The sequence below is a fragment of the Clostridium sp. MB05 genome, assembly GCF_046581255.1.
Taxonomy (GTDB): domain Bacteria; phylum Bacillota; class Clostridia; order Clostridiales; family Clostridiaceae; genus Clostridium.
The window spans coordinates 2,437,988-2,553,330 of sequence record NZ_CP174370.1 but is presented as its reverse complement, the minus strand read 5'-3'; the positions used below and the strand labels follow the sequence as shown (position 1 = coordinate 2,553,330).

Genomic DNA, 115,343 nt, shown 5'->3' with positions numbered 1-115,343 from the left:
AATATTTTCTGGAGTATGATTATTTTGATGATATGTGCAGGAGCATGTGAACAATCCATTAGTCAGTGGGCATCAGCTTTTGCAGAGTCTGGACTTGGTGTGTCTAAAACAATAGGTGATTTGGCAGGACCATGTACATTTGCTATTCTTATGGGAAGTGCCAGGGTATTTTATGCAAAATTCAGCAATAAAATAGAATTGCAGAAATTTATGATGCTAAGTGGAGGCTTATGTTTTATAAGTTATTTAATGGTTTCCCTTTCACCATCTCCAATATGGGGATTAATTGGATGTGCGCTAAGTGGGTTGTCAGTAGGTATTATGTGGCCAGGAGTATTTAGTATCTCGTCTGCCAGAATTAAAGGGGGAGGAACAGCAATGTTCGCCTTGCTTGCTTTAGCAGGAGATTTGGGATGCTCGGCAGGAACCAAGCTTTGTTGGATTTGTTTCGGAAAGCTTGAATAATGACTTGAAAAAAGGGATTTTGGCAGCAGCTATTTTTCCTGTAATACTCATTGGAGGACTATTATTCTGTAGAAAAACAGGGAGCTGATGTAAAAGTAATTAAATAAATTTTATTAATAGAAAAGCACAATCTGAGTTGAACTGTCCTATGTATACTTGATAGAGGAAGTTCAGTTGGATTGGTGCTTTTTCTCTTTATTAGTGAAATAGTTTTATCAGGAGAATATTTTATATTTATTCGAGATAAAACTTACCACGGAAAAGGAGTGGGGACTTTTGTAACAAAACAAATTGTCAAACTGGGGTTTGAAGATTTAGGGCTTAATAGAATAATGCTTACTGCCTTTGAAAAGAATATAGGAGCAATTAAAGCATATACTAAGGCCGATTTTAAGATAGAAGGTGTCATGAGGAAGGCATTTTATAGGGATGATGAATTCAATAATAAAATCATTATGTCAATCTTAAAAGAAGAATGGAGTAATTCATAACCTTATGTGTCAAGGGAAGTTTCCAAAAGGAAGATAGTTGGTCAAGAGACTGGATATAAAATTCTATTTCAAGGAGGTGAAATGGGGTAAGAAGGTTTTGATTCATACTTATATGAAGTTCAAAGCTTATATATTATGTTAGGTGCTATGCAAAGGAAGAAAATCATTTATATGGATACCCAATTCATAATCAAAAATTTATCTTTCACTTAATACTTCTAATGCTTCATTAGCCATTGTCAAAATATTATGCTGAATATCATATGAGTTTTTCAAATCTTCTTTATTATACCATTTTAGTAAATTAGATTCTCCATCTCTTGGCATTGTATCAAAAGATTTTGCAGTTGCATAATAAACAAAGTCTATATGATAATGTTCTGGATTTATCTCACCTAAAATTGTGTGCACGGGATTTATTAATAATTTTTCTCCTACCAGTTCGCATGAATTTTTAAGTTGATTATTTATTGGATTGTATAGAGTTATTTTTAAACCTGATTCTTCTTGCGCTTCACGAATACATGCCTCTTCTGGCAATTCATTCAATTCTATATGCCCACCTAAAGGAAGTATTTTTTTAGCCTTTTTATGTAAATGTAATAATACTTTATCTTTATATACTATAAATACGGAAACTGTAAAATGTCTATCCATGTTTATATTACCTCCTTAAAATTGTTTGGTAAATAGTTCACAATATTTTTCAATTGTCTACTTATTTAATTATAAACATTATTTACGTTATATTCAAATAATGGAATCCAATTATATAAAAATCCAGTATTTATAAATAGGTATGCTTTATTCTGACTTCACAGATTAGTTGCGTAATAATATTTCTTAATCTATCTATAGCGCAAAGTACACAAACTTGTTGATAAGAAAGGGAAAAGAAAATAGCAAACTTTCTTTTGAGTTTGCTATTTTATATAACTTAAATTAAATCATCTAAGCCATTAACTGTAGTTTGTTCATTTTCATTAATAGGAATAACTATGCATTTTTGGCCATCAATTATTTGAGATTTTATTTGAGGTATTTTTTCAGGTTTTACTTGAAGTATAACATCATAATCAGGAGTAGTATTATTATCCTCTGAATTTATATCTTCAACTTTCTCTAAGTTAGCTTCTAAAGTTTCTTCTGAATCAGTTTCAGAAACTTCTTCTAAAATCATATTATTATTAGTACCTTCTAAACTATCATCATTATTTGCTGGATTATCATAATTACTTTCTCTAGATAGAAGAGCTTCATTATCTACAGCAGCCTCTTGTTTAAGTTGCTCAAGTTTAGTTTGAAGTATTTCTACTTGTTTTTCAAGGCGTTCTTCCTTTTTTCTTTGTTCATTTGCCTTAAGTGTTTTTACATCAATTAAATTTTCTGCTAAAGGAAGATCATCACCAAAGGTTTCTACATAAGATTTTTCAATCTTAGTAGTAATTTCTTCAGGAACTCCACTATCTATTAAAAGGTTTTGTATTTCCTTCTTTGTTAAGGTTATAGGTTCACAATCTGTATCATCATATATAGAATTGTATTCTTCTATCATATTATTTAGATTTTCTTGTACTTCCATAAAAATCTCATCGGCCTTCTTTTCATCAGCACTAAAGGAATCTTTAATAATTGATTGGAAGGTTTCTTTTTGTATAGTAGCAGTTTGTTTTGAATAACAACCTAAAGAATTTTCCATTAATTCAGGATGTGTATCCTTTGCATTTTTGGTGTAATACATAATAGAGTTAACATCTGAACTACGATCAATAAAAGCAGGAAACACAAAGCCATTAGTTGGGGAATCAACCACCCAATCTCTAATACGTGCTTTTATTTTATTTTCTTCTTCAAAGTATCTAAGACCAGGTTCTGAAAGTGAAACAGGACATATTGCACATAACACATATTCATATACTTCTTCAGATTCATCTATCTTTGCATTATCTTTAGTTTTAGTAATAACATCATAAGCGTCATGAAAAACAAGTATTAAAAAGTTACCAGTATAATCGTAATTATATATAATTGATTCATAAAAATCATCAAGAAGAGCATCATCCTTTAATTGACTGTTTTTAAGCTGCATAAGAGAAACTTGTCTTTCATTTATATAATCTTCATTAATTGGAAAGTTAAGTTCTAAAATATTATTCCCAATAGTTCCAGATAGTACTTTTTTAGCAATTTCTAAGTATTTAAAGTATTCATCCTCATCTAAATTAAGAAATGTTTCTCTAAATTTTAAAATAATATGTTTTTCTCCATTAACATAGCAACCACACATTTTAGTGAAGGTACAATGATCTTTTTTTAAGCGTCTTTTTAACTCAAGTATATCTTTTTTTCTCATATATAAACTCCTAAATCTAGTTTTTTATTTGTAGGTATTAATTATAATCAAACTAATTATCATATTCATTTCAATTATTAAGTTTCTGAAAGTCAAATCAAAGATTTGTACACTTACTTAAGTATAATATTTTTTTTACATTAATTAAAGGTTTAATTAGGGGAACTTAAAGCAGATGGAATACAAACAATAATCATTAGATCTTCTTTTAATAATTATGCATATAAAGAGAAAAGAATAATAAAATTTGATAGGTAACTTTTATTGTTCATTGAATTTGGTATATTATATAAATAGCTTTCTTTAGAAAGTATTGGAAAAAATATTTCTATTATTAATTATTATTGATAATGGAATAGTAATATGGAAAAATAGAAATATACCTAATTGGTTAAATAATACATTTCTATAAAAATGAAAAGGATGGGGAATTAAAATGAAAAAGATAAAAATAGTTTTAATTATTATGTTATTCATTAGTATAGGAGTACTAGCATTCTATTTCATTCCAATGAGTATAACGCCAAAGGTTCCTTTAACAAGTGAAGATATTAGTATAAAAGTTGAAAGAGCTTCAGGAAATACAGGACCAGTTTTTAAAGTAGGTGAGGATAAAGCTAAACTTAAAGAGATATTAAAGGAAAAGTATCCAGATAAAGATATAGATCCACATTATATTGAATTAAGGGGAAACTTACCATATGGAGTGGTAAATGATCCAATATTATTGGGGAATTATGTAGTTCATGGTAAGATTGTTTCACCAGATGGTGGTGAAGAAAAAAGTGCAATAATTGATGTTAAATATTCAGATGCAAAGATTGCAAGATTTTTTAGAGATGATTTACCAAAAAATGGAAATGAAATATTATATGTATTTGTTGCATTAGTAATTGTGTTTATATCAGTAATACAATTACTCTTAATTAGTATTACAAAAAGAGCGAGTAAAAATTATAGGTAAATAATATGCCAACCTTTACAATTTTTTAGGAGCTAACGGAGCTGGAAAAACTTCAATCTATATAATTCTATTTATTATAATGAAAATAACAGTATAATAAATAAATATATCCTAAAATAAAGTTGATAAAATATGTATTTTTACATATAATGTTTAATAGATAGATTTCAAATAAAGAGAGGTATTTTTGTGAGTGTTTAGTATCTAAAATAGTAACTTAATATTAATTCTAAAAAATTAAGGTGTAAAAGACCTTTAATTGTTATGGAATTAATCACTATTTGAAGATACGAGTCCACGAAACTACTTTGGGGGTATTACCCTTATTTATGTTGCGATTTAAGCTGTGGAGTATCCATAGCTTTTTTTATTTTATAATAAATAACTATAAATTCAAAATGAAGTCTATCTATGTTTCGTTGACTTGAATAAAGTTAAGGAAGGAATTTAGAAATGGATAATACAACGTTAGAAAAATTACACTACAATCAATTAAAGGAAATAGTTAAAGGATATTGTGCCAGCGGTTTAGGGAAATTCATAATAGATAAATTAGAACCAAGTACTAATATAAAGGTAGTAAATAGAAGATTGGATGAAACCTCTGAGGGAAGAACACTTTTAGATGCTTCATACAATATACCTTTTGATGGAATATTTAATGTAAGTCCACTTATAGATAAAATGGAAAAGGGTGCCTCATTAGATCCAGAGGATTTAAGTATGATGGCAAACTTTTTAAGAGGTTGCAGAAAGCTTAAAGTATTTATGAAGGATAAAGAAGGTTATGCCCCTACTTTAAGTTTATATAGCAATAATATAACAGATTTAAGCTATATAGAAGAGGAAATAAATATATCAATAGTAGGAAATAGAATAGATTCCAATGCTTCAAAGGAGCTTAAAAAAATAAGAAGGCACATTGATATATGTGAAGGGAAAATAAAAGAGAGACTTGAAAGGTTCTTAAAAAATTCTGAAAATAAACAATATATACAAGAGTTTTTTATAAGTCAAAGAAATGGAAGATATACCATTCCTATAAAAGCTGCCTTTAAAAATCAAGTTGAAGGTGCAATTATTGAAACATCATTAAAGGGTAATACCGTATTTATAGAGCCAAATGTAGTAGGTAAATACACTTCTGAACTAGCAATTTTAAAAGCTGAAGAGTCTATAGAGGAATATAAAATATTAGCTACTTTAACAGAAATGTTATATGAAAAAATAAAAGAAATTAAAATTAATGTTGAGATAATATCAGAGTATGATATGATTTGGGCAAAAGCGAAATATAGTAAAGATATAGACGGTATAAAGCCTAAGATAAATGAGCATGGTTATATAAAAGTAGTTAAAGGAAGCTATCCTTTAATTAAAAATGGAGTACCATTAGATTTTGAAATAGGAAAGAATTATAGATCATTAATTATAACAGGACCAAATGCAGGAGGAAAAACAGTAGTGTTGAAAACTTTGGGAATGTTAACTCTTGCAACACAATCAGGCTTTCATATAAAAGCTAAGGAAGGTACAGAAATTTCTATATTTAATAAGATATTTGTAGATATAGGAGATAATCAAAGTGTAGAAAATGCTTTAAGTACTTTTTCATCTCATGTAAAAAACTTAGCTTATATAATAAAAGAAAGCAATAAATCAACATTATTATTATTTGATGAAATTGGTAGTGGAACAGAGCCAAATGAGGGAGCAGCTTTAGCAATAGCTATCTTAGAGGAATTGTATCATAAGGGATGCATAACAGTAGCGACAACTCACTATGGAGAAATTAAAAACTTTTCAGATCAACATCCAGACTTTGAAAATGCAGCTATGGAGTTTAAAAAGGAAACCTTAGAACCTTTATATAAGCTTAATATAGGAAAGACAGGAGATAGTAATGCTCTTTATATATCAAAGAAAATGGGGATTTTAGATAATATAATTGAAAAAACTAGAAGATATATAGAAAGTAAGAACTATAATTATGAACTAATAAAGGATAGCAAAATTAATAAGAAAAAGGATTTTGAAGAGGAAAGCGTAGAATATTATGAATTTGCTGTAGGCGATAAGGTTCTTTGGCTAGATAAGAATGAAAGTGCCATTGTTTATAGAGAAAAGGATAAGTATAATAATGTAATTATTTTATTTAACAAAGAGTTTGTTGAGGTAAATTATAAGAGATTAAAGTTAGAAATTAAAGCCTCAGAACTATATCCAGAGGGATATGACTTAAATCAATTATTTGTTGCTTATAAGCAAAGAAAATTTAATAAGGACATAGAGAGAGGGTCTAAGAAGGCTTTAAGGGAAATTAAAAAAGGTCACTTGAAATAATTAAAGCAAACAATATAATAAGTGAAGCTCCAAATCTATGATTTAGATAGCTGGACTTACTCCTATGAACGAATGTGAATAGAAGGTTCCCTTAAATAAATACGAAAAAATGCTTTAGCCATTGATATTATTTGGCTAAGGCTATTTTTATAACTTAAAATACCACACAATATAATAAGTAGATTGAGAATGTGAAGCTAATATAAAAAATATGCATTAAAATTTTATTAAGCATATATGAATACTTGTAAATACAGAGGTGCAACTGATGGTTGACAAAAAGAAACTGATAGTTGGTAGATTAAAATATGGTAATTATGTATAATTTTTTTATGGAGGTGAAGTAATTGAGTTTAGCTGAAAAATTACAATTATTAAGAAATAATAATAGACTATCTCAAGAAGAATTAGCAGAGAAATTAGGGGTATCAAGACAAGCAATTTCAAAATGGGAGTTAGGACAATCAATACCAGATTTGAAGAAGTTAATAGCAATAGCTGAACTGTATAATGTAACTATTGATAGTTTAGTTAAAGATAGTGATGAATTTGATATTTTACAAAGTAATGAAATAAGTAATACAGAAGAACATGAAGCAGAAAAAGTAGATGATAAAAAAACACAGGTAGTTATTAATATAAATAGAAGGTCTTCAGTGGAATATGAATATAAAAGTAAGAGAATATTATTTGGATTGCCACTTGTTCATATTAATATTGGAAGAGGTTTTAAGAAGGCAAAAGGTATAATTTCAGTAGGAAATATATCATATGGAATAATATCAGTAGGTTTTATATCTTTTGGGATTTTAAGTTTTGGTTTTTTATCTATTGGATTAATTACGTTTGCTCTTTTATCAATAGGATTATTATTAGCAGTAGGGGTTATTTCTTTAGGAACTTTTTCAATTGGGGCAATAGCGATAGGAGTTTTTTCCCTTGGTGCAGTATCAATAGGAAAATATGCAGTAGGCGCAGGAGCTATAGCATCAGACATAGCAATAGGAGATTATGCAAAGGCTAATATAGCTATAGGAAATAAGGTAGAGGGAGTAAATACACTACCATTAGATACTTCAATGGAAGATATAAAAAATTTAATAAAACAAGAATATCCTAATTTAAGTGAGTGGGTTGTAGATATAATTAATTTTATAATTTCTAGGAAAGTATAAAAGTTTAAACTTTTGAAAAGGTGATTATATAAGGCTTTTAGTAATTCAATGTAAATAAGTATATTTAATTTATACTTTCCTTACCTTCAGTTTGTAAGTGGACATATGTAAGTTTGCGTTTACTTGGAGCGGATCGATGGAATAAGTAAACTTACATATGTCCACTTTTTTATTAGGCTCTGTAAGCAGAAAATATTGATATGAAAGTAACTTTTTGTTCTAATTTCTATTAGTAATTAATAAATTAAATAGAAGTTAGAATTTTGGAGGAATTAAAATGGGAATTTTATATGAAGTTACAAGTTTTACAGGCTGGGGAATTTGGTTTTTTGTATTATTTTCACTAATGGCATTTAATGAGCTTGCTCGTTCTAAGAAGTGGGCAGGAATAATATTGTTTTTAGTAGTTCCAACAATATTAACTATTTTTGTATGGCCTCAAACAGCAGCACCAGGAAATGAATATGGAACTGGAAATTGGTTTAACTGGGTGAAAGCTTATTCGGCCTTAGCTGGGTGTTTAGGATTTATGGCTATTAGATATATACCTTCCTTAGCAAAAAAGAAATGGATGTTATTGTTTCCACCATTGATTTTAGCTATTAATATCATGGAAGCCGTAATACGTGACTTTCAATGTTTTTCATATGGTGCATGGGAAGGCACATATATAAATAATCTTTGGGTTATGTCTGGCACTTGGAATATCATGAATGGTATTGCAGGAATGCTTAATATTATTGCTATTTGTGGATGGTTTGGAATATATGTGTCAAAGGATAAGACACAAGATATGATATGGCCAGATATGATATGGCCATGGATTATTGCCTATGATTTATGGAATTTTGCATATACCTATAATTGTATAGCTGATCATTCCTTCTATTGTGGACTAGCATTATTAATTTCATGTACAATACCAGCAATCGTTATTAAAAAGGGGGCATGGCTACAGCATAGAGCACATACTTTAGCCTTTTGGGCAATGTTTTCATTAACAGTACCTCAATTTGCAGATAAGATTGCTCCAGTTTCAACTACACATAATCCTACAGTCTTTTTTGTAGTTAGTCTACTATCATTAATAGCAAATGTAGCCCTTGTTATTTATCAATTTAGAAAAATATTTAAAAATAAGATTAATCCTATTAAAGATGAAATATATACTGATACAAAAGCATATAAGAAAATTATGGCTGAGAATATATAATTAAAGAAATCATAGTTTTTTAAAATAATTTAATAGTAAAAAAGCGAGGTTGTTAGATATAATTACAACCTCGCTTTTAGTTTTAAAGTGGATTAATAAAAAATACAATTGTGAAGATTATAAGTTTGAGAAAATTGATGTAGAAGACGAAAGTCATGTTAGATTTTAAAATTCATTTGGTGCTAGTATAAAATATATTGACTATTTATATAAAAAGTAATAAAATAGTTTGCATAGGAACTAATTATTGCGAACGGAGATGATAGTAATGGAACTATTAGAAAAATTTGAGATAAAAGCTAATAAAAGAACACTTTTTATACTAGGAGGAGTTTTATGGGGCATTGCTGGAGGCAATGTATTAAATCTTGGTGTTCAAGATCTATTTAGAAATGCGAAAAATCCAATTCCCTTTTTAATTATTTCTTCTATAGTTTTCTTTATTTTTTATAACTTTATATTTAGCAAAATGGTAAAGAAGCATATGGTGAGAATAATTAATAGTACTTTAGGTAAACACTGTGTTTTTTCATTTTTTGATTTTAGATCATATTTAATTATGGCATTTATGATAACATTTGGAATATTATTAAGAACTTCTGGTATAGTAAACCCTATATATCTTGGAAGCTTTTATATAGGTTTAGGACTTGCATTATTCTTTTCAGGGATATTATTCTTATTATCTGGAGTAAACTTTGAGAAAGCAAAGTTAAAATATACAAAATAGATAAGTTAGTAAATATGAATATTTTATGAGAGAAAATCAAATAAATTAAAAAAGTGGCATGAAATAACCTTTTGGGCTTGGTAATGATGCCACTTTATTTTTTATTATCAAAAGTTGCTTTCAAGGTAGCTTGTTTCTGGCGCTTTAGTGGTTTAGTCTTTTATGATAATGTGCAATTGTACAAATATAAAATTTTTGATATTATTAAGATATTAAAAATAGTTTAGGGAATAGAAATATATCAGTGAATTAAAAAACTACATAAGTAATATATAGTTTGTTTTACCGTACATAGTAGCTTTAAAAGTTAATATCTACGGTATTTTTAGGTATAATATTAAAATCTCTAACTTCACAGAAAAAACACAATTATACTTTATAATAATGGATATAGGAAGGTGAAAAAATGAATGAAAGGATACTTGTAATTGAAGATGATTTAGATATACAAGAAATAATAAGTGAATTTTTATGTGCAAGTGGCTATGTTGTTGAAGTTGCTGGGGATGGATTAATGGGCATTGAGAAGTTTAATTCAGGTAAATTCGATTTGGTGATTCTTGATATTATGATTCCAAAGATTGATGGCTTTGTTGTATGCGAAATTATTAGAAAGACATCTAAGATACCAATAATAATGTTAACTGCTTTAGAAGAGGAACAAGATCAAATAAAAGGTTTTGAATTAAAAGTAGATGATTATATAACGAAACCTTTCTCAGTTAATCTTCTAATTAAAAGAGTTGAAGCAGTACTTAGACGAACAAAAGCAGTAAATGATGATGTAAAATTTAGTTTTGAAAATATTGTACTAGATGCTAGCTGCTTTAAGGTTTGGGTAGGTGGAAAAGAGATTGAACTTACAGCTAAAGAGTTTGATATGCTAAAAATTTTTATTAAAAATAAAGGTAGGATTTTAACAAGAGAAGTGTTATTAAATCAATTATGGGGTTATGATTTTTATGGGGATGTCAGGGTTATTGACACTCACATTAAAAACTTAAGGTGCAAGCTAAAAGTTGATTATATTAAAACGATTAGAGGTGTTGGCTATAAACTTGAAAAATAGTACAAAAAAAAGCATTACTTTTAAAATTTTTAAAATTACATCTGTTTTACTAATTATTTCAACTTTATGCATCTATTTAATATTATATTTTTTACTACCGAGCTATTATTATAAATATAAAAAAAATACTATAGAAACTGGATTGAATAAGTTAGAAGCCACTGTTTCAAAGCTTTCAATTAATGATGCTAAATATTACTTTGATGAGTTTAATGCTAAATATACTGTTAGCTTGAGTATACAGGATAGTTTAGGAAGGCTTGTATACATACCATTTAATTTGATAGAAATGTCTGTATTAGATCAAGGTAATGTAAATAATACGTCTCAATCCATGAGTACATTCCAAACAGGTAGCGTTTTTATTTCCGGTAATAATCAACATTCCTCTACCTATGGGATTTCAAAACAGATAACTTTTTTAAATGATAATGAAAGCTACACTATGAATGTTATAGTACCGCTGCAGCCAATAGATGAAGCTTCGAAGGTTATTTTTAATTTACTACCATTAATTGGCCTTGTAGTCCTTATTATATCAGTTGTGGGAGCCTTTATATATTCAAAAATAATTACTAAGCCATTACTGAAAATAAACAATACAGCCAAACATCTGGCCGCTTTAGATTTTGAAAAAAGCTGTGAGGTAAATAGTGATGATGAAATAGGAGAAATTGCCTTAAGTTTAAATGAATTAGCTTCTAATTTACAGTATACTATGAATGAACTCAAAAATACTAATTTGAAACTTTTGGATGACATTGAAAGAGAAAGAGAGATTGAAAGAAAAAGAAGAGAGTTTACTGCTACAATTTCACATGAATTAAAAACACCTATTACAATAATAAAAGGGCAACTTGAAGGTATGCTTGGAAATATAGGAGTTTATAAGGATAGAGATAAATATATGAATAGATCTTTAATAGTTTTGCAGGATATGGAGTCAATGGTAAAAGAAATACTTGAAGTATCAAAACTCGAAGATAATGGGTTTAAACCACAATACACTGAAATAAATCTATCATATCTAGTTAATAATTGTATTGAGAAACTCATTTATATTGCAAATGAAAAGTATATAAGTTTAAATCTAAAAATATCTGAAGAAGTTTATGTTCAGGCAGATGAAAAACTAATTAAAAAGGCAATAACTAATATTATTAATAATTCTATTATACACACAGCAAGAAATGAGAAGGTCTTTATAAACTTGTGGATAGAAAAAGATGAGGTAGTGTTAACTGTTGAAAATACAGGGATATATATAGATGAAACTGAATTTGAAAAGATCTTTAATCCTTTTTATCGTATAGAAAAATCTAGAAGCAGAAGTACTGGAGGTACTGGTTTAGGATTATATATTGTAAAGACGATATTTGAAGCTCATGGAATAGAGTATAAAATGAGCAATACTGATTCAGGAGTTTGTTTTAAAATTATATTTAACAGAAGCAATTAAGCTTCTGTTTTTTCTATTCTTTAGGAAATTATAAAAAATTTACCCTGTCAATAACTTTTTATAATTTCCATCCTTCAGTTTTGAAGTTCACCTATGTAATTTTGCGTTGACTTGGAGCAAAGCGACGGAATAAGCAAAATTTACATAGGTGAACTTTTTCATTTTAAAAACACCTAGACTTCACAGTAACTACACAATACAAATTTACAATCAATAATGTAATAAAGATTAAAAAGTAGGAGGAAGAACAATGAACTTTATAAAAAGAGCAATATTAAGTGTTACTAAAAGAAAAATGAAAACTATAATATTAATTGTAATTTTATGTGTTATAGCCAATATGGTTCTTGCTGGTTTAGCAATACGATCTGCTACTGCTAAATCAGGCGAATTTGCTAGAAGAAAACTTGGTGGTGCTGTAACTCTTGGAATTGATTATGAAAAGGCAATGGCTAAATCAGGTAATAAAGGCGGTAAGCTGGACATAACTCCATTAACTATTAAGGATGCAGATAAATTAAAGGATTTAGAGCATGTTAAAGCATATAATTACTCATCATCAGGACTGGCTTCAGCAGAAGGTTTTAAACCATTTGTGAAAGAACAAGATGATAATAAGGATGATAAAGATTCCTCACAGGTATCATTTGGTGGGCCTCCAGGTATGGCTCAGCCGGATGTATCATTAGAAGGCAATTTATATTCAGATCTTTCTCCTGACTTTACTGAAGGAAAAAGTAAGCTGATTGAAGGAAGAAACTTAACAGAGAGCGATCAGGGAAAAAATGTAGCAATTATAGAGAAAAAACTAGCAGATGAAAATAAGTTAAAGATTGGTGACAAAATAAATGTAAAAAGCTTAGAAGGAAAAAATACTTTAGAATTAGAAGTGGTAGGAATATATACAGCTGAAAAAATTGAATCAAATCCTATGATGGATGCGATGACATTTTTAAGCCCATATAATAAAATATATGTACCTAATTCAGCTATAGCTGCACTAGATCCATCTACTACAGGATTTAGTAAACCTGATGCTATTCATAATGCTATATATTACATGGATGATCCTATGAACATTGAAAGCTTTAAAAATGATGTAAAAGCTTCAGGTATAAATTTAGAAGATTATAAATTAGATGCAAAGGACTCTTTGTATAAACAGATGATGGGACCTATTGAAAATGTTGGATCATTTTCAAAAACAATGGTTATTATAGTTGCCATTGCAGGTGCAGTAATTCTATCACTTATAATAATTTTATCACTTAAGGATAGAAGGTATGAAATTGGTGTGTTAATGTCTATGGGAGAAAGCAGACTTAAAATTATTAGTCAACTATTAGTAGAAATCATGATTGTTGCTTGTATAGCTTTTAGTATATCAACATTTACCGGAAATGCAGTAGCACAGAAAATAGGGACTAATCTATTACAGAATGAAGTAAATGTCACTGAAAAACAAGAAAATCCGCAACCTTCAAACTCAGGAGTGGTGATGGCTGGACCTGGGGGAACAATGGACGAAAAGGTTGATGCCATAGATACAATTGATGTTGGCGTAAGTTCAAGCGACCTTCAAAAATTATATTTAATAGGATTTCTAATTGTAATTTTAGCAACAACGGTTCCAACAGTATTAATACTTAGATTTAACCCTAAAACAATTCTTTTAAAGAATGAATAAGGAGGTACAGAAATGAGCGCAATATTAGAATTAAAAAATATAAGTTATCACTATCAAGATGCTTCAAAAAAAATATCTATTTTAAATAATGTTGATTTCAGCTTTGAGAAAGGAAAGTTTTATACTATATTAGGTTCCTCTGGGTCAGGTAAAACAACACTTCTCTCCTTAATTAGTGGCTTGGATACACCTAAATCTGGAGAAATACTATATTGTGGTAAAAATATTAATACTTTAGGTTTAAATAACTTTAGAAATAAGAACATAGGCATAGTATTTCAATCCTATAATCTTATACCATATATGACATCTTTACAAAATGTTGTAACAGCAATGGAAATAACTAAAAATAAAATAGAAAACAGAAAACAAAAAGCTTGTGCTTTATTAGAAAAAACGGGATTAACAAGGGAAGAGATTAAAAGGAGTGTATTAAAGATAAGTGGTGGACAACAGCAGAGGGTTGCCATAGCTCGTGCATTAGCCACAGAAGGAGATATACTTTTTGCCGATGAACCTACAGGAAACCTTGACCATGACACGGCTATTGAGATAATAAAACTATTTAAAGCTTTGGCTCATGAAAGCAATAAATGTATTATTGTTGTTACACATTCAAACGACGTAGCAGCTCAATCAGATGTTAAACTTAAACTGAAGGGTGGGAAACTTGTTATAGCTTAAAGATTTTATTAGTTTATTATCAAAAGAAGTTATTATTATTATTCAACAATGCCTTCCAGTTGCTACTATTGAAAATTTTTCTCTTAGGCAAGATATTACATTTAATTATAAAGATCTAGCAATACTGCGGGTTCCATATTTATTAGGTACTCCTTACTAATAAGGATGATAATGATATAGTGGCATAAAGTAAGGGTAAGGTAATAAAGATATTGAAGATAAAGGAAGTGTTTTAGAGATGAAGTGGAATGGTAGGTTATTTTTGTCAGATGAAGAAATACAAGTTTTAGCTATGTTTTTAGCTTATGGAGTAGGACTTGGAGTATTGGTTGGTTTATTCACAGGCAATATACAACTATTCTTTGCCTTAGGAGGAGTTGTATCTATATTGATTTCACTTTTAAAAAGCTTTATTAACAGAATTAAGAAATCAAAGAAGATTCATATATAAATAACATTACGAATAATATATAGTTTATTTTAACATCCATCTATATATTATTAAGAACAAATATTAAAGGTTCAACTTTTAGAAGAAGAAATGCAAGATCTAAAAGCTCATATGTAGATTTTTTAGCTACATATGAGCTTTTAGATCCTTAAATCAAATATTATTACTACAATACTACTTTAGATGAAACTATGATTTAAGTGGTTTAATTTCCAAGTTTATACCATTGTTCATATTTATCAGTGTTTGTATAACTATAATTATTTAAGATTTCTTTAATAGCTTGGACTTTTTCAGCTTCAGTTAAATCTTTTTTATTATTCCATACTGAGTCAACATAGTTTCCGTAAGTTGCATTTGGTAGTACTATCCATTTATCTCCCCAAAGATCTTTATATTTAGGGTCAGAAGCAAGTTCAGTTCTCTTTACTGTACCTAATTCTCTTGAAAAGTCTTCTGTGAAGTCACCAATATTATCTCCTAAATACATAACAACTTCGTAATCCTTAAGAATATTTTCTCTTCTTTCTGTTTTATCTGAAGATCCACTTTCATTACAAACTTGTACATGTTCTTTATCAGCATTAGGGAAACCTAAACGCTGAAGCTGAGCTACTGATAAATCAAGCTGATCATGCTCTCTGTTAGTAATATAAAATGTTTCTACTCCATTATCAGCTGCATAGTTCATAAATTCAACAGCACCTGGGATTGCAACGTTTGAAGTTGAAGCGATTGAATCATAATAACCATTCCAAGGTCCGTTGTCCCATTTTTCATCCTGCATTACAATTCCAGCAATGTAATTACAGTCTGAGGCAAGTGTATCATCAATATCTGAAATTATAGCAATTGGTTTTTTATACGTACCAGCTTCTCTTTCAGCAATTCTTTTATCAAGTTGTACTCTTGCAAGTTTATATGCCTGATATTGTAAACCTTTAACTTCAGCTGATAATTGATAAAGAATACCATTTATATATGATTCTTTTCTCCAGTCATTTGTAACAGAACCTTCATTGATTGTAATTTTTTCAGTGTTATTTGCTTTTTCATCATTTGGTTTTGCATTACAACCTATTCCCAATGCACTAACACACATTATTAATAGAGTTGCAAGTAACAATCTAGACCCTTTTCCATTTTTCTTAAACATAACAATCCTCCATCCTAAATATTTTAAAAATACTATTCATATTTTCTTATAAGTAAAACAAGTAGTAGTTGTAATTAAAAATAAATGATTGGTACATATTTAACAATACTATTATTTCCATAAAATGTCAATATTGCATTATATTGAATAATGTTTTTGGTTAAATTATTTAACTATAATTAATTATGAATTAAATTTCTGAAATATGCGGTGCTAAAGGCTAAATTATGTAAATGTTATATTGAAGAATTTACTTCAGTTTACATGAAGTATTTTTAATTAAATGAACTCTGAAAATCATTGATTTTTAGCTACTTTTCAACTGTCTTAAATTAAATTTTATTAATAAAATTAAAAAATAAATTGATATTGACTTTAATAAAATTAATGTTATACTTAATATTATTAAAGAAGGGAGGCTTGAAATGGATATTGATAAAATTCCTAAATGGGTATTTGCTTTAGAAAAGGAAGATTTGGGGTTTTTAAAAAATTTTGCATTAAAATCAGGTTCTTTAAAGGAGATTGCAAAATTATATGATGTTTCGTACCCAACTGTAAGATTAAGATTAGATAAACTTATTCAAAAGATAGAATTAAATGATAAAAGTGAGGAGGAGCCATTTCAAACATTTATTAAGGGGTTAGCAGTTGAATCAAAGATTGATATTGAAACTGCTAAGTTAATTATAGAGAAATATAATGAGGAGTGTAAGGAGAATAAAAATGAGTGATTCAATGGTGCTTATTATAGCATTAGGAGCTAGTGCAGTTATGTTAATTATGCAACAATTATTAAGTAAACGTGAAAATTGGATATTAGGAGGTATTTTGCCAATAATATCATTACTATTTGCAATAGGAGTATTTAATTTGAGAAAAATAGAACTCAATATAGGAAATGTATTACCTTTTATTGTACTTATAGGCATACAAGTTTCTACATGGGAAGAGGGAAGAAAAAAGATTAAAGAAAAGAAAGAATTAGAATTAAATAAAATGAAGAGCAAAGATTTATAATCAGAAGATGCTAGCGTTAGTTAGTATCTTCTTTTATTTGCATAATGAGGTTATAAAATAGATAAAATATTTTTCCAAGTTAATTTAACGAAATCAAGAAAGTATATCATTGCTACCCGAAATTGTTAACTTTATATTATTAAGAACAAGTGTTAAAATAGTATGGAGAGAAAAAATCTAACGGGGGAATTATGAAGAAGAGATATTTATTATTAGGAACAGCACTTATTTGTAGTTGTATGATAACTTTATCTGCATGTAGCAAAAAATCTGTAGATAACACAAAGAATGTAAGTGCTCAGGAAGATATTAAAGAAAAAGAACAGACTAAAGAAAATGCTGAAGAAAATATTCCAAAAATTGTTGAACCAGGATATGAAAATTTAGAAAAATTTTTAGATGAAGAAGCAGCTAATAATAGATTTCAAGGAGTAGCACTTGTTGCAGAGGGAGATAATATTAAATTTGCTAAGGCATATGGATATGCAGATGCTGATGATAAGAGAGAAAATAAGTTGACAACACGATTTTCTATTGCCTCAAATACAAAACAATTTACGGCAGCAGCAGTAATGCAATTAGTTGAACAAAATAAAATTAATCTTGATGATACAATAGATAAGTATTTTCCAAAGTATAAGTATGGAAATAAGATTACTGTAAAGAATTTATTGCAAATGAGATCAGGAATTCCTGATTATCTCAATGAAATAGATGTATTCATGAAAGATGAAGAGACTTTGAAAATTCTTAAAGATTATGAAAATAGTAGTTATTTTGATAAATATGTTGAAGATAAGAGATGGTCAAAGGATTTGATATTAAAAAATCTATATCTAACAGAGTTATACTTTGAACCAGGTGAAGCCTACGACTACAGCAATACAAATTATTACTTACTTGGATTAATTATTGAAGAAGCCAGTGGGTTGTCTTATGAAGATTATATAAATAAATATATATTTAAGCCTGCTAAAATGACAACTAGTAGTATGGAAATGGAAAATTTAGATGCGAAAGGTCATGGAAGTGATGTGTCAGGAGAAATAGCAGCTAACCCTAAATTTACTTATGCAGCTGGAGATATTCATGCTAATATTTTTGATATGTTCCGTTGGAGTAGAATGTTACATAAAGGTAACATAGTGTCAGAAAAATCTTATAAGGAAATGACAACTCCTGTTGATTGTTATGGGTATGGACTTTTTATACATGATAATATTATAAGACATAGTGGATGTATAGACGGATTTAGTTCAAATACAGAATATAATGTAAGTAAGGACACCACAATAATAGTTTTAGAAAATAACGGTAAAACAACAGGACCATTAGATGCACAATATCATACAAGCCTAATAAATGAAGTTATATCAAAATAATATAAGAAAAGGAGAGTTAGTGAGGATTGGTACTTGCGATACATTCCTTCACTAAAGATAAAATATGATATTAAATATTATAAAATTAAGCTTAATTCTAACATTAAGTATTGCAGGAAGCTTCTTAGTCTTTGGATTCTTAATTGGTTATATTCAAGGAAAAACAAATATTAATTTATTAAAGACCTTTGGGAAAAAGGGAATTATTGCGACAAATTTTATTGGAACTACTGTACATGAGCTTAGTCACTATATAATGTGCATTATATTTCTCCATAAGGTGGACAAGGTTAAGCTGTTTTCATTTAAATTAAATGAAAGTGGTGTTTTAGGTGAAGTACAGCATTCCTATAATAAAAAGAGCATTTATCAAAGAATAGGTAACTTTTTTATAGGGGTAGCTCCAATATTTGTAGGTGCGATAGTTTTAATATTATCTATAAGATTGTTGTTGCCAACTACTTTTATAAGAATTTTAGAAGGTAAGACAATAAGTAATTTCCTAGCTTCTTTAGAATTCACAACATTAGCAGGATATATTAGCTCCATAATAGATGTTTTAAAAAATTGCTTAAAGTATATATTTACTATAGAGAACTTTACAAATGTGAGATTTTGGATATTTATTATAATAGCATTTTCAGTAAGCACTCATATGACATTAAGCAAAGCTGATTTAAAAAATTCAAAGGATGGAATAATAACAATTTTCTTATTATCAATACTTGTTAGCATAATATTAATGCTTTTTTATTCATATAAAAGTTTTATTTTTAGAATGCTTATATTATTTAATAGCTTTTTAATACTGATACTTTCTATAGGGGTGTTTTTTTCTATTTTATCGTTTTTAATTTCAGCTGTATTTGCACAAATTAAAAAGTAGCAATTTCTTTTAAAGATATTTTAAGCGAAAAAATCAATCTTTCTGTTAGAGATGTAAAAGAAGATGTAGCTATTGGAGATATATTAGAATTAATAGATAATATAACAACTAATAAGTTTATAAAAACAGAGTATGGAGAATTAACATAAAAGGTTTCAGCTCAAGTAGTTACTAAAAAATAAATGCGGTAACTACGTAGTAATAAAATAAATTAAAAATAAAGCTATTGTGAACAATAAAAAATGTGGTTTACAATAGCTTTTATTATTTCTGTAAATACCTATGTGAATTAATATGTAATTTGTAGTGTGGGATTCTTTTAAAAGAAAAGGATATTTAGATATAAATGGGAAATTGTGTTATTATGATATTAAGAAAATAATATTTATCAATATTAAATTATACAGTAGTTTATATTTAACTAATAGATAAAATAGGAATTTGTAGGAGAAGATGAATGACTAAAAGACCAATATTAAATAGAGATTTGAATAGTAAAACTTTTCAAGAGTATTACTATCTGAAAGAAGAACTTGTTACATTTTGCAGAAACGAGGGACTATCAACAAGTGGTGGCAAAATTGAATTAACTGATAGAATTTCACATTTTTTAGATACAGGAGAAAAGAGAAAATCAGAATCTAGAAAGAAAACAAAAGTAATTGATGTTCAAACTATAACAGAAGAAAGTAAAATTGAAGATAATTTCGTTTGTTCAGAAAAGCACAGAGCCTTTTTTAAGAAAAGAATTGGAGATTCATTTTCTTTCCCTGTGACATTTCAAAAGTGGTTGAAAGAAAATACAGGAAAGACATATAAAGAGGCAATAGATGCCTATTATCAAATTTTAGAAGAAAAGAAAAAAGTAAGAACAACCATAGATAGACAGTTTGAATACAACACTTATATTAGAGATTTTTTTGCTAATAATGAGGGCAGATCTCTTGAAGATGCAATTAAGTGTTGGAAATATAAAAAAGGATTGAAAGGGCATAATCGGTATGAAAAAACAGATTTAAGTGTATTGACTATATAGTTTGAAACTCCAATATGTAGAGTGGGTTAAAAAATAGGAATTTGAAAGTGAGATTATTATGTGTAATGTCTATTTTAATTGTCCAGAGTTCGAAAATGATAGATATAAGTTAAGATTAGTTTTGGAAGATGATTGTAATGATTTATTGAAAGTTTATTCTGACATAAAGGCAGTGCCCCTATTTAATAGTGATAATTGTGGTGGCGATGATTTTTATTATACTTCTGAAAAAAGAATGAAAGAAGCTATTGATTATTGGAAATTTGAATATAATCGTAAGGGATTTGTAAGATGGTCAATTATTGATAAAGATATAAATGAAGTAATAGGTACAATAGAATTATTTCATAGAGATTCAGAAGATTATTTTAATAATTGTGGTTTACTTCGCTTGGATTTAAGAAGTGATTATGAAGAAGAAGAAATAATAATAAATATTTTAAGCCTAATTATTGATGAAGTATATTCACTATTTGAATGTGACATGGTGGCAACAAAAGCTATTGATATGGCAACTAAAAGGATAACTGCATTAAAGAAACTTGGTTTTTCACTTACAGATAATAAATTGATTGGACATGATGGAAGAGAATATTCATCATATTATTTTTTAGAAAGATAAATTAAATAACAATAAAAATAAGGGCGAAGAATTATGAGTAAATTTATTAAAAGTAAGATTTGTATTTTAGGCACATGTGCATTATTTTTAGTGGGATGTAGTAATGGAGTAAGTGAAAAGGAAGCACAAACTAATAAAGAAGAAAAAGTAGTAACTTCTTCAGAAAAGATAGAAAATGAAAATAGAATTGATTCATCCAAGGATAATACCAACACATATTCAACGAAGCAAATATATTTAGAAAAATTAAATAAGTTAGAAGTTAATTTAGAAACATCATTAAAAGAAAAATATGCTAGTCCTGTAACTCAAGATATGATTGATGCAGCTAATGAAGAATTTAAACAATGGGATGACATGCTAAATGAAGCTTATGCTGAATTAGAGAAACAATTATCAAAAGAAGAAATAGATAAATTAAGAGATGAAGAGCTTAATTGGATTAAGAGTAGAGATGAAAAAAGTGAGTCAGCTGCTGATGCTAACAAAGGTGGAACAATAGCACCTTTAAATAGAGTAACGAGTTTAGCAGCAAGTACAAAGGAAAGATGCTATGAGTTAGTTAATAAATATATGAAGTAAAAATATATAAAGTTTTTTATTTATCAAATGTAAAAAAATATTGTATTTTAATAAAAAAAATGATATATTTGAAAAAACACTTTTAATTTAGTTCTGAGAAACTAAGAAGGGAGACAATAATATGAAAAAAACGTCAGAAAATGAAATTTTAATGGTTGATGTCAATGAAAAAGTTCCAATGGGGAGGGCAATTCCATTAAGTATTCAACATCTATTTGCCATGTTTGGCGCATCTATTTTAGTACCTATCTTGTTTAATATTGATCCAACAACAGTACTATTTTTCAATGGAATTGGTACTTTACTTTATGCCTTTATAACAAAGAAAGGTATACCAGCGTATTTAGGATCAAGTTTTGCTTTTTTAGCTCCAACATTTTTATTACTTAGTGAAGGTTATAGTTTTCAAACTGTACAAGGAGGCTTTGTAGTTTCAGGTCTTGTTTTTTCAATAGTTGCAATTATTGTAGGTTATACAGGTACAGGCTGGATTGATAAATTATTTCCACCAGCTGCAATGGGGGCAATAGTTACTATAATAGGATTAGAGCTTGCTAGTACAGCAGCTGATATGGCAGGTTTCCCAGTTGGAGGATCAAATTCACCAGAACTTAACACAACTTGGGTTATAGTATCAATGATTACTCTTACAACAGTTATATTAAGTAGTGTATTACTTAGGGGATTTTTAAAGGTAATACCTATTTTAATAGGAGTTGTTGTTGGTTATATAACAGCTTGTTTTATGGGACTTGTAGATTTTACTTCTATCAGCAATGCAGGGTTCTTTACAGTACCACAAATAAAAATGGCTAAATTTGATATAACAGCTATATTAACTATACTTCCAGCTACATTCGTAGTAATAGCAGAGCATATCGGACACTTAAAGGTTACTAGTAACATAGTAGGTAAAGATTTATCAAAAAATCCTGGACTTCATAGATCACTTTTAGGAGATGGATTATCAACTATGATTTCAGGTATGTTTGGATCAGTACCAACTACTACATATGGTGAAAATATTGGAGTTATGGCATTAACAAAGGTATATAGTGTATATGTAATATGTGGTGCAGGAATAATTTCAATCATATTAGGGTTTTCAGGTAAGCTTTCAGCTATAATAAGTACAATACCGACTCCAGTAGTAGGTGGTGTTAGCTTATTATTATTTGGAACTATAGCTACATCCGGACTTAGAACTTTTATAGAAGAGAAAGTAGACTTTTCAAAATCAAGAAACTTAATACTTACATCAGTTATTTTTATGGTTGGATTAAGTGGTATAAAATTAAGTATAGGTGTTGTAGAGTTAAAAGGAATGGGACTAGCAGCTGTAGTTGGAATTGCTTTAAACTTAGCATTTATAATATTTGATAAGTTAGGAATTATGAATGAAGAATCCTAAGGATAGTTCATAAGTATTTGGAATAATTAAGTTAAATACAGATAGAGTATTAGAATATCGCATAATTCAGAAATGAATTTGCGATATTTTTTATTTTGCAATATGTAGAAAGCACGATGCAAATATTCTTTAAAATTGAACAGATATTATTGGGAAAATATGTTATAATAATATAAAGTTGTGAGATAGTTGTTTAATAAACCAATATATAAATAGGAATTCGCCTGGCTGTTTCATAGGAAGAAAATTTATACTTTGTGAGGTGATGATATGGAAACATGGCGCATTGTTTCAGGTTGCATTGTAGGATTTATTGCTATTGCTTTAGTGGTTTATGTCTCATTTACAATAAGATGTAGAGGCCCTATTTTTTCAAATTCATATTTATGGCTTTCGAAAGAAGAAAGAAAGAAAGCAGATAAAAAAGCAGAATATAAGCTTGTTACCGTTGTATTTGCCTGCTTAGCTGCAGTCTTTGCTCTTTTGTCGTTACACATATTTACGCTGTGGAAGTTGCCATACATTTTGATGTGGTTTGTAATAGGTTTTGTTATTGTTTATGCGATTGTTGATGCTGTGAAAACTGAGAAGCGTAAGTACAGAAAATGAGCATAATCTCCATTTTAAATTATAGTTTATGTGGAGGTTCTAAATAGCATACTATTAAGTTGAAAATAGATAACATAAAAAATATCGCATAATTCAGAAATGAATTTGCGATATTTTTTATGTTGTAATATGCAGAAAGTACGATGCAAATATTCTTTAAAATTGAACAGATGTTATTGGAAGAATATGTTATAATAGTGTGGAGTTATGATATGGTTATTTAATAAACTAATATATAAATAGGGATTTGAAAGGGGATTGGAATGAAGGTAAACAAATATCTTATTGGTATAATCTGTGGAATTATTGGAGCAATAATAAATATTACATTTTTATTGTTTGCGACAGGTCTTGATACAGAAGTATATTTATCAACTGGGGTAACATGGGTAGTTATTGGTTTGCTAATATCCGCATGTGATTTTAAAATTAATTCATTTTTAAAAGGAATTGTTGTTTCTCTTTTGGTGTCTTTGTCCTCGCTTATATATACATTTTCATCTTCTTTGAGTGGAGCGATATGGACGATAGTTAATACTATAATAGTCGGAGCAATTATTGGATTTGCTTTTGAAAAAATATCAAATATGAGCAAAACAAAGAGATAAATTTGAATTTATCTAAAAAATAACATGAAATTAAATATGGATAATTGTATTATATTTGAGATTAAATATATTTTGGGAGAGAAGTTATGAGTAATAATAAAAATTTAATTAAGTCTTTTATATTATCATTTATTATTGTTTTTGTATTTATTATTTTATTTCAAATGTTAGGATTTCAACAAGAGCAAATGGGTATTGTAGTTGCTACAATAATTGTTTTTACTGTATTACTTTGTACATATGCCATTATTGATGAGATAAGGAAACTTAAAGATACTAACAAGTAATGTGATACTTTTGCGTAGTAAATGATAAAGATGTTCTTTGAAAATTAAATAATGCGGTATTTACACTATATGTTATAATTTTAGGCAAAATAAATGTTAATTATATTTTTTATATAAGGAGGAATTAAAATGGAATATTTTCATGTTGATGTTTTTAGCAATGAGATTTTATCTGGCAATGGATTAACTGTTGTTTTTTGTAATGAGGAATTAGAAGATAATCTTATGTTGAAAATAACACAAGAGTTTAAGCAATTTGAAACAATTTTTGTGAGAAGAATAGATGATAGTATATTTAGTGCAAGAATTTTTACAGTAGATGAAGAATTGGATTTTGCGGGGCATCCTATTTTGGGAGCAGCTGCTACTATTCATAGTCATATTTTTAGAAATGAAGAAGATATAGCAATTACATTTCAATTAAATCAAAAAACAATTATAGTTAATTCAAAAAAGATAGAGGAATATTATGAAGTACAAATGAATCAAGGAAAAGCGGAATTCCTCTGTGAAGTTTCAAAAGAGAAGAGAAATAAATATGTACATGCATTGAACTTGTCAGAAGAGAATTTAAGCGAAGAATTTCCTATGGAAGTTGTATCAACAGGATTACCATACTTATTAGTACCATTAACTTCAGGAATAGAGAATGCAAAAATAATTAGTTCTAAATTTGAAGAAATGTTAAAAGAAGTAGGTGCTAAATTTGCTTATATATTTGATGTGAATTATATAGAAGGACGGACCTGGGATAATCAAGGAAACGTTGAGGATGTTGCTACAGGAAGTGCAGCTGGACCATTAGGTGCATATTTATATAAGCATAATATTTTTAATGTAGGTCATGAGATTATAATAAATCAAGGAAGGTTTGTCGGCAGACCTAGTAAAATTAAGGTTTCTATGAGCATTTCTGAAAAAGAAATATTAGTGTCTGGAGAGGTAGCTATTTTGGCAAAGGGAACTATTTTACTATAATAATAAACGTAAAAATATGTCATAATTTATTTTAGAATTAGATAGATAAATAAAAATTTAATGGAGGGGGAAATGGAAAATGCCTAAAAACGTATTTACTACTAAACAAATAGAAACAATTCAGCTTAATATCATAGCTTTATTGTGCTATATAAAAAGACACGATGAAGGGGCATTACCTAGATGCTTTAAATTTTGTGAAATCATTGTAAAGAATATAGATATTTGTAGGAATAATGGATATTCTGATATTGATGAATTATCAGAATATATTAGACAAGATTGGAATAGCGCTATGGAAATTCATACAGGATTACCAGAATACTATATACCAAATTGCAATTTTGAGATTCAGAAAGCCATAAATGAAGCTATAAAAAGACAAATAATGTTTATAGAGGAGTATTTAAATATCTAGCAAAAAAATTCTGGCTTACCAATTAGGCATTATTTAGGTTAGATAAATAAATTGGAATTTGTAATGGGGATTATTTTCGCGAGCACAACTTTGAATTAGCAGAAATCAAACATTAGGTGATAAAAGTCAAAGCGTTCATCCATTAAAATTTAATGTATACTTCAAAACGTGAGGTGAAGAAATCATGACAGATAAAAAAATCATAGTACAATTTACAATGCTGACATTTTGCATAGCCTATCTTGTGTCAGGTGCTTTGATTGCTCTTGGGCAATTCGGATATTCGGTTTACAATTGGGTTCACTCGTTACAGCAATTCGGGATGAATATTCCTTTTGCAATCTATATTTTGTCACCTGCTATTGCTTCATATATCGTTCTGAAGAAGAATAACAAAATAGCAGATTTTAAGGAATGGTTGAAAACTGTTTTCTACGCCAAAAATAACATATTTCCTTATTTATTCGTCGTTGCAGGACTTGCACTGTATTTTTTGATACATATTGTAGTTTCAGGCCGCACGGAAATGGTACTTCCATTTTATACGTTCTTCCTTTCCCTACCTGGTGGCCTTATTATCGGTGGCTTGGAGGAAGCTGGCTGGATGTACATATTGCAGCCTGAGCTTGACAAAAAATATGGCTTTGTTTTATCTTCTGTTTTCGTTGGAATCATTTGGATTTTTTGGCATATCCCTCTCTTCTTCATTCCAGGAACTAATCACGGAGAGGGACTCATCAACTTTTGGATGTTTGCAGTTCAACTCATGGCGTTTCGGTTTTTCAACGGGGCAATCTACAGAATATCAGGAAAAGGCTGTGTGTTTATGTGCGTATTATTCCATACCATGTTCAATGCGGTATCCCCCATCTTTGGCACTATGACTATGACTTGTGCGGGAACCATTGTCGCAAATGCTGTGATTATTCTTGTTTCAATTGTAACTGTTGTGATATACGACAAAAAGAATAGGCGAATAGTATAAGCATAATCCGTGTTCGCCAAATTTTAGTTTATCAATTATGAATTATTAAGTGAAAAATAGATAACGTATTAAAATACCGCATTATTCAAAAGTGACTATACGGTATTTTTTAGTTCGCAATTCAAATATATTATGAACAATTTGAAATTATTGCGAACTAAATGATCTTTGAAAATTGAATAATACGGCATTTGGTAATATATGTTATAATAAATTCGTAATAGTATTAAAATGTGTAATAGAATATCTATTTTGCGAGGAGATGTGAAATGAATAAAAAGCTATTTTTGAAATTAGGATTATTGTTATTATCTCTGTCACTTGTTGCATGTGGACAGAAAAATAATTCATCAGGAGAAGATAATTCTTCTAAATCAAGTACAAGCCAATTGGTTAGCAGCACTCAAAGTTCGGTAAAAGAAAGTGTAAAAACTACATCTCCCTCTGTTGAAAATGCAGTAGAAAGCAAACAAGAGGATGTACAAAAAAATACACAACAAGACACGAAACCAGATACACAACCAGAAGCAACTGAAAAAAAATACTATGACTTAATAAAAGAAGCTTGGCAGAAGCAAAAGGATTACATTGATTCTATTGATGATCCTAAAGTAAAACAATCAGTACAAACCACGCACTCTGCAGCTATTTTAAAGTCAAATGAATTACTTTTGGCACATCCTGAAGACTCTAAGGCTATAAATGCAAGTCTAAAGAGGGTTCTCGCTGGCGAATAATTTTCAAGCTTTGGTAAGGTAAAGTTGGGTGACTAAATACGTAATGCTTATATATTCCTCTGTTTTTTCATTAGTGATACTATCAATTTTATTATTTAGGGCATCTTTATCACTATTTAAACCTCTATTTTCTTCTTTAAGTTCAGTGATTATACTTTCATATTCAGATAACTTAACTTCATTTAATTTCAATTGTTCCGTAGTATTTTAAATTTATGCGAATTAAATTGAAAAGCCAGTGAAACTTAACTAGTTTTATTGGCTTTTTTATGCATAATTGATACTTTCTATAGAATTGTTTTTCTCTATTTTATCATTTCTGATTTTAGTTGTATTTGAATAAATTAAAAAAATAGGATTTATTTTTATCAAGATAAAGGGAATGATATATTTTTTGTTATGTGTTCTAATGGAAAATTATGTTACAATATTTAATGAAAAATATTATAGCTATTAACCAAGGGATAAGTCCCTTGGTTTTTGTATATTTTTATTTAAAAATTATTAAAAAATTTCATAAATTATGAAACTATTGATGAATTTTAAGTATCTAATATACGTAAAAGGAGTGAGAATTTTGAAATCTTTATGCATAACAGATAAAACATTAGATAACTTTGAACATATAACAATGCTTGCTAAAAAGGGAGAAGAGGAAGCTTTCATATCGTTAATTCAATTAAATTCAACTGCTTATTATAGAGTAGCAAAAGGGATTTTATTTTCTGAGGAGGATATAAAGGATGCAATTCAAAATACAGTTATAATAATTTACAATAAACTACACACTTTAAAGGACATAAAATTATTTAAAACATGGTCAATAAGAATTTTAATTAATCAATGTAATAAGATATATAATGCCAATAAAAAGTTAGTTAATACAGAGAACATTGAAAATATATCTACATATTCAATTAACTCTGAAGATAAAATAGATCTTTATAATGCAGTTTCATCCTTAACTAAAGACTTAAGAATTCCTACTATATTGTTTTACTTTGATGATTTATCTTACAAGGAAATATCAGATATTTTATCTATTCCAGAAGGTACAATCAAGTCAAGAGTTTTTAGAGCAAAAGAAAAGCTATATCAAATTTTAAAGGAGGATTAGCAGCATGGATGAAAATTTTGATAAAAAATTAAGAGAAATGGCTAGGAATTCTAATGTTAAGGAACCTTGGGATATTAAAGAGATTGCAAAAATAGTTTGTGAAAATAATAAAAAGAAGTCAAAGTTATTAAATTATAAAAGAGCTATAGTTGCTGCAAGCATAATGCTCATATGTACTATATCATTAGGGGTATTTGGAAAAATAAGTGCTAAGGAAATACCTTTTGTTAATGGAGTTTTAGAGTATTTTACTAGAAATAATAAGGTAGATAAGGGATATGGCAACAATTCTATAGGAGAAGATTATGCAATAAATAATGAAAATTATAATATATATATTGAAAATGTATATTATGATGGGGGTAAATTAGTTTTTTTCTATAAGATTAATAGTAAAGAGCCATTAGATAGAACGAAAGAATATTATTTAAATACTGAATTAAATATTAATGCTGATATAAAGGGCATGGGAGGATTGGAGCAAAAAGATTTTGTAGACGATTATACTTATGCTGGAATGATAAGTTATGGAATAGAATCAAGTAGTAGAGATACTTGGCCAGAAAAATTAGAAGGATATATAAAAATAAATAGTATAGACATATACGGTAAAGGAAATGATGTAAAATCTGTAGCAGTTGAATCAGAACCATTAAAAATATCATTAGATAGTAATAGTGTACCAAAAAAGGAGTTAGATATAAATAAAAATATTTCTAAAGATGGTCTTACAACAGAAGTTAGTAAATTAATTAAATCACCAACTGGAATAACATTAGAAATGATTAATGCAAGTGATTCAGTAGATAATGGAATATATTTTATGACGTATTTATGGGATAGTGAAAAAGGGATTTTGGAATTTAAAGGTAAAACTAATGATAAAAATGAAAAGGGAATTATAATAAGAGAGGAATATGAGAATCCTAGTAAAAATGGAACGCTATCTATTATAACATTTGCAAGTAATTCAGGACCTATAGGGGATGGGAATGATAGGAAAAAACAATATAGCTTAATGGAAGGAGTAGATTTAGATTTATTAGATTTAGGAAGCTTAAAGGTTGAAAAAATAGAAGATAAAGATGATAAGACCTTAATTACAATGGAATTAAAAGGTTATATAGCAACACAACAAAACTTACAAATATTTAATGGTTCTAATAGATATTTACCAATAAAAATAATAAATAAAGAAGTAAAAGGAGATTTGGAGATAAAAGCAACCTATGTATATCCGAAGTTAAGCTTATCTGATGATATTGTTATTTCATTATTTCATCCCAAATATTTAGAACTATTAACAGATCAAACTATTAAAATAAACTTAGATGAACTTAAATAATCTTAATTATATTAAAAAAGCTATGAGTATTTTCATAGCTTTTTTAATTTGGTTTATAATTTATTCAATTTTGAAGTTTGTATGTTAGATAATATATACCATTTGTAGTGTTAAGTCTTTTAAAATAATATTTAAATATAGATGGAAAATCGTGTTATTATAATATTAAGAAAATAAAATTTATCTATATTAAATTATTCAGTGGTTTATATTTAACTAATAGATAAATAGTAATTTGAGAGAGGATATATGATTACGATAGAAAATTTTTTGAAAGATGTTGAAGAATGGGCAAAAGGAGATTTACATATAGAAAGTGTAATTGTAGTAGGTTCTTATGCATGTGGAACAAATAAGAACACTTCTGATATAGACCTTTGTATAATTACATCAAACAAAGAAACTATGGTTAAAAATCAAGATTTTACGAAAATATTTGGAAATATTGATAAAAAACAAACTGAATATTATGGAAAGTGTACTTCAATTAGAGTATGGTATAAGGAAGGCAGAGAAATTGAATTTGGTATTGTAGATCCATCATGGATAGAAAGTCCGTTAGATGCAGGAACGTATAAAGTATTAAGTGATGGATATAAAGTTATCATTGATAAAAAACATTATTTCAGGAATATTGATATTTCTAAAAGCTAAATTTTAAATATGTAGAGTAGGTTGGGAAATAGGAATTTGGAGGGGTAGATTTGAGAAAATTAGATTCTAAAGATATTGAGCTTATTGAAAAAGCAGTTGAGATAATAAAGAAAAATTATGATAAAAAAAATTACAATCATACTGTTGCTGCAGCGGTTAAATGTGGTGGTGGTAAGATATATGTTGGCATGAACGTTTTTTCTTTGCATGGAGTTTGCGGAGAACAAGTTGCAATAGGAACCGCTGTTACAAATGGAGAAAAACAATTTGAATGCATTGTTGCGGTTAGAGGTGAAAATGGAGATGAAATATTATCTCCATGTGGAAATTGTAGGCAAATGTTATCAGATTACTGCCCTGAATGTGAAGTGATAATACAAACAAATGATGGATTACGAAAGGTATTAGCAAAGGATTTAATTCCATTCTCATATAGCTTTGAAGGTTAACAAATTCCAATTTAGGGTGGGGTTGAATGTTAAAAAAGCAATCTGAATTTATATATATTAATAATAAACAGGTCATTTATAATTGGGAGATGAATATTATGAGATTATTTAATAAACTAGCAAAAGAAGGAATGAAGAACTCAGAATCCACTAAAAAGGTTGTATGCCAATGCATGGTAGTTGAGAATATGATTAATGGCGAGAGCCATGGTGATTATATTGCGAATATTAATAGGCTCAATGATTTGGAAAAACAGGAGATAATTGAGCTTTATGCAGGAGATAGTTATATTAAGGATGTAGCGTTACATTGTGAAAAAGAGGATCGATATACGATGAGCCATTATTACAGATGCAAGAAATGTGATAAGGTATTTTTTATAGGATTTTATTGTAGAGGAGGCTATATATTTAAAGTAGATGATATTGACTTGAACAGTATTGATTTTGCTCACATTATGTCTGGTAAAGAACAACTGGGAAGCTATTTTAATAATTCCGAAAGATAATAAAAGTAAATGGCATATCTTGTAGCACAAATTCCAATATGTAGAGTAGGTTGAAAAATAGAAATTTATAATTATAAGGTAAGTAAAAATTACTTATATTTGGTGAGGTGAAAAATGGAGATTTGGGATATTTATGACAGGGATAGAATTAAAACCGGTGCAACAATGATAAGAGGAAGTAAATTTAAAGAAAATACTTATCATATGGTAGTTCATGTTTGCATTTTTAATTCAGATGGAAAGATGTTAATTCAGCAAAGGCAACCTTTCAAAGAAGGGTGGTCAAATTTGTGGGACATTACTGTTGGTGGTAGTGCTGTATCTGGTGATTGTAGCCAATCAGCAGCTGAACGAGAGGTCCTTGAAGAAATAGGATATAAGTTGAATCTTAAAGATAAACGTCCTTCATTAACAATTAATTTTGAAGATGGTTTTGATGATTTTTATCTAGTGAAACATGATATTGATATTAATGACTTGAAACTACAACATGAAGAAGTTCAAAAGGTTATGTGGGCTGATAAAAATGAAATTATCAATATGATTGATGCAGGATATTTTATACCATATTACAAGAGCTTTATAGAATTATTGTTTGATATGAAGAATTGCATGGGTACTCATAGTAAAAAATAGTATCTAAAAAATGAGCATGATGCAAACTAAATAAATTTCAATTTAGTAATGATGTAATATTTCCATTATTCATTTTAATTTTCAGTGCAAGGTAACTTTAGCAAATATTAGAGATTATAAAATCACTATAAAATATGGAGGTTGTTTTATGAATACTTTTATTTTAATTTGTAACATTTCTGTTCCATTACTAATGATTAGTATAGGTTTATTATATAAATATAATCTATATAAAAAGATTAATAAAACATTAGATTTATTTATGCGTATAGCAATGATATTTGCTGGGGCTGGAGATGAGAGTAAAAATCATTTTTATAAGAATACAAATTTACTTGCTTCTGCTAATAAAAAATGTAGTTCAATATGGAGTATTTCAGGGATATGCACATTAGTGATTACTATAATAGTATTAATAGTAAATAAATCTAATATTATTAATGCTAATACTTTTTCTGATATGAGTAATGTAAGTGTTATTATGTTAGAAGTTGAATTCGCAATAGTAGTTGCTGTATTTATAAGCGTAGAATATTTTTTAAAGAAAAAGCTTTATAAAAAAATAGATGCCAATATTAAACTTTAGACATACAACTAAATATCAATGTGCATTAGTTTTTTTATAAACTACTTATATAAATAGAAATTTATCGAACAGCTTGTAAGAAGATTATTTATACTTTGGAGGTTGATATGAAATATATTAAAATAGAGACAGAAAGCATTAATCGAGAACTATTTGCTCACTTTCAGCGTCATCAAAGGGTAACAAAGTGTTGGAGAAAAATCGATGGAAAGTGGTGTATCAAAGAAGTTGCTTTTATCGATGACTGGACGGAAGAAGAATACGCTGAACTGTTTATCACTTTAAAAAACACTGTGGCAACTGGTGGATTGGTACTTGGATCATTCTTGAATAAGGACTTAAAAGGCTTTGTATCCATAGAACCTAATCCCTTTGGTAAAAACAAAGAGTATTTGGATTTATCTAATATTCACGTTTCAGAAGACATGCGAGGAAAAGGTATCGGGAAAGAATTGTTTCAACAGGCAAAAATATGGGCAAAAGAGTATGGAGCACAGAAACTATATATTTCAGGGCATTCGGCAGTAGAGAGCCAAGCATTCTACCGTGCAATGGGATGTGTGGAAGCACAGGAATACAGTAAGGAACACATAGCAAAAGAACCATGTGACTGTCAGTTAGAATGTAGAGTATGAGTATAAAATGTAATGACTAAATTTCAATATGTAGATTAGATTGGAATTTAGGAATTTATCGATAATCTAGTGTACAAATTAGAATTTGGAGGTTAATCATGAAAAAATGGTATGATGAGGAGTACAAATTTGAAATTGAGGTAACTGGGTTTCTTCGCAGTGACCATACAGAGCGGTACTGCCGAAACGGCGAGGAAGTGGGGGATAAGTATACCTGCACCTATGGCTGTCCCATAAATTCGGATGGACAGGGTATCTGTTCCAAGGTTATGATGATTATGTTCCCAATCATGGAGTCAGTCAGAAGTGGCGGAGATTTAGAGAACATTGGTGGCAATGGTAAATATAGCAAGGATATTGTATGCCCAGATGGCTGCGTCATGTTCAGGCTGACGGCAAAGAAACTTGACAATGAGAATTTTTATAAGGGGAAGTTTTTTGATTAGTTTTGATTTTTATTGTGATCAGTTTGAAGATAACAGAAATATATAAATTCCAATTTTTTGAGGAGTTTTATTGTAAATTACATTGTGAATAGGTATGTTATTATAATATTATGAAATTTATATTAAATTATGCAGTAGTTTATATTTAACTAATAGATAAAATAGGAATTTGACACTTAATTAAAGTGTTGAGCAATTGTATTAAAGTATTAAAGGTAACGTAGTAATAATAAAAGACAATTGTTATCAATTTAATCTTAGGTTAACTGTGAGGTAAAATTTTAATGAAGATATGTATAAATAATAAAAAGTTAAAAATTGCATTAGTAGCATTTATATTGTTTAGAATATTCATATGTATACTTAATAAACAATTGGATTTATATATAATGGTTTTCGGAGTTAATCAATGGATTATTAATTTATTAGTAAATATTTCAATCATTATAACTATTGTTAAGTTAATTTTAAATTATAATACAAAAAAAATATTAAAGTATGTAATAAATTTTTTAGCAGTGATATGTATAGTATTACTTCTATTTATAAATCTACTATTAAACAGTTCTAAAAGTTACTTTTATTTTAAATCACCTGATAAGTCCAATACATTAGTTGTAGAAGAAGATTCTTTTTTTATGAGTGGGTGGAGCAACTTTTACGAAAGAAAGGGTTTCATATTTATAAAGGATTTGAAACAACAAATAGATACTAATAACGGTTACAAACCTTTTTCATGTAATGATTATGAATTAAAGTGGTTAGATATTAAATCTATAGAAATAATTTATGGTTTTGGTTCAATGAATGTATATAAAAAAGAAATTATAAGATTTGATTAGACATAATAAAAAGATATGATGAGCAATTTTAATATATTGCAAGCGACAAATTCAAATTTGAAATGGGGATTAGTCTAAAAGAATCAGAGAGTATTTTTAATTCATTAATGCAAAAAGCATTTAAATGTTAATTATTTAATAATAATTTTTCTCTCTACAAGGGATTTAACTAAACGTTAGCTCCTTTGCAAACTATTGATTTTACTGGATTTAAGGCTTTTATTAGCTTGAAAAAATATCTACTGTTTAAATATGAAGAAAAACATAGCTTTTAGAATTTCAAATTACCACTTTTACTTGACTCAAACAGTACTATATAATTGTCTAGGTATAATATGGATTTTATGGTATAATATTTATATTAAATACGAAAGAGGTGCTGAAATGATTAAGTAATCTATTTTGGAATGACATAGTTTTTAGGCGTACTGAGGGTACGTTTTATTGTGTTGCCAAAGTTAGATTATATATCATGGATGTGCTTAGTTATATAAAAATAAGTACGTTTATTTTATGTACGTCTAAAAATCATTTGGCAGCAAATGATTTTTTTTATTGGAGGTATATTATGAAAAAAACAGCCGTTCTTATTTAGAATGATTTTTGTAATTTTAAGATTAGTGTAGCTTTGGAAAAGTAATAGATGGTTATCCAAAAGCATTGGAGATTATAGAAGATTAAAAAGGGGAGAATTATATGAATAAAAATTTAAATATAAAATTAATAGAAGATAAAATTAACAATATGAAAGAATTTTCAGGTGTCATAAGAATAAATAGAGCTGAAGAGGTATTGTTTGAAAAGGCTTATGGCTTTGCTGATATTTCAAATGATAGGATAAATAATATTAACACAAGGTTCGGAATAGCTTCAGGTGCTAAGTTGTTAACTGCAATTTCTATATGTAAGTTAGTTGAACAAGGAAAACTTAAGTTTGATTCATTATTAAAAGAGTATATAGATTGTGATAATTTTGATGAAAATGTAACAGTAAAGCATTTATTAACGCATACCTCAGGGTTACCAGATTATTTTTATGAAGATTTTACTGAAATAACTATTCCTATGTATATGCTGAAAGAACCAAAAGATTTTCTTCCGTCTATGATAATGCAAAAAAGTATTTTCAAGCCAGGTGAAAAGTACCAATATAATAACGGAGGATATGTAATTCTAGCCTATATAGTTGAAAAAGTAAGTGGAATGAGATTTATTGACTTTGTAAAAGAACACATATTTGATGTTTTAGAAATGAATTCAAGTGGTTATTTTAGTATGGACATGTTACCTAAAAACTGTGCTTATGGATACGAAGAAAATAGTGATGGTACGTTAAAAACTAATATATTTTCAATCCCAATAATTGGAGGAGGAGATGGTGGAGTTTTTGTAACAGCTAACGATATAAGTAAGCTATGGGATGGATTATTAAATTATAAATTATTAAATAAGGATATTACTAATGAATTATTGACCCCACAAGTATATGTTCATTACGACGTATACTATGGTTATGGTATTTATATAGTAAAAAGAGATGATGGCATTTATAAATATTTTATAACTGGTGGAGACCCTGGTGTTAGCTTTGAGTCAACAGTATATCCTAATAAAGAAATTGAGGTAACTATACTAGGAAATAGAAAATTTAGTACCTATGAATTATTAATGGAAATAGAAAATATAAATTAGATAATGAACAAATTTAATGTGTTTTAATATATAACCAAATTCAAATTTTGCACCTCAAAAGGGAATCAGCTATTTAAAGATGCACTCTTCGATAAATTAGCCATTTGAATTTTAAAAATATAATGTTGTTTGGTACTTATTGTCTTGGGGATAACTAAAGCTATACACAGCCTATCTTTTATAATATTAAGAAAGTAACATTTATCTATATTAAATTATGCAGTGGTTTATATTTAACTAATAGATAAATAGGAATTTCGTCGAGGTAAAGTGAATAATTTAATATAATAGTGGTAAGAACTTAAACATTAGTTTTTAAGATAGATAAAAGATTGTTGTGTACAAAAACAAATGCTTAAGGATAAAGAGCCTATAGAAAAAATAATGAAATATACCAAATTTAGTGAAGAAGAGATTCTTAAAATCCAAATATAATAAAAACTTATTGTTGGAAACCTATAGGGTTTCCATTTTTCTTTGTAAAATATAGTCAACATTTATTACATAAATAGAGTATCACTTAAAGTATTTAAATATCAACTTACTAATCTTACACTAACTGTAAGTATTTTATTTTCACCAATCCATTTATAATAATTATAGAAGATGAAAAATCAAAGTAGATGAAAATACGAGTTTTTTGTTTACTATAAGATATGAAGTGAAAGGTGGTTATAATGAGTGAAAGAATATTTGTTATCTTTTAATTTTTTTATTAATATCACTGACAAATAAATTCTTATGGTGTTTTGAAAATTAGAATATTGATGATATGGAAAGGAGACAATTTGATATGAAGATAATGAAGAAAGTATCTTTTATTGGTACTGCTCGCTATCTTGGAGCTATATTAATAGTAATGCAGGGCATTTTACTTGCCTTACTTGCTATTTTTATGCTAAATAGCAAGTATCAAAATCAGTGGAATAAATATTTGAAAACAGATTATGCACTCGATGTGTATCTTCAAAATATCTCTGAGGATCATAAAGGCAATATTGAAGAATTTCTACATAATGAGGCACTTGAAAAAAATCTCTTTATAGCTAGAAAAGATTCAGCGTTAAATAATGAAGGCTATTTTTCAGGCTATACTTTTGGCATATATGGTGATGTTGAAAACAACGAGGTTTCATTTGAATTTTATGGTAAAAAAGTTATTGAGAAAGATATGCTTAATAAACTCCTTTTATCAGAAGTGGATGAAAGTACCCTTGGTATAGATAAAGGTAGTGTTTACAGTGTTGGTGAAATTCCTTCATTTAGATTTGGGCAAAAAACGGTTTTTAAAAAGTTGAACTATTTAATAGAAGAAAGTGGTACTATCAACGGAGACTACGTTGTCCTTGGATTAAATGATAGTGATAAAAATGCTTTTATACAGGGATTGGCTTTAGCGTGTAATGTGCCAGCTGATGATCTACTCAATGAGAAGAAAGGTTTTTTTTCAGATGATAGTTTTGCAAAAACAATAATACTTGTATTTATTTTTGCTCAGGTAATTTTAAATACTGTGTATTTTATGATTATAACTATACGAAACATAAGTAAAAGTGGTAAATTGGCACTTTTAGGATGGTCAAGAACCGCATATTGTACTGAAACCTTAGGAATATTTATTGGTTATGCACTGCTAAATATTCCAATTCAAATCATTATAGGAATTTTGCTTTCTGGTTGGAGCAAAATGACAGGTTTATTTATTAGTTATTTCATAGTATGTGCAGTTATAAACCTTATATTGGTAATATTAGAAGTCGCAATTTCAGCTATAATTCAGCTATCAATTAGCCCACTGAATGCAATTAAGGGCAGAATACCCAAAAATACATTGTATATTTTTGGGATACTGGCGTATATTGGAGTAAGTGCGGGAATTGTGTTTTGTGGTCTTTATGTAGACGGTCCTATGAAGACCATATCAGAAAATGCAAGACTTTCACAAATGTGGAGTAGTGTATCGGAGTTTCAGATTTTAAAAAATATTTCGATTGGGAATGATCAAAGTTCCATTAGTGGAAATTCAAAAGAGCTTGATCAAAGTTTTTATGACTGGTACAAAGGTATGTATGATGATAATGGAGTATATCTAATAAATACAAAGTATCACGATAATGAACAGTTAGATGGATGGAAACAAAATAATGTATATGAAGATAGTCCTGAAAACCCATTTTGGTATTTTTTATATTCGCCAAATTATATAAAATCTCTGAATTTGAATGTTGATAGTAGTATTCTAAATGAGGCAAAATCAGGAACAAGAGTTTACCTGATACCAGAATCTTATTCAGAAAATGAGAAAGTTAAGATGAAAAACTGGCTCACAGAATCATCAACAAAAATGCCACATGAAGGAGATATCAGTACTGTATTTAATAAAGAAAAGAATGTAAAATTTATAGAATATACTCCTAAAGATAACATGTTTACATGGAATACGAAGTCAACATATGAAAATACATGTATTAATCCGGTTATTTATATATGTACACCGGAAAATATGACCTATTTTGAATCAGAGAGTCTTAGAGCAAACGGCTTTAATGGTTATATAAAATTTGTGAATAAAGCAGTAGCAGAAAAATATCTTGATAATGATATACTTGAAAAATATAAATTGGATGACAATAATCCTGAATTTGTAAATACAGGAAAATACATCGATGGACTACAGAAAGATTTAATGACTACAATTGCATGGTTTGGAGTGGTATTTTTAATATTAACGCTTATCCTTCTAGGAATATTAATTGCTCTTGCAACAGTTTTTAGAATTGCAAATCAGGAAAAAATTAATGTTAAGAAATTTTTAGGCTATGGATTTATTAATTTATATCGCATGCCAATTATTATGCTTATTTCTGTTATATGTATTGAGTTGATTATTATGCTTATTATGCATTCTAAGTTTGGGTTTCTGTTAATGCTTATCGTGGCAGTTATTCAGATACTTATTTTTTTAAGGTATATGACTAAATGTGAAATTGAAAACATACGTATGGCGTTTAAAGGAGAGTAGAATTATGGCAAAAGCAATAGAAGTATTAAATGTTACAAAGAAATTTGGGAAAAGATATATATTTAAAAATCTAAATTTGTCCGTTGAAGACGGGGAGTTTATTTCAATTGTTGGACCAAGTGGTTGTGGAAAATCAACTCTCCTAAATATGATAGGCCTTTTAGAATCAAGGGATGCAGGTCAGATTAAGCTAAAAGGAAAAGAAATTCCTAAAATAGAAAGCAACGGAGCTACAATGTTAAGGCGAAATACAATTAATTACTTATTTCAATCATTTGCGTTAATTAATGATATGACAATATATCAGAACCTTTTTCTGGCAATGAATTTCTCTAATATTACTACCAAGGAAAAGGATAAAAGAATAGAGGAAATATTAGAAAAGGTTCATTTAGAAAAATTTAAAGATGAAAAGGTTAATACTCTCTCAGGAGGTGAACAACAAAGAGTGGCACTGGCAAGAACAATACTGAAGCCAGGTGATATAATTCTTGCAGATGAGCCAACTGGATCTTTAGATTCTGCTGCAGCTGAAATAGCATTTAACCTAATTAAGGATTTAAGCAAACAGTATAGAAAGACTGTAATTATGGTTACTCATAGTGAAAATTTAGCAAATCAAGCAGATAGAATAATTAACATTTCAAAATGTTAATTAACTCTAAGAAAATCAACCTTCCATAAATTGAATATATGTATTTATGGAAGGTTTTTTATTATCTAATAAACAAGTGGTTTTTCATTCTTTTGTAGTATATCAATAGAAACTACATACTCTTTTTAGATCGCTATTCAGATATTGATGATGTAATTTTAATGGGTTAATATATTGGTTATGTAATTGCAATATCTATTTTAAAGTTGTTTGTTAGCAAAAAAGTAACGTTGTTTAAAAGGTATTGTGAATAGTATTCTGTGCGGTAAATTCCAATTTAGCGAACAGCTTGTAAGAAGATTATTTTTATTTTGGAGGTTGATATGAAATATATTAAATTTACTGTTCAGTTGTTCAAATTTCATATTTATGCAGATATTTAAGACAAATGATTTTGTAATAGAGCCATTTTTGAAATATCTCTCCCCATTTAGTTACTATAATGCGGAAAGTCTGGTTGTGAAATCTACATTTGAAATGAACTATTTAATTATCAGTATGTTAGTGATTATGATAACTGGAGGATTAGCATATTTGTTTCTTGCGAAAAAATAGCAAAAAATTGCGAATGAATTGTGGAAAAAAATGTAATATGATAAGATGCTTTTAGGGCTATAACATAAGGTGATTACATTTTAATGTTAGAGTATCCAATAATATAAGAGGGGGAAAAGAAAAAATGAGAACACGCATTACAAAATGGTTGTCGGCGATTTTGGCAGTAATCATATTATTTCCAGCAATGCCGCTTAAAGCATGGGTATCGGACAACGGTGACGGAACATTCAGCAATCCCGTTATGTGGGGTGACTATCCTGATAATGACATCATCAGAGTAGGCGATACTTATTACATGTCTTCTACCAGTATGCATTTATTCCCGGGATGCCCGATCATGAGTTCCAAAGACCTGGTAAACTGGAAATACGAAAGTTATACATTATCTGAAGAAGATGCTTTAAAGCTAGCTAAGAACGATGACGGACTGACATTGAAAAATGGAAGAAATGTTTATGACAAAGGGCCATGGGCAACCAGTCTTCGTTACAGCGAAAAACTTAAGAAATTCTATCTTCTGGTTAATATTCAAGATGGCGTAGATTCAGAATATGCAATCCTGTGTGTTGCCGACAAAGCATCCGGACCATGGAACACTTACCGTCTGGATAATCCGGAAGGAGAAATCAAGGGATTATATGATCCGGGGCTGCTCTTTGACAAAGATCCGGTGACAGGCAAAGAAAGTGGTGATATTTGGGTTATACATGGACAGGGACGTCTTTTTGCGACTAAACTATATGTGGTAAATGAGCAGACAGGTGAACTGGCTATCGACCAAGAACAGAAAAACATTCCGATTTACAATTACCAAGGTGGTTACTTTAATGAAGGATCTCACGTATACAAAATTGGAGATACTTACCATATCATCAGCACACCTACATGGAGCGGAACTTCAACCAAGAAGTCCATTGATATCCAGACAAAAGATCTAGTAAATGGACCTTATAATGTAAAGGATATCATGCGCAGTTATATGAATTTTGGTGAAAATGGCATTCATCAGGGCGGAATTGTAGATGTACCACAGGAAGATGGCTCTTCTGAGTGGTGGTCCGTTATCTTCCAAGACCGTGGTAAACTTGGCCGCGTTCCGACGCTTCAGCCTGTTTACTGGGAAGAGGATGAAAACGGCCTGAAATGGCCGGTGATGGGTGTGAAAGGACAAAATGGCGATCAAGCAGTGGTTACCATGAAGAAACCGAATACCGGTGCACACACTGAGCCTGAAAAACCTGCTGATTCCGATGAATTTAACAGTGAGATGCTTGGCAATAACTGGCAGTGGAATCATGTCTCAGATCCGGAAAAATGGAGCCTGACAGAGCGCTCTGGATATATGCGCCTTCATACGGCTACCGTAACGGACAACCTCTCTACAGCTCAGAATACATTGCGTCAGAGAGTTGTAGGGCCGGAAAGCTCTGCTACCATTAAGATGGATATTTCCAACATGAAGGATGGAGATATTGCCGGATTATCGGTTATCCAGAGAGACTACAACTACATTGGTGTTACAACGGAGGGCGGGGACAAGAGAGTCATGATTAATGACAAGGGTACAGAACAGATTTCCGAGGCTATTCCTGTCGATACCAAAGATATCTGGTTCCGTGCATCTATGCCGCGTTTTGAGTATCGCACCGAATTTTCTTACAGTCTGGACGGAGAGAACTTCATCAGACTGGGTGGGCGATATGATATGCATGAAGGCAATTATGTAGGAATGGGGTTTGGTGCATTCAATTATGCCACAAAAGAGTTGGGCGGTTATGTGGATTTGGATTACTTCCATATGGACATGCCGGATGACCATGGAAACTACAATACGTTAAATGAAAAAATCGAGGCTGAGAGATACGACAATCAAAGCTATGATACTTCACTTGGAGAGCCAAGCCGGTATTACAATCCGCTGACTGAATGGACAGCAGACTATGCAAATGCAGATAATCTGACCAAAAATGGAGAAGCTTATGATCTAGCACTTGGCAATCTAAGAGAAGGCAACTGGGTTTCGTATAACCGTGTAGACTTCAAAGACGGAGCTGACTGGTTTAACTTCCGTATATCAGGAACAGCAGATGGCGGTCAGATTGAAGTTCGATTAAATGATGCTCAGGGAGACGTTCTGGCAACGATAGATGTTCCAAATACCGAAGACCGGGAAACATTCCAGAATGTAGTTGTGCCACTGGAGACATCACCGACAGGTGTAAAGAAAATCTGTCTGGTATATCGCGAAGGTGCACCTGCATCCTGCCGTATCAACTGGTTTATGGCTGGAACAGGAGAACAGCCGCAAGTTCCAGAAGCTCCTGAGAACCTTCAGGCAGAAGCTATAGGAAATACGCAAATTGAATTTTCATGGGACGAAGTTCCGGGAGCAGCAAGTTACGATTTGAAAATCGGCGAGGAAATCGTCACTAACGTAACGGGCCCGTATGTGAAAACAGGAATACCGGAAGGTGCATTATACAAGGTGTATGTCCGCGCTAAAAATGAGGGCGGTTATAGTGCATGGAGTCAAGGAGTCGAGGTTTCTACCCCGGTTAATCCGAAGCGTATCCCCCAAAGCAGCATTTCTATTCCAAAATTCTCCAGTGAAGAAGCCGGGGGAGAAGGGCCTAAGAGTGGTTACATCTCTGCTATTTTAGATGGCGATGCCAATACCTTCTGGCATAGTAGATGGAGTTACGAAGTCGCTAAGCCGCCTCACTGGTTTATACTTGATTTAGGAGGTTCTTATGATATAAATCAGATTACCATACTTCCGCGTCAGGGAAGTGGTGATAGACCGAATGGACTGATTCAGAAGTTTACACTTTCCTATAGTACTACAGGCATGAAAGATGAAGATTTTACTACTATAGGACAAAAAGAACTTCCACTAAATGAGAAATTGCAGACCATCGACTTTGACATTGTTCATGCACGCTATCTGAAAGTATATATTGATGAAAGCTGGAATGATTTTGCATCTCTGGCAGAGATAGAAGTTTTCCGAAGCGAAGCGGACACTGTAAGTAAAGATGGTTTAATAGAGGTGGTAGAAGAAGTTAAAAATTTAAACAAAGCTGATTATACAGATTTATCATGGGAAGTACTAGAAAAAGCTTTAGAAGCTGCAAATGTTGTATTAGCTAATGAAGAGGCAACTCAAGGAGAGGTAGATGTTGCAAAAGAAGTCTTAGAAGCCGCAATTGAAGCCTTAGAAAAGGTGCCAGTAAATATATTTAAGAAACATTTAGAAATTGCTGTAGAAGAGGCTAATAAATTAACTGAAGAAGAGCTTTCTAAAGTTGTTCCAGTTGTAGTTAAGGAGTTTAAAGATGCATTAGCTGAAGCAGAAGCTCTATTAGCAAATAATGATGCAACTCAAGATGAGGTAAATATATCCTTTGATAGATTAAGTAAAGTAATGCAAATGTTATCCTTTGAAAAAGGTGATAAGGAATCGCTTATTTCATTAATTGATAAAATTAATGGGTTAGATGCAGATGAGTATCTTTCAGCAACGTGGGAAAAGCTACAAAAGCAATTAGAAATTGCAAACAAGGTAGTTTCTGATGAAAATGCTTTAGAGGCAGAAGTAATGAAGACTTATGAAGATTTAATAAGGTCATTCTTAGAGTTAAGATTAAAACCAAATAAGGATAGATTACAAGAGTTAATAGATAAGGCAAATAGTATTGATAGAAATAAATATACTGAAAAGAGCTTAAAGAATTTAGACAATGTATTAGCAGACGCAGGAAACATATTTGCTAATGAAGAAGCTACAGAAAAGGAAGTAGCTAAAGCAGAAAAAGACATTGAGGTAGCATTAGATAGCCTAACAGAAAAAGATAATAATAACAGCAACAATGACAATGAAGGACAAAATAACGGTGGCAACAAAGATAATGGTGAAAAACCAAATAAAGGTGGTAAATTACCAAATACAGGAGGAGCACCAGCGGTGGCTGTAGGGCTATTTGGAACACTTATTTCAGCTATAGGTATTTCAATTTTTAAAAAGAAAAAAGAAAATATGTAATAATGTAAGAAAAGAAGGCTATTGTTTAAATGCAATAGCCTTAGCTTTTTGTTTTGATTGTATAGAGTTAGAAAAATATAAAGATAAGTTCATCATAAGCATAGTTGTAGCGACTATCAAACCTATGAAACTAATAAAATTAGATAGAGTTAAACTAAAAGGTAAAAATTATATAATAAAAGATAAACAGGGATTTATAAAATAATCTTATGGTGGACAAGATGGTAATTGCTGAAAGAATTCAAATAAGTAGAGTAACTGAAAATCATTTATTCCGCAAAGGGTGTGCATATTATTCATCCACTTTTTTATTATCAACAAAAGGTTTATTGGAATAAAATTGGAAATAGTGTTAATATAAGATTAACTAATTAATTAAGAGTTGTATTAAATTGTGAGTTAGTTTTTTATTTAACTAATAGATAAAATAGGAATTTAGAGAGAGTTATATCATTATTGATAAGGAGTAAAGTTCATGAAAGCAATTATTTTAGTAGACAATATAGCAGGTGAACAGCTAAAACATGAATGGGGACTTGCTATTTTTATAGAATATGAGGGCAAAAATATTCTGTTGGATACTGGTTGTTCTAAGCTTTATTTGGATAATGCGAAGAAACTTGATGTAGATATAAGAAAAATAGACTACGGAGTGTTATCCCACGCTCATTATGACCACGCAAACGGCATGGAAAGCTTTTTTCATGAAAACAAAGAATCAAAATTTTATTTGCGTGCAGGCAGCGGGGAAAATTGCTACTTAAAGTTTGGGATATTCAGTCACTATATAGGAATACGCAAAGGCACCTTGGAAACTTATAAGGACAGAATCGTATTTGTAGATGGAGATTACGAACTGATTCCAGGAGTTACCTTAATACCTCACAAAACATCCAATCTGGCTATGATTGGCAAGAAGAATAAGATGTATATAAAAAAAGAAAGAAAATGGTATCCTGATGATTTTTCTCACGAACAGAGTATTGTTTTGGAGACAGAAAAGGGACTGGTCATCTTAAATAGTTGTTCTCATGCAGGTGCAGATCTGATTATCCGTGAGGTGGCAAACACTTTTCCTAATAAGCATATTTATGCTATGATTGGAGGTTTTCATTTATACAATGCATCTCATGAGGAAGTAAAAGCTTTTGCTAATAGGGTAAAAGACACTGGTATTGAAAAAGTATATACCGGCCATTGTACTGGAGAAAAGTCATACCAGATTTTGAAGGAGCAGTTAGGGGAGAAACTGGAACAGTTTAAGGTTGGATTGACTATCGATATATAGTGAACGTACTGCTATATGAGATAGTATGCTTGGTAAAAAGTATGATACACTTAGCAATTCGTCAAATATCCCAATTTATCTAACAGCTTGTAAGAAAATTATTTATACTTTGGAGGTTGATATGAAATATATTAAGATAGAGACAGAAAGCATTAATGGAGAACTATTTGCTCACTTTGAGCGTCATCAAAGGGTAACGAAGTGTTGGAGAAAAATCGACGGAAAGTGGTGTATCAAAGAAATTGCTTTTATCGATAACTGGACGGAAGAAGAATACGCTGAACTGATTATCGCTTTAAAAAACACGGTGGCAACTGGTGGATTGGTACTTGGAGCATTCTTGAATAAAGACTTAAAAGGTTTTGTATCTATAGAACCTAAAATATTTGGTAAAAACAAAGAGTATTTGGATTTATCTAATATTCACGTTTCAGAAGACATGCGAGGAAAAGGTATCGGGAAAGAATTGTTTCAACAGGCAAAAATATGGGCAAAAGAGTATGGAGCACAGAAACTATATATTTCAGGGCATTCGGCAGTAGAGAGCCAAGCGTTCTACCGTGCAATGGGATGTGTAGAAGCACAGGAATACAGTAAGAAACATGTAGCAAAAGAACCATGTGACTGTCAGTTAGAATGCAGAGTATGAGTATAAAATGTAATAACTAAATTCCAATATGTAGATTAGATTGGAGAATAGGAATTTATCAGTAATATTATTCTTGTTAAGATAATTATTAAATTTTAACTTTAACTTTTGCTAAATGATTTAACAAATTAACTAGGAGATGATATATATGCTAAATAAAAAGAAAATAGAGAGGTCAGGTTATGGTTTAGCAGTAGTTTTTTTTATACTAGAAATGATTATTCTTTACACATATAGAGAGATAACTCTTCTTTCTAATTTATTGTTAACTATTGCATTTATTCTATTAGTTGCTACAACTGTTTACAAATATTGTTTTAATAAATAATTTAAACTATTACAAAACAAATTCAAATTTGAAATAGAGATTAGTTTAAAAGAATCAAAGGTTAATTTTAATTCATTAATGCAAAAGCATTTAAAGGTTAATTATTTAATAAAAATTATATAAAATTATTTGAATAATATGAAAAATATGGTATGATAAAGAAAAACATGTTGAAAGGGGATAGTAAGTTATGACACCAGCTAATTGCTAATATTAATTGAAATATAATTTAAAATTATTTTAATTTAATATGTATTTTATAATGAGTTTTAAATTGCCTAATTATTTAGGTTTAATTGTTATGCTCTTTATGGAATAAGGCGTTAGAAGGTAACTTACTTTACTGAAATTCAAGATTATAAATTATAGTATATATGTTTAATAAGATTTCTATATTATAGTGTGCAATATTTATGTATTGCCATTAATTTAAGTATAGTTTTATTGTTGAAACTTATAGGATAATAAAGGATTTTCAGACTGTAGGAAGATAAGAGCTTCTTACAGTTTTTTTATTTTTCAAAACTAAGGACATATGAAAAGAATAAGTATTACATTGTAGAATTATGTGGACGTAAATTATACATGGAAAAGTAATTGGGATAGATTAATTATTTTTTAGTCCTTAATTGAGCACTTAGGTGTTAAGTTAATAAAATATAAAGGTTAGTAATGTTCTTTGTCTATCCATTTAGAGGATTAAGGCATCTGAAAATAAATAACAAGTCAAAGATGGAAAGTATATTTTGGGTTAGACAAGGAAATAGGTTCCGCAGATAGTATCACTATCTAAGGGTTCTGTTGACGCAGTATAACACAAAATAGACGAGCATTCTGACTTACTTATTTTTTGAAGATGACTAAAAGAAGTAATGGATGAAAGAAGGAATTTTTATGTTTGAATTATCGCTTATAAATGTGAAAAAATATATGGAAGCAACTCTTGTAGTTAATGATATAAGTTTTCAAGTATATTCAGGGGAGAAAGTTGGTATAGTTGGAGTTAATGGAAGTGGAAAGAGTACTATTTTAAAGTTAATTGCAGGAATATTACCAATGGATTATTGTGTAGGATACCCAGGAGCTACAAGTCCAGGTTATGATGAAGGTTTTATTAATAAACCAACAGAAGCTACTTGTGCTTATCTTGAACAAATCCCTCAGTATGAAGATGGTATAAAGGTTATTGATGTTTTAAAGCTAGCTTTTGAAGAAGTTTATAGTATAGAAAAGAAAATGCGTGAATTAGAAAAGGAAATGAAATTTTTAGAAGGAGATACTTTAGAAAAAGCTTTAAAGCAGTATAGCCAATTAGTTGAAGCTTATGAAGTTAAAGGTGGATATAATACTGAAGAGAAGTTATCAAAGATTTGTACTGGATTAAAATTTAGTGAAAGCTTTTTAAATAAGGAATTTAATTTATTAAGTGGCGGTGAAAAAACTACAGTTATTCTTGGTAAGCTTTTAATTGATAATCCAGATATATTACTATTAGATGAGCCTACAAATCATCTTGATATGGACTCAATTGAATGGCTTGAATCTTATCTTAAAAGCTACAATGGTATTGTAATTGTCGTGTCTCACGATAGATATTTTCTAGATAATGTAGTATCAAAAATTATAGAAGTTGAAGATATGAAAAGCAAGACCTATAAAGGTAATTACTCTGATTTTGCAAAGCAAAAAGAAGAAAATATGATTGAACAGTTTCATCAATATAGGGAACAGCAAAAGGAAATAAAGAATATAGAAAACACCATAAAAGATCTTAGGGACTGGGCAATAAGGGCAGATAATAATAAATTCTTTAAGCGCGCTGCAAGTTTGGAAAAAAGACTTGATAAGATGTTAAATAGTGATACAGAAAGTAATAATAGTTATAGAACTAGAGGTGGATATGTAAGAACTGAAAAACCAAAATTTGAAAGAAAGACTATGAAGCTTAATTTTAAAGAAAGTGAAAGGTCTGGTAATGAGACAATAAAGGCTTTAGGACTTTCTAAATCTTTTGAAGATAAGGTTATTTTAAAAGATACTGATTTACTGATTAATTATGGAGAAAGAGCAGCATTAATTGGTCCTAATGGTAGTGGTAAAACTACTTTTCTTAAAATTCTTTTAGGTGAAGAACAGCTAGATGCAGGGGTAGTGGAATTAGGTTCTAATGTAAAGGTGGGGTATTTGCCACAGAAAATTACCTTTAATGATCAGGAACTTACTGTGCTAGAGTGCTTTAGAGAAGATATTTCAATACTAGAAGGAAAAGCACGTGAATATTTATCTAAATTTATGTTTTTTGGAAAGAGTGTATTTAAAAAAGTAAAGTACTTATCTGGAGGAGAGAGAATAAGACTAAAGCTTGGTATGCTATTATATGAGGATGTAAATTTATTAATACTAGATGAGCCTACTAATCATTTAGACATTAACTCAATAGAAACCTTTGAAGAGGCTCTAGAAGACTTTAAAGGAACCATATTTTTCATATCTCATGATAGATATTTTATTAACAAAATAAGTGAAAGTGTAATTGCAATTGAAAACAATGGCTTTATTAGCTATCAAGGAAATTATGATTACTATAAAGAAGTAAAAGAGGAGTTAAAGCTAAAGGCTGAAAATGATGAGAAAGAGAAGACTGAAAATGGCAAGAAGTTAAACAATAATGATGAAAATAAAAAGGGGAAAAAGGCTAAGAAGCAAACTAATTTCGATGAAGACAAAAAGAAAGAGGCTGAAAAAGTTAAAGTTGAAAAAAAGGTAGAAGCTCTTGAAGGTGAGATTGAAGAAGTTGACTTAGCTATGGCTGACTCAAATATACATTATAATGAGCTTAATAAATTGTACGCAAAGAAAGAAGGTTTAATAGAAGAGTTAGATGCTGTTATGGAAATATGGTTAAGTCTTAATAGCTAGTACTGTATTTTATGTTTATTATTTATTGAATTTTGTATAAAAGCCATTAAAGTAAAATAACTGTAATGGCTTTTTTATATAATTAGAGCGAAAGTAATTGTATAGTGAAAATATAATATTTAAAACTGGAATTAAGGGGGATCAAAGGATCCCTTTTATTTTTTGTAAATATTAGAAAAAGTAATTTGGAAAATTTTTAAAAAAGTACTTTACCTGTCGTAGTAATTGTGTTATTATATTACTACGATAGATGAAGTAATAACTTTATCTGTCGTAGTAGTAATTTAAGAGGGTGATAATTTGATTAGTAGTGACATAATCAGAGGATATAACGATACAATAATATTAAGCATTCTTTTAGATGGAGATTCCTATGGTTATGAAATTTCAAAAAATATAAGAAATATAACTAAGGAAGAATATGTTATTAAGGAAACAACTCTTTACTCAGCTTTTAGTAGACTAGAGAAAAATGGATTTGTTGAATCTTACTTTAAGGATGAAACCTTTGGAAAAAGAAGAACTTACTTTAAGATAACAGAAAAGGGAAGAGAGTTTTATAAGGAAAAATGTGTAGAATGGAAGCTTACACAAAATGTAATAAATAAATTTGTTAAGGAGTTGTAATAGGTGGAAACAATAAAGATTTACGTAGAGAATATGTTTAAAACTTTACCAAGGACAGAAGAGTTAAAAAAGTTAAAGCAAGATATATTAATGAATATGGAAGAAAAGTATTCAGAACTTAAAAGTGAGGGCAAAACTGAAAATGAAGCCGTTGGTATTGTAATTTCTGAATTTGGTAATATAGATGAAATAATAAAAGAGTTTGGAATTGAAACAAATGAGATAAATAATAAAGATAATGAGTTGCCGCAAGTTAGTTTAGAAGGAGTAAGAAGTTTTTTAGATGATACAAAAAGATTTAATTTCCTTGTGAGTATAGGGGTTATGCTTTGCATGCTTGGGGGATCATTTTTAGTTTTATTTTTTCAATTATTTGAGGATGGAATAATCTTTAAGGGGTTAAATGAAGACAAGGTAAGCTTTATTCCAGTAAGTATACTTTTAGTTTTTGTAGTAGTTGCTGTAGCACTATTTATTTTCTCAGGAAATTCAATGGAAAAGTATAAGTATATTGAAAAGGGATTATTTAACCTAGATGGTAATGCTAAAATGGTAGTTGAAGCTGAATACGAAAGTTTAAAATCAAAGGTAACCTTTGGAACTATTATAGGGGTGGCACTGTGCATTTTATCACCAATAGCAATTTTCCTAGGTGGAATGATAAGTGAAGAGGGCTATGTATACGGAACTTCAGTACTTATTTTAATTGTTGCAGTGGCAGTATTTCTTTTTATTAATGTAAGTGCATGTAATGATAGTCACAAAAAGCTTTTAAAAGAAGGAGAGTATAGTGAGAAATCAAGAAAGGGAGATAGGGTTATAGGTGCAGTAGCTAGTGTAGTTTGGCCATTAACTACAATTGTGTTTTTTATATGGGGTTTGGCCTTTAATGGATGGGGGATTTCATGGATAGTCTTTCCAGTGGTAGGAGTTTTATTTGGGATTTTCTGTAGTGCATATAAATCACTAAAAGGAATAGAAGAATAATAAAAAAATCTCTAGTTAAAATTTTTAACTAGAGATTACTTTTTTCTAATTATATATTACCACAAAATTGCGAAAATTTCAAGTCTTGAAGTAGAGATAAATAAGGAGTACAGTGAGTTTTAGAGGTGATTTGTATGAATAAAAATATTAGTTTAGCACTTCAAGATATACAAAAAAAACAAGCGATAATAGAGCTAAAAAGTTGTAATGAAATAACAAGTAAATATGGGTTAACCTTATCTAATGAAGATATTAATGAGCTAGTTGAAAATCGTTTTAAGTCTTTAAAAGATACAGGAAGAATTGAGTTTTCTGAAGGTGTTTTGAAAAAGCTAGTTGAAGCCTTTTGTGATTCACCTTATATAATGCAACAGAATTACAAAGATACATTAATGGAGATTCAAGAGTCTTTTTACTTCTTTAAAAGCGAAGCTATGGATCAGATACCTGATGATGAACTTATAGAGTTTATGAAAAGACATTTTGATGGAAAATGCCAAGGTTCTGTAGAATATTTAAGTGGAACTAGTTTAGAAGAGCTTTGCAGAAATACAAGATACGGATATGAGGTTGATGATACAGATATATATGGTCATGAATTTTAGGAGGCATTATGGAAGAAAATAATATAAGTTTAGTGTCATTTTCAGATAATATGCAAATAGATAAAAACCTAGGTGAAGAAGATAGAATGCTTATTGAATTAAAAATGTGGAATCTACTTTCTAAGCATACTGAAAGATATACAATGGGTAATAGTACATCAGTTCCAATAGAAGTAGCTGAAGAGTTACTTAATTCAATTTGTTTTTCAATAGGATTAGAATTACAGGGATTAAATAATCCAAAGGAAGTATTGCTATGTGAAGATGTAAGCCATTTATTAAAAGCTTCTTGGAGGAAAATAGATTCGATGATTGAGGTAGGTAAGAGGCTATTAGAAGAGGTTAAAGAAAATTCACCTTATATAGAAAACATATCTTATAATGATACATTAAAGGAAATAGGAGAATTCTTTAAAAGGTATGATTATAGATTCTTTGCTCATAAGATAGATTGTTCTATAGATTATCAACTTTCTAATCCAGTATCAGAAAAATTACAGGGAATTGAGTATATAAATGAATACTTAAAATTCTTGATTATCGAAAATGAGTTTTGTAAATATTTTAATAAGGATAAAGTTATATATATTTTAAATAGCTATTGCCCTGATTATAAAAGGCTATTAATTAATATTTTTGAGCTAATACTAACAAATGCAGTAGGGCTGGATATTTTAGGAGAGGATATATTATCCTTAGAGATTTCAGCTATGGAAAGAGAAATGTTATTAAGGACTTTTAGAAATTTATCAAAAGTTGAGATTTTAGATAAGTTAGGAAATTCAGCAAAGAAAGTATGTGATATTTTAGGGATAACTCAGAATGAAAAGATAGAATATATTCAAAAAACAGCTATAGATATTTATCCTAGAATTGAAGTTGGATTATCAACTGGAAATATTGATAATGTATTTTTAAGCTTTAAGTATGAAGAGGGTTTAAAGGAAATTGATTTTATAGATAATGATGCTATGGACAATGAAAAGTTACGCAATTTAATAAATGAAATAAAAGATTGTAGATTTATTTCTGATAAGATTGCAATAGTAAAAGAAGAAGTTCATAGCCTAAGTGATTTAGTAGAAGTATTAGGCCTATGCTTTTGGGATGATGAAGCATTAGAATTATTTAAAACACTTTCAAGAGAAGAAATCTATTTATTAAAGAATTACTTAGATAGTAAAAGTGAAGGATATATTTCTAATTCAGAATGGGAAATAAAATTTAGAGATTATATAAGCGAATAAGTTTATAAAAACAGAAGCTTGAGACTTAATAGAAAAGTTCTCAGTTTAAGTAGTTACTAAGAAAACAAATAAGGTAACTACTTAAGTGAGAATCTAAATCTATTATTTAGCTATTCGAGCTTACTCTTTGAAACGCATGTGAGAAGGAGTTCCCTTTAATATATAAAGCTATTGTGAACTATAAAATTTATGGTTCACAATAGCTTTTATTGTCTAGAAAACCTCCGGCTATGCCGGTGGTACTTGACTATTTCTGTAAATACCTATATGAATTGATATTCCATTTATACTATAAAACTCTTTTAAAGTAATATTTAGATATAAATGGAAAATATGTTATTATAATATTATGAAAGTTACATTGATATATATTAAATTATGAAGTAGTTTTATATTTAACTAATAGATAAAATAGGAATTTGTAAACTTAAAATGATTGAAATCTACAAACTAATTTGATTGTGGATTTTTTACTTTTAGTTAAAAGTATACTAATTTAAAGGAAACTATTACAATTTGTAGAATAATGGTATAGTAAGGTGTAATGTATAACACAGTTATTAAATCTATAATGGGTAGAGTTATACTCACATAGGAGATGATGATATGAAAAAACAAGAGATTTTCTATCACTATTGTAGTGTAGATGTACTTCTAAGTATATTGAAAAATGATGCATTACGTTTATCTGATATAGAAAAATCTAATGATTATGCTGAGAGAAAGTGGATGATGAATAAAATAAAAGAAGAATTCATTATTGCTTCTGAAGAAAATTTCGTAGAAGAAAAAGAAAAACTTATAAGAGGGTTTTCTCGATTGAAAAATGAGTTTGAAATACTAGATAATGTTTATGCAACTTGTTTTTCTACGGAGGGAGATTTACTAAGTCAATGGAGAGCGTATGGACAAGATGGACATGGGATAGCAATTGGGTTCTCAGGGGAATTATTAAAGAAAGTGAACGCCTTTGAATATGGTATTAAATTCTTACCTATCATTTATGATTATGAAAAGCAAAAAGAATATGGAAGATTGCAAACAAAAAAGATATTTGATTTGCTACTAAAAGGAGATTTTTTGTTCCACGCAATGAGTGAAGTATTCACAAATGATTTGGAGAAGCTGTGTTGTTATAAAAATCCTGCATTTTCTGAGGAAAAGGAATGGAGGCTTTGTAAAGCTTTATCTCCAGAGTGTAGAATAAATGTAAAAGCTAACTATGAACCATTTGTTATGTCTGAAATTAAATTATATTCAAATCAAAAGAGAATTGTAACGTATCTTGATTTAAATTACACTAAGGTGAAAAATGAAATCATTAAAGAGATTATTTTAGGACCCAAGTGTGAAATTTCAGAGAAGGATTTACGCCAAATATTATTTGTTTTAGGATATATAGCACCAGATATTGAAATTAAAAAATCTAAAGCTACATATTTATAAGGATGAACAGATGATAACAACTATATTCTGAATGCTTGTTAAGGCATATTAAAGAGAAATAAATATTGATTACATATGGAATATTTTCAAACATGTATACTTTTTTGAATAATGTAAGGAAAATAAGAAATGACAAATTTCAATATGTAGATTAGATTGGAATGAAGGTAAAAAAATATCTTATTGGCATAATCTATGGAATCGTCGGAACAATAATAAATATTACATTTTTATTGTTTGCGACAGGTCTTGATAGGGAAGTATATTTATCAACTGGGCAACATGGGTAGTTATTGGTTTGTTAATATCTGCATGTGATTTTAAAATTAATTCGTTTTTAAAAGGGATTGTTATTTCTCTGTTGGTATCTTTGTCCTCGCTTATATATACATTTTCATATTCTTTGAGTGGAGTTATATGGACAACAGTTAATACTATAATAGTCGGAGCAATTATTGGATTTGCCGTTGAAAAAATATCGAATACGAGCAAAGCAAAGAGATAAATTTCAATTTAAGGGTGAGTAATGGAAATAGTAATTTGTTGAGGAGAAAATATGTATGATAAAAACAGAAGAATCAGAGAACTTTACAAACAATGATGATAGAATTGATTGGAGCAAACAGTATGAGGTAGTAGAGAAAATTGGAGTAAAAGGTTATTTACAAAGATATTTCGAAGAGTGTAAATATGTATGGATAAATATGGTTCCTAAGTCAGGACAAGCTGATAATCTTCAAGGTGAAATGCTTAGAATGGCAGAAAAGTTAAGAAATGAAGCAGTAGGTAATGGAAATATAAATTGGGATGATAATTTTGAATGGTTCTGCGATTTTCTTAAGAAAGAATTAGTGAACTGTGGTTTGTTTGACGAAACAAAAAATATAAGAATAAGAATGGTTTTGGATTATATAAAGAATAATGGAAATTATGCCCGTAAATATGCTAATCGCGAAATTGCTGATAGTCAAGTTGATATATTAAGATTAGCATATACAGACGATGATATTTATGACTATTTAGAAGATGCCATTGCAGAGTATTATTTAGCAAGTAAGTCTCCTATACCATATGAAATTAAAGATTTTATTTATAGATAGATTATTAATATAAATTCCAATATGTAGATTAGATTGGAAAATAGGAATTTGTAAGGGGGATAAATATTTAGCGAATAGTTTTAATTAGTTTATATATAATATGTGAGGTAAGAGAATTATGGAAAATAGGCTATTCATAGTAGAAGGTGTGCCGTGTACTGGAAAAACTTCCACTAGTGAATTTATATCAAACTTAATAAGTACATCAAGAAAAAAGGCATTACATTTCCCAGAGGGAACACCTGATCATCCAGCAGATTATAACTTTCATGCTTTTGTAACCAATGATGATTTGGATAGATTTTCAAAGGATGAAAAAGATATACTATTAAGTAGTTCTGAGCATAAAAGTAATGGATATGTAATTTCATTAACTAATATTGGCGGAGAATTATTTAATAAGGTAATTAAATATAAGATATATGATATGCTCCCATGGGATAAAGAATATCCTATAATGATTAACAAATGGGAAGATTTCAGTAAAACAGCAATGACTAATGATTATATATATGTGTTTGATTGTTGTTTCTTACAAAATCCACTTTGTGAGACAATGATGAGATTTAATATGAAAACTGAAGGAATTTATGATTATATAGATAATATTTATGAGCGTATAAAACAACTTAATCCTGTAGTTATATATCTTAAAAATACAAATATAAAACAACGTATACAAGATGTTTCAAAAGAGAGAGAAAAGAAATGGCTTGATGAAGTAATAAAATACCATACATCACAAGGATATGGTAAGGGCTGTGGATATGAAGGTTTTGATGGATATGTTAAATGCTTAAAAGCAAGACAGGAAATAGAATTATCTATTTTAAATAATCTTAACATAGATAAAATGATAATTGAAAATCCATTTGAAAATTGGGAGGAAACACATAAAAAACTTAAGAATTTTATATGTGGATTGTAAGTACAAATTCCAATATGTAGATTAGATTGGAAAATAGGAATTTATAAAGGAGACTATTGATGAAGACTAAGTATGTAGTAGTAGAAGATTACAATCCAATATGGAAAGAGGAATTTAAAAGTATAAAGAATGAGCTATTAACAGTCTTATCAGGAAAAATTGTTTCAATAGAGCACGTTGGAAGTACATCAGTAGAAGGATTATGTGCAAAACCAATTATAGATATTGATATTGTGATTGATAAAAACTTTGAAGAAGTTAAGGGATTATTAGAAAGTCGTGGCTATATATATGAAGGGGATTTAGGCATACACGGTAGAGAGGCATTTAGATATATTAATAAGCCGCATTTAATGACACATCATTTATATGTATGTAATAAAGATAATAAAGAACTATATCGTCATATTACTTTTAGAGATTATCTTAGAAATCATAAAAAAGAAAGAGATACATATGGTGAAATAAAAAAGAAAATGGCATTAAAATATCATCAAGATATTGATTCTTATATTAGAGGAAAGCAACAAGTAATTTTAGATATATATAGGAAGTGTGGTTTAGAAAAATAAATTCTAATTTATCTAAAAATCAGATGGAATTAAACATGAACAATTGTATTATATAATGCAGTAACATTACATTTTATATTTTAAGGTCGGTGATTATAGTGAAAGTTAATATCGGGAAACATGAATTCAGCATTATTTGGGATGGCATATATTATCACGCATTATCCAATTATCCTAGTATATCACAATGGGAATTAAATGGGATTATTAAATTTGTAGACTATGAGAGTTTATATGGGAGAAAGGTCGAAATTGTTAGTGATAATCAAGAAATAATAGAAAAAATAAATTATGCTTTATCCAATAAAAATGAGTTTATAAATGTAGAAAAGCCAGAAAAAATAACAGAATGTACTGCATGTAAACAAAAAGGCTGTATAACTAAGTATCTTTGTCACACAGCACCAGTTGAAAATGCTTTATCTATTATTAAAGGTGGAAGTATACTTTCTGCCGTTAAGGCAAGAAACATATCAGCGGAGGAATTAAAATTAGAACCAAGGAATGCAGCAAAAGACCCTACAGATTATTTTGAATACTTAATGCTATCTTGGGGAAATTGTCAGGCCGGTGATAGACTTGTTATGGAAAGAAAATTAGAGCGTGAACCTAATGAAGAAGATTTAAATAAGGGTTTTACCCCAGGAGTGCGTTTCTTTTTCAAATATGATGAATTAGTAAAACATCATAATGCTATTTTTGATGGATACCATCCACTGAAAATTAAAGATGAATTAACATTAAAAGATAATGTGTTTGCAATTATAATTCCAGAGTTATATAGAGATAAGTTTGAAAGTATAATAACTGATGATATTAAAAATAGAGTGTATTATATGGATAGCAAAAACAAAGATATATGGGAATGGTCAGAAAACGTTTATAAATTTATTGATACATTATAAGTTTAATTTATGTAAAAATTATTACATGAATTTCGTACAAATATATATCATGTACTAGGAATAAGAATATGGTCACCTTATTTATTATTATTTATTCCAGTTCTTATAATTCTACTAAGCATTCCTATAATAAGATATTGCTATGAAAACAAACAAGAATAAATCAATTTACAGTATTTGAAATTATATATTATGATTCACTTCCGATAAGTAGAGCTTATTGGAAGTTGTTTTTATAGTCTATATTTCAAAATAATGGTATAATTAACTAAAATATAAATAGGAAATTTAAAGTATTAATAAAACGGGTGAATTTATAGGATGATAAAAAATATTTATAAAAAAAGATAATTTGATAATTATAAGTACAACTTTAGGTGATGAAGAGGTTTTAACTAATTGCTAGAATGAATTATAGCATTAGTATATTTTTTTGCTATATATAGTATATAAAATGAAAAAATGGTATAATTATGTAGAGAAATAAGGTTATAAAAGGAATTTGTAAAATGAGTAAATTTATTAGGAAAATCGTTTGTGTTGTAGGTATAAGTGTATTTTTATTGGTTGGATGTAGTAATAGAAATAATGACAAGGAAGTACAAGGAAATAAGGATAAAGAAATAGTTACTGAAAAAGGTAATAAAATTATTAATGAAGATAATACTTCTAAAGAGAATGAAACTACAATAAAAGATGAAATAAAAGAAAAAGATGAAGATAAAACTATTACGTTAAGTAAACAAGAATATCTAGATAAAATGAATACTTTAGATGAAAAATTAAAGGTGAAATTAAAGGATAAATTAGCAGGAACAACAATTGAGATGCGAGAAGCTGAATCAGAAATATATATAGCATGGGATGAAATGTTAAATGAGGTTTACTCGAAAATAATTAGTACACTTTCTGAAGAAGAAAAAGACAAACTTATATTAGAAGAAAAGAATTGGATAGAAGAAAGAGATAAAAAAGCTGATGATGCTGCAAAGGAAGTAGAGGGTGGGACTATGGAACCACTAGTAAGAACATCTTCCTTAGGAGTTAGTACTAAGGAAAGATGTTATGAATTAGTTAATAATTATATGGAATAGTATTATATAACTGTAAGTTAAAGTTTCAAAGCAATTTAGGCAGATTATCTTTAAGGCTCGTCGAAGAATTGAGACTTCTTTTTCGCAGCTTTCTGAACAATTAAATATTTAAAGGGTTCTGGCAAAATCTGCGTGGGGCCTAGTTTCAAGAATAACAAATAAAATTTTAGTTCATACAAGACAGAAAATAGTGATTCTAAGCCAAATTATGAAGGGGATTATTGAAGGGTGATATGATGAAAAATAAAAATAGTAAACAAACTAAAAATAAATCTAAACAAATTTTTATCATTGTTTTTTCGTTATTTATGGTTTGTTTAATATTAATTGGGTCAGGATACTTATATGTTAGAGGCAAGATATATAGAAAAAATAAACCTACAGTGGTAACAGATATAGAAACTCCTGTTAAGCCAAAGGAAGAAACTATTGACTATAAGGAAGTTGATGGAATTACCAATGTATTATTAATCGGTGCTGATGGAATAAATTTTGATTCAGGAGATCAAAGATCAGATTCTATGATTATTGCAACTTTAGATAGTAATAATAAAAAAGTGAAATTAACATCTCTATATAGAGATGCATTAGTATATATACCAGGCTATGGGGAAGATAAGATGAATGCATCATTTAGTTTAGGTGGACCAGAACTTGTAATGGATACCATAAGATATAATTATGATTTAAATATAGAAAAATATGCAATGATAAATTTTGTAGGTTTTGAAGCTATAATTGATCAAATAGGTGGAATAGATATTGACGTTCAAGAATATCAATTACACGAATTAAACAAGTACATAGGCATTGATACTGGTGGAAATAATTGTTCAGTAGAAAAACCAGGGCTTCAAACCTTAAATGGTAAACAAGCTTTATCTTATGCAAGAATAAGAAAAGGTGTTGGAGATGATTTTGAAAGGGCTGAAAGACAAAGAGAAGTACTTTTAAAAGTTGCTGAAAAGCTACAGAATACTAATTCTATCAAGTATTTTGGGATAGCAAATAAGATGTTAGATTATCTTAGAACTAATATGGAGCTTGTTGAATGTTTAAATATGGCATATACTATTTTTAAATTCCCAAGTTTAGATACGGAACAACTTAGCATACCAGCGCCAGAGCTTTGTGTAGATGAAGAAGTAGATGGAAATTTAGTTTTAAGAATGGATAGATATAAAAATGCATTAATACTTAACGACTTCATTTTTAATGATACTCTACCAGATTTTATATTAAATAGAAGTACTGAAAGAGATACAAGTATTTATTATGAATATGATGGATTCGGTGAATAGAATTAAATTTAAAAAGAAAATTTAGATAATTAAAGTAATGTAATATATTATAAGCAAAACAACAACTGTTATTATTTTAATATAATAACAGTTGTTACTCTTTAGAAGATGATATGAATAAGAAAAATAGTAATTTGTAAAGGAGACTATTGATGAAGACTAAGTATGTAGTAGTAGAAGATTACAATCCAATATGGAAAGAGGAATTTAAAAGTATAAAGAATGAGCTATTAACAGTCTTATCAGGAAAAATTGTTTCAATAGAGCACGTTGGAAGTACATCAGTAGAAGGATTATGTGCAAAACCAATTATAGATATTGATATTGTGATTGATAAAAACTTTGAAGAAGTTAAGGGATTATTAGAAAGTCGTGGCTATATATATGAAGGGGATTTAGGCATACACGGTAGAGAGGCATTTAGATATATTAATAAGCCGCATTTAATGACACATCATTTATATGTATGTAATAAAGATAATAAAGAACTATATCGTCATATTACTTTTAGAGATTATCTTAGAAATCATAAAAAAGAAAGAGATACATATGGTGAAATAAAAAAGAAAATGGCATTAAAATATCATCAAGATATTGATTCTTATATTAGAGGAAAGCAACAAGTAATTTTAGATATATATAGGAAGTGTGGTTTAGAAAAATAAATTCCAGTTTAAGGTTGAGTATTATAAATAGTAAATTTGCAGTTAACAGACTTTATATAGAATTAACTGAGAAAGGAGGATTTTATTATGATAAACAAGAAAAATAAAGAGCTTTTATGGAGGGTTTTACCTCTATAAATTATGGAGGAAATATGTTTAAAGATAAATTTAATATTAGTAATATTCCTGCAGTTTTGTGGGGAGAAAAGAGTGAAAAACTTTTTATTGCAGTACATGGAAATATGTCAAACAAGGAAGATGTTGTGATTCAAATTTTAGCTGAAGAAGCACGTCAAAAAGGTTATCAAGTGCTAAGTTTTGATTTACCAGAACATGGTGAAAGAAAAAGTGATAGTACTCCTTGCAAAGTACAGTTTTGCGTTAGTGAGTTATCTATAATTATGAACTATGCAAAAGAACATTGGAAAGAAGTGAGTTTGTTTGCATGTAGTATGGGAGCTTATTTTAGTCTTTTAGCGTATAAAAATGATATCTTGAGAAAGGCATTATTTTTATCACCAGTAGTTAATATGGAAAGAATTATTGAAAATATGATGATATGGTTTAATGTAACACCAGAGCGTTTGCAAAAGGAAATGACTATAGAAACACCCATTGGGCAAAAGCTGTATTGGGATTACTTCTGTTATGTAAAACAACATCCTATTAATACATGGAACACAGATACAGATATTATGTATGGAGCAAAGGATGAATTGTGTGAATTTGAAACTATTAATTATTTTGTTAAAAAATACTGTTGTAGATTAGAAGTCATGGACGCAGGAGAACATTACTTTCATACAGAAGAACAGTTGAATGTATTCAGGCATTGGTTACGAAAGCATATTGATTAACAAATTTCAATATGTAGATTAGAAAATAGTAATTTATCATAGAAACTAAATGGAGGTTTGATTATGTACTATGAAAATGCTAGAAACTTTATTTATAAGAATGCTAGACCACTTGATATAGCAAGATGGAAATACCTGTTTGAAAACGGGAGCAAGGAAGATGTTCTGACAGCATTAATTGCATACCAAAATGAGGATGGAGGCTTTGGGAATGCACTTGAGCCAGATTGTTGGAATCCTAATTCATCTCCAGTGCAAACATGGGTTGCCACGGAAATCATTAAAGAGATAAATCTGAATGATAAAAATCACCCAATTATACAAGGAGTATTAAATTACTTGTCATTGGGAAAGGATTTTGATGGACATACATGGTCAAATACAGTGTCTACTAACAATGATTATCCTCATGCACCATGGTGGAGTTTCGAGCCTCATCAGGAAACATCATATAATCCTACAGCATGCCTTATTGGTTTTATATTGAAATTTGAAGATAAAAATAGCAAACTTTTTGAGTTGGCCTGTGTTCTTGCTAAAGAAGCATATAGTTATTTTAAGTTACATTTTCCTATGGAATCTATGCACACTGTTTCTTGCTTTGTTGAATTGTATGAGTATATAAAAGAAAGCTCAATGAATGATCTTTTGGATATAGAGGAATTCAGTGCTTTACTACACGAACAGATTCAACATGTTATAACATACGACACATCAAAGTGGGCAGTTGACTACGTATGTAAACCATCTTTATTCATAGGCACTAAAACAAGTGATTTCTATATGGATAATAAAGAAATATGCGATTATGAATGTGAGTTTATTTTAAATACTCAAGAATCAGATGGTACATGGGGTATTACATGGTCATGGAAAGATTATCCTGAACAGTGGAACATTAGTAAGAATTGGTGGAAATCAGATTTGATTATAAAAAATACACGATATATTAAAGCAATCCATAGCTAAATTCGAATATGTAGATTAGATTGGAAAATAGGAATTTGAAGTGAAAATTATTTAAATAATTCCAATAAAAGAGTCTAAGGAGTGATTTGATGAAAAGCAAACAGGAACGTTCAGAAATTTTCAAGTTATTTCAAACAAATATAAAGATAAAAAACTCTTTTGAACTTGGGAAACAACAACTACTTAAACTTAGAGATGAATTGGAGTCAATGTATGAGTATATATTTGCAACTTGTAATTTTGAGGATTTTACGAAAATGCCGCTTACTAATGATAAGACGATAGCATATTATCTATATCATATGACTCGTATTGAAGATATTACATCAAATACTTTAATTGCAGCAAAAGAACAAATTTTCTTTACAAAGAATTATGACAAATTACTGAATTCTCCTATTATAACTACAGGTAATGAGATATCATGTGATAAATTAGTTGAATTCAGTATAATGTTAGATATAAATCAATTGAGAAATTATATAGCGGATGTTTTAACTAATACAAATAATATAATAAAAGATATGAGTTATGAAGATTCAAAAACTAAAGTATATGACGAGAGAAAAACAGAGTTATTGAAACTTCACACTGTTTCAGCTGATGAGAATGCTTTTTGGCTTGTTGATTATTGGTGCAACAAAACCTTTGCAGGATTGTTGTTAATGCCTTTTTCAAGACATCAGATGTTACACCTTGATGGTTGCTTAAGAATAATCAACAAGATAAAAAAATGATATTTATATAAGGATTATGAGCATACTCAGTGTTCGTCAAATTCCAATTTATCAAGGAATTTAAATTAATTTTAAAAAATAATATAATATGAAATAAAGATTATTTTAATATTAGTTAGATAAATAGTAATTTGTAAGTTAGATAAGTTGTTGATTAAAGGAGAAATGAAAATGGGATTGTTTGATAAATTTAAGAAAAAAAATATGGATAAAAATAGCGCCTTAAATAATATTTTTTTACAATTTACAATGGTATTTGAGCCATCTGATGATTTGGTAAAACCTACAGAAGAGGAACTGAAGCAATTTGAGGATATATTACCATCTGAATTATTGCACTTTTGGAAAGAATATGGATTTGGCAATTACGGTAATGGAATAATAAAGGTTATTAATCCACTTGACTATATGGAAAATCTATATGAATGGCTTGGAAAAGAAGATTTCTCAAAGTTGCCTATTTTGGTAACTAGCTTTGGAGATATTTTCTATTATCGAAAATTATCAGAAGTGGATGAGGATATCTGTATTCTTAATATTCATTATAGAAACATTACAGTATGTTCATACAGCTTAGAGGATTTTTTAAAATCATATATTGTAGATGAAGTTAACTACAGTAAAATATTGAGAAAAGAATTATTTGACCAAGCATATGCTGTTAAAGGAAATTTAAAACCAAATGATATATATTTCTTTGTACCATCGCTTATCTTAGGGGGGAAAGAATCAGTAGAATTAATTGATAAAGGGAATGCAAATGTACATCAAAGTTTATTGTTTCAATTAGGTAAATGATTTTTTAGTATATATTTTAAAATTCCAATTTAAGGTTGAGTAATATAATAAAGATAAGGAGTAGCAGAGTGGATGAATATTTATGGCCTAATTATTATGGCAATAGTTATGATACCTAATGTTATATTTGCAATTAAAGAGAAAAACTTTGAAAGTAAATATCATAATAAGGCAGTTGAAATCATTGAGCAGATAGGAAGATTTGGTTCAATGGGATTAATGATTTTTAATATATCATTATTAGAGTTTGGTTATTGGTTTAATAATGGGAAGATTGTATATATGATTTTAACAGGTGTACTAGTAGTGCTATATTGTTTTGTATGGTTTTTATATTTTAGAAAATCAACAATGGAAAAAGCAATGTCACTTGCTATTATTCCAACAATAATATTTTTATCTAGTGGTATAATACAAGGCAAGGTTTTATTGATAATAACAGCAATACTTTTTGGTATTGGGCATATCATTATAACTTATAATAATAATAGATAAATTCCAATATGTAGAGTAGATTGGGAAATAGGAATTTGTAGAAGAACGCTAAAAGATATATATTCACAGTAAGGAGTGGAGCTTCTTAAAATTAATTATGATAAAGAGTAAATGGGGATTAAATTGGAACATATGGGAGGAGATAAATTGATTAAATATGAAATTCCTGAGATTTTAAAAGAGCATGAAAATATAATAAAAAGAACTTTTAGGTATAGTAATGAGATAAGTTTTAGATGTGAAGAAACAAAACCATGGGAGAGTAAACTAGGTGGATGTCCATATTTAAAAAATATTAGAGATTATCCAGTAGATGAGGAGGGAAAACCTATGGTATTTTTAGCACAAATAAATCTATCAGACCTTGAAAAGTTGGATTATTTACCAGAAAAAGGGTTATTGCAATTTTTTATTGTAAATGATGATATGTTTGGTTTAGAAAGTCCTATTGTAGTAAAATATATAGAAGATTATGAAGAAAATGAAGTACAATTAATAAAGAAAAATCCTTATGAAAATAGTGAAGAATATAATCAAGGTCTACCTTTTTCAAATAACGGAAAAATGTATTTTGAAATAAGGGAAATGCCTATGTCTTCTTCATTAGATTTATTTGAAAAAGTTTTTAAGAATGAGCTTTCAGAAGAAGAATATGAGAGACTGAGTGATGATTGTTATAGCTGTGACAGTAGAGTTGGAGGTTATCCTTATTTTGTGCAGAATGATTATTTAGGTTTTAATGATGATGATTTTCTTTTATTGCAGCTGGATATAGATGATGAATGCGGTATTATGTTTGGAGATTCTGGAAACTGTGTTTTTTCTATTCCAAAGGAAGCTTTGAAGAATAAGGATTTTTCAAAAGTAATGTATGATTGGCAATGCTGCTAGATTATAAAAATCATATATAGATGCTTATTTATTGAATAGATAACAACTATACAATATTGTTAAATTCCAATTTATCAATAAGATTGTTTAAATTTATGAGGTAGAAAATGATTATATGGATAAATGGTGCTTTTGGTAGTGGAAAAAGTACGATAGCAGAACTATTACATTTAAAAATAGAGATTTCACATATATATGCCCCAGAACAAGTTGGTTATTTCTTATGGGGTAACTTTCCAGATGAAATAAAGAGAACTGGAGATTTTCAAGATAATAGTATCTACAAAACTTAGAAAAGTAATAGAAAATGAGCAATAATAAAAAGCTTTAGGTAAAATATTATCTAAAGCTTTCTTATTATAAACTGCTAAAATTAGCTAATGCAGCCAGCTGACCATGATGATAGTCTTTTATATTAATATAATTATTAAGCTTATCATTAAGTTCTATTCTTAATGAATCTCCACTTTCTGTATATAGCCATTGATATAATAGATCACAACACTCATGTATATTTTCACTATAAGTTGAAAAGCGAGGACTTAATTCAGTCATTAACTGATTAACTTTAGAATCAAAAATACAAATACTAGGTAAAAAGTAAGAATAATAAGCATTTTTCCATTGAAGTTGATGCTGAGGTTCTTTTAATATCTCATATAATTGCAATTTCATTTTATTTACGTATTTTTCATAATCAGATTTATTTATACTACATACCTCATTTATATGAATATTACGTTTTGTAAATTCCTTATCTATTTCAGAGGCCGAAAGGGAATATAGATACTTTTTTAATAAAAGAATATTTGAATCATTAATATTAGCCATTGTTTTAAGAGTTTTATCCCATAAAAACTGACGATACTCAGTCATTGGAAGATCATATAAAAAATTACCCCACAAATATAATGAAATTAATTTAGAATCATTTAAATTATTTGAAATATTTAAAGTAGGTTTTTGTGTTGGAAAAATAATATTTTCAATGTGATTACTTAAGTCATCATAAGAAACAAATAAAGGTAATTTATTATTTAAAGTCTTTAAGCATTCAATCTTTTTACCAAGCAAAACATACTCTTCTTCTAACTTTTCAGTTTGTCTTTGGAGATAAAAATGAATTGTATTAGGATATTTCAATATGCAACGAATATCAGAGATAGAAAATTTAGCTAACCGTAATTGTTTTATAGTTTTTAATTTATTAATATCATCTATTGAAAAAATATAATAACCATTAGTTAAATTAACTTCCGGAGTAATTAAATTTTCTTCTATGTAGTAATGAATAGTTCTTTTGTTAAGACCAGTTTTTTTTACCACTTCATTTATTTTCATACAAAATCTCCCCAAGTAAACTGTTACCTTAATGTACAGTTTTTATTCTAATTATTAATAAATAGGTTACAAAAATATTATACCATGGTGGGAAACTTATACATACCAGTATTTGGTGGGAATATTACTTTAGTAAATTAACTTATTGACTATCCATAAACGTTATACTGTAGAATTTTTATATAAGACATCTTCAAAAAATAAATAAGTCAGTATGCTCGTCTATTTTGTGTTATACTGCGTCAACAGAACCCTTAGATAGCTCTGCTATATGTGGAACCTGTTTCCTTGTCTAACTCAAAATTTCCTTCACATCTTTGACTTATTATTTATTTTTGGATGGCTAAGGTAAGGAGGTATTAGTATGTTTAATAAGTTATTTTCACCAATTAAAATTAGAGGAATGGAACTGAAAAATCGTATTATTTTTCCTGCTATGGGAACAAAGTTTGCTGGAAACTCTAGAATGGTAAATGATCAGTTAATTCAATATCATGTAGAAAGAGTTAAAGGTGGAACAGGTCTTAGTATGGTTGAAGTCACAAGTGTCCATGCAAAGAGTGCACCAAGAAGATATTTAGCAATATGTGATGATAAATATATTCCTGGATTTAGGAAACTGACAGATGCTATTCATGAAGCTGGCGGTAAAGCTGGAATTCAATTATGGCAAGGTAGCCTAGCTGTTGGTAGTGACAAAACTGCGCAAATACTAGTAGCTAGTGATATGCCAGTAAGTGCAGAGGTTATATTACCAGGGATAACTATAGAGGAAATTAAAGAGGTAGTAGCAAGTTATGGGGCAGCAGCAAAGAGAGCTTACGAGGCAGGATTTGATTGCATTGAAATACATGCAGGACATAATTATCTTCCTCATTCATTTCTTTCAGGTGGAATAAATAGGAGAACTGATGATTATGGTGGTTCTTTTGAAAATCGTGCAAAATTTCCATTAGAAGTAATTAAAGCAGTAAGAGATAATATACCAGGTACTATGCCAATATTTATGCGTATAGATGCTCATGATGATTATTTAGAAAATGGACTTACAATAGAAGAGGTTATTAAATTCTGTAACCTTGCAAAAGATAATGGGGTAGATGTACTTGATATCTCAAGAGGAAATATCTTAACAGCTGGATTAAAATATGAAGTTCCTCCAATAGATTTACCTAGAGGATTCAACATTGAAAATGCAGCAAGAATTAGAAAAGAAACAGGTATGCTTACAGTTGGTGTAGGTAGAATAAATACTTCTGAATTAGCAGAGCAAATTTTAGAAGATGATAAAGTTGATATGGTAGTAATGGGACGAGCTCAATTAGCAGATCCTAATTTCTGTGAAAAATCACGTTTAGGAAATCTTGAAGATATTGATTATTGTGTAGGCTGTAATCAAGGTTGTTACGATTGCTGTGAAAATGTGAATGCAGAACAAATCACATGTCTTAGAAATCCAGCCCTTGGTAGGGAGGGAATATGTAAAATAAATAAAGCTGAAAAAGCAGAAACAGTATTGATTGCTGGTGGTGGAATAGCTGGTTTAGAAGCTGCTATAATATTAAAAATGCGTGGACATAATCCAATAATATGTGAATCAACAGGAGTATTGGGAGGACAATTTTTAACTGCAGGAGAAGCTCCAAGAAAAGAAGAAATGAAGATAGCAGTTGAAAGTATGGCTAAGAAAGCAGAAAGACTAGGTGTAGAATTAAGATTAAATACTAAAGTTACAAAGGGTATTATTGAAGAAATAAAACCTCACACACTTATTAATGCCATTGGAGCAGAACCAATTATTCCAGAAATTACAGGAGCTCAGTTACCATTTGTATTAAACTCTCATGATGTTCTTAATGGAAAAGAAAAAGCTTCAGGGGAAATTGTTGTAATTGGTGGTGGATTAGTTGGAATGGAAGTTGCAGAATACCTTGCATCACAAGGTGGAAAAGTAACTGTTTTAGAGATGCTTAAAGACTTCTGCCAAGATATGGGAACTACAAGAAAAATATGTGTAACAGAAAATATATATGCTTCAGGTATTACTCCTATAACAGAAGTAAAAGTAACAGAAATAAAAGAAGGAAAAGTTATTGGAATTAAGAATGAAGAAAAAGTATCTTATCCTTGTGACTATGTTGTTATGGCAGTTGGATCAAAATCAAGAGATGGAAAAGAGTTAGAAGATGCATGTAGAGAAAATGGAGTAGCATATTTTGCAGTTGGAGATGCAGCAATGGCAAGAAAAGCTTTGAATGCTACTAGAGAGGCATTTGATGTAGCTATGACTTTTGATGATCCTAAGGTTCATGAAGAAGCATTAGAACCTAAAAAAGTAGTTTTTGTTACTGGTGGAACAGGAATTATGGGAAAAGAGACTTTAAAACAATTGCTTTCAAGGAGTAGCAGATTTAAAGTAAGAGCTATTGCAAGACCATCAGAAAAAAATAAAGAAATAATGAAAAAATTTGCATGTCCTTCTTTAGAAGTTATTTGGGGTGATATGGCTGATTACGATACTATTTTAAAAGGTGTGACTGGTTCAGATTATGTATTGCATATAGGTGCTATGGTATCTCCAGCAGCTGATAAATATCCTAAAGAGACACTTTACACTAATATAGGTTCTACTTTAAATATAATAAAGGCTATTAAAGCACAACCTGATCCAGATAAAGTACATTTTGCATATGTTGCAACAGTAGCAATGACTGGTGGAAGAACAGCACCAATCCATTGGGGAAGAGTTGGTGACCCAATTAATTCTTCTATTTTTGACTATTATGGAATGTCAAAGGTATTTTCAGAAATGGCACTTTTTGATTCAGGACTGAAGCATTGGGTATCAATACGTCAAACAGGACAACATCCAAGCAATGAAAATGCTAAAGATGAACCTATAGTATTCCATCAGCCTCCAAATAATGTATTAGAGTGGAGTACTTCTATAGAATCAGGAATATGTATGGCTAATCTTTGTGAAGATTGGGTTCCAGAAGAATTTTGGAGAAAAGCATATAATTTAAGTAGTGGAAAAGGATATCGCTTAGCTACTTGGGAATTGATGGATTTGCAACTTGGAGCATTTGGAATTAAGTTTACTGATTTGTATGATACAAGAATGATGGCACAATATAATTTCCATGGTCATTATTATTCAGATGCAGATAAATTAGACCAAATGTTACATTTTCGCTGTATTCCTGCTGAACAATATTGGGCATCAGTAAAAGAAGAAATGGAGCTTATGGCAGCAAATCCAATGGTTAGAGCAATGTTTCCAACAGTAGAGCAAATGAAAGATAATAATATCGCAATAGGTCATAAAGAAATGGGAACTTATTGGATGTTTGAAAATAACGAAGAAGATTGGATTAATGCTTTCTTTGGATCAAGAGAAAAACAAAAGGCTATCAAAAGTGTAGAGGAAGGCTATGAATTATTCCATCCAAGTGAAGAGGTAACTTATTTAAATCATGGATATGATGAAGAAAAAGGCATAGAAAATTTAACTATTGAGGATCTAAATAAGGCAGCAAAATTCCGTGGGGGAGAGTGCTTAGAAAAGGAAGTTTTAGATATATATACACCAATTAAATGGAGATGTGCAGATGGACATGAATTTATGCTTTCAACAAATGCTGTATTACATGGTGGACATTGGTGTCCAGAGTGTTTAAGAAATGAATGGCATTATGGTGATATAGCTAAAAAGAATCCTTTCTATGCACAAGTATGGACACCTATACATGGAGAAAATGATGATTATGTAATACCAATGAAGCATAGCGCATACGATATTACGAATGAACTAAAGAAAAGTTTAGGCTTAGATTAAAATAATATAATTAAAAAGAGTTCAAAATAAAATGAAAGTAATTCAAGACTGCCGTTAAGGCAGTCTTTTTATGTTGCTAGTATTAATAGTTGTGTGGAGCTCTAAAATTATTTAACGTTACAATAAAGTTTAATATTAAATAATTACTAAATTGGAATTTATCTAAAATCTTGAAATTATTCTTTTATATTTAATTTTATGTTCGTAATATAAGAAAATTACGAATTTAATATATTCTCAATTTTTATTCTTACTTCTGATGGTAAATGTCCTTCCAATGCTCTCTCCAAAAATGATTAATATCAATGTAATTCTCTAAGCAAATAACCTCACTAATTGAATTTCATCAAAACGTTAATCATTTTCTGGTTTCGTATCTAGAAGATTTTTTAATAATTTTTCAAGCACGTCCACAATAGCGGTGATGATACTTGTTGCTAAAATACTCATTATACTTAATGATATAGGACCTGCTGGGTCATCTCCTGAGATTTTAGAAATTACCTTTAAGGTTATTATCCCTAACACGAAGAAGATGATGATTGTTAACCCACATTTCTTTATGACCTTCAAAGATTTAAGTGATAACTCGGAGAAAGCATTGTTCCCTTCAATATAGATTAATATTTTAAAAGCTTGATACAATGCAACAGAAAACGCAATACAGCATCCATACGCATATCCTAATAAGGGGTATAGCGAGTAGTCCCCTGGATGTGCTTTTGGTTCTCTAATGGCTAGGCTAGGTAACCAAAAGATACACAAAGCAAGCATCGCAATACCAAGCAGAAAAATAATTACCTTTAAGAAAGTGGTTGAACCTTGTTTAACATTCATTTAAAGCACCTCACTGATTTAATGATAAAATGATTTTAACACATAATTTATCGTTTATCAATTAATTTATATCTCTTTTCATTATATTATTATTGTTATTATTATATCTTTTAATTTATAGAAAACGTGAATTCTCATTAAAAATATACTATGAGATTGATTTTTGTACCCCAGAAGTAAACCCGTTAACATTTCATCCTGCCCAATTTTTTATTCGCAATAAATTCAAATTGTTCATAATATATTTGAATTGCGTACTAAAAAATACCGCATATTCATTTGAATAATACGGTATTTTCATTAATTTATATTTAATTGTGTCTTCGTAATATATTAAAATTATTCTTTAGAATTTTTATTTCATTAACACACTTTCTTTTCTATCTTATTTGCATTTCTGCACTTATTTTACAACTCCTTAATACTAGTTATTGAGTTTATTTTTATTAATTCTATGCATACTAATAACAAAGGAGTTGATTCCAATTAAAAAGTTTATATTTACATTATTATTAGCAATTTCTCTTATTACTACAAAAGCCCATGCAGAAACTAAAACTAAAGTATTAAAAGAAGGCATTCATAGATCTGAAATTTCACAAAAAGTTAATGCTAAATTTAGAAATATAAGTCCAGATAACATGACAGTAATAGTATTATCACCTCTTAAATACTTAAAGTTATATACTGACTTGAATCTTAATGATATAACAGCTACTAAACTTCTAACTAATGAAGATGTTGTACTTGTTATAGGTCCAGGAGAAATTGTTATGGAATATGATCTTGCAGAATAGGGTTGTTAAAACCCTATTTCTTCTTATAGACAAAAATATTTTAAAAGACTTACTTTAACGAATAATAGTATCAAATTGTTCACATAAAATTCTATTTAATCACTTCGATAAATTGAAGCTTATCTGTTAGTTTATAATAACTAATTTAAGTAATTTTAAAGCATATTAATCCCTATTTCATCAAAACTTTCTCCTAGAATATTTTCTATTGATTTATATATATCATTGGTAATTTTCATATCATCAAATAAATTAATTATAAAATTATCACCACCTTTCTCAAACATATATTTTAGTAGGTATTTAGAATATTGGTAGTAGTTAAAAGCGTTAGCTTTGTTGAAATTAGAGTCATCTGTAATATCTCCAACCACAGGAACTATATTAAATTCTTTTGTTTCAGGTCCATAATATATTTCGGCTAGATAGGTAGCTAAGCCTTCATTAAACCATTTAGGAAGTTCAGGTATATTTTCGAATTTATCTTTCAGCTCTAGGTCCAAAGCGTAGTGTACATACTCATGGAAAATTACACCTTCATATTCCTTAAGTGAATTATATTTTGACAATGACTGGAGAACTATGTTTCCTGTAAGTGGATCGTAATAAGCGGCAGCATTATTATCAATAAAGGTATTGATTTTATTAATTTCATTTACTATAACAATGTTTGCTTCAGTATCTTGGAATTTCTTTAGATATTTTGTTAACTTGTTAGTTTTAGCAGAAGATACTACATCTTTGATAACCTCTATACTTTCTGAATAATCTCCTATCCCATAATAAATGTTTAAGTTATTATCAGTAATGACATTATAATCCTTTGTAATATTATTACTATTTTGAATAAGCGTATCTTTAACAATTTCTACTGATTCGACAGAGTTTTTAGATTGAATTAATGCTAGTTTTTTTTCTAATAAAGCTTCACTATCCTTACAACTATTAAAGAGTGTTTTATTAAAAGCATTAACATAAAAAAGTGGGAGAATAAATATTATGCTTGAAAGAATAATAGCACCTACTGATCTTCCACCCAAGTATTTGAAATTAAATTTTCTACTAATAAGTTGATAAACACCCAAAGAAGCTATTGCAACAGAGATTAAGAATAACACAACATTCATCCATTCATAGTAGTTCATAAAAAATATAGTTTTAATTCCTAAAATACATAAAGCAAACATAATTATATAAAAACTTATAATAAGAATAAATTTAATTATTTTTTCTTTCATAATATTACCTCCTTTAGTTACCATTAAAGTTCACCATTATAAATAATATTCCATTAAGAGACTTGACATTAATTAAGAGTTTTTTTATTCCTTATAATCAAAAATCTTAGATAATATATTTTAAAAAGGTACTAATAGATAAATTTCTATGTATATAATTACTTGATAAAAACTAATGCACATTAACACAAAGTTATGTCACTAAATATTAAAACTGTTCAGTAAAACTAATTTATATAGGGGTATTACTATCTTATTATTTTTCTCATATATAACATACCTTCATTTTTAGGCCCATATATATCTGGTATAATACCAACTGGAACAAACCCATTCTTACCATAGAATGCTATTACATCGTAATCACCAGCATATGTATGCATATACATGCAATAGACATTTTGATTTTTTGCATAGTTTTCGGCATATTTTAATAACTGTGACCCATATCCTTTATTTCTAATACCTTTGTTTATTCCCATTTCTATAACTTCACAACTATTATAACCATCATTAATTCCTTCTGGTGGTACATCTACTAATATAGTAATAATACCTAGTATCTCATTATTTTCACTAAATGCTCCGAAAAACTCGGCTCCATTATAATAAAGTCTATCAATTTTCTTTTTTAGCCAATTAATATGCTCTTCATTTTTTATATTAAAAAGATCATATTCAACTTCACCAATAAGTTCAAAGAAAATATCTATTTCATTTTGCAAAACTTTTCTTATTTCCATAAAATTTTCTCTCCATTTCTTTTATAATTTATTTGCTAACGCTTTGTTTTAAAATAATGTTTAAATCTGGCTAAATTAAAGGATGTTCATTTGGACATCCTTTAGCCTCGTATTATATTAGGATTGCTATTTAAAATAATACATTAACTTATTTTTTGCGATTAATTTTAAAATTAAGTATTAGTCCACTAATTAGCATACATAGTGATAAAACAATACCTCCAACTTTTATAGATATTATAAAGTTTCCATACAAAAATGTTATTGTTAAACCTACCCCCGCACCAATAAGTAAAGCATAAAATATCTTTTTTGCCATATTTATTCCCCCTGTTTTTTACGATTATAGCGAACAAAATTTAACCAATATTTGTTAATATATATATTTAATTATACACAAGTAAGAGTAAAATTAAAGAAAATTTTACTATTTACACATATATTGAACTTCTTGTTTTAAAATCCTTTATTAAAGTAGTTGAATGTTATATACACCTATAGTTTTTCTTCCACCTTTAATTTGATACAACTCAAAAGGAGAAATGCTTTATGAAAATGGTAGAATACTATTTTCAGGCTTAGAAGAAGATAAAATGGAATTTGGAATTATGATATAGCTAACAAGAAGCTTACAAAAATTGTAGATGTAGATAGTGATACATTCTTTGAATTTCATTTCAATGAAAATAAATATAAAGTTGTTATAAGTAGTTTAAAACGGCCTATGGAAAGGTATGGAAAACAAAATAATACTTTAAGTATTGCAAATATAAATGATAAGTTAGAAATTACAAATATAACTAACATAGTTACTAATACAGAGGAAAGACATCATAAAGCATTTATAGGTTGGGAAAATGGTGGAAAAACATTTTATGTAAGATCAACTATAGCTGATGAAAATTATAATTCAACAAATAAGTTAGAGGTTTATAATATTGTAGAATAAAAGTAATTAGGTAGAAATATTTACAAAACTATAATAGCGCATTCTTACTTGAATAATTTATTGAGTTAAAATATCTAACGGTATTAAGGGGCGAAATCCTATTTAAAAACATTAAAAAATTATAATAACTAGAAAACTAGTAAAAAAATAACAAAGAATATATAATGGTAATAAAAGGGGTGATAATTTGAGAGAAAATATATTAATTATTGAAGATGATGAAGATATAAGCCAGATATTAATGTTTTCATTAACTAAAGAAGGGTACACAGTTAAGATAAATGATAATGGATTAAGAGTAGAAGATGATATACAAACCTTTAAGCCAGATTTAATATTACTAGATATTATGTTAGGTGATATAGATGGATTTTCTATTTGCAAGGAAATTTCAAATTATAAGATACCTATAATTATGCTTACAGCAAGAATTGATATTACAGATAAGATTCTTGGTCTTGAATTAGGCGCAGATGATTATATTACAAAACCTTTTGATATTAGGGAAGTAATAACAAGGATTAGAGTAGCTTTAAGGAGAAAAAAAGAAATTGCAAATCAAAATAATACTAAAAAAAATATTTCTAGTGGTAACATTAGGATTTATGAACAGAGTAGAATTGTAGAATGTAATGGTGAAGAAATAAAACTTAAACCAAAGGAATTTGATCTTTTATTATTTTTAACAAAAAACAAAAATAGAGTTTATTCAAGAAATGATTTATTAAATTTAGTTTGGGGATATGATTTTATTGGAGATACAAGGACTATAGATGTACATATAACAAGATTACGTCAAAAGTTAAAAAAGGAAGTTAACATAGAAACCGTTTTTGGAGTGGGTTATATGTTAAAGGAAAGTAATGCTAACAATAAGGCGTAAATATGGAGTAGTATTATCCGTAATTTTCATTGTATTCATAATTATATCCAATATAATATTAAATAAATTTTTTTATAAAAATTTTAAAGAGTATATTACAAATGATATGGAGAAAAACTATCAGGTTTCACTTAGCAGTTTAAATGATTATTTAGCTATTAATAATATTAATAAAAATGAAATCACAGTAAGTGATTTAAATAATAAAGTAATTAACTTTATTTTAAATAGAGCTTATTGTCAAGGAGCTTTATATGACTTAAATGGTAACTTATTATTAAAAGGAGAAATTAATGAAAAAGAATTAGATCTAAATATATATGGGATATCAGAAGAAACTTTGAATATAGTTAAAGATAATAAGGCTATTATAGATATTGAAAGAAGACCTAATAGTATCATTGGAAAAGTAAGTTACTTAATATATGGTAAGAATAAAGAAGCTATAGGGGTTATAATGTTGGCCAATGATTATGAAAAGGAGTATATAAGAAATCAAAATATCAATAAGTTAGTTAATTATATTTTTACTGGACTTTTCTTAATTATATTGATTTCTATATATTTTTTATCATCAAAGATAGTTAATCCTTTAATACTACTTAAAAATAAAGTTTCAGAAGTAGGAAAAGGTAGTTATCCTTCAAAAATTAATATTACTTCAAATGATGAAGTAGGAGTTTTAGTAGACTCTTTTAATTTAATGAGTGAAAAGTTAAAAGGAAGGATGAACAAGAAAAAAATATCTTTAGAAATATAACTCATGAATTAAAATCACCAATTACTAGTATTTCAGGATATGCACAAATATTAAGTGAGGATAACTTTCAAGATGAGGAATTTAAAGCTATAGCTATAAAAAGAATTATTTTTGAGAGTAAAAGAATGAATGAGTTAGTAGGTACACTTTTAGATATTTCAAAGCAAATAAGTGATTTAGAAGATTACTCCTTTGAAAATGTTAATTTGAAATTTATTTTAAATGATATAGTCCAAGCTAACTTAATAAGTATAAAGGAAAAATCATTAGAAATAATTAATGAAACTAATGATATTAGTATAAAGGGAAATAAACAATATTTATATATATTAGTGAATAACTTAGTAGAAAATGCAGTAAAGTATTCAAACAATAATAGTAAAATAGTGATTGAATTAAAAGATATTAATGAACATACAATGTTTTCAATTTCATCAGAAGGGAAGGTTATTCCAATTGAGAAGAAGGAAAGTATATTTGAACCCTTTGTTAAGGTTGAGGATACTAGTAAAAATAAGAAAAATTCTCATGGATTAGGTTTGTATATTTGTAAAAGCATCGTAGAAGCACATAATGGAACAATAGAAGTAGAGGTAGATGGAAATAAATCTAAATTCATTATCAAATTTACAAACTTTAATACTTTGGAAACATCTTAATATTATTCCAATAACAACTAGTTATTATACTAAGGATATAAAGTGATTGGAGGAGCTAATATGAAAAGAAAATATTTAGTATTATTAATTGTTATAATGACAACAATGATACCAGTAGGATGTTCAAAGGGAAGTAGTGAGAATGTAGTATTGGGAACAGAAAAAGTTATTATTGATGATAACACAAAAGATAAAAAAAATGAGGATTTTCAAATTAAAATGGTTGCAGAAACAGAGCCGATAGATCCTGGAACTGATTATAGGATGCTTTATGTAAAGGAAAACATTATTCAACTTATTTACCAAAATGATGATGTTATTAGAGAAGTAAGCGTCGGTAAATTAGATAGCAATAATAAAGTAAATTGGACATATAAAAATGTTGACTGGGGAATATATACAAACATCTCTTATAATGGATCTTCCGCAACTAAGATAAAAAATGATAACAAAGTATATACTGTTAATAAGGATGGGGAATTAGAAGAATCAGCTGTATATACTAAATTAATTGAAGAGCAAGGTAACTTACTTTATGATGGTCATGATTCCTATAGAAATTGTACTATAGATGTAGTGCTCTGTGGAAGTGAGCAAGATCCGAAATTAGCTGTAATAGATATCCCAAATGAAAAATATTATGTTATTCCTAATGAATTAAGACATAATGATAAAGATGGAGCATTAAGAGAAATATTAGGAATAGAGGGAGATAGGATTTATGTTAACTACCAGTATTTAGAAGGGTATTATTCAGATGATTTCGATCCGTCTAAAGAACATAATACAAAAAATACTATAGGATATATTGAAAATAATAAATTCACTAAGATATTATCAGAAGATGATGGTATTAAAATTGATATTAGGGGAGAAATGCTTTATGAAAATGGTAGAATACTATTTTCAGGTTTAGCAGAAGGTAAAAATGGAATCTGGAATTATGATATAGATAACAATAAGCTTACAAAAATTGTAGATGTAGATAGTGGTACATTCTTTCAATTTCATATCAATGAAAATAAAGATAAAGTTGTTATAAGTAGTTTGAAACCGGCTTTAGAAAAGGGTGAAAAACAAAATAATACTTTAAGTATTGCAAATATAAATGATAAGTTAGAAATTACAAATATAACTAACATAGTTACTAATACAGAGGAAAGACATCATAAAGCATTTGCAGGCTGGGCAAATGGTGGAAAAACATTTTATATAAGATCGACTATAGCTGATGAAAATTATAATGCAACAAATAAGTTAGAGGTTTATAATATAATAGAATAAAAGTAGTTAGATAGAAATATTTACAAAACTATAATAGTGCATTTTTACTTTAAAAATTTCACAGTTGAATAATCAAACAGATTCCTAAAATATTTAATTTTTAAATATCAAAAGTCAGGTTTTATAAACCTGACTTTTATAATTTCTCCATTAAAGGAACAATATCTAAATTTTCTTTTAACAGTTTATAAATAAAAGCTCGTCCTCTTTCAGTCCAGTATGTTACTATTATAGATCTTCCACTAGGAGTATTTAGTGTTTTAGAGTGTGTATATCCTTCAGGTGCATAATCTTGATATAAGACCCATTTATCAGAAATTTTATATTGTACTTTTAATGAATTAAGAATTTTATTCATTTGCATGCCTGACATTCCATAGTCTTTTGCAATAACTGTTATAGGAATTAGTAAATCATTATTTAAAACTGTATCATGATAATTAACTTTTTCTTTAGATTCTTCAAGTTCAAATATTAGTTGTTCTCTTTCTTCTTTTAGTTCTGTAAGCAAATTTTCAATAGTAGTTGGATCTTTCAATCCTCCATCTACTACTTTAGGGGTAGCATATATTCCTTTAGCTCTTATAGATGGAAGTATTTCTTCGAAAACCCACCTTTCAAATTTTTCAGCATAAGGAAGTTTAGAGTGTACAATAAGCCTAAATAAATCACTTTCAGGTATAAATATAACGTCTTGATTTCCTCCTGAAGTTAAAATATTGTGTTTAAAAGCATATTTAGTATGTCTTTTTATAGCTGCATGTGGATTTGAATATCCGAGAATTAAAGCACATTGGTTAGATTGAAAGTATTCTCTACCATTAATCTCCAATATGTTTATTTCTCCAAAGGTGTCATTTTTAAAAATTTCTAGTTTTTCCATAGCATAAACCTCACTTTATAATTTTATTTTTTCTATTTTCAAAGGACCTAACGAAACGTTAGCCCCTTGTGAACTCTTGATTTTACTAGGTTTCTTAGGGGTTTTATTAAATAGAAAATTTCTATTCATTATTTAAATATGCAGAAAACTATACTTTTTAAAATTTTTAACAAAAATTTGTTATTATTAATGAAATAATTTTTTATATAAACGTTTTTCTTATGTTTTTAAGATGAAAAGTATGTTCTAAAAAGTCCTGTTAGATGCATTCATAAAATAAGAGCTAGAAAAGTTGTGAAAGAAATATATACAGATAAGCATTCAGATATAATGAAAGATAGCTGTAGGGAAGTAAGGGCTATCGCAATTATAGATTTATTAAACTCCATATGATAAAATATAACTAAATGTAATTAGGGCTAAATCAACCAAGAATGAAGAAAATATAAGAAATATATAGGTGAGAAATAATAATGAAGTTTAGTGTTAAAGACAAAAAGGTACAGTATATTATATTTGCATTAGGATTGATTTTTTTAATAGTGATAGCAGTATTGTTTTTTCAAAAGAATGATACAAAAAATATAAAAAGTGTTAAAAAAGATAATGAGCAAGAGGAAGTAGTAAAAAATGAAAGCAAAGTTATTGAATTTATAAGTTCTATAGCAGGATTACAGGCTAATAATATGGAAGTTATAAACAATCCTGTTGTGGGTGTTAAAGGAGAAATATTTGCACCTAAAGAAGCTATCATTAATAGCTTAGATTATTACTTAAAGCATACTAAAAATGATAAGATGAGCGATGTTAAGGTTGATATAGGAGATGGCTATATAGTAGTTAACGTAAATTATAATGTAACTAATATGATAAAAACACCTATTGAAGTTAAAGTTATACCTAGTTTAGATGAAAATGAAAATCTGGTTTTAAATATTAAGGAAGTAAGATTGTTAGATTTAAAAATTACAAATTGGATTGTAAATTTAGCATTAGATAATTTTATTAAGGATTGGTTTCCAGCAGATAGTAATTTAAAGGTAGATTTTAATAATGGAAATATTTTAGTTTATAAAGAAAATTTTAAAGGTGTGACTTTAAAGGAAATAGATATAAAGGAAACTGGATTAAAGGTAAATGCTATAATTGATTTAAATTTACTTTTAAATTAGAAATGAAAAATCTATTTAAATTGTATATCGAATATTTGTAAATGAAATTAATAATAAGATATTAATATGAAATAAGTAAAAGAACGTAATATAGATATCTAATATGTTCTTTTGCTTATTTTTTATATTTTTTTAACTATGTTTTAAAATATATCTTTTTAGCTATTTTAAAATTTGGCTATGGTTAATAAGTGTATTTAGAATGTTACAATTTTTAAGGAATCAAAAAATGTAATAACTTAAATAAATTTAGAAAAAAAGATAATAACTGACAGAAAGCATAAATTCAAAACGAATAATAGATAGAAAGACAAATAGAAATGAGGTGTAAATTTGAGAGATATAAATGAAAAAGAACTTATTTATAGGATTAAAAATAAAGATATTCAATCTTTCGCTAAGCTCGTCAATGACTTTGGGAAGTTAGTTTATTATGTAGCAGGAAATATATTAAAGGAGGACTATGAAAAAGACTTTATAGATGAATGTTATAATGATGTTTTTACAACTATTTGGTTTAATATTGATTGTTTTGATGAAGAAAAGGGGAACTTTAAAAATTGGTTGATATCTATAACTAAGTATAAAGCCATAGACATTAAGAGAAAGAATTTTAAGAATAATAATTATGTTGAATATACAGATGAAATAACAGCAGTAGAAGATAAAACCTTAGAAAAAATAGAAGATGAAGAAATTATAGATAATATTTTAAATAACCTAGAAGAAAAAGATAAAGTAATATTTATTAAAAGGTATATAGAAGGTTATACAATAAGGGAAATAGCAAAGGAGCTTAGGTATTCAGAAAACTATATTCATACTAGAATATCTAGAACTAGAAAAAAATTAAAAAATATAGAGAAGGATGTGATTTAAATGGATGATAGAGAAGTATTAAAACTATTAAATAAAATTGACTACTCAGAAGAAGAGCTAAGTGAATTAGAAAAGAAATCTATTGAAAGTAAAAATCAATATGCAGAAGATCTTTATAAAATTAAAAATGAAGAGATTGTAAGAAAACTTGCTTTTTCACATTTAAATAAATTAGCAAAAGTTAATCTTAATAAGGATGAAACTATAGAATATAGAGGTATATTTTTTCAAAGCTTTTTAAATAAAAGGATAACAATGTATCCAACAACGTATGGATATTTAAGCCCAGTTTATTTTGGAATATTTATAACAAATAAAAGAGTTTTCGTATATAAGTTATCTGGAAGCTATACTATTATAGAATATGAATATATTAATGATATAGAAAATATAAAGTATATAATAGATGGAAGAGAAGACTTTGATACATTTCGTCTGATTTTTAAAGATAAAGTGAAAATTGATTTAAGACCATTTAATAAAGAAAACAATGAACTTCTATTAGAAATAATAAAATATTTAAATATAGAAAAGAGTATAGAGATTAGGAAGGAAAAAATCAAAAGCAATTTAATATATTTAGCAACTAATTGGCAGGGGTTAATTCCTGGACCTAAGTATGCTGTCATACTATTAATTTTTATTTTAGTATTCGCTATTCTTCGTGCAATTACCTAATTCATCTTTTAATAGAGTATTTTAATGATAAAGGAAGGTATAAGCCTTCCTTTATATTCTTTATACAAATAAAAAAACTCAGTATTTAAACTGAGTTTTTGTTGTCTTCTAGACTTATTTTTCTATTTAACTTTTTATTCAATAGTTTCTTCATAAGTTTCTTAATCTTGTTTTTAGGTAATCAGCCTTTACTTAAAATTTTCCTTCTTCTTTAGATGACGTATGTTGATCAGTTTTACCAATCTATTAAATACTGAATTCAATTTGATTTTTAACAGAGTATTGATTAATTATAATTAAAATTTAAAATACCTAGGTTTAAATAAATGGGAATTAATTGCATATTAATTCCTATTTTGCTTATTTAAAGCATTAAAATATGATAAAATATAAATAAATGTAACAAAATGTAATTAAGGAGACTCAACTCCTTTTGTCGTTGAGTAAGTTAGAAGTGTTAAATCAACCACTTAGGTAAGTTTGAAAGACTAAATTAAAGATTTAGATTCTCACTTAATAGCAATTTATTATAAATAGACATATAAGTTAATTTTAATAATTAAATTTATTAAAAGGTGGTGAATTTATGAAGGTAAAAAATATAAATAATGAAATGACTAATGAAATTAATATAAAAGAAAAAGAAATTCAGATAACGTCAGAATTAGATCAAAATATTATGCTAAATGATTTTGATGGAATTACATATAATTTACCTAGTTCAAATTCTGTAGATACAAGAATATTTGGCAGGTTATTAGAAGATAGCAGAGTTGTGGCAAGCTATAAGATGTATTGGTTACTAGGTATTCTTGAAGAAGTAAATTTAGGTAATGTTGAAATAACCTTTAGAAGAGTAATTGCAAGAATGATAACAGGGGCTTGGTATCCAACATTACAATATAGACTTTATTTTGGACAATTTGATAACTTAACAAAATCAATAGACTATATAGCAAGTGTTTATAAAAAGCCTACTAATATAAAAAGCCTACTAATATAAAAAGTCCAGAATTATTAGAGTTTATTTATAACAGTGAGGATAAAATTCTAAATAAGCAAATAAAAGAATTAACTTACCATGTGCCTTATAAGCTTTTAACACCTTTGTGGAACTTAGTACCTACCTTTAAAAATATAAACAGTAAAAAAAGCGATAAGCTTTTAAGATATGAAAATTACATAAATGATTTTTGTAATATGCAATATGAAGCCTTTTCTTTTATATGTGATAATAATAGAAAGAAAGATCTTGAACAATACGTAGACATGTTAAGGTTAGAAAATCCAATAGATTTTTATAAACATAAAGGTAAAGAGGGATTTTCAGAAAAATTAATATGAAGCATAGCTCCAATATATCAAATAGCCGTAAATCAAGGCTTTAGTGTTATTGATAAATTATAAATATCTAAGATTATAAAAAATAATACTCATATTATATTAATCATAAAGTTATTATACCAATGAATGCTTAAGATGATCTTATTTTATAAATATTTTCATTGTGATATTATATTATTAGTATTTATAGTGATGGGAGTGGTCAAAAATGCCAATGTTAAAATTTAAAGGTATAGAAACAGAAAATGTTTGTTCAATAAGTAAAAAATTAATAGACGAATTACAAGAATTAATTCAATGTCCAAGAGATTATTTTAGCTTGGCAGTTGATAAATCTGTATATATAAAAGATGGAGAAATTGTTAAAGGTGAGCCAGTAGTTGAAGTTTCATGGTTTGATAGAGGACAAGAAGTACAGGATAAAGCTGCAAAAATAATTACTAAATATGTTCATTTATTAGAATACATAAATGTGGATGTTATATTCTTTACATTAGATGAAAGTAAGTATTATGAAAATGGAGAGCATTTTTAATTAAAAAGTAAAGATAGCTATAAAAATATCTAAAGAAAATAATATGCTGTAGGAGTATTAAGAAAATGTATCTATATAAAATTAATGAACAAGAATTAAAAGAAGTTAAAGAAAAAGGATTTAATAAAGAAGTAGAATTACATAAACTATGTGAGAATAATTTAGAAAATATATTTGGATTGAAATTTATACAAAGAGAATTTTCTGTAAATGAATTTAGGCTTGATACATTAGCTTTTGATGAGATTACAAAATCTTTTGTAATTATTGAATATAAGAATACAACCAATTTTAGTGTAGTTGATCAAGGATATGCATATCTTGCTACTATGTTAAATAATAAAGCAGACTTTATTTTAGAATATAATGAGAAAATGAATGATGTTCTAAAAAGAGATGAAGTGGATTGGTCTCAATCAAGAGTTATCTTTATATCACCTAGTTTTACTCAATATCAAAAACAATCATTAAACTTTAAGGATTTGCCATTTGAGTTATGGGAAGCTAGAAAATTTGATGATGATATAATATATTTTAATCCAATTAAAGTTTCCCAAGGAGTTGCTTCAATAAAGACAATAGCGACTTCAAGCGAAGAGGTTAATACGGTAAATAGAGAAGTAAAGATTACAACAGAAGAGGATCATTTAGAAAGAGGAAATGAAGATATTGTTGAAATCTATGAAATATTTAAAGATTATATAATGAGTTTAGATAGCTCAATAATAATAAAAAGTAGAGGTGGATTTATAGGATTTGATTTACATAATAAAAATCTTGTAGGCATCCTAATTAATAAGACCTCTGCAAAGGTTTGGATTAATTCCAAATGGGGAGGTTTGAATGACTATAAAAATATTTTTAGAGATGTGTCTAAGATAGGACATTGGGGAAATGGTGATTATGAAATTACTATTAATGATAAGAAAGAATTGGAATATATATGTTTTATTATAAGAGAGGCTTATAATAAAAGATTTTAGATAAAGAAATTATTTTATGGATTTTAAAGTACAAACTTTTTTATTACGATTGGGGGAAAAGTATCACAAGTAACGGAGCGCTGTTTGATAAATTAATAGTCTTTATAGGAATAGATTTAAAAGTATGACTAAGTATATAATACTCATTCATGGAAAGAAGAAGTTTATATATTATAATATAAATGATATAATTGTGTTATACTATGGGGCGATGGTGTAATGGTAAAAACACACTGTAGAACAGAATAATAGTTAGGTTCGATTCCTAACCGCCAAAGGCTATAATTTTAAATAGATTGTAGTTTTTGGCGATTAGGAAACCTAAAGAGGTAGATATGTATCATAATCATTGTGACAATTTGAGGTACCTAAAAAAAGGCATAGATGTATTGAAGTCAGATTTAAATCAAAGTATATCTCAAGAAGATGAAATTAAAATAAATATATATAACAAACTTTTATCAGCTGTAGTTACGAGCTGGGCTGAAGTTAGGATTCTGAAACTTGTGAATGAACCAAATGGATTTACTGAACTTGAAAAAAGTTTTATTGAAAATAGAAAGTTAAGTTTAGAGCAAAAATGGAAAAAGTCATTAAGAATAGCAATATGTAAAGCATACAATATTAATTATCTAACACCTAATAATAAATTAATTAAAGATAATATTATTGAATCAAACCTTAGTGAGGATATGAAAATTAAATTTAAAGAGCTTAAAGATATAATAGATAAAGATTTAGTTCCATCAATAAACATAAGAAATAAAATAGCGCATGGTCAATGGAAATATCCAATATCTAATGACTTCAAAAATGTCAATATTGAATTAGAAAATGAATTTTATAATGAAAATATAATTATATTTTCATATAGAATTAATGTATTTGAAAAATTATCTCAAATTATTCATGATTTATGTGTATCAAAGCCAACATTTGAACGAGATTTTGATAGGTTATTTGCAAATATAAGATCTGAAAGAGGTCGTGATCATACAAAAGCATATGAAAAGCATTGTAGACAAAAAATTGAGAAATATAAGAAAAGAAAATCGATTAATAATTGAGAAAAATAATATTTATAGATTAAAGTAGTTAACCGTATCATTTACTTATGATACGGTTTTTATAAATACTGAAATAATAGTATATATTATATTGAGATAACTATAGCAGTATCCTGTTTATGAAATGGTGGCAAATTAGCTAAATACGATATAGTAACTATAGCAATTTAATTAAAGAAGAAATGGAGTAAAGTTGTTTTATAGAATTGGATGTATATGTTAAAATGAATATATAACATATTGTATTATTTTGGAGGAAAAATGATTACGTTGGATGATGTAAAAAAAGAGATTGCAAATTCATTAGCTCAAGAAAAAGCATATGGATTACCAGGTTTGTGTAAAAAATATGGTTTAGATGACGGTGATGAGAATGAAGCATTTGCAAGCAAAAGAGCTTATGTAACTAAGAGATTAGTAGGAAAAGATAAGAATTTTATTTTAGATTTAGGTAAAAAAGTTATGAGTGAATATCCTACATCTGAATTAGCTAGAGTTTTAGATAAGTTTTTTCCAAGTGGTGGATTTGCAATAAGTAGCATAACGAGAAATAAGCTATTAGTTAGAATAAATGAATTTGGAAAGCTTGAGGGAAAATTAGATATAGTTGATTTTCTAATTAGAGTGTTTGATATTAGAAATATACCTTCTAAAGAAGATTTTTTCGAGACCTTTGAATATGATGTGATTAGGCATATGAGGAATAATGACGATTGGGATTATCTACATTTATTAAAAGAAGAATTGGATTTAATCTATAAATCAGATAATGAATTTATATATTTTTTAGAGCAAATTGTACATCCATTCATTAGAGAGAAATCAAAGCAAATAGAGTATGTGAATATGATAAATCATTATATTGAAAAGGATGGATATAAATTGCTAAGTGATGATATTATATCTGATGAAGTGATTTATAAAGTAAAAGCCATAGAAAATAATGGTGTAAATGGACAAGTTAAAAATCTTATTTTTGCATCAGATGGACCTAAACCAGAAATTATAATATTAGATTCTTTAAATAATGATATAAGTATAGTAAAGAATGAGGAGCATTGTTTAGTTTATTGTAATAAGATAGGTAAAGAAGGATTAACCTGGGGAGAATTGGTTGAGTGGTGGAAAAATCTTAATACTATTAAAGAAGAAGGTATAGATATTGAGCAAAGATTATATAAAAGATTAGAGAAAACTTTAGAGGATGGTCCTGAAAAGAGATTTTTCTATTTATATTACAAAACATATAAAAAAAAGTTTGAAAAGAAATTACCGGTTTTAATTCCACAGGTATATTTACATTATGACCCGCTTACAATTAAACAATTAGGTGGTACTAAGAGATTAACTCATCAGAGGATGGATTTTTTAATGTTATTTTCTGATAGAGATAGGGTAGTTATAGAGATTGATGGAAAGCAGCATTATTCAAATGGGGATTCATCATCACCTAGGAAATACTCAGAAATGGTAGCAGCAGATAGAGAATTAACACTTAGTGGATATAAAGTTTTTAGATTTGGTGGGTATGAGTTTATTAAACAAAATAGTGATGATTTAGTAATAAAATTTTTTGATAAATTATTATCATATTATGGATTTGATATATAGCGTCAGAAGTTACTTACGCTATATTATTGTATCTTAGTAACATAAAGTTATTATTGTTAGACATTAGTTTTATTTTAATTAGGGGGATATGAGATGGCAAAGATAAAAATGGAATGGAGTCTAGGAGAAATAGACGAGAAAATTAAACCTATACATGTAGAAAATATGGAGAAAGATGTATATGAAAGCAAATACAAAGGGACTTTAACCTGTATTCATGGTTGTGATGCTAGAATTAAATTTACAGAGAGAAAAAATAAGATTACGTTTTATAGTACATGGAATGGCGAAGGGGCCAAGCATAACGAGTATTGTGAGTTTCATGTAAAATATAAGGGAAAAGCAGGAAGAAAAAAATTAGTAGCAGAAGAGAAAAATAGAGAAATATCAGATGAGCAGATTGAAAGAGCTATAGATAGGAAAATAAAAAATCTTAAGCAGACATATAATGGTGAGAATGGCGGGGAGAAAAATCAAGGAACATATTTGATAGAAAATTTGGGAGAAAAAAATGTTGCTATTTCAGTAGATAGTAATGAAATTAGTAAAAAATCTGAAAGAGGGGCATACGTAACTAGCATTGAAGCTAGTTTGATTAATCAAACTTATCTAGATAGAAGAAAATGTGTGTTTGGAGTTATTAAGTCTATAGAATATAGATATTCAGATAATAATGAATTGTATGGATATGCAAATCTAGTTAATGACAAATATCAAATATCGGCTTATTTGCCTCCATCATTCTATCGTGATAATTATATTGATGAAATAAACTTTAAAAATGCTTTAGATATATTAAAAGAAGAAATAAACAATAAACATAAGTTTGCTATGGTAGTGTGTTTTGGAAGAATAGGAAATAAGAAAGACAGCAAAAAAGATTATAATATAAATATTATTAAACCAATGCATATAAAAATAAATGAAATGACATTAGAAGAAATATTGAGGAAAAAATCTATAAAAGAAATAAAGTATAATGTAATATAATTTTTATAAAGTGATTTAAGGGAGCTAAGTTAAGAATATAAGGGATAATATAAAAATAAGAGATAAATTTAGCTACAAGCTAGTTTAACTAAATTCAATATTCACAACACGCTGAGACAGTTGTTAGGCTGATTAAGAAATAGCTTGGTATCAAAGTTTTAGCGGGGCTTTAGTAAGTATTAAAGTTTGTTTTAAATTCCCTAAGACTAGGTCTTGGGGAATTTTTCTGTTTAGGAGGTCTAATAAATACATGGAAATTAATAAAACAACTAAATATTAAAAGTTAGTAATTAAATTATCAAAATAAAGTGTTGACATTCATTATTTCAAATATTATACTTAAAACATAGATAAACGAATATATAACCCAAATAAGAAAAGTTAGTAATTAAATTATTAAAAAGTAGTAAAGGAGAATGAAGATGAAAGGTTACAAGAAGGTTATCAATGAAATATTAGAAATTCAAAGAGGAGCATCACAAATTAGTTATTTAGATTCAAATACAGCTATGCTATTATTACTTGGATATTATTCAAATAAGAATCCCAAAAAAGTAAATTTGGATTTGATATTAAATAGTGTCGATATCAAAAAGGCTGTTAAAGATGCATTAAATATTATAGGTGAAGAAGTAGAAGAAATAAGAGAAGCTATATCTTATCTAAATAATTTAAAATTATCAGGTGAGGAGCTTGCTAGAATAATAGTAGCTTTAAAGAGTGGTTTGCTAAATGAAAATCAATATAAAGATGCTTTTGAGTATGTGTTAGAAAGTTTATATGAATTATCAGGTAAAAGTGGGGGAGAAGGAACAACACCAAACGCTATAAATAGATTAGCTGTTGAAATAGTTGAACCTAAGGATGGAGAGCTTTATGATGGGACATTTGGAATTGGGGGAGGTGCTGTTGAAGCTTATAACTATGCATCCCAGTACGGAAATGAACTTAAAATTTATGGGCAAGAATTAAACTTAAAAACATACTCAATAGCTTGCATTAGAATGTTTATAAATGGAATTAAGTCTGCTGATGTTAGAATTGGTGATGTATTAGTAAATCCAATATTTAAAGAAAGCGAAAATACACTAAAGAAATTTGATTCAATTATAATGGACCCACCATTTAGCATGCAATGGAAGGATAAAGAAAATGAAATATTAAATGATAAGTATGCTAGATTTATATATGGAACTCCAGGAGTAGCAAGTGCTGATTGGTTATTTATATCTACAGCATTAAAGTCATTAAAAGCAAATGGAAAAGCAATAATAATAACGACATTAGGATCATTATTTAGAGCAGGTTCAGAAGAAATGTTAAGAAATAAAGTCATTGGATTTGATTATATTGAAGCTGTAATAGAGTTAGCTGGTGGATTATTCACTGGTACAGGGATACCTTGCGCAATGATAGTTTTTAATATGAATAAATCAGAAGAAATGAAGAATAAGATACAATTCATAAATGCTGATGATATATATGAGAATGTTAGAAGAGGAAAGAATATCTTAAACGAAGATAATATCAATACCATTTTAGATATCTATAGAAATAAAAAGGTAGTTGAAGATATAAGCACAATAGTAGACTTAAAAGAAATAGTAAATGGAAATCTTTCTCCAAGTAAATATGTTGTTAAAACTGAATTTGAATCTACAGATTATGGTAAGGTTAAGATATATTTAGATAAATTAAATGCAACAAAAACTTTAGATGATATAGGTAGTTTTTATAGAGGTATAAATGTTACAAGTAAGAATGTTAAGGATCCTAATGGAAGTTATAAAATAATTAATCTTGCAGATATTAAAAATGGAGAATTAGATGTTGATTCTATACCAAACTATTCAATAGAGAATAATGCTAGAGTAGAAGCTTATAAAGTTGAATTTGGGGATATAATTATTTCAAATAAAGGAGTAACTAAAATTTGTATTATTCCAGAACATGATGGTAATATATTAATATCACAAAACTTTATTGGAATAAGATTAAAATCTAATTATAATCCCCAATATATAAAGGAGTTCTTAGAAAGCCCAATAGGCGAATATTTAATTGAATCTAGAAAGACTGGAACTGCTGTTGCTATGATAAATCCTAAGGATTTAAAGGAAGTTCCTCTAGTAGATATGGATTTAGAGAAGCAAAACGAAATTATAAATCAATATAGTAAGGCAGAAAGAAACTTAAAGAGAGAATTAGAAGAGCTGCAAGCCAAAATAGATAATCTTAAGTTTGATTTATATGAGAAAATGAATATAAAGGAAGTTTTTGAAGTAATGTAAATAAGCAAGAGAAGCCTTACTTAATTATAAGAAGTTAAGTAAGGCCAATTAATAAAGTGATAAGTTGATGGAGGAATTAAAATGGCAAATAAATTATCATTAAATAAATTAGAAAGCCTTTTATTTAAAGCGGCAGATGTACTTAGAGGAAAAATGGAGGCTAATGAATATAAAGAATATATTTTTGGAATGCTCTTTCTTAAAAGATTATCTGATCAGTTTCAGGAAAAGCAGAACATTTTAAGAAAAGAATACGAAGCAAAGGGATGGGATGAAGAAAAAATACAAAGACAAATAGAAAATCCAGCAAGATATTCTGACTCTTTCTTCGTACCAAGGGAAGCAAGATGGAGTTATATAGAAGATGGGAAAAATAAAGGTATAGCTCATACTAAGAAAAATGTAGCAGACGAATTAAATTCAGCGTTAGCAGCTATAGAAGAAGCAAATATAGAAAAACTTGAAGGAGTTTTAAAAGGGATAGACTTTACTAAAAAAGTTGGTAAAACAGCTATGAAGGATTCTACCCTAGTGGAATTTATTAATATATTTAATAAGATACCTATGAAAAATGAAGATTTTGAATCGCCTGACATGCTAGGAGCAGCTTATGAATATTTAATAAAATATTTTGCAAGCTCAGCAGGTAAAAAAGGTGGGGAGTTTTATACTCCAGCGGAAATAGTTTATTGCTTAGTTCAAATCATAAAACCCAAAGAAGGACATTATGTATATGATCCAACATGTGGTTCAGGTGGTATGCTTATTCAAAGTAAAAACTATATAGAAGAAAATGGTGGAGATTCAAGAGATTTATTTTTATACGGACAAGAGCTTGCAGGTTCAACTTGGTCTATGTGTAAAATGAACATGATACTTCACGATATTGTAAAGTTTGATATAGCAAATGAGGATACTTTATCACACCCACAATTTTTTGACGAGAATGGAGAACTTAGAAAATTTGATAGAGTTATAGCAAATCCTCCATTTTCTCAAAACTATTCTAAGAACGAAATCGAGCATAAAGAAAGATTTGAATTTGGATTTACACCAGAAGGTGGAAAGAAAGCTGATCTTATGTTCCTTCAACATATGGTAGCATCTCTTAAAGAAGATGGCAAAATGGCATGTATACTACCACATGGAGTGTTATTTAGAAGTGGTGAAGAGGCAAGTATAAGAGAAGGATTAATTACAAAAGATGATAGATGTTTAATTGAAGCTGTAATAGGATTACCTTCAGGGCTATTTTACGGCACAGGAATACCAGCTTGTATAATAGTCATAAATATGGAAGGGGCAAAGGATAGAAAGGAAATATTATTTATAAATGCAGATAAGGAGTACAAAGAAGGCGCAAATCAAAATATCTTAAGACCACAGGATATTCAAAAAATTGTACACACTTATGAAAGCAAAAAAGAAATAGAGCAGTACTCTAGAAACGTTACAATAGAAGAAATAAAAAAGGAAGAATTCAATCTTAACATCAGAAGATACGTAGATAATTCTGATGAAGAAGAAAATAATAACGTAGCAGCACATATTTTTGGAGGAATACCAAAAATAGAAGTAAAGAAAAATCAAGAAGTATGTCAAAATCAAGGGTTAGATATAAATCTTATGTTTAAAGATAAAAATGAAAAGTGCTTAGAATTCATTGATGAAATAAAAGAAAAAGAAAATATAAAAGAATTCATTGAAAAAAATGAAGGTGTAATAGAAAAAAGAACATTAATAAATGAACAAATTACTTTATGGTGGGAAACTGCTAAAAATAATATAGTGGAACTAAACAACATAAAAGAGGTTGCGAAGGTTAAAAAGAGATTAATGAAATCCTTCAGTGAGACTTTTATAGATTATAAGGTTCTAAATGAAAATCAGTTAGAAGGTATATTTGTATCTTTTTATGATGAAGTAAAAGAAGATTTAAAAGCAAAAGCTACTACAGGATGGATATCAACATTATTAACTTTAGGGGAAATAATTGAACTTAAATTAAATAACTTAAGAGAAAAAGTTGAAAACGATGAAGTATCAGGTCTTAAAATAGCTAGATATGATAAAATATACGATATTATAAAGAGTGAAAGAGAAGGTATACTAGATAGATTATTAGATGAAGAAACGTTAAAAGAAAGTGAATATAACGTATTGAATATTTTAATAAGCGGGGTAATAGAGAATACAGAAGAAAGGGAAGTAGAAGAAATTGTACTTAATAGATTTCATGGAAGAATAAAGGAGATAATGAACAGCTTCATTAGCGATGAGGTACAAAAAATAATAAAACTTCTAGAAAGCCTATGGGATAATTACAGAGTATCACTTAATTCTATACTTAAAGAGCGTGAAGAAATAAGAAATGAACTAAATGATTTCCTAAAAGAACTAGGATATGATCGAGTATAGAAAAGAGGTAAAGAAATGAAGAGAGTAAAGTTTGATGAATGTTTCGATAAAATGTTTGATTTCAGAGGAAAAACGCCCAAAAAAATTGATATGGATTGGGGCGGAGGCGATATTCCAGCATTATCGGCCAATAATGTAAAAATGGGGAAAATTGACTTTAGCCAACCGACTTATTATGGTTCAGAGAAATTATATAATAAATGGATGAATAAAGGGAATTTAAAAAAGGGCGATGTACTTATGACAATGGAAGCTCCATTAGGGAATACGGTGCTAATACCAGATAATAAAAAATATATATTGAGCCAAAGAGTTGTTGCATTTAGAACAACTAAAGATGTGTATAATAAATATTTTATGTATTATATAATGAGTCCAATGTTCAGAAAAGAGTTAGATAAATATTCTACTGGAACAACAGCTACTGGTATCAGCCAAAAGAACTTATTTGAAATTTATATTAATATACCAGAATATAAGCAACAACAAAAAATAGCTAAAGTCTTAGCAACCTTAGATCAAAATATAGAAAAAACAACTTTTACCATTGAAAAATACAAGAAAGTAAAAAAAGGATTAATGGATGATTTACTTACGGGAAAAATAAGAATTAAAGATGGAAAATGGATAAAGGAAACAGAATTTAAATGGATAGAAGGTATAGGAGAGGTACCTAAGGAGTGGGATAATGGAAATATTACAACTTTGGTAGAAGTCAACCCTAAAAAAAATATAAAAAAGTTGCTAAAAGAAGATATAGTTTCATTTATTGCAATGGAGGATACATCTGAAGAGGCAAAAGTAACTAATATGACAGATAAGAAACTGTATGAAGTTGAAAAGGGGTATACTAATTTTCATGAGAATGATATTTTGTTTGCGAAAATAACCCCGTGTTTAGAAAATGGAAAAGGTGGTCTTGCAGTAGGATTAACAAATGGAGTGGGATTTGGAAGCACTGAATTTCATGTTTTAAGATCTAAAAACAAAAAGTCTATAATGTTTGTGTATCAATATAGCAAGTATAATAAATTAAGAATAAAAGCTGCTGGGTTGATGGTTGGATCAGCAGGACAGCAAAGAATAGGAAAAGATTTTTTTGAAAGTTATAAAATTGGAATACCTAATTATGATGAGCAAAAATCTATAGGTGAAATTTTATACAAACAAGATCAACTTATAGAAAAAGAAGAGCAATACCTACAAAAGCTACAAAAGTTAAAAAGTGGATTAATGGAAGATTTACTTACTGGGAAGAAAAGAGTTAAAATATAATTAATAGATAAGAGTATGAGGTAATAGCTAATTAAAAAACTGTTACCTCATACATATTAAATATGGGGGATTTTATGAGTGAATATTTATATGTAGAAAAACCTTTCTTAGATCAACTAGAGAATTTAGAGTGGACAATCATAAACTATGGTCCAAAGGGAATACCTATGGATCCTAGTATAAGTTTAAGAGAGAATTTTGATGAAATAATTATAAAAAAAGAGTTTAAAGAACATGTTAAGAGAATCAATAAAACTAAAGATGGGATAGAATGGATTACTGATGAGCAATTAGATGAGATATATAATATTTTAACTAAAGATAATTATGAAAGTTTACTTGAAGCTAATAAAGTTATTGCAGAGCTTTTAGTTGAAACTCCACCTAGGCTTGATAAAAATGAGGTTACAGGACAGGAGAATCCTTTTGTTAATTTAATAGATTTTGAAAATCCAGACAACAATCACTTTCTTGCAATTAATCAATTTAGAATTAATACACCAGGAGGAGCTAAGAAATTTATAATTCCGGATATTGTACTTTTTGTAAATGGTATACCTATAGTTGTTGTAGAGTGTAAGATTCCTACTGAGATAGATAGTGATGCCATGGAAGAAGGAATAAGGCAGTTGTTAAGGTATCAAAATAGAAGAATTAATACAGAGGGGAAAGAGGATAACGAAGGGAAAAGGCAGTTGTTTTACACTAATCAGTTTGTTATTTCTACTTATGGAGATGATGCTAGAGTAGGTACTATATCTTCAGATTATGATCATTTTCTTCAGTGGAAGAGTATTTATCCAAAGAAGTATGAGGATTTTGTAGCGCCTTTAGGTAGAGTTCGTTCTCAAGAAATTTTAGTTCAGGGTATGCTTAATAAGGAGAATTTATTAAAAATAATTAAGCATTTTACTATATTTAAGCCTATAAATAAGAAGCTTGATATAAAAGTGGTTTGTAGATATCAACAATTTAGAGCAGTTCAAAATATCATAGATAGACTTTTAACAGGCGATACTTATCTTCAAAGAAGTGGAGTTGTCTTCCATACTCAGGGGTCTGGTAAATCTTTAACTATGGTGTTTTTAGTTCGTCAAATGAGGTTTATGAATGAGCTAAAGGATTATAAGATATTAATGATTAATGACAGAACAGACTTGGAGGACCAATTAGGTGAAACGGCAAAGCTAACAGGAGAGAAAGTTAACTTTATAGAAAAATCAAAGGAGCTAAAGGAAAAATTAAGTGATGATAGCTCTGATTTAACTCTTGTTATGATGCATAAGTTTGGAGATAAGAAAAAACAAACTAAGCTAGCACAAAGTTTAATAGATGCTGGAGTAGTGGAAGAGGATTTATTACCAGAGATTGAAGAGTTGGGGGTTATAAATTCATCTAATAGAATTCTTATCTTAATAGACGAATCTCACAGAACTCAAAATAACATATTTGGACTTGCAGGAAACTTAATTAAGGCATTTCCCAATGCCACAAAGGTAGCATTTACAGGAACTCCCCTTATAACAGAGAGACATAAGAGAAAGACCATAGATATCTTTGGAAGTTTTATTGATGAATATAATGCAAAGGATTCTGTTAAGGATGGAGCTACTTTAAGAATTATATATGTGCCAAGAAAAAATAAACTCTCAATTATAAAGGAAGATGAATTTCAAGAAGAGTTTGATGATATATTTAAGAATAAAACTGAAAAGGAAATTAATGAGATTAATAAAAGGTATGGAAACTATAAAGACTTTCTGGAAAGTGATGCTCATATTAATGAGGTAGCAAGGGATATAGTAAATCATTATACCAGTGAAATATTAATAAATGGGTTTAAGGCTCAGGTAGTTTGTGTATCTAAAATAGCAACGGTTAAATATAAAAAGCGTATTGATAGTGCTATTGAAGAAAAAATAGTAGAGCTTGAGCAAGAATATGTACCCAATGAAGAACTTATAAAACGATTAAAGTTTTTAAAGACAGCTATAGCAATATCTGATGATACTAATGATTCAGCAGATATGGTAAGACTTTCAAAGGAATCTAAGAAAAATAATTCTATTGAAAACTTTAAAAAATCTTATGATTATAATGATGCAAATACAGGGATAGGAATTTTAATAGTATGCGATAGGCTTTTGACAGGGTTTGATGCTCCAATAGAACAAGTAATGTATTTAGATAAAATAATGAGTGAACATAACTTATTCCAAGCAATAACAAGGGTTAATAGAACAAATGCTAATAAGGAAGTTGGATATATAGTAGATTATGTTGGCATTTTAAAACGAATAAGAGATGCTATAGATATATATACAGGAGACAATAAAGATGATGGTAGTGAAATTACTGTAATTGAAGATATTAACTCAGAGATGCCAATACTAAGAGATAGGTATAATAGGCTTATTAATGTGTTCAAGGATAGAGGTATAAAGGAAATAGAGGATTATATTACTCATAAGATAACTGATCCTAAAGCTCAATATGATGTATTATATAAATGTGTTGATATATGTGAGGATATAAAGATAAGAGCAGAGTTTGAAGTTTATTATAAGAGATATTTAAGTAGTTTAGATATTTTAATGAATCAAGGAATAGATGTAAAGTACACTATGGCCATGAGAGTTTTTGGACATATACAAGCTAGAGTTAGACACATGTATAAAGATGATAGTATAAATCTAATGGGAGTTGGAGATAAAGTAAAAGAGCTTATAAATAGACATGTAGAAAGTCAGGGGATAAGCAACTCTATACCTCCAATGGAGTTATTTGATGATGGGTTTATAGAAAAGCTAGATGAAAATCATAAAGAAAATATCAAGGCAAAAGCTAGTGAAATGGAACATGCAATGAGGAAGGAAATATCTATAAAGAGTAGTAGTGATCCCGCCTTATATGAAAGCTTTTTAGAAAAGTTAAAAGAAATTCTAAAAAGACACTCAGAAGATGTTGAAGCAAGATTTAAAGAAATGAAGGGCCTTTACAATGAAATGGCAAAGGGTAGAACGGGAAGAAATGATAATAATGGATTAGATCCTGAAAAAGAAGCGCCCTTCTATGATTTGCTCATTAATAAGATATTTAAGAATGTAGACATTGTAGATAATGAAGAAATCCTTAAAAGAATAGTAATTGAAATATTTAAGCTTATAATCTTAGAAATAAATAGAACAAACTTCTGGGGAAGTGATGCAGAAATTGCAAGATTAAAGGGTGGAATAGGAAATATATTATTAGATTCTAATATTATGGAATTAGAAGACAATGAAGAACTTATAGCCACAGAACTTCTTAACCTTGCAAAAGTAAGAAAAGATAAGCTTAAAAACTAATAAGTTTGAAAGTGGTTAAGTTATGAATAATTACAAGGACATAGAATATGAGCTAATAAGAAGAAAAAGAAAAATACCAAGCCTTATAGTTGAAGCGGGTGGAGCGGTAAAATTAATAGTACCTGAAAGTTTTACGATAGAAGATGTTGAAAAAATTTTAGAAAATAAACTTTACTGGATATATACTAAAAGATCAGAGTTTGAAGATTTAAATAACTCAAAAGTAAATAGACAGTTTAGGAGTGGTCAAGGCTTTCTATACCTTGGCTCATCCTATAGACTTGAAGTTACTGAGAATACTGATAAGGACTTAAAGCTTTATAGGGGACGATTCTATCTAAAAAAGACTAAAATAAGTGAAGGTAGAGAATTATTTAAGGTCTTCTATAAAGAAAAGGGCATGAAAAAAGTAGAACAAATAGTTGAGAAGTATAGAAAGCAAATGGGAGTTAAAACGAAAAATATAAGAATCATGGAGTTGCAGAACAGGTGGGGTTCATGTAGTGATGAAGGAAATCTTAATTTTCACTGGAAGAGCTTAATGGCTCCTTTAAGTATAATTGAGTATATTGTTGTCCACGAGCTTGCTCATCTTATAAGTAAGAATCATAATGAAGAATTTTGGAATACCATTGATAAGGTAATGCCTGATTATGAAAAGAGAAAAAAGTGGCTTAGGGACAATGGGGCTAGCTTGGATATTTAGTAAGGAGATTACACACAAAGCAAAACAGTGATAATAGATACTATAGATGTTTAAGTTGAATAAGTGCAGAAAAAACTTATAGTTTTTTCTTTAGAAGTGTTTCATTAACTATTTTATTAAAGATCTTCAAGTAAAAAGAAGATATAACACAATAAAGTTATGGGAAATAGATAGGAAAATTGGAGGCATTTGTGGATATTGCATGCCATCTGATCCAAGATTTATTCCCTTTCCTGAAGATGAAGAAAGGAAGCTTTTTCGTTCTCTGCAATATGTAAGATCTGAGATAGACATTTGTGATATAAGAATAAATTCTAGGCATGTAGTTCATTATAGTGGAATGCATTTAGAATCAGTATTAAGATTATTTCTTTCTAAAACTAAAATGTGTGGAAATTTACGATTTTTTAACTCAACATTAGGTAAAGCAGCTCATGAAGTAAATAAAATGAATGTATTCGATAAATCATTTATAGAAGTATTATTTAAATTTATAACTTTATATAACAAAGCAAAGCATGAAGTGAATATGATAAATAATAGGGCTCGTTTATTTTCAGTAGCAGATGCAATAATATGTTATTTTGCTGCAAGAATAATTGGTCAAGTAATACTAATTAAATTACAATATCCATTATCATTAAATACATATGATATAAATAATGATATCTATCATAATTAGTTAGATTTATTAAATCAAAAATATAACTTATAATTTTTAATTTTCGCAAGTTATAAATACATTTAGATTTTAAAATCGATTACCTATTTAATAATCTATTTATAATCTAACATTAAATATTACTAATTCTTAGATTTTCTACAATTTATATACTTAAACCTGTCTTTTCAGATATAGTTAGATTACCTGAAATATAGAGAAAGTTTTTATCTATTTGAATTGCCTTTATTTTATCAGTACTATTAAAAAACTATGTTTAACACACCTTTTATAGAATTTTGTAAATGTGGTTTTTAAAAGAGTATTTATTAATTATAACTAAAATTTAAAATATCTGGATTTTAGAGAAAGAGGAATTAATTGAGAAATAATTCCTCTTTTTCTTATTTAAAGCATCAAAATATGATAGAATTCTATAAAATGTGATAAAATGGAATTGTTATTTTATATAGGAGGGGGAGGATGAATATAAAAGGATTAATTTTAAAAAGTAAGAGATTAATTATTTGCTTTTCAGTAGCTTTTGTATTAGGAATTTTTGTTGGAACAAGTAATATGCCAAAAGAAGAATACAATAATTTACTTATAAAAAATGAGCAAATAGGAGAACAGATTGTAGAGCTTGATAAGACGATTGGAGATAATAAATCAGAAGAAAAAAAGCTTCAGGCTCAGAAAGAAGAGAAAGATAAGTTAGCAAAGGAAGAGACAGAGAGAAAGGCTAAAGAGGCCAAAGAGAGAAAAGAGAAGGAAGAAGCTGAAAGAAAGGCTCAAGAAGAGGCTAAGAGAATTGCTCAGCAGGAGCAAAATAACAATAATACTGTTGCCAATGGTGGTGGTGGAAATAATGTAGTATCAGAAACACCTATTGGGCAGATGGTTTGGTTACCAGCAACCGGTAAAAAATATCATTCAATAAGTAATTGTGGGAATATGAATCCTGCAAAAGCTAGGCAAGCTACCCTTGAAAGTGCCATATCTAAAGGTTATAGTGCTTGTTCAAAATGCTATTAAAAGGAGGAATTTGATTTGGGGGTTACATTAGAAGAAAAGACTAATAATTATGTTGATCAAACTATTGTTGGACAAGATTTTAAACCGAAGAAGAAAAAAATAAGAACCTTTTTCAAAAATTACTATAAAGAGATAATAGCTGTATTTATTGCAATAGGAATAGGAAATTCACTAGGAAGTATAGGAAAAGTAGGTTCAACAGAGGTTAATGATCTTAATTCTGAAATCAAAGAAAATACTAGTATATTAGAAGATAAACAAAATGAAGTAGACACAATTAATAGTTCAATAAATGAATTAAAACTACAGTTGAATAATTAATAAAATTAAAGTTATATAGGTTATCATATAGAGTTATTTTTTGAACTAGTTTTAATAAAAAAAGTAGATATAAATAATATTATTTTTTTATAAACTATTTATTGTTTAATAATAAGCATGATCTTTCTATTTAATATTTTAAAATTAATTCATATAAATAATTCTGTAAGAATTGCTGCTATAACTAATATATAGGAAAAAGGGTGTCAAATTGATCTCAACTTGAAACGTTAGAAAAATATCTAATGCTTCAAAGATATTTCAATTTAACATCTTTTTTTATTATCTATAAAAGTATAAAGTTTTAAAAATATGATTATATAAGGCTTTCAATAATTGAATGTTGAAAAGTAGATTCACTTTATACTTTCCTTACCTTCAGTTTCTATATGGAGATATGTAAGTTTACGTTAACTTGGAGCAAAGTTACGGAATAAGTAAACTTACATATGTCCATTTTTTATTTCCTAATTAAAGGGAAAGAAATAGATATTCTTTAATTCATAAATTAAATATATCATTGTATTAAGAAGAACAATAAAGGGGGAGAGCAAAATGATTAAAGATTTAAAGGTTAAGATTTATGCAGATGGAGCTGATTTAAATTCTATGTTAAATGAGTATAATAAGGGAATTGTTAGTGGTTTTACTACTAATCCATCCTTAATGAAAGCTGCAGGAATTAAAGATTATAAAGAGTTTGGAAAAGATGTTTTAAGTAATATTAAAGATATGCCAATATCTTTTGAAGTATTTAGTGATGATAAAGAATCTATTATTAATGAAGCAAGGGAACTTTACATCTGGGGTGAAAACGTTTATGTAAAAATTCCTGTTGTAAATACTAAGGGTGATTTTAATGGAGATATAATAAAAGAACTATCAAAAGATAAAGTTAAGTTAAACATTACTGCAATTTTTACTACTAAGCAAGTAAAGGAAGTTTTAGATTGTTTAGAAAAAGATAGTACAGCAATAATATCAATTTTCGCAGGAAGAATTGCCGATGCAGGGGTAAATCCAAGCAGTATTATTAGTGAAGCTATTAACCTAGCAAAGGATTATCCAAATGTTGAAATATTATGGGCAAGCTGTAGAGAGTTATACAATATCATTGAAGCAGACAATTTAGGATGTCATATTATCACAGTTCAAAATAGCATTTTAAATAAATCAAATTTATTAGGAAAGGATTTAACTGAATATTCAATAGATACAGTAAAGGACTTTTTTAAAGATGCAAATAGTTTAGGTTTTTCAATTTTATAGTAGAGAGGTAAAAGACATGATAAGAGAGCTGTTAACAGAAGATTTAGTTAAAGTTAATATTAAAGCTAGTAATTGGGAAGATGCAGTAAGGGAAGCTGGTGAACTTTTATATATAAATAATAAAGTAGAAAAGTCATATATAGATGCTATGGTTAAAACTGTGGAATCTATGGGACCTTACATTGTTATGGCACCAGGTATAGCTATGCCTCATGCAAGACCAGAGGCTGGAGTAAAGGATATTGGAATAGCAATTATATCTCTTGAAAAACCAGTTAATTTTGGTAGTGAGGATTTTGATCCTGTTAAGCTAGTTATAGCATTATGTGCTTCTGAAAGTAAAGTTCATATAGAACTACTTAAAGATTTAACTAATATTTTAGATGATGAAGATTTAATAAATAAAGTTGATAATTGTAAAACTAATATAGATCTTAGAAATTTAATTATTGAAACTTATATGAAGAACAAATAAAAGGAGGTATTTTTTATGAAGATAATTACTGTTTGTGGAAATGGGATAGGAAGCAGTTTGATGTTAGCTATGAAAATACAAGAAATATGTGATGAGGAGGGGATAAAAGCAGAAGTAGAATCTTGTGATGTAGGTGCAGCAGGAGGAAAAAATTGTGACTTATTTATTACTGTAAAAGAACTTGCACCAAATTTTAATAAAGATAAAACACTTATTGTTAGAAGTTACATTAATAAAAAGAAAATTAAAGAAGACGTACTTGATAAGATAAAGAATAAATATGAAGAATTAAATAAATAATTTATTAAGGGAGTGAGTTTATTATGGAAATTATATTATCATTTTTTAAAGATATTTTAAAAGAACCAGCATTATTAATGGGTTTAATGGCATTTGTAGGTTTAATAGCTTTAAGAAAACCAGCTCACAAAGTTATGACAGGAACATTAAAACCTATACTTGGTTATTTAATGTTAGGTGCTGGGGCAGATTTTATCGTATCTAACTTAAATCCACTAGGAGAAATGATTCAAAAGGGATTTAATATTAGTGGAGTTATACCAAATAATGAGGCTATAGTTTCAGTGGCTCAAAAAGTTCTTGGTGTTGAAACTATGTCAATACTTATTACAGGATTAATTGTAAACCTTTTAATAGCTAGATTTACTAAGTTTAAATATATATTCTTAACTGGTCATCATAGTTTCTTTATGGCATGTTTATTATCTGCAGTATTACAAACTGCTGGATTTGAAGGATGGACATTAATATTAATAGGTGGAGCATTCTTAGGTTTAGTAAGTTCAATTTTCCCAGCAGTAGGTCAAAAATATACTTTAAAGGTTACAGATGGTGATGAGGTTGCAATGGGTCACTTTGGTAGCTTAGCTTATTATATTTCTGCTTGGATAGGTGGAAAAGTAGGTAAGCCAGAAAATAGTACAGAAAAAATGGATATACCTGAAAAATGGAGCTTCTTAAGAGATACTACAATATCAACAGCTTTAACAATGATGGTTTTCTATTTAGTTGCAGCTATAGCTTCAGGCTCTGAATTTGTTACTACTTTATCTGGTGGTCAAAATATGATTTTATTTGCACTTATGTCAGCAATGAAATTTGCAGTAGGGGTTACAATAGTTTATGCAGGTGTTAGAATGATTTTAGGAGACTTATTACCAGCATTCCAAGGTATTGCAACAAAGGTTATACCAGATGCAATTCCAGCAGTTGACTGTGCAGTATTCTTCACATATGCACCAACAGCAGTAGTTATTGGTTTTGTAGCTAGTTTTATAGGTGGAGTAATTGGAATGTTACTTTTAGGAGTAGCAGGTGGAGTTTTAATTATTCCAGGTCTTGTACCTCATTTCTTCTGTGGAGCAACAGCAGGTATATATGGTAATGCAACAGGTGGTAAGAGAGGTGCTGTAGTTGGAGCTTTTGTAAATGGATTATTAATTACATTTATTCCAGCATTATTACTTCCAGTACTTGGACAGTTAGGATTCCAAAACACTACATTTGGAGACTTTGACTTTGGTGTAATAGGAATTACTATAGGTAAGTTATACACATGGTTAGGTTCTATTGGGGTAATTGCTTTATTAGCAGTATTAATAATTGCAGTTATAGTTCCAAGCTTTATGAAAACTAAAACAAAAGTAATAAACAATGTTACCGATGATGGTGAATCTGTATAGATAAATAACAATGCTTAAGCAAGGCAAATTAGCCTTGCCTTAGGCATTTTGGAGGAGATTCAGTGAATACAAGGTGTGTGGAAATTTTAAATTTATTTCTAAACTCTAATAATGATATAAAGGTAGATGATTTAGCAAATAGATTTTCTATTTCTAATAGAATGATTAGATATGATATTGATGAAATAAATAGCTTCTTAAGAGGGATAAATTTTAAGGAAATAGATAAGAAGCCTAATTCACCTTTAAGGTTTTCTTTATCAAAAGAGGAAAAGGAAGTTTTAAGAAATCATCTAAATAATATTAATTTAAGTAATTACATTTATTCTACAGAAGAAAGAGTAGCAATTTTGTTATATGAATTATTAAGCTCTAAAGGAGAATGTAATTATAAAGTATTGCAGGACAAGTTATTAATAAGCAAAACTACTTTATTTTCAGATATAAAAAAAGTAAAGCTTTGGCTTGAAGAATATTATATTAAAATAATTAAGGTGTCCAATAAGGGCTTTAAAATTCAGGGTAAAGAAAGCAATATTAGAATAGCCATGACAGATTTATTAATAGATAGCAATAAGTACAATATTAATACTACACTAGAAAAAATTTATAATAATAATAGTAAAAATATTTATGATAACTTAACTAGGTTTGATATAAGTATAGATAATCTTGATTATATAAAAGAACTTATTAGTGGTCTTGAAGAAGAGGTTGGAGTTTTTTCTGAGGAAGATTATACAAATTTAGTTATTGTAATATTTGTTATTGTAAATAGATCTTATAAAAATGATGAAATAATAGATGAATTGCAAGTTGATTTTAATAAAGTTTATCAAAATGAATATAAAGCAGCTAAGAAATTATCAGAAAATCTTAATGATAAATATGGAGTAGTATTAAATGATAATGAAATTAACTTAATTACTAGTAAGATTCTGTCTGGAAGTAAGAATAAAAAGAATTTATTTGAATCGGCAGATTATTTTAATGCTTGCCATATTACTGATAGGTTAATTAAAAATGTAAGAATTGCTTTAGATAAAGAATTTAAAATGGATAATAGTTTACTTGAAAGCTTAATAAATCATATGAAGAGTCTTATTTTTAGATTAAAATATAATATTTTAAGTACAAATCCTATAATAGATACTATTCAAAGTAATTATGCAAAGGAATTTCAAATAGTTAAAGAATCATCTAAATTTATTGAAGATAAGTTTCAGTGTAAATTATCTATAGATGAGATAGGATATTTAGTAATGTATATAGTGGCTGCAATAGAACAAGTTAAAAAAGAAGATGAAGAAAAGATTAAAAATGTTTTAATAGTTTGTTCTGCTGGATTTGCAACAGGTAGATTACTAGAAGCAAAGATTAGAGATCATTTCAATGTTAATATTGTAGCTGTAACTTCTATTCATGGAATAAACAAATATTTAAGTAATAATAATATAGATTATATAATTTCTACAATTAATTTAGATGATAATATTGAAGTGCCAGTAGTAAAGATCTCACCAATATTATTTAATAGAGATTTAGATAGATTTAAAAATATATTTCCTAAAAGAATAGTTGAAGAATCAATACCTTCAGTAGATGGGATTATTGAAATAGTTGAGAAATATTCTGAGATAGTTGAATATGCCAAATTGAAAGTTGAATTAAGTAATTATATAAAAGGTGTAAGAGAAGACTTCAGTAATTTAAATCAATTTATTCCTTTAGAAAACATACAACTAAACTTAGAAGTATCAGATTGGAAGGAAGCAATAAGGTTAAGTGCAAAGCCTCTATTAATAAATAAAGACATAAGTAAAGAGTATATAGATGCAATGATAGAAAATGTTGAAAAACTAGGAGCTTATATAGTTGTTGATGATGGAATTGCAATACCACATGCTAAACCAGATAAATACGTTAATAACTTTGGAGTAACTATAAATACATTTAAAAATCCAATTACTTTAGGAGAACATAACAATGTACGAATTTTTATTACTATTGCTAGTGTAAATAACGAAAATCATATCAAATTAATAACTCAAATAATGAAGCTAATAGAAAATGAAAGCTTTATCAATGGTTTAATTAATTCTAAAGAAAGAATCGAAGTTAAGGAGTTATTAGATAATGTAAATACTTTATATATGAATATTTAGTGATAAAGTAATCTCCATATGAACTATCATTTTGTGAACTACTCGCACTTATAGAAGTGTGAGCTTCCTGTTTCAAAGACCTCGTAACCTACTATCTCCACAGGCTTGAATTTGGATTGTTCCAATCCTATTTTTAATATATTTAATGCAGCATTTATATCTCTGTCATTGTGTGTATAATGACAACTTGGACATTTCCATGTTCTAACATTTAGATTCTTAGTATCTTCATTTTTGAATCCACATTTAGAGCATATTTGACTTGATGGGTAGTAAGTATCTATTATTGATATTTCCCTACCATACCAGTTAGCTTTATATTCTAGGAATTGTCTAAGTTTATACCAGCTTGCATCACTAATTAATTTTGATAATTTATTGTTTTTAAGCATACTTTCTACTTTAAGATTTTCAAGACATATTACTTGGTTTTCGTCAATTAGTCTTGAACTTAACTTATGAAGAAAGTTATTTCTACAGTTAGCTATTTTCTCATGGATCTTAGCTAACTTAATTCTAGCTTTATAATAATTACTACTACCTTTAGTTTTGCTTGATAATCTCCTTTGAGCTTTAATAAGTTTTTTATAATATTTATTAAGAAATTTAGGATTATCAATTACTTCACTATTGGAAGTAACACAAAATGATTTTATTCCTACATCTAAACCAATAGCAGTATTAAGCTTTGGAAGTTTTTTAATTTCATCAACTTCACAACATAGGGAAACATAGAATTTATTTGTATTAGTCTTACTTATAGTAGCATTTAGAATTCTACCTTTATGTTGTCTATGGTACTTAATACTTACTGTACCTACCTTTGGAAGTTTGATTTTATTATCTACTATCTCAATATTGCTATTAACCATTTGAGTTCTATAACTATGAAAGTGATTGCGCTTACTTTTAAATTTAGGAAATCCGTAACCTTTAAAGAAATTCTTATATGCCCTATCTAAATCTCTTAAGGTTTGTTGCAATGATATACTATCTATTTCTTTAAGCCATTCATAACTAGACTTTAGGCTAGTTAATAAGCTTGAACATTCTTTATAAGAAACTGATTTTTTAGTTTCTTTATATTCTTCAATTTTATGGTTTAAGAAATAATTAAAAATATATCTATTACACCCGAAGGTTTTATTTAGCATTATAGTTTGTTCTTTATTTGGATATATCCTATATTTGAAAGCCATCTGCAAATTTATCACTTCCTTTCAATTATAGTATTTACTAAAGTTAAGCAAATTATAACCATATCGAATGATTATAATTTATTGCTATCCATCACAACCTTATAGAAGGTGGTGTATTTCGCAATATTTAGATAAAATAATAAAGCAAAAGGTTAGCAAAATCGCTGACCTTTTTTATTTTTGGCCATGCTTTAAATTGATGTTGAAGTATCAGATTGGAAAGAAGCAATAAGGTTAAGTGGAAAGCCTATACTAGTAAATAAAGACATAAGTAAAAGCAGAAAATGACTAATTACAGTCTTAAATAATATAATCGTAAATGATGATAAACTAATAAAAAATATATGACAGTATTTATTCAAAAAATCTATATGAGTATAAAAAAAATAAGAATTATTAGAACGTAAGTTCGCATATAAATTTTACGAAGGGGTATAATATTAATATAGTTGCAGCTAAAAATATAAGGTGGATTTTTACAGTTTACTTTATTATAATAGAGGTGTAAAGTTGAGAAAAAATATGAATAACATTCATGATAAAGGCTACAAAGATTTGTATTCTAATAAAGATGTTTTTATAAATCTTGTTAAGGATACATTGAAATTTTCTTGGGCAAGTGAGATAAAACCAGAAGATTTAATATTAGTAGATAAGTCATACATATTGCCCAACTATCATGACAAAGAATCAGATATAGTTTATAGAGCAAAAATTGAAGATGAAGAGGTTATATTTTTTACTTTGCTTGAATTTCAATCTACTGTAGATTACAGTATGCCTATAAGATTGTTTTTCTATATAAGTGAAATATTAAGACGAGAAATTGATCCTAAAGTAATTAAAGATAAAAAGAAAAATATAAGTGTTCCAGCAGTAGTTCCAATTGTATTATACAATGGTAAAAGACCATGGGATGCTAAGATAACTTTTAGAAAGATGATATCTAAGGAAGAAATGTTTTCTAAAGGATTAATTGATTTTACATATGATTTAATAGACGTTAATAATGGTTATTCGAAAGAACAGTTACTTAATTTTAAAAATATAACTGGTGCTATATTTTTACTAGATCAAAAAGTAAATGAAGAAGAATTTTTAGAGAGAATAAAACTTATTGCTCTAACCTTTGATAAAATTTCTAACAGGGAACGTAAAGCATTAATACATTGGATAACACAAACTACAGAAGATACAATTGCAAAGAGCTCAAAAGAAGTTTTACTAGCAAATAAGGAGGAGATTATTAAAGTGGTTGCTAACAATTCTAATCTTATAAAAGAAATGAAAGAAAAAGCAGAAAATAAGGGACTTAAGGAAGGAATAGAAAAGGGAATAGAAAAAGGAAAAGTAGAAATTGTTATAAAACTACTTTCCAAAAAATTTAATAATATACCAGATTATTATAGGGAAAAATTATTACAGTTAGATGAATCTGTTATAGATACAATTGCAATTGAAATCTTTGAGATGAATTCAATTGAAGATCTAAATAAATATATTAGTAATTAATATAATACAACTTTAAAGGGTGTCCAGTGGGCATCCTTTTGCTTATCCTTATTTACACATTAGTTTTTAAAAAAGCTAAAATATATTATTTTTATAAATTCATCTTCTACATATATGAAAGTTGTAGGAGATGATAACATGGCATTTTGACATTTACCGAATAGTTAATTTTAAAACTTATCCTTCGAGCCATTAAAAATATATCACAGACATCGATTATTTTGTGTTTCTTAATGGGTTAGTGATTATTGTGAGAATTGCTAATATAAATATTAATTTATATGTAAAGAGATATGAAAATGGTAGTTATTTTATAATGCTTTTTATAGCTATTTAGTTATATTGAATTAGCATATTTAATGATGTTTATATTATATAAAATGTAACCAAAGAAAGTAATAAGTAATATATTATTATTAATAGTAATATAAAGGAAAGTTTTATGAGGTATATAGGTGATATAGATTTAAATATTGGACAATCATACTTATCTGACTGGAACGAAGTTTTGGCTGTTAAAGAGCTGATTGCAAATGCAATTGATGAAACGGAAACTGGAGATAAAGATATACTCATTGAAGAAATTTCTAAGGATACTTGGAGTATTACAAACTATGGGAATGAAATAATACCTGATAATTTTCTTATGAATGAAGGAAAGAAGTCAATAAAGAAAGGTAAAATAGGAAAGTTTGGAATTGGTTTAAAGGATGCTATAGCTGTTTTGACAACAAGAAATATAAATATTGAAATTATTACAAGCCAATATATATTTAAGCCTATATATAAAAGTAAATGTAATCTAGTAAAAGAGGTATCTCTTTTTATAGAAGTATATGCTAACAATAGAAGTGTTAAAGGAACACAAATCATTTTAAGTGAATGTAGTAAATATATTATAAATAAGGCTAAGTATAATTTTTTAAAATATAGATATGGACACTATAACGTTATAGAATTCACAGAATATGGAGAGGTAATATTAGAAGATTCTAAAGTTAATAATGGAACAATTTATTTAAATGGTATGAAAATTGCAAAGGATAGTAAGCTACTATTTTCATATAATATTTTATTAGAAGATAGGATTCTAAAGAAAAATCTTATTAGAGAAAGGAAAAATATTAGTAAAGAAGTTTACAGTAGTAGTTTGCAACAGATAATAAAGACAATTAAGGGCAAGGTAGTTCAGGATAAGTACTTAGATAGATTATTGACGTCAAAACATGGAAGTATGCGAGGGGAACTTATATATAAGGAGACAATAATAAAAACAGTACGTTATGCTTTGAATAATAATTTTAAATTAGTATTTTTCACAAAACCAGATCGTCAAAAATATTACGGACTATATAGTGATTTATCTAAGATAGATAAAATCAAATTAATAATACTAAATGAAAAATACTATAAATATATTAAAGATGATGATGAATTAATGAAAAAGAACATATTTGCTGATTCATATAAGTTAAGTTATAGAGAAATATCAGTGGAAGAGCTAAATGATGGTGAAAGGAATGTATTTGATTTAGTTAAAGAACTAATCGTATTTCATAGTGGAAAAATAGGAACATTTAATATAGTAATTAGTGAAAATAAAGATGTAGCTTATGAGCCTGAAAATGATAAGATTATTATATCTAGGAAGTCATTGCGTTATGTTCATAAATGTTTCTTGGAGGTAATTAATGCAATAAGAGATTCATGTGAAAATGGAGAAGATTTTAAAGATTATATTTTTATGAAATTTGTTAATAATGAAGTAAATAACATAAAATTTAAAAATAAAGTAATTGATAAAAACAAAAAGCAAGCCTAAAGAAATAATCGAAGTTAAAGAACTATTGAAAATATTGTGTTAGGATAAATTATAAAGCAAAAGGTCAGCAAAACTGCTGACCTTTTTTTATTCTTTAGGAAATTATAGAAAGCTTACCCTATGAATAACTTTTTATAATTTCCATCATTCAGTTTTCAAGTCGATATATATAGGTTTGCGATGACTTGGAGCAAAGCGACGGAATAAGTGAACCTATATATATCGACTTTTTTATGAAGTTTTCAGAATAAAATTTGTATAAATTACATAAAGATTAAAGTAATTGCTTTGAATAAATTGGTAAAAAATGGTATAATTAAAGATGAAATACAAAATATCCTATTTGATTTTATAGTAGATGATTTCTCATCAAACGTTTACAAAAAAAGACTGGGGGAGTTGGTAACAGAATTAAAGTTATATAAACAACTTAATAAAAATAAAGTGAGAATTTTGGGGGGAAATATGAAAATAAGAAATAGTATTATTTCATTAGTATTGGCAAGTACAATAGTATTATCTTTAGTTGATTTAAATGGAGTAACAATTGCATTTGCAGCAGACTCTCAATTTGCTGGAGAAGAATGGTATGATCAAATTAGTACTGTTAAAGTAAATCGTGAAGCTGCAAGATCTATGTTTTTTCCGTATGAGACAGCTGAAAAAGCATTAGGAAGTGAAAAGTCAGTATTAGATGATATTGATGAAACAAATTCTAAGTGGTATAAAACTTTAAATGGAACATGGGATTTTAAATGGGCTGAAAAACCTGCAGATCGTGAAAACGGTTCAAGGGGAAGTGGAGCTAAAGATTATGAAGAAAATTGGGATACAAAGGATTGGGATAAAATAGAGGTTCCAAGTAATATTCAAACTCAAAGAGATGGAAATGGGAACTTTAAATATGATAAACCAATTTATACAAATCAAACTTACCCATGGGCAAATTACGAAAATGTAAATTATAATACAAATGGAACAAATAAGCCTGTTGCACCAACAGTAAAGAATAGTGTTGGACAATATAAAAGAAGCTTTACTTTACCTGAAGATTGGGATGGAAGAGAAACTTTTGTATCTTTTCAGGGGGTAGAATCAGCTTTTTATTTATATGTTAACGGAGAAAGAGTTGGTTATGCAGAGGATAGTTATACTGCTGATGAATTTAATATTACTAAATATCTTAAACCAGGAGAAAATACAATTGCAGTTGAAGTTTATAGATGGTCAACAGGAAGTTACTTAGAAAATCAGGATTTTATCCGTTTAAGTGGTATATTTAGAGATGTATTTTTATATTCAAAAGCAGATGTTGAAATACGTGATATTTTTGTAAAAACAGATTTAGATGAAGAGTATAAAGATGCAGTGATTACATTAGATGCAGATATAAGGAGTTTAAATCCAGAAAAGTCAGGTAAGTACACAGTAAAGGCTGATTTATATGAGATAGATAGTGATACAAAGCTTTGGAATGAACCACTTTCTTTTGACGTAAAAGTAAATGCAGGAAAATCAACAGTTGAAGAAGGTTCAGAAGATACAGGACAAAGAGGAACAGGTTCTAAAGAAGTTGTAAATCCTAAAAAGTGGTTTGCTGATACACCAAATCTTTATAGGCTATTAATTCAATTAGAAGATGAGGAGGGAAATATAATTGAAGTAGCATGTCAAAGGGTAGGATTTAGAAAAATCGATAAAGTAGATATAAATGAGGCAGGTCAAGAACAAGCACAAATCAATGGGAAAAAGATAATGTTTAGAGGAGTAAATAGACATGAGTCAGATCTTATTGATGGACGTGCTATTACAAAAGATGATATTAAAGAAGATTTAGCAATAATGAAGCAATTTAATGTAAACGCAATTAGAACTTCACACTATCCAAATAATCCATATACTTATGCATTGGCAGATGAATTAGGATTATATATATGTGATGAAGCAAATATTGAATCTCATAAGGGTGCAACAGAGGCAGGAATTCCATCTGCTGAGGCTGAGTGGAATAATTCAGTTATGGACAGAACAATAAATATGGTAGAAAGAGATAAAAACCATCCATCTGTTGTTATTTGGTCATTGGGAAATGAAGCAACTTATAAAACCTATCCTATGGATGAAAATTATCCTTTCTATAATTCTACACAATGGATTTTAAAGAGAGATCCATCAAGATTGAGAAAATATGAAAGAGATAATCGTTATACTAAAGGAAGTCCTGAAAAATCTATAGTAGATATTTACTCATCTCAATATTGGTCAGTATCAGGAGTACTTGGTCACGTAACGAATACTGCAAATAAGGCACCATATATTCAATCTGAATATGCACATGCAATGGGAAATGCTCTTGGTAACTTTAAAGAATACTGGGATGTATTTAGGAATTATGAAAATGCGCAAGGTGGATTTATTTGGGATTGGATTGACCAATCTATTTCAACAAAAATCGAAAATGTTACAAAATATTATTTGAAAAATTCTAATGGCTCTGAATCTGAAGTAAAGGGAACTTTAGAAGAAGGTAGAGAAGAAGGTGGAAAAGCATTAAAGGGAAGAGCTTTTGTTCCAAGTGTAAATGCTAATAGCAACGAATTAACTTTATCTGCATGGGTAAAGCTTGATGGAATGACAGGAAGCGATCAGGCAATTATTTCAAAAGGCGATAGTGGTTACAATTTGAAAGTTAGCAAATCTGGCAATAAAATTGAATTTTTTGTAGATGGTTGGAGTGCTGGAACACTAACAGTTGATTTCCCAAAAGAAAATATAGGTAAATGGACTAATATTGTTGGGACATACGCAAATGGTAAATATTCTATATATATAGATGGAAAGAAAGCTGGAGAAAAGAATATTTCAAAGCAAAATCCAGTGGATAGCAAAAGTTATAATATTGGAATTGGGGATGATCCAGAATATAATGGTCGTGTTTTCAATGGTTTAATTGATAGTGTACAAGTTTTAAATAAAGCACTTACAGAAAAAGAAATTAGTGAAAATTATAAAGCTCCAAAGGAAAATATAGTATATTCTATGAGTTTTGCAGATAATGAAGTTAGAAAAGAATCAACTAACTATCCAGAGGGAGAGTATTTCTTTGGATATGGTGGTGACTGGGGAGAAAAGGTTACTGATAATGATTTTTGTGGAAATGGTCTAATGAATGCGGACAGGACTCCATCAGCTGAATTATATGAAGTTAAAAAGGTACATCAAGAGGTATCTTTTTATGATGATGGAGAAGCAAAGAATGGAAAAGTAAGAATTGTA

General features: G+C 28.4%; 107 protein-coding genes, 1 tRNA gene and 2 pseudogenes (2 of these 110 running past the window's edge). 100 read left to right on the top strand and 10 right to left on the bottom strand.

Features of this window, described 5'->3' with window-relative positions; all coding sequences use genetic code 11:
* Together ACH36K_RS11900 and ACH36K_RS11895 are read left to right on the top strand one after the other, a co-directional pair.
* Window positions 1–465 carry the end of an MFS transporter gene (locus ACH36K_RS11900; protein WP_411167841.1) on the top strand. The gene continues 654 nt to the left of window position 1, outside the view, so 465 of the gene's 1,119 nt are visible here — the last part of the coding sequence; the start codon falls outside the window, past its left edge; it ends in the stop codon at window positions 463–465.
* 152 nt (window positions 466–617) lie between these two features.
* A complete protein-coding gene (locus ACH36K_RS11895) occupies window positions 618–956 on the top strand; it encodes a GNAT family N-acetyltransferase (protein WP_411170692.1) in 339 nt (112 codons plus the stop codon).
* Window positions 957–1,154: 198 nt separating this feature from the next.
* Here the strand turns inward: ACH36K_RS11895 and ACH36K_RS11890 are convergent, their stop codons facing one another.
* Both ACH36K_RS11890 and ACH36K_RS11885 read right to left on the bottom strand, forming a co-directional pair.
* On the bottom strand, window positions 1,155–1,613 hold the full coding sequence (locus tag ACH36K_RS11890; protein ID WP_411167840.1) for an NUDIX hydrolase: 459 nt from the start codon (window positions 1,611–1,613) through the stop codon (window positions 1,155–1,157).
* Window positions 1,614–1,893: 280 nt separating this feature from the next.
* Window positions 1,894–3,309 carry a DUF4317 family protein gene (locus tag ACH36K_RS11885; RefSeq protein ID WP_411167839.1) on the bottom strand — a complete coding sequence of 472 codons (1,416 nt, stop codon included), beginning with the start codon at window positions 3,307–3,309 and terminating at the stop codon, window positions 1,894–1,896.
* A gap of 436 nt (window positions 3,310–3,745) precedes the next feature.
* Here ACH36K_RS11885 and ACH36K_RS11880 point away from each other — a divergent pair, with 436 nt between their 5' ends.
* The 10 genes from ACH36K_RS11880 (at window position 3,746) to ACH36K_RS11835 (ending at window position 15,084) form a co-directional block, all read left to right on the top strand.
* The gene (locus tag ACH36K_RS11880; protein WP_411167838.1) at window positions 3,746–4,273 is read left to right on the top strand and encodes a hypothetical protein; all 528 of its coding nucleotides are present in this window, start codon (window positions 3,746–3,748) and stop codon (window positions 4,271–4,273) included.
* Between the two features lie 453 nt (window positions 4,274–4,726).
* On the top strand, window positions 4,727–6,616 hold the full coding sequence (locus ACH36K_RS11875; protein WP_411167837.1) for an endonuclease MutS2: 1,890 nt from the start codon (window positions 4,727–4,729) through the stop codon (window positions 6,614–6,616).
* Between the two features lie 347 nt (window positions 6,617–6,963).
* The gene (locus ACH36K_RS11870; RefSeq protein WP_411167836.1) at window positions 6,964–7,791 is read left to right on the top strand and encodes a helix-turn-helix domain-containing protein; all 828 of its coding nucleotides are present in this window, start codon (window positions 6,964–6,966) and stop codon (window positions 7,789–7,791) included.
* 277 nt (window positions 7,792–8,068) lie between these two features.
* A complete protein-coding gene (locus ACH36K_RS11865; protein WP_411167835.1) occupies window positions 8,069–9,004 on the top strand; it encodes a DUF5692 family protein in 936 nt (311 codons plus the stop codon).
* A 268-nt stretch (window positions 9,005–9,272) separates the two neighbouring features.
* A complete protein-coding gene (locus ACH36K_RS11860) occupies window positions 9,273–9,734 on the top strand; it encodes a hypothetical protein (protein ID WP_411167834.1) in 462 nt (153 codons plus the stop codon).
* A gap of 406 nt (window positions 9,735–10,140) precedes the next feature.
* Window positions 10,141–10,803: a response regulator transcription factor gene (locus tag ACH36K_RS11855; protein WP_411167833.1), complete on the top strand. Its 663-nt coding sequence runs from the start codon at window positions 10,141–10,143 to the stop codon at window positions 10,801–10,803.
* 142 nt (window positions 10,804–10,945) lie between these two features.
* Window positions 10,946–12,262: an ATP-binding protein gene (locus ACH36K_RS11850; RefSeq protein ID WP_411167832.1), complete on the top strand. Its 1,317-nt coding sequence runs from the start codon at window positions 10,946–10,948 to the stop codon at window positions 12,260–12,262.
* A gap of 250 nt (window positions 12,263–12,512) precedes the next feature.
* Complete coding sequence (locus ACH36K_RS11845) at window positions 12,513–13,949, top strand: ABC transporter permease (RefSeq protein ID WP_411167831.1); 1,437 nt, start codon at window positions 12,513–12,515, stop codon at window positions 13,947–13,949.
* Between the two features lie 12 nt (window positions 13,950–13,961).
* Window positions 13,962–14,633 carry an ABC transporter ATP-binding protein gene (locus ACH36K_RS11840; protein WP_411167830.1) on the top strand — a complete coding sequence of 224 codons (672 nt, stop codon included), beginning with the start codon at window positions 13,962–13,964 and terminating at the stop codon, window positions 14,631–14,633.
* Between the two features lie 238 nt (window positions 14,634–14,871).
* Window positions 14,872–15,084: a hypothetical protein gene (locus ACH36K_RS11835; protein ID WP_411167829.1), complete on the top strand. Its 213-nt coding sequence runs from the start codon at window positions 14,872–14,874 to the stop codon at window positions 15,082–15,084.
* Window positions 15,085–15,289: 205 nt separating this feature from the next.
* Here ACH36K_RS11835 and ACH36K_RS11830 read toward each other — a convergent pair whose 3' ends face one another.
* Window positions 15,290–16,240 carry a 5'-nucleotidase, lipoprotein e(P4) family gene (locus ACH36K_RS11830; protein WP_411167828.1) on the bottom strand — a complete coding sequence of 317 codons (951 nt, stop codon included), beginning with the start codon at window positions 16,238–16,240 and terminating at the stop codon, window positions 15,290–15,292.
* A 425-nt stretch (window positions 16,241–16,665) separates the two neighbouring features.
* Between ACH36K_RS11830 and ACH36K_RS11825 the strand changes: the two genes are divergently transcribed.
* From ACH36K_RS11825 to ACH36K_RS11565, 53 genes and pseudogenes are all read left to right on the top strand, one after another.
* Window positions 16,666–16,974, top strand: a complete 309-nt coding sequence (locus ACH36K_RS11825) for a DUF2089 family protein (protein WP_411167827.1) — start codon at window positions 16,666–16,668, stop codon at window positions 16,972–16,974.
* The gene (locus ACH36K_RS11820; RefSeq protein WP_411167826.1) at window positions 16,967–17,260 is read left to right on the top strand and encodes a hypothetical protein; all 294 of its coding nucleotides are present in this window, start codon (window positions 16,967–16,969) and stop codon (window positions 17,258–17,260) included. The genes ACH36K_RS11825 and ACH36K_RS11820 overlap by 8 nt, the downstream gene beginning before the upstream one ends.
* A gap of 191 nt (window positions 17,261–17,451) precedes the next feature.
* Window positions 17,452–18,642, top strand: coding sequence for a serine hydrolase domain-containing protein (locus ACH36K_RS11815; protein WP_411167825.1), 1,191 nt, complete (start codon window positions 17,452–17,454; stop codon window positions 18,640–18,642).
* 64 nt (window positions 18,643–18,706) lie between these two features.
* Complete coding sequence (locus tag ACH36K_RS11810) at window positions 18,707–19,528, top strand: hypothetical protein (protein WP_411167824.1); 822 nt, start codon at window positions 18,707–18,709, stop codon at window positions 19,526–19,528.
* A 457-nt stretch (window positions 19,529–19,985) separates the two neighbouring features.
* Window positions 19,986–20,564, top strand: coding sequence for a DUF6434 domain-containing protein (locus ACH36K_RS11805; RefSeq protein WP_411167823.1), 579 nt, complete (start codon window positions 19,986–19,988; stop codon window positions 20,562–20,564).
* A gap of 58 nt (window positions 20,565–20,622) precedes the next feature.
* Window positions 20,623–21,186 carry a GNAT family N-acetyltransferase gene (locus ACH36K_RS11800; protein WP_411167822.1) on the top strand — a complete coding sequence of 188 codons (564 nt, stop codon included), beginning with the start codon at window positions 20,623–20,625 and terminating at the stop codon, window positions 21,184–21,186.
* 33 nt (window positions 21,187–21,219) lie between these two features.
* On the top strand, window positions 21,220–21,768 hold the full coding sequence (locus tag ACH36K_RS11795) for a lysozyme inhibitor LprI family protein (protein WP_411167821.1): 549 nt from the start codon (window positions 21,220–21,222) through the stop codon (window positions 21,766–21,768).
* A gap of 121 nt (window positions 21,769–21,889) precedes the next feature.
* Window positions 21,890–23,179 (top strand): uracil permease, encoded by a 1,290-nt coding sequence (gene uraA, locus ACH36K_RS11790; RefSeq protein ID WP_411167820.1) that lies wholly within the window; start codon window positions 21,890–21,892, stop codon window positions 23,177–23,179.
* A 270-nt stretch (window positions 23,180–23,449) separates the two neighbouring features.
* The gene (locus ACH36K_RS11785; RefSeq protein WP_322459139.1) at window positions 23,450–23,788 is read left to right on the top strand and encodes a DUF3784 domain-containing protein; all 339 of its coding nucleotides are present in this window, start codon (window positions 23,450–23,452) and stop codon (window positions 23,786–23,788) included.
* A 263-nt stretch (window positions 23,789–24,051) separates the two neighbouring features.
* Window positions 24,052–24,396 (top strand): hypothetical protein, encoded by a 345-nt coding sequence (locus ACH36K_RS11780; RefSeq protein ID WP_411167819.1) that lies wholly within the window; start codon window positions 24,052–24,054, stop codon window positions 24,394–24,396.
* Between the two features lie 86 nt (window positions 24,397–24,482).
* A complete protein-coding gene (locus ACH36K_RS11775) occupies window positions 24,483–24,683 on the top strand; it encodes a hypothetical protein (protein WP_411167818.1) in 201 nt (66 codons plus the stop codon).
* Window positions 24,684–24,812: 129 nt separating this feature from the next.
* The gene (locus ACH36K_RS11770; RefSeq protein ID WP_411167817.1) at window positions 24,813–25,661 is read left to right on the top strand and encodes a PhzF family phenazine biosynthesis protein; all 849 of its coding nucleotides are present in this window, start codon (window positions 24,813–24,815) and stop codon (window positions 25,659–25,661) included.
* Between the two features lie 79 nt (window positions 25,662–25,740).
* A complete protein-coding gene (locus ACH36K_RS11765) occupies window positions 25,741–26,079 on the top strand; it encodes a hypothetical protein (RefSeq protein WP_322413123.1) in 339 nt (112 codons plus the stop codon).
* A gap of 184 nt (window positions 26,080–26,263) precedes the next feature.
* Entirely contained in the window at window positions 26,264–27,064 is an 801-nt protein-coding gene (locus ACH36K_RS11760; protein ID WP_411167816.1) for a CPBP family intramembrane glutamic endopeptidase, read from the top strand.
* A gap of 269 nt (window positions 27,065–27,333) precedes the next feature.
* Entirely contained in the window at window positions 27,334–27,801 is a 468-nt protein-coding gene (locus tag ACH36K_RS11755; protein WP_411167815.1) for a hypothetical protein, read from the top strand.
* Between the two features lie 568 nt (window positions 27,802–28,369).
* Complete coding sequence (locus tag ACH36K_RS11750; RefSeq protein ID WP_411167814.1) at window positions 28,370–28,918, top strand: RNA polymerase sigma factor; 549 nt, start codon at window positions 28,370–28,372, stop codon at window positions 28,916–28,918.
* Between the two features lie 4 nt (window positions 28,919–28,922).
* The gene (locus ACH36K_RS11745; RefSeq protein ID WP_411167813.1) at window positions 28,923–30,263 is read left to right on the top strand and encodes a DUF4179 domain-containing protein; all 1,341 of its coding nucleotides are present in this window, start codon (window positions 28,923–28,925) and stop codon (window positions 30,261–30,263) included.
* Between the two features lie 249 nt (window positions 30,264–30,512).
* Window positions 30,513–30,917, top strand: coding sequence for a nucleotidyltransferase domain-containing protein (locus ACH36K_RS11740; protein ID WP_411167812.1), 405 nt, complete (start codon window positions 30,513–30,515; stop codon window positions 30,915–30,917).
* 50 nt (window positions 30,918–30,967) lie between these two features.
* Window positions 30,968–31,366 carry a cytidine deaminase gene (locus ACH36K_RS11735; protein ID WP_411167811.1) on the top strand — a complete coding sequence of 133 codons (399 nt, stop codon included), beginning with the start codon at window positions 30,968–30,970 and terminating at the stop codon, window positions 31,364–31,366.
* A 26-nt stretch (window positions 31,367–31,392) separates the two neighbouring features.
* Window positions 31,393–31,875: a hypothetical protein gene (locus ACH36K_RS11730; RefSeq protein ID WP_411167810.1), complete on the top strand. Its 483-nt coding sequence runs from the start codon at window positions 31,393–31,395 to the stop codon at window positions 31,873–31,875.
* A gap of 114 nt (window positions 31,876–31,989) precedes the next feature.
* A complete protein-coding gene (locus ACH36K_RS11725) occupies window positions 31,990–32,511 on the top strand; it encodes an NUDIX hydrolase (protein ID WP_411167809.1) in 522 nt (173 codons plus the stop codon).
* 148 nt (window positions 32,512–32,659) lie between these two features.
* Window positions 32,660–33,097 (top strand): hypothetical protein, encoded by a 438-nt coding sequence (locus tag ACH36K_RS11720; protein ID WP_411167808.1) that lies wholly within the window; start codon window positions 32,660–32,662, stop codon window positions 33,095–33,097.
* Between the two features lie 107 nt (window positions 33,098–33,204).
* Complete coding sequence (locus tag ACH36K_RS11715; RefSeq protein WP_411167807.1) at window positions 33,205–33,732, top strand: GNAT family N-acetyltransferase; 528 nt, start codon at window positions 33,205–33,207, stop codon at window positions 33,730–33,732.
* Between the two features lie 98 nt (window positions 33,733–33,830).
* The gene (locus ACH36K_RS11710) at window positions 33,831–34,178 is read left to right on the top strand and encodes a TIGR04076 family protein (RefSeq protein WP_411167806.1); all 348 of its coding nucleotides are present in this window, start codon (window positions 33,831–33,833) and stop codon (window positions 34,176–34,178) included.
* A 284-nt stretch (window positions 34,179–34,462) separates the two neighbouring features.
* The gene (locus tag ACH36K_RS11705) at window positions 34,463–35,020 is read left to right on the top strand and encodes a hypothetical protein (RefSeq protein WP_411167805.1); all 558 of its coding nucleotides are present in this window, start codon (window positions 34,463–34,465) and stop codon (window positions 35,018–35,020) included.
* A gap of 696 nt (window positions 35,021–35,716) precedes the next feature.
* Window positions 35,717–36,712 (top strand): serine hydrolase domain-containing protein, encoded by a 996-nt coding sequence (locus ACH36K_RS11700; protein ID WP_411167804.1) that lies wholly within the window; start codon window positions 35,717–35,719, stop codon window positions 36,710–36,712.
* A gap of 793 nt (window positions 36,713–37,505) precedes the next feature.
* Window positions 37,506–39,734, top strand: coding sequence for a hypothetical protein (locus ACH36K_RS11695; RefSeq protein WP_411167803.1), 2,229 nt, complete (start codon window positions 37,506–37,508; stop codon window positions 39,732–39,734).
* 4 nt (window positions 39,735–39,738) lie between these two features.
* Complete coding sequence (locus tag ACH36K_RS11690) at window positions 39,739–40,389, top strand: ABC transporter ATP-binding protein (RefSeq protein ID WP_411167802.1); 651 nt, start codon at window positions 39,739–39,741, stop codon at window positions 40,387–40,389.
* 679 nt (window positions 40,390–41,068) lie between these two features.
* Entirely contained in the window at window positions 41,069–44,989 is a 3,921-nt protein-coding gene (locus tag ACH36K_RS11685) for a family 43 glycosylhydrolase (RefSeq protein ID WP_411167801.1), read from the top strand.
* Window positions 44,990–45,464: 475 nt separating this feature from the next.
* A complete protein-coding gene (locus ACH36K_RS11680; protein WP_411167800.1) occupies window positions 45,465–46,277 on the top strand; it encodes an MBL fold metallo-hydrolase in 813 nt (270 codons plus the stop codon).
* Between the two features lie 121 nt (window positions 46,278–46,398).
* Window positions 46,399–46,926, top strand: coding sequence for a GNAT family N-acetyltransferase (locus ACH36K_RS11675; protein WP_411167799.1), 528 nt, complete (start codon window positions 46,399–46,401; stop codon window positions 46,924–46,926).
* Window positions 46,927–47,074: 148 nt separating this feature from the next.
* On the top strand, window positions 47,075–47,254 hold the full coding sequence (locus ACH36K_RS11670; protein WP_411167798.1) for a hypothetical protein: 180 nt from the start codon (window positions 47,075–47,077) through the stop codon (window positions 47,252–47,254).
* Window positions 47,255–48,148: 894 nt separating this feature from the next.
* On the top strand, window positions 48,149–50,173 hold the full coding sequence (gene abc-f / locus ACH36K_RS11665) for a ribosomal protection-like ABC-F family protein (protein WP_411167797.1): 2,025 nt from the start codon (window positions 48,149–48,151) through the stop codon (window positions 50,171–50,173).
* A gap of 300 nt (window positions 50,174–50,473) precedes the next feature.
* Window positions 50,474–50,800: a PadR family transcriptional regulator gene (locus ACH36K_RS11660; RefSeq protein ID WP_411167796.1), complete on the top strand. Its 327-nt coding sequence runs from the start codon at window positions 50,474–50,476 to the stop codon at window positions 50,798–50,800.
* 3 nt (window positions 50,801–50,803) lie between these two features.
* Entirely contained in the window at window positions 50,804–51,787 is a 984-nt protein-coding gene (locus ACH36K_RS11655; protein WP_411167795.1) for a permease prefix domain 1-containing protein, read from the top strand.
* A gap of 134 nt (window positions 51,788–51,921) precedes the next feature.
* The gene (locus ACH36K_RS11650; protein WP_411167794.1) at window positions 51,922–52,392 is read left to right on the top strand and encodes a DUF6323 family protein; all 471 of its coding nucleotides are present in this window, start codon (window positions 51,922–51,924) and stop codon (window positions 52,390–52,392) included.
* A gap of 8 nt (window positions 52,393–52,400) precedes the next feature.
* Window positions 52,401–53,639 carry a DUF6179 domain-containing protein gene (locus ACH36K_RS11645; RefSeq protein ID WP_411167793.1) on the top strand — a complete coding sequence of 413 codons (1,239 nt, stop codon included), beginning with the start codon at window positions 52,401–52,403 and terminating at the stop codon, window positions 53,637–53,639.
* Window positions 53,640–54,245: 606 nt separating this feature from the next.
* Window positions 54,246–55,085: a DUF2971 domain-containing protein gene (locus ACH36K_RS11640; protein WP_411167792.1), complete on the top strand. Its 840-nt coding sequence runs from the start codon at window positions 54,246–54,248 to the stop codon at window positions 55,083–55,085.
* A gap of 560 nt (window positions 55,086–55,645) precedes the next feature.
* Complete coding sequence (locus ACH36K_RS11635) at window positions 55,646–56,185, top strand: hypothetical protein (RefSeq protein ID WP_411167791.1); 540 nt, start codon at window positions 55,646–55,648, stop codon at window positions 56,183–56,185.
* 118 nt (window positions 56,186–56,303) lie between these two features.
* On the top strand, window positions 56,304–57,113 hold the full coding sequence (locus ACH36K_RS11630) for a hypothetical protein (protein ID WP_411167790.1): 810 nt from the start codon (window positions 56,304–56,306) through the stop codon (window positions 57,111–57,113).
* 59 nt (window positions 57,114–57,172) lie between these two features.
* Complete coding sequence (locus tag ACH36K_RS11625; protein ID WP_411167786.1) at window positions 57,173–57,685, top strand: GrpB family protein; 513 nt, start codon at window positions 57,173–57,175, stop codon at window positions 57,683–57,685.
* Window positions 57,686–57,783: 98 nt separating this feature from the next.
* Entirely contained in the window at window positions 57,784–58,590 is an 807-nt protein-coding gene (locus ACH36K_RS11620; RefSeq protein WP_411167789.1) for a hypothetical protein, read from the top strand.
* Between the two features lie 509 nt (window positions 58,591–59,099).
* On the top strand, window positions 59,100–59,684 hold the full coding sequence (locus ACH36K_RS11615) for a lysozyme inhibitor LprI family protein (RefSeq protein ID WP_411167788.1): 585 nt from the start codon (window positions 59,100–59,102) through the stop codon (window positions 59,682–59,684).
* A 28-nt stretch (window positions 59,685–59,712) separates the two neighbouring features.
* Window positions 59,713–59,916, top strand: a pseudogene (locus tag ACH36K_RS11610) (hypothetical protein); the annotation flags it as partial.
* Between the two features lies 1 nt (window position 59,917).
* A complete protein-coding gene (locus tag ACH36K_RS11605) occupies window positions 59,918–60,985 on the top strand; it encodes an LCP family protein (RefSeq protein ID WP_411167787.1) in 1,068 nt (355 codons plus the stop codon).
* Window positions 60,986–61,137: 152 nt separating this feature from the next.
* Window positions 61,138–61,650: a GrpB family protein gene (locus ACH36K_RS11600; RefSeq protein WP_411167786.1), complete on the top strand. Its 513-nt coding sequence runs from the start codon at window positions 61,138–61,140 to the stop codon at window positions 61,648–61,650.
* A 152-nt stretch (window positions 61,651–61,802) separates the two neighbouring features.
* Entirely contained in the window at window positions 61,803–62,507 is a 705-nt protein-coding gene (locus ACH36K_RS11595; RefSeq protein WP_411167785.1) for an alpha/beta hydrolase, read from the top strand.
* Between the two features lie 63 nt (window positions 62,508–62,570).
* On the top strand, window positions 62,571–63,476 hold the full coding sequence (locus ACH36K_RS11590) for a hypothetical protein (protein ID WP_411167784.1): 906 nt from the start codon (window positions 62,571–62,573) through the stop codon (window positions 63,474–63,476).
* 89 nt (window positions 63,477–63,565) lie between these two features.
* Window positions 63,566–64,213, top strand: a complete 648-nt coding sequence (locus ACH36K_RS11585; protein WP_411167783.1) for a phage head-tail adapter protein — start codon at window positions 63,566–63,568, stop codon at window positions 64,211–64,213.
* A 171-nt stretch (window positions 64,214–64,384) separates the two neighbouring features.
* Entirely contained in the window at window positions 64,385–65,011 is a 627-nt protein-coding gene (locus ACH36K_RS11580) for a T6SS immunity protein Tdi1 domain-containing protein (protein ID WP_411167782.1), read from the top strand.
* Window positions 65,012–65,107: 96 nt separating this feature from the next.
* On the top strand, window positions 65,108–65,506 hold the full coding sequence (locus ACH36K_RS11575; RefSeq protein WP_411167781.1) for a hypothetical protein: 399 nt from the start codon (window positions 65,108–65,110) through the stop codon (window positions 65,504–65,506).
* Between the two features lie 147 nt (window positions 65,507–65,653).
* Window positions 65,654–66,397, top strand: a complete 744-nt coding sequence (locus ACH36K_RS11570; protein WP_411167780.1) for a YwqG family protein — start codon at window positions 65,654–65,656, stop codon at window positions 66,395–66,397.
* A gap of 107 nt (window positions 66,398–66,504) precedes the next feature.
* On the top strand, window positions 66,505–66,690 hold the full coding sequence (locus tag ACH36K_RS11565) for a hypothetical protein (RefSeq protein ID WP_322459698.1): 186 nt from the start codon (window positions 66,505–66,507) through the stop codon (window positions 66,688–66,690).
* 64 nt (window positions 66,691–66,754) lie between these two features.
* On the opposite strand, the gene ACH36K_RS11560 is transcribed toward ACH36K_RS11565, so the two are convergent.
* Window positions 66,755–67,738: a MerR family transcriptional regulator gene (locus ACH36K_RS11560; protein WP_411167779.1), complete on the bottom strand. Its 984-nt coding sequence runs from the start codon at window positions 67,736–67,738 to the stop codon at window positions 66,755–66,757.
* Window positions 67,739–68,102: 364 nt separating this feature from the next.
* Here ACH36K_RS11560 and ACH36K_RS11555 point away from each other — a divergent pair, with 364 nt between their 5' ends.
* A complete protein-coding gene (locus ACH36K_RS11555; RefSeq protein ID WP_411167778.1) occupies window positions 68,103–71,576 on the top strand; it encodes an FAD-dependent oxidoreductase in 3,474 nt (1,157 codons plus the stop codon).
* Between the two features lie 354 nt (window positions 71,577–71,930).
* On the opposite strand, the gene ACH36K_RS11550 is transcribed toward ACH36K_RS11555, so the two are convergent.
* On the bottom strand, window positions 71,931–72,413 hold the full coding sequence (locus tag ACH36K_RS11550; protein WP_322412853.1) for a DUF2975 domain-containing protein: 483 nt from the start codon (window positions 72,411–72,413) through the stop codon (window positions 71,931–71,933).
* A gap of 431 nt (window positions 72,414–72,844) precedes the next feature.
* Here ACH36K_RS11550 and ACH36K_RS11545 point away from each other — a divergent pair, with 431 nt between their 5' ends.
* The gene (locus ACH36K_RS11545) at window positions 72,845–73,210 is read left to right on the top strand and encodes a hypothetical protein (RefSeq protein ID WP_411167777.1); all 366 of its coding nucleotides are present in this window, start codon (window positions 72,845–72,847) and stop codon (window positions 73,208–73,210) included.
* A gap of 155 nt (window positions 73,211–73,365) precedes the next feature.
* Here the strand turns inward: ACH36K_RS11545 and ACH36K_RS11540 are convergent, their stop codons facing one another.
* The 3 genes from ACH36K_RS11540 to ACH36K_RS11530 all read right to left on the bottom strand — a co-directional run bounded on the left by ACH36K_RS11540 (window position 73,366) and on the right by ACH36K_RS11530 (window position 75,510).
* Window positions 73,366–74,448, bottom strand: coding sequence for a hypothetical protein (locus ACH36K_RS11540; protein WP_411167776.1), 1,083 nt, complete (start codon window positions 74,446–74,448; stop codon window positions 73,366–73,368).
* Between the two features lie 248 nt (window positions 74,449–74,696).
* Window positions 74,697–75,191, bottom strand: a complete 495-nt coding sequence (locus ACH36K_RS11535) for a GNAT family N-acetyltransferase (RefSeq protein WP_411167775.1) — start codon at window positions 75,189–75,191, stop codon at window positions 74,697–74,699.
* A gap of 148 nt (window positions 75,192–75,339) precedes the next feature.
* Window positions 75,340–75,510, bottom strand: coding sequence for a DUF1056 family protein (locus tag ACH36K_RS11530; protein WP_411167774.1), 171 nt, complete (start codon window positions 75,508–75,510; stop codon window positions 75,340–75,342).
* A 405-nt stretch (window positions 75,511–75,915) separates the two neighbouring features.
* Between ACH36K_RS11530 and ACH36K_RS11525 the strand changes: the two genes are divergently transcribed.
* From ACH36K_RS11525 to ACH36K_RS11500, 6 genes and pseudogenes are all read left to right on the top strand, one after another.
* Window positions 75,916–76,140, top strand: coding sequence for a hypothetical protein (locus ACH36K_RS11525; protein ID WP_411167773.1), 225 nt, complete (start codon window positions 75,916–75,918; stop codon window positions 76,138–76,140).
* 187 nt (window positions 76,141–76,327) lie between these two features.
* Window positions 76,328–77,023 (top strand): response regulator transcription factor, encoded by a 696-nt coding sequence (locus ACH36K_RS11520; RefSeq protein ID WP_411167772.1) that lies wholly within the window; start codon window positions 76,328–76,330, stop codon window positions 77,021–77,023.
* Between the two features lie 106 nt (window positions 77,024–77,129).
* Window positions 77,130–77,783: a HAMP domain-containing protein gene (locus ACH36K_RS11515; RefSeq protein ID WP_411167771.1), complete on the top strand. Its 654-nt coding sequence runs from the start codon at window positions 77,130–77,132 to the stop codon at window positions 77,781–77,783.
* Window positions 77,768–77,890: pseudogene (locus ACH36K_RS11510) on the top strand (histidine kinase dimerization/phospho-acceptor domain-containing protein); the annotation flags it as partial. The gene ACH36K_RS11515 and the pseudogene ACH36K_RS11510, both read left to right, overlap by 16 nt.
* A gap of 18 nt (window positions 77,891–77,908) precedes the next feature.
* The gene (locus tag ACH36K_RS11505) at window positions 77,909–78,442 is read left to right on the top strand and encodes a sensor histidine kinase (RefSeq protein ID WP_411167770.1); all 534 of its coding nucleotides are present in this window, start codon (window positions 77,909–77,911) and stop codon (window positions 78,440–78,442) included.
* A 60-nt stretch (window positions 78,443–78,502) separates the two neighbouring features.
* Window positions 78,503–79,726, top strand: a complete 1,224-nt coding sequence (locus ACH36K_RS11500; protein ID WP_411167769.1) for a hypothetical protein — start codon at window positions 78,503–78,505, stop codon at window positions 79,724–79,726.
* Window positions 79,727–79,862: 136 nt separating this feature from the next.
* Here ACH36K_RS11500 and ACH36K_RS11495 read toward each other — a convergent pair whose 3' ends face one another.
* On the bottom strand, window positions 79,863–80,609 hold the full coding sequence (locus ACH36K_RS11495) for a phage antirepressor (protein ID WP_411167768.1): 747 nt from the start codon (window positions 80,607–80,609) through the stop codon (window positions 79,863–79,865).
* Window positions 80,610–81,082: 473 nt separating this feature from the next.
* On the opposite strand from ACH36K_RS11495, the gene ACH36K_RS11490 reads away from it, so the two are divergent.
* The 24 genes from ACH36K_RS11490 to ACH36K_RS11375 all read left to right on the top strand — a co-directional run bounded on the left by ACH36K_RS11490 (window position 81,083) and on the right by ACH36K_RS11375 (window position 107,534).
* Window positions 81,083–81,781: a hypothetical protein gene (locus ACH36K_RS11490; protein WP_411167767.1), complete on the top strand. Its 699-nt coding sequence runs from the start codon at window positions 81,083–81,085 to the stop codon at window positions 81,779–81,781.
* A 333-nt stretch (window positions 81,782–82,114) separates the two neighbouring features.
* The gene (locus ACH36K_RS11485) at window positions 82,115–82,660 is read left to right on the top strand and encodes a sigma-70 family RNA polymerase sigma factor (protein ID WP_411167766.1); all 546 of its coding nucleotides are present in this window, start codon (window positions 82,115–82,117) and stop codon (window positions 82,658–82,660) included.
* The gene (locus tag ACH36K_RS11480; RefSeq protein ID WP_411167765.1) at window positions 82,661–83,338 is read left to right on the top strand and encodes a hypothetical protein; all 678 of its coding nucleotides are present in this window, start codon (window positions 82,661–82,663) and stop codon (window positions 83,336–83,338) included.
* Window positions 83,339–83,924: 586 nt separating this feature from the next.
* On the top strand, window positions 83,925–84,341 hold the full coding sequence (locus ACH36K_RS11475) for a hypothetical protein (protein WP_411167764.1): 417 nt from the start codon (window positions 83,925–83,927) through the stop codon (window positions 84,339–84,341).
* An 80-nt stretch (window positions 84,342–84,421) separates the two neighbouring features.
* A complete protein-coding gene (locus ACH36K_RS11470; protein WP_411167763.1) occupies window positions 84,422–84,682 on the top strand; it encodes a hypothetical protein in 261 nt (86 codons plus the stop codon).
* A gap of 208 nt (window positions 84,683–84,890) precedes the next feature.
* On the top strand, window positions 84,891–85,217 hold the full coding sequence (locus ACH36K_RS11465) for a DUF1904 domain-containing protein (RefSeq protein WP_411167762.1): 327 nt from the start codon (window positions 84,891–84,893) through the stop codon (window positions 85,215–85,217).
* Window positions 85,218–85,282: 65 nt separating this feature from the next.
* Complete coding sequence (locus tag ACH36K_RS11460; protein ID WP_411167761.1) at window positions 85,283–86,200, top strand: hypothetical protein; 918 nt, start codon at window positions 85,283–85,285, stop codon at window positions 86,198–86,200.
* A 205-nt stretch (window positions 86,201–86,405) separates the two neighbouring features.
* Window positions 86,406–86,475: transfer RNA gene (locus ACH36K_RS11455), tRNA-Ser, on the top strand.
* Window positions 86,476–86,505: 30 nt separating this feature from the next.
* Window positions 86,506–87,267 (top strand): hypothetical protein, encoded by a 762-nt coding sequence (locus ACH36K_RS11450; protein WP_411167760.1) that lies wholly within the window; start codon window positions 86,506–86,508, stop codon window positions 87,265–87,267.
* 261 nt (window positions 87,268–87,528) lie between these two features.
* Complete coding sequence (locus ACH36K_RS11445) at window positions 87,529–88,878, top strand: hypothetical protein (protein ID WP_411167759.1); 1,350 nt, start codon at window positions 87,529–87,531, stop codon at window positions 88,876–88,878.
* 93 nt (window positions 88,879–88,971) lie between these two features.
* Window positions 88,972–89,868 (top strand): hypothetical protein, encoded by an 897-nt coding sequence (locus tag ACH36K_RS11440; RefSeq protein ID WP_411167758.1) that lies wholly within the window; start codon window positions 88,972–88,974, stop codon window positions 89,866–89,868.
* Window positions 89,869–90,290: 422 nt separating this feature from the next.
* Window positions 90,291–92,159, top strand: coding sequence for an N-6 DNA methylase (locus tag ACH36K_RS11435; RefSeq protein WP_411167757.1), 1,869 nt, complete (start codon window positions 90,291–90,293; stop codon window positions 92,157–92,159).
* Between the two features lie 81 nt (window positions 92,160–92,240).
* The gene (locus ACH36K_RS11430; protein WP_411167756.1) at window positions 92,241–94,577 is read left to right on the top strand and encodes a type I restriction-modification system subunit M; all 2,337 of its coding nucleotides are present in this window, start codon (window positions 92,241–92,243) and stop codon (window positions 94,575–94,577) included.
* A gap of 15 nt (window positions 94,578–94,592) precedes the next feature.
* Window positions 94,593–95,852 (top strand): restriction endonuclease subunit S, encoded by a 1,260-nt coding sequence (locus tag ACH36K_RS11425; RefSeq protein ID WP_411167755.1) that lies wholly within the window; start codon window positions 94,593–94,595, stop codon window positions 95,850–95,852.
* Window positions 95,853–95,926: 74 nt separating this feature from the next.
* On the top strand, window positions 95,927–99,199 hold the full coding sequence (locus ACH36K_RS11420; RefSeq protein ID WP_411167754.1) for a type I restriction endonuclease subunit R: 3,273 nt from the start codon (window positions 95,927–95,929) through the stop codon (window positions 99,197–99,199).
* Between the two features lie 22 nt (window positions 99,200–99,221).
* Window positions 99,222–99,905 carry a M48 family metallopeptidase gene (locus ACH36K_RS11415; protein ID WP_411167753.1) on the top strand — a complete coding sequence of 228 codons (684 nt, stop codon included), beginning with the start codon at window positions 99,222–99,224 and terminating at the stop codon, window positions 99,903–99,905.
* A 202-nt stretch (window positions 99,906–100,107) separates the two neighbouring features.
* Window positions 100,108–100,587 carry a hypothetical protein gene (locus tag ACH36K_RS11410; protein ID WP_411167752.1) on the top strand — a complete coding sequence of 160 codons (480 nt, stop codon included), beginning with the start codon at window positions 100,108–100,110 and terminating at the stop codon, window positions 100,585–100,587.
* A gap of 462 nt (window positions 100,588–101,049) precedes the next feature.
* The gene (locus ACH36K_RS11405; protein WP_411167751.1) at window positions 101,050–101,601 is read left to right on the top strand and encodes a hypothetical protein; all 552 of its coding nucleotides are present in this window, start codon (window positions 101,050–101,052) and stop codon (window positions 101,599–101,601) included.
* A 15-nt stretch (window positions 101,602–101,616) separates the two neighbouring features.
* The gene (locus tag ACH36K_RS11400; RefSeq protein ID WP_411167750.1) at window positions 101,617–101,922 is read left to right on the top strand and encodes a hypothetical protein; all 306 of its coding nucleotides are present in this window, start codon (window positions 101,617–101,619) and stop codon (window positions 101,920–101,922) included.
* A 555-nt stretch (window positions 101,923–102,477) separates the two neighbouring features.
* A complete protein-coding gene (locus tag ACH36K_RS11395) occupies window positions 102,478–103,191 on the top strand; it encodes a transaldolase (protein ID WP_411167749.1) in 714 nt (237 codons plus the stop codon).
* Between the two features lie 16 nt (window positions 103,192–103,207).
* Complete coding sequence (locus ACH36K_RS11390; protein WP_411167748.1) at window positions 103,208–103,666, top strand: PTS sugar transporter subunit IIA; 459 nt, start codon at window positions 103,208–103,210, stop codon at window positions 103,664–103,666.
* A 15-nt stretch (window positions 103,667–103,681) separates the two neighbouring features.
* The gene (locus ACH36K_RS11385) at window positions 103,682–103,966 is read left to right on the top strand and encodes a PTS sugar transporter subunit IIB (RefSeq protein WP_411167747.1); all 285 of its coding nucleotides are present in this window, start codon (window positions 103,682–103,684) and stop codon (window positions 103,964–103,966) included.
* 23 nt (window positions 103,967–103,989) lie between these two features.
* Complete coding sequence (locus ACH36K_RS11380; protein ID WP_411167746.1) at window positions 103,990–105,369, top strand: PTS ascorbate transporter subunit IIC; 1,380 nt, start codon at window positions 103,990–103,992, stop codon at window positions 105,367–105,369.
* Between the two features lie 62 nt (window positions 105,370–105,431).
* Window positions 105,432–107,534, top strand: a complete 2,103-nt coding sequence (locus ACH36K_RS11375; RefSeq protein ID WP_411167745.1) for a BglG family transcription antiterminator — start codon at window positions 105,432–105,434, stop codon at window positions 107,532–107,534.
* 38 nt (window positions 107,535–107,572) lie between these two features.
* Here ACH36K_RS11375 and tnpB read toward each other — a convergent pair whose 3' ends face one another.
* On the bottom strand, window positions 107,573–108,733 hold the full coding sequence (gene tnpB, locus ACH36K_RS11370; protein WP_411167744.1) for an IS200/IS605 family element RNA-guided endonuclease TnpB: 1,161 nt from the start codon (window positions 108,731–108,733) through the stop codon (window positions 107,573–107,575).
* A gap of 510 nt (window positions 108,734–109,243) precedes the next feature.
* Here tnpB and ACH36K_RS11365 point away from each other — a divergent pair.
* From ACH36K_RS11365 to ACH36K_RS11355, 3 genes are all read left to right on the top strand, one after another.
* A complete protein-coding gene (locus ACH36K_RS11365; protein WP_411167743.1) occupies window positions 109,244–110,245 on the top strand; it encodes an Rpn family recombination-promoting nuclease/putative transposase in 1,002 nt (333 codons plus the stop codon).
* A 442-nt stretch (window positions 110,246–110,687) separates the two neighbouring features.
* Window positions 110,688–112,067 carry a hypothetical protein gene (locus ACH36K_RS11360; protein ID WP_411167742.1) on the top strand — a complete coding sequence of 460 codons (1,380 nt, stop codon included), beginning with the start codon at window positions 110,688–110,690 and terminating at the stop codon, window positions 112,065–112,067.
* Between the two features lie 288 nt (window positions 112,068–112,355).
* On the top strand, window positions 112,356–115,343 hold the beginning of the coding sequence (locus ACH36K_RS11355) for a glycoside hydrolase family 2 TIM barrel-domain containing protein (RefSeq protein ID WP_411167741.1). Its footprint extends 3,147 nt past the window's final position; the window shows 2,988 of its 6,135 coding nt (coding positions 1–2,988); its start codon is at window positions 112,356–112,358; its stop codon lies beyond the right edge, outside the window.

Excerpts from the sequence above, each read along its gene's own strand:
- ACH36K_RS11690 (WP_411167802.1), top strand. The coding sequence starts at position 39,739 with ATGGCAAAAGCAATAGAAGTATTAAATGTTACAAAGAAATTTGGGAAA.
- ACH36K_RS11715 (WP_411167807.1), top strand. The coding sequence starts at position 33,205 with ATGAAATATATTAAAATAGAGACAGAAAGCATTAATCGAGAACTATTT.
- ACH36K_RS11650 (WP_411167794.1), top strand. The coding sequence starts at position 51,922 with ATGAATAAAAATATTAGTTTAGCACTTCAAGATATACAAAAAAAACAA.
- ACH36K_RS11835 (WP_411167829.1), top strand. The coding sequence starts at position 14,872 with ATGAAGTGGAATGGTAGGTTATTTTTGTCAGATGAAGAAATACAAGTT.
- ACH36K_RS11535 (WP_411167775.1), bottom strand. The coding sequence starts at position 75,191 with ATGGAAATAAGAAAAGTTTTGCAAAATGAAATAGATATTTTCTTTGAA.
- ACH36K_RS11565 (WP_322459698.1), top strand. The coding sequence starts at position 66,505 with ATGATTATATGGATAAATGGTGCTTTTGGTAGTGGAAAAAGTACGATA.
- ACH36K_RS11725 (WP_411167809.1), top strand. The coding sequence starts at position 31,990 with ATGGAGATTTGGGATATTTATGACAGGGATAGAATTAAAACCGGTGCA.
- ACH36K_RS11860 (WP_411167834.1), top strand. The coding sequence starts at position 9,273 with ATGGAACTATTAGAAAAATTTGAGATAAAAGCTAATAAAAGAACACTT.
- ACH36K_RS11490 (WP_411167767.1), top strand. The coding sequence starts at position 81,083 with ATGAAGTTTAGTGTTAAAGACAAAAAGGTACAGTATATTATATTTGCA.
- ACH36K_RS11420 (WP_411167754.1), top strand. The coding sequence starts at position 95,927 with ATGAGTGAATATTTATATGTAGAAAAACCTTTCTTAGATCAACTAGAG.
- ACH36K_RS11810 (WP_411167824.1), top strand. The coding sequence starts at position 18,707 with ATGATATTAAATATTATAAAATTAAGCTTAATTCTAACATTAAGTATT.
- tnpB (WP_411167744.1), bottom strand. The coding sequence starts at position 108,733 with ATGGCTTTCAAATATAGGATATATCCAAATAAAGAACAAACTATAATG.
- ACH36K_RS11460 (WP_411167761.1), top strand. The coding sequence starts at position 85,283 with ATGTATCTATATAAAATTAATGAACAAGAATTAAAAGAAGTTAAAGAA.
- ACH36K_RS11385 (WP_411167747.1), top strand. The coding sequence starts at position 103,682 with ATGAAGATAATTACTGTTTGTGGAAATGGGATAGGAAGCAGTTTGATG.
- ACH36K_RS11755 (WP_411167815.1), top strand. The coding sequence starts at position 27,334 with ATGAATAAAAAGCTATTTTTGAAATTAGGATTATTGTTATTATCTCTG.
- ACH36K_RS11865 (WP_411167835.1), top strand. The coding sequence starts at position 8,069 with ATGGGAATTTTATATGAAGTTACAAGTTTTACAGGCTGGGGAATTTGG.
- ACH36K_RS11380 (WP_411167746.1), top strand. The coding sequence starts at position 103,990 with ATGGAAATTATATTATCATTTTTTAAAGATATTTTAAAAGAACCAGCA.
- ACH36K_RS11445 (WP_411167759.1), top strand. The coding sequence starts at position 87,529 with ATGATTACGTTGGATGATGTAAAAAAAGAGATTGCAAATTCATTAGCT.
- ACH36K_RS11580 (WP_411167782.1), top strand. The coding sequence starts at position 64,385 with ATGGGATTGTTTGATAAATTTAAGAAAAAAAATATGGATAAAAATAGC.
- ACH36K_RS11475 (WP_411167764.1), top strand. The coding sequence starts at position 83,925 with ATGAAGGTAAAAAATATAAATAATGAAATGACTAATGAAATTAATATA.
- ACH36K_RS11415 (WP_411167753.1), top strand. The coding sequence starts at position 99,222 with ATGAATAATTACAAGGACATAGAATATGAGCTAATAAGAAGAAAAAGA.
- ACH36K_RS11855 (WP_411167833.1), top strand. The coding sequence starts at position 10,141 with ATGAATGAAAGGATACTTGTAATTGAAGATGATTTAGATATACAAGAA.
- ACH36K_RS11760 (WP_411167816.1), top strand. The coding sequence starts at position 26,264 with ATGACAGATAAAAAAATCATAGTACAATTTACAATGCTGACATTTTGC.
- ACH36K_RS11600 (WP_411167786.1), top strand. The coding sequence starts at position 61,138 with ATGAAGACTAAGTATGTAGTAGTAGAAGATTACAATCCAATATGGAAA.
- ACH36K_RS11880 (WP_411167838.1), top strand. The coding sequence starts at position 3,746 with ATGAAAAAGATAAAAATAGTTTTAATTATTATGTTATTCATTAGTATA.
- ACH36K_RS11505 (WP_411167770.1), top strand. The coding sequence starts at position 77,909 with ATGAATGAGTTAGTAGGTACACTTTTAGATATTTCAAAGCAAATAAGT.
- ACH36K_RS11740 (WP_411167812.1), top strand. The coding sequence starts at position 30,513 with ATGATTACGATAGAAAATTTTTTGAAAGATGTTGAAGAATGGGCAAAA.
- ACH36K_RS11770 (WP_411167817.1), top strand. The coding sequence starts at position 24,813 with ATGGAATATTTTCATGTTGATGTTTTTAGCAATGAGATTTTATCTGGC.
- ACH36K_RS11440 (WP_411167758.1), top strand. The coding sequence starts at position 88,972 with ATGGCAAAGATAAAAATGGAATGGAGTCTAGGAGAAATAGACGAGAAA.
- ACH36K_RS11695 (WP_411167803.1), top strand. The coding sequence starts at position 37,506 with ATGAAGATAATGAAGAAAGTATCTTTTATTGGTACTGCTCGCTATCTT.
- ACH36K_RS11395 (WP_411167749.1), top strand. The coding sequence starts at position 102,478 with ATGATTAAAGATTTAAAGGTTAAGATTTATGCAGATGGAGCTGATTTA.
- ACH36K_RS11500 (WP_411167769.1), top strand. The coding sequence starts at position 78,503 with ATGAAAAGAAAATATTTAGTATTATTAATTGTTATAATGACAACAATG.
- uraA (WP_411167820.1), top strand. The coding sequence starts at position 21,890 with ATGAAAAAAACGTCAGAAAATGAAATTTTAATGGTTGATGTCAATGAA.
- ACH36K_RS11815 (WP_411167825.1), top strand. The coding sequence starts at position 17,452 with ATGAAGAAGAGATATTTATTATTAGGAACAGCACTTATTTGTAGTTGT.
- ACH36K_RS11820 (WP_411167826.1), top strand. The coding sequence starts at position 16,967 with ATGAGTGATTCAATGGTGCTTATTATAGCATTAGGAGCTAGTGCAGTT.
- ACH36K_RS11575 (WP_411167781.1), top strand. The coding sequence starts at position 65,108 with ATGGCAATAGTTATGATACCTAATGTTATATTTGCAATTAAAGAGAAA.
- ACH36K_RS11465 (WP_411167762.1), top strand. The coding sequence starts at position 84,891 with ATGCCAATGTTAAAATTTAAAGGTATAGAAACAGAAAATGTTTGTTCA.
- ACH36K_RS11645 (WP_411167793.1), top strand. The coding sequence starts at position 52,401 with ATGGAAGAAAATAATATAAGTTTAGTGTCATTTTCAGATAATATGCAA.
- ACH36K_RS11635 (WP_411167791.1), top strand. The coding sequence starts at position 55,646 with ATGATAAAAACAGAAGAATCAGAGAACTTTACAAACAATGATGATAGA.
- ACH36K_RS11585 (WP_411167783.1), top strand. The coding sequence starts at position 63,566 with ATGAAAAGCAAACAGGAACGTTCAGAAATTTTCAAGTTATTTCAAACA.
- ACH36K_RS11560 (WP_411167779.1), bottom strand. The coding sequence starts at position 67,738 with ATGAAAATAAATGAAGTGGTAAAAAAAACTGGTCTTAACAAAAGAACT.
- ACH36K_RS11480 (WP_411167765.1), top strand. The coding sequence starts at position 82,661 with ATGGATGATAGAGAAGTATTAAAACTATTAAATAAAATTGACTACTCA.
- ACH36K_RS11640 (WP_411167792.1), top strand. The coding sequence starts at position 54,246 with ATGAAAAAACAAGAGATTTTCTATCACTATTGTAGTGTAGATGTACTT.
- ACH36K_RS11555 (WP_411167778.1), top strand. The coding sequence starts at position 68,103 with ATGTTTAATAAGTTATTTTCACCAATTAAAATTAGAGGAATGGAACTG.
- ACH36K_RS11625 (WP_411167786.1), top strand. The coding sequence starts at position 57,173 with ATGAAGACTAAGTATGTAGTAGTAGAAGATTACAATCCAATATGGAAA.
- ACH36K_RS11800 (WP_411167822.1), top strand. The coding sequence starts at position 20,623 with ATGTGTAATGTCTATTTTAATTGTCCAGAGTTCGAAAATGATAGATAT.
- ACH36K_RS11390 (WP_411167748.1), top strand. The coding sequence starts at position 103,208 with ATGATAAGAGAGCTGTTAACAGAAGATTTAGTTAAAGTTAATATTAAA.
- ACH36K_RS11425 (WP_411167755.1), top strand. The coding sequence starts at position 94,593 with ATGAAGAGAGTAAAGTTTGATGAATGTTTCGATAAAATGTTTGATTTC.
- ACH36K_RS11670 (WP_411167798.1), top strand. The coding sequence starts at position 47,075 with ATGCTAAATAAAAAGAAAATAGAGAGGTCAGGTTATGGTTTAGCAGTA.
- ACH36K_RS11830 (WP_411167828.1), bottom strand. The coding sequence starts at position 16,240 with ATGTTTAAGAAAAATGGAAAAGGGTCTAGATTGTTACTTGCAACTCTA.
- ACH36K_RS11720 (WP_411167808.1), top strand. The coding sequence starts at position 32,660 with ATGAATACTTTTATTTTAATTTGTAACATTTCTGTTCCATTACTAATG.
- ACH36K_RS11885 (WP_411167839.1), bottom strand. The coding sequence starts at position 3,309 with ATGAGAAAAAAAGATATACTTGAGTTAAAAAGACGCTTAAAAAAAGAT.
- ACH36K_RS11890 (WP_411167840.1), bottom strand. The coding sequence starts at position 1,613 with ATGGATAGACATTTTACAGTTTCCGTATTTATAGTATATAAAGATAAA.
- ACH36K_RS11590 (WP_411167784.1), top strand. The coding sequence starts at position 62,571 with ATGTACTATGAAAATGCTAGAAACTTTATTTATAAGAATGCTAGACCA.
- ACH36K_RS11515 (WP_411167771.1), top strand. The coding sequence starts at position 77,130 with ATGGAGAAAAACTATCAGGTTTCACTTAGCAGTTTAAATGATTATTTA.
- ACH36K_RS11675 (WP_411167799.1), top strand. The coding sequence starts at position 46,399 with ATGAAATATATTAAGATAGAGACAGAAAGCATTAATGGAGAACTATTT.
- ACH36K_RS11595 (WP_411167785.1), top strand. The coding sequence starts at position 61,803 with ATGTTTAAAGATAAATTTAATATTAGTAATATTCCTGCAGTTTTGTGG.
- ACH36K_RS11710 (WP_411167806.1), top strand. The coding sequence starts at position 33,831 with ATGAAAAAATGGTATGATGAGGAGTACAAATTTGAAATTGAGGTAACT.
- ACH36K_RS11550 (WP_322412853.1), bottom strand. The coding sequence starts at position 72,413 with ATGAATGTTAAACAAGGTTCAACCACTTTCTTAAAGGTAATTATTTTT.
- ACH36K_RS11730 (WP_411167810.1), top strand. The coding sequence starts at position 31,393 with ATGTTAAAAAAGCAATCTGAATTTATATATATTAATAATAAACAGGTC.
- ACH36K_RS11630 (WP_411167790.1), top strand. The coding sequence starts at position 56,304 with ATGGAAAATAGGCTATTCATAGTAGAAGGTGTGCCGTGTACTGGAAAA.
- ACH36K_RS11410 (WP_411167752.1), top strand. The coding sequence starts at position 100,108 with ATGCCATCTGATCCAAGATTTATTCCCTTTCCTGAAGATGAAGAAAGG.
- ACH36K_RS11705 (WP_411167805.1), top strand. The coding sequence starts at position 34,463 with ATGAAGATATGTATAAATAATAAAAAGTTAAAAATTGCATTAGTAGCA.
- ACH36K_RS11825 (WP_411167827.1), top strand. The coding sequence starts at position 16,666 with ATGGATATTGATAAAATTCCTAAATGGGTATTTGCTTTAGAAAAGGAA.
- ACH36K_RS11495 (WP_411167768.1), bottom strand. The coding sequence starts at position 80,609 with ATGGAAAAACTAGAAATTTTTAAAAATGACACCTTTGGAGAAATAAAC.
- ACH36K_RS11765 (WP_322413123.1), top strand. The coding sequence starts at position 25,741 with ATGCCTAAAAACGTATTTACTACTAAACAAATAGAAACAATTCAGCTT.
- ACH36K_RS11700 (WP_411167804.1), top strand. The coding sequence starts at position 35,717 with ATGAATAAAAATTTAAATATAAAATTAATAGAAGATAAAATTAACAAT.
- ACH36K_RS11615 (WP_411167788.1), top strand. The coding sequence starts at position 59,100 with ATGAGTAAATTTATTAGGAAAATCGTTTGTGTTGTAGGTATAAGTGTA.
- abc-f (WP_411167797.1), top strand. The coding sequence starts at position 48,149 with ATGTTTGAATTATCGCTTATAAATGTGAAAAAATATATGGAAGCAACT.
- ACH36K_RS11525 (WP_411167773.1), top strand. The coding sequence starts at position 75,916 with ATGGAAAGGTATGGAAAACAAAATAATACTTTAAGTATTGCAAATATA.
- ACH36K_RS11430 (WP_411167756.1), top strand. The coding sequence starts at position 92,241 with ATGGCAAATAAATTATCATTAAATAAATTAGAAAGCCTTTTATTTAAA.
- ACH36K_RS11605 (WP_411167787.1), top strand. The coding sequence starts at position 59,918 with ATGATGAAAAATAAAAATAGTAAACAAACTAAAAATAAATCTAAACAA.
- ACH36K_RS11435 (WP_411167757.1), top strand. The coding sequence starts at position 90,291 with ATGAAAGGTTACAAGAAGGTTATCAATGAAATATTAGAAATTCAAAGA.
- ACH36K_RS11680 (WP_411167800.1), top strand. The coding sequence starts at position 45,465 with ATGAAAGCAATTATTTTAGTAGACAATATAGCAGGTGAACAGCTAAAA.
- ACH36K_RS11360 (WP_411167742.1), top strand. The coding sequence starts at position 110,688 with ATGAGGTATATAGGTGATATAGATTTAAATATTGGACAATCATACTTA.
- ACH36K_RS11775 (WP_411167818.1), top strand. The coding sequence starts at position 24,483 with ATGAGTAATAATAAAAATTTAATTAAGTCTTTTATATTATCATTTATT.
- ACH36K_RS11780 (WP_411167819.1), top strand. The coding sequence starts at position 24,052 with ATGAAGGTAAACAAATATCTTATTGGTATAATCTGTGGAATTATTGGA.
- ACH36K_RS11745 (WP_411167813.1), top strand. The coding sequence starts at position 28,923 with ATGGATGAAAATTTTGATAAAAAATTAAGAGAAATGGCTAGGAATTCT.
- ACH36K_RS11785 (WP_322459139.1), top strand. The coding sequence starts at position 23,450 with ATGGAAACATGGCGCATTGTTTCAGGTTGCATTGTAGGATTTATTGCT.
- ACH36K_RS11530 (WP_411167774.1), bottom strand. The coding sequence starts at position 75,510 with ATGGCAAAAAAGATATTTTATGCTTTACTTATTGGTGCGGGGGTAGGT.
- ACH36K_RS11405 (WP_411167751.1), top strand. The coding sequence starts at position 101,050 with ATGAATATAAAAGGATTAATTTTAAAAAGTAAGAGATTAATTATTTGC.
- ACH36K_RS11795 (WP_411167821.1), top strand. The coding sequence starts at position 21,220 with ATGAGTAAATTTATTAAAAGTAAGATTTGTATTTTAGGCACATGTGCA.
- ACH36K_RS11840 (WP_411167830.1), top strand. The coding sequence starts at position 13,962 with ATGAGCGCAATATTAGAATTAAAAAATATAAGTTATCACTATCAAGAT.
- ACH36K_RS11805 (WP_411167823.1), top strand. The coding sequence starts at position 19,986 with ATGACTAAAAGACCAATATTAAATAGAGATTTGAATAGTAAAACTTTT.
- ACH36K_RS11540 (WP_411167776.1), bottom strand. The coding sequence starts at position 74,448 with ATGAAAGAAAAAATAATTAAATTTATTCTTATTATAAGTTTTTATATA.
- ACH36K_RS11685 (WP_411167801.1), top strand. The coding sequence starts at position 41,069 with ATGAGAACACGCATTACAAAATGGTTGTCGGCGATTTTGGCAGTAATC.
- ACH36K_RS11875 (WP_411167837.1), top strand. The coding sequence starts at position 4,727 with ATGGATAATACAACGTTAGAAAAATTACACTACAATCAATTAAAGGAA.
- ACH36K_RS11845 (WP_411167831.1), top strand. The coding sequence starts at position 12,513 with ATGAACTTTATAAAAAGAGCAATATTAAGTGTTACTAAAAGAAAAATG.